Annotated in this window: 96 protein-coding genes, 1 rRNA gene, 1 pseudogene and 2 riboswitches; of the genes and pseudogenes, 78 read left to right on the top strand and 20 right to left on the bottom strand. The window is 53.8% G+C overall.

Translation table 11 applies throughout. The features are described from left to right. Nucleotides 1–340: 340 nt before the first annotated feature. Nucleotides 341–1,009 (bottom strand): hypothetical protein, encoded by a 669-nt coding sequence (locus tag D7Z26_RS25365; RefSeq protein WP_120979831.1) that lies wholly within the window; start codon nt 1,007–1,009, stop codon nt 341–343. A gap of 318 nt (nt 1,010–1,327) precedes the next feature. Between D7Z26_RS25365 and D7Z26_RS25360 the strand changes: the two genes are divergently transcribed. From D7Z26_RS25360 to D7Z26_RS25240, 25 genes are all read left to right on the top strand, one after another. Further along, nucleotides 1,328–2,359, top strand: coding sequence for a LacI family DNA-binding transcriptional regulator (locus D7Z26_RS25360; protein WP_120979830.1), 1,032 nt, complete (start codon nt 1,328–1,330; stop codon nt 2,357–2,359). Nucleotides 2,360–2,379: 20 nt separating this feature from the next. Continuing rightward, nucleotides 2,380–3,093, top strand: a complete 714-nt coding sequence (locus D7Z26_RS25355) for an ABC transporter ATP-binding protein (protein ID WP_120979829.1) — start codon at nt 2,380–2,382, stop codon at nt 3,091–3,093. Next, nucleotides 3,077–4,099, top strand: coding sequence for an efflux RND transporter periplasmic adaptor subunit (locus D7Z26_RS25350; RefSeq protein ID WP_158602442.1), 1,023 nt, complete (start codon nt 3,077–3,079; stop codon nt 4,097–4,099). Before D7Z26_RS25355 ends, D7Z26_RS25350 begins: the two co-directional genes overlap by 17 nt. 35 nt (nt 4,100–4,134) lie before the next feature. Next, nucleotides 4,135–7,002, top strand: coding sequence for an ABC transporter permease (locus D7Z26_RS25345; RefSeq protein ID WP_233567197.1), 2,868 nt, complete (start codon nt 4,135–4,137; stop codon nt 7,000–7,002). Between the two features lie 3 nt (nt 7,003–7,005). Then, a complete protein-coding gene (locus D7Z26_RS25340) occupies nt 7,006–7,893 on the top strand; it encodes an ABC transporter ATP-binding protein (RefSeq protein ID WP_120979827.1) in 888 nt (295 codons plus the stop codon). Between the two features lie 264 nt (nt 7,894–8,157). Then, nucleotides 8,158–9,810 carry a urocanate hydratase gene (locus D7Z26_RS25335; protein ID WP_120979826.1) on the top strand — a complete coding sequence of 551 codons (1,653 nt, stop codon included), beginning with the start codon at nt 8,158–8,160 and terminating at the stop codon, nt 9,808–9,810. A 40-nt stretch (nt 9,811–9,850) separates the two neighbouring features. After that, nucleotides 9,851–10,951, top strand: a complete 1,101-nt coding sequence (locus tag D7Z26_RS25330) for a DUF917 domain-containing protein (RefSeq protein ID WP_199731783.1) — start codon at nt 9,851–9,853, stop codon at nt 10,949–10,951. A gap of 25 nt (nt 10,952–10,976) precedes the next feature. Further along, the gene (locus tag D7Z26_RS25325) at nt 10,977–12,506 is read left to right on the top strand and encodes an HAL/PAL/TAL family ammonia-lyase (protein ID WP_120979825.1); all 1,530 of its coding nucleotides are present in this window, start codon (nt 10,977–10,979) and stop codon (nt 12,504–12,506) included. Then, nucleotides 12,496–13,875, top strand: a complete 1,380-nt coding sequence (locus tag D7Z26_RS25320) for a dihydroorotase (protein ID WP_120979824.1) — start codon at nt 12,496–12,498, stop codon at nt 13,873–13,875. The genes D7Z26_RS25325 and D7Z26_RS25320 overlap by 11 nt, the downstream gene beginning before the upstream one ends. A gap of 26 nt (nt 13,876–13,901) precedes the next feature. After that, nucleotides 13,902–15,188, top strand: coding sequence for a Zn-dependent hydrolase (locus D7Z26_RS25315; RefSeq protein ID WP_120979823.1), 1,287 nt, complete (start codon nt 13,902–13,904; stop codon nt 15,186–15,188). Next, the gene (locus D7Z26_RS25310) at nt 15,181–16,422 is read left to right on the top strand and encodes a Zn-dependent hydrolase (protein ID WP_158602441.1); all 1,242 of its coding nucleotides are present in this window, start codon (nt 15,181–15,183) and stop codon (nt 16,420–16,422) included. Before D7Z26_RS25315 ends, D7Z26_RS25310 begins: the two co-directional genes overlap by 8 nt. Nucleotides 16,423–16,541: 119 nt before the next feature. Continuing rightward, nucleotides 16,542–17,186, top strand: coding sequence for an ABC transporter permease (locus D7Z26_RS25305; protein WP_120979821.1), 645 nt, complete (start codon nt 16,542–16,544; stop codon nt 17,184–17,186). Between the two features lie 16 nt (nt 17,187–17,202). Next, nucleotides 17,203–18,108, top strand: coding sequence for an ABC transporter substrate-binding protein (locus D7Z26_RS25300; RefSeq protein ID WP_120979820.1), 906 nt, complete (start codon nt 17,203–17,205; stop codon nt 18,106–18,108). A 72-nt stretch (nt 18,109–18,180) separates the two neighbouring features. Next, on the top strand, nt 18,181–19,134 hold the full coding sequence (locus D7Z26_RS25295; protein WP_120979819.1) for an ABC transporter ATP-binding protein: 954 nt from the start codon (nt 18,181–18,183) through the stop codon (nt 19,132–19,134). 12 nt (nt 19,135–19,146) lie between these two features. After that, nucleotides 19,147–19,785 (top strand): ABC transporter permease, encoded by a 639-nt coding sequence (locus tag D7Z26_RS25290; RefSeq protein ID WP_120979818.1) that lies wholly within the window; start codon nt 19,147–19,149, stop codon nt 19,783–19,785. A 50-nt stretch (nt 19,786–19,835) separates the two neighbouring features. Next, nucleotides 19,836–20,576, top strand: a complete 741-nt coding sequence (locus D7Z26_RS25285; RefSeq protein ID WP_120979817.1) for an IclR family transcriptional regulator — start codon at nt 19,836–19,838, stop codon at nt 20,574–20,576. Between the two features lie 175 nt (nt 20,577–20,751). Continuing rightward, nucleotides 20,752–21,729, top strand: a complete 978-nt coding sequence (locus tag D7Z26_RS25280; RefSeq protein WP_120979816.1) for a substrate-binding domain-containing protein — start codon at nt 20,752–20,754, stop codon at nt 21,727–21,729. After that, entirely contained in the window at nt 21,726–23,192 is a 1,467-nt protein-coding gene (locus D7Z26_RS25275) for a sensor histidine kinase (protein WP_120979815.1), read from the top strand. Before D7Z26_RS25280 ends, D7Z26_RS25275 begins: the two co-directional genes overlap by 4 nt. Then, nucleotides 23,167–24,708 (top strand): response regulator, encoded by a 1,542-nt coding sequence (locus D7Z26_RS25270; RefSeq protein WP_120979814.1) that lies wholly within the window; start codon nt 23,167–23,169, stop codon nt 24,706–24,708. The genes D7Z26_RS25275 and D7Z26_RS25270 overlap by 26 nt, the downstream gene beginning before the upstream one ends. A 45-nt stretch (nt 24,709–24,753) precedes the next feature. Then, on the top strand, nt 24,754–25,869 hold the full coding sequence (xylF, locus tag D7Z26_RS25265) for a D-xylose ABC transporter substrate-binding protein (protein ID WP_120979813.1): 1,116 nt from the start codon (nt 24,754–24,756) through the stop codon (nt 25,867–25,869). A gap of 209 nt (nt 25,870–26,078) precedes the next feature. Continuing rightward, a complete protein-coding gene (locus tag D7Z26_RS25260) occupies nt 26,079–27,146 on the top strand; it encodes a sugar ABC transporter substrate-binding protein (protein ID WP_233567198.1) in 1,068 nt (355 codons plus the stop codon). 95 nt (nt 27,147–27,241) lie between these two features. After that, on the top strand, nt 27,242–28,762 hold the full coding sequence (locus D7Z26_RS25255; protein ID WP_120979811.1) for a sugar ABC transporter ATP-binding protein: 1,521 nt from the start codon (nt 27,242–27,244) through the stop codon (nt 28,760–28,762). A 14-nt stretch (nt 28,763–28,776) separates the two neighbouring features. Further along, entirely contained in the window at nt 28,777–29,952 is a 1,176-nt protein-coding gene (locus tag D7Z26_RS25250) for a sugar ABC transporter permease (protein ID WP_120979810.1), read from the top strand. A gap of 132 nt (nt 29,953–30,084) precedes the next feature. After that, complete coding sequence (hrpB, locus tag D7Z26_RS25245; protein WP_120979809.1) at nt 30,085–32,604, top strand: ATP-dependent helicase HrpB; 2,520 nt, start codon at nt 30,085–30,087, stop codon at nt 32,602–32,604. 96 nt (nt 32,605–32,700) lie between these two features. Beyond that, on the top strand, nt 32,701–33,369 hold the full coding sequence (locus D7Z26_RS25240) for a tetratricopeptide repeat protein (RefSeq protein ID WP_120979808.1): 669 nt from the start codon (nt 32,701–32,703) through the stop codon (nt 33,367–33,369). Between the two features lie 79 nt (nt 33,370–33,448). Here D7Z26_RS25240 and D7Z26_RS27620 read toward each other — a convergent pair whose 3' ends face one another. After that, complete coding sequence (locus tag D7Z26_RS27620; RefSeq protein ID WP_199731782.1) at nt 33,449–33,778, bottom strand: hypothetical protein; 330 nt, start codon at nt 33,776–33,778, stop codon at nt 33,449–33,451. 261 nt (nt 33,779–34,039) lie between these two features. On the opposite strand from D7Z26_RS27620, the gene D7Z26_RS25230 reads away from it, so the two are divergent. Both D7Z26_RS25230 and D7Z26_RS25225 read left to right on the top strand, forming a co-directional pair. Next, nucleotides 34,040–34,294: a hypothetical protein gene (locus D7Z26_RS25230; protein WP_120979807.1), complete on the top strand. Its 255-nt coding sequence runs from the start codon at nt 34,040–34,042 to the stop codon at nt 34,292–34,294. A gap of 125 nt (nt 34,295–34,419) precedes the next feature. Beyond that, a complete protein-coding gene (locus tag D7Z26_RS25225) occupies nt 34,420–35,613 on the top strand; it encodes an RluA family pseudouridine synthase (protein ID WP_120979806.1) in 1,194 nt (397 codons plus the stop codon). Nucleotides 35,614–35,678: 65 nt separating this feature from the next. Here the strand turns inward: D7Z26_RS25225 and D7Z26_RS25220 are convergent, their stop codons facing one another. The 4 genes from D7Z26_RS25220 to D7Z26_RS25205 form a co-directional block, all read right to left on the bottom strand. After that, entirely contained in the window at nt 35,679–36,914 is a 1,236-nt protein-coding gene (locus D7Z26_RS25220) for a hypothetical protein (protein ID WP_120979805.1), read from the bottom strand. Next, complete coding sequence (locus D7Z26_RS25215) at nt 36,904–38,085, bottom strand: glycosyltransferase family 4 protein (RefSeq protein ID WP_120979804.1); 1,182 nt, start codon at nt 38,083–38,085, stop codon at nt 36,904–36,906. The genes D7Z26_RS25220 and D7Z26_RS25215 overlap by 11 nt, the downstream gene beginning before the upstream one ends. Further along, on the bottom strand, nt 38,082–39,125 hold the full coding sequence (locus D7Z26_RS25210; RefSeq protein ID WP_120979803.1) for a nucleotidyltransferase family protein: 1,044 nt from the start codon (nt 39,123–39,125) through the stop codon (nt 38,082–38,084). The genes D7Z26_RS25215 and D7Z26_RS25210 overlap by 4 nt, the downstream gene beginning before the upstream one ends. A gap of 336 nt (nt 39,126–39,461) precedes the next feature. Beyond that, the gene (locus D7Z26_RS25205; protein WP_120979802.1) at nt 39,462–39,626 is read right to left on the bottom strand and encodes a DUF1328 domain-containing protein; all 165 of its coding nucleotides are present in this window, start codon (nt 39,624–39,626) and stop codon (nt 39,462–39,464) included. A 174-nt stretch (nt 39,627–39,800) separates the two neighbouring features. On the opposite strand from D7Z26_RS25205, the gene D7Z26_RS25200 reads away from it, so the two are divergent. From D7Z26_RS25200 to D7Z26_RS25160, 9 genes are all read left to right on the top strand, one after another. Beyond that, on the top strand, nt 39,801–40,259 hold the full coding sequence (locus D7Z26_RS25200; protein WP_158602440.1) for a DUF948 domain-containing protein: 459 nt from the start codon (nt 39,801–39,803) through the stop codon (nt 40,257–40,259). A gap of 23 nt (nt 40,260–40,282) precedes the next feature. Further along, nucleotides 40,283–40,693 carry a hypothetical protein gene (locus D7Z26_RS25195; RefSeq protein WP_120979800.1) on the top strand — a complete coding sequence of 137 codons (411 nt, stop codon included), beginning with the start codon at nt 40,283–40,285 and terminating at the stop codon, nt 40,691–40,693. A 64-nt stretch (nt 40,694–40,757) separates the two neighbouring features. After that, entirely contained in the window at nt 40,758–41,081 is a 324-nt protein-coding gene (locus D7Z26_RS25190) for a general stress protein (protein ID WP_120979799.1), read from the top strand. A 115-nt stretch (nt 41,082–41,196) separates the two neighbouring features. After that, a complete protein-coding gene (locus D7Z26_RS25185; RefSeq protein WP_120979798.1) occupies nt 41,197–42,363 on the top strand; it encodes a PP2C family protein-serine/threonine phosphatase in 1,167 nt (388 codons plus the stop codon). Continuing rightward, nucleotides 42,353–46,033 (top strand): response regulator, encoded by a 3,681-nt coding sequence (locus D7Z26_RS25180; RefSeq protein WP_120979797.1) that lies wholly within the window; start codon nt 42,353–42,355, stop codon nt 46,031–46,033. The genes D7Z26_RS25185 and D7Z26_RS25180 overlap by 11 nt, the downstream gene beginning before the upstream one ends. Next, the gene (locus tag D7Z26_RS25175; RefSeq protein ID WP_120979796.1) at nt 46,030–46,869 is read left to right on the top strand and encodes a CheR family methyltransferase; all 840 of its coding nucleotides are present in this window, start codon (nt 46,030–46,032) and stop codon (nt 46,867–46,869) included. The genes D7Z26_RS25180 and D7Z26_RS25175 overlap by 4 nt, the downstream gene beginning before the upstream one ends. Nucleotides 46,870–46,890: 21 nt before the next feature. After that, a complete protein-coding gene (locus tag D7Z26_RS25170) occupies nt 46,891–47,931 on the top strand; it encodes a response regulator (RefSeq protein ID WP_120979795.1) in 1,041 nt (346 codons plus the stop codon). 28 nt (nt 47,932–47,959) lie between these two features. Continuing rightward, on the top strand, nt 47,960–48,538 hold the full coding sequence (locus D7Z26_RS25165) for an ATP-binding protein (protein ID WP_147423902.1): 579 nt from the start codon (nt 47,960–47,962) through the stop codon (nt 48,536–48,538). An 82-nt stretch (nt 48,539–48,620) separates the two neighbouring features. Beyond that, nucleotides 48,621–49,106: a general stress protein gene (locus tag D7Z26_RS25160; protein WP_158602439.1), complete on the top strand. Its 486-nt coding sequence runs from the start codon at nt 48,621–48,623 to the stop codon at nt 49,104–49,106. A 69-nt stretch (nt 49,107–49,175) separates the two neighbouring features. On the opposite strand, the gene D7Z26_RS25155 is transcribed toward D7Z26_RS25160, so the two are convergent. Continuing rightward, nucleotides 49,176–50,414, bottom strand: coding sequence for an NAD(P)/FAD-dependent oxidoreductase (locus D7Z26_RS25155; RefSeq protein WP_120979792.1), 1,239 nt, complete (start codon nt 50,412–50,414; stop codon nt 49,176–49,178). 124 nt (nt 50,415–50,538) lie between these two features. Further along, the gene (locus D7Z26_RS27615; RefSeq protein ID WP_199731781.1) at nt 50,539–50,697 is read right to left on the bottom strand and encodes a hypothetical protein; all 159 of its coding nucleotides are present in this window, start codon (nt 50,695–50,697) and stop codon (nt 50,539–50,541) included. Nucleotides 50,698–50,928: 231 nt separating this feature from the next. Between D7Z26_RS27615 and D7Z26_RS25150 the strand changes: the two genes are divergently transcribed. The 4 genes from D7Z26_RS25150 to D7Z26_RS25135 all read left to right on the top strand — a co-directional run bounded on the left by D7Z26_RS25150 (nt 50,929) and on the right by D7Z26_RS25135 (nt 52,915). Continuing rightward, on the top strand, nt 50,929–51,249 hold the full coding sequence (locus D7Z26_RS25150) for an STAS domain-containing protein (RefSeq protein WP_120979791.1): 321 nt from the start codon (nt 50,929–50,931) through the stop codon (nt 51,247–51,249). 31 nt (nt 51,250–51,280) lie between these two features. Further along, nucleotides 51,281–51,721, top strand: coding sequence for an anti-sigma B factor RsbW (gene rsbW, locus D7Z26_RS25145; RefSeq protein ID WP_120979790.1), 441 nt, complete (start codon nt 51,281–51,283; stop codon nt 51,719–51,721). After that, entirely contained in the window at nt 51,718–52,488 is a 771-nt protein-coding gene (locus D7Z26_RS25140) for a sigma-70 family RNA polymerase sigma factor (protein ID WP_120979789.1), read from the top strand. The genes rsbW and D7Z26_RS25140 overlap by 4 nt, the downstream gene beginning before the upstream one ends. 91 nt (nt 52,489–52,579) lie before the next feature. Next, nucleotides 52,580–52,915, top strand: coding sequence for a hypothetical protein (locus D7Z26_RS25135; protein WP_120979788.1), 336 nt, complete (start codon nt 52,580–52,582; stop codon nt 52,913–52,915). A 1,116-nt stretch (nt 52,916–54,031) separates the two neighbouring features. Here the strand turns inward: D7Z26_RS25135 and D7Z26_RS25125 are convergent. Then, entirely contained in the window at nt 54,032–54,538 is a 507-nt protein-coding gene (locus D7Z26_RS25125) for a hypothetical protein (RefSeq protein ID WP_120979786.1), read from the bottom strand. A gap of 74 nt (nt 54,539–54,612) precedes the next feature. Beyond that, nucleotides 54,613–54,921, bottom strand: a complete 309-nt coding sequence (locus D7Z26_RS25120; RefSeq protein ID WP_120979785.1) for a YtxH domain-containing protein — start codon at nt 54,919–54,921, stop codon at nt 54,613–54,615. A gap of 149 nt (nt 54,922–55,070) precedes the next feature. Between D7Z26_RS25120 and D7Z26_RS25115 the strand changes: the two genes are divergently transcribed. The 3 genes from D7Z26_RS25115 to D7Z26_RS25105 all read left to right on the top strand — a co-directional run bounded on the left by D7Z26_RS25115 (nt 55,071) and on the right by D7Z26_RS25105 (nt 59,003). Then, complete coding sequence (locus D7Z26_RS25115) at nt 55,071–56,864, top strand: phospholipid carrier-dependent glycosyltransferase (RefSeq protein WP_120979784.1); 1,794 nt, start codon at nt 55,071–55,073, stop codon at nt 56,862–56,864. 15 nt (nt 56,865–56,879) lie between these two features. Beyond that, nucleotides 56,880–57,881, top strand: a complete 1,002-nt coding sequence (locus D7Z26_RS25110; RefSeq protein ID WP_199731780.1) for a glycosyltransferase family 2 protein — start codon at nt 56,880–56,882, stop codon at nt 57,879–57,881. A 111-nt stretch (nt 57,882–57,992) separates the two neighbouring features. Further along, nucleotides 57,993–59,003: an asparaginase gene (locus D7Z26_RS25105; RefSeq protein WP_120979783.1), complete on the top strand. Its 1,011-nt coding sequence runs from the start codon at nt 57,993–57,995 to the stop codon at nt 59,001–59,003. Here the strand turns inward: D7Z26_RS25105 and D7Z26_RS25100 are convergent. Next, nucleotides 59,000–59,884 (bottom strand): AraC family transcriptional regulator, encoded by an 885-nt coding sequence (locus tag D7Z26_RS25100; protein ID WP_120979782.1) that lies wholly within the window; start codon nt 59,882–59,884, stop codon nt 59,000–59,002. The genes D7Z26_RS25105 and D7Z26_RS25100 overlap by 4 nt on opposite strands. 178 nt (nt 59,885–60,062) lie before the next feature. On the opposite strand from D7Z26_RS25100, the gene D7Z26_RS25095 reads away from it, so the two are divergent. From D7Z26_RS25095 to D7Z26_RS25080, 4 genes are read left to right on the top strand one after another with little or no spacing between them, the layout of a single operon-like run. Continuing rightward, a complete protein-coding gene (locus D7Z26_RS25095; protein WP_120979836.1) occupies nt 60,063–61,244 on the top strand; it encodes a galactokinase in 1,182 nt (393 codons plus the stop codon). Nucleotides 61,245–61,247: 3 nt separating this feature from the next. Next, nucleotides 61,248–62,234, top strand: coding sequence for a UDP-glucose 4-epimerase GalE (gene galE, locus D7Z26_RS25090; RefSeq protein ID WP_120979781.1), 987 nt, complete (start codon nt 61,248–61,250; stop codon nt 62,232–62,234). Between the two features lie 26 nt (nt 62,235–62,260). Next, entirely contained in the window at nt 62,261–63,859 is a 1,599-nt protein-coding gene (locus D7Z26_RS25085; RefSeq protein WP_120979780.1) for a UDP-glucose--hexose-1-phosphate uridylyltransferase, read from the top strand. Between the two features lie 46 nt (nt 63,860–63,905). Continuing rightward, complete coding sequence (locus D7Z26_RS25080; RefSeq protein WP_120979779.1) at nt 63,906–64,841, top strand: hypothetical protein; 936 nt, start codon at nt 63,906–63,908, stop codon at nt 64,839–64,841. 68 nt (nt 64,842–64,909) lie between these two features. On the opposite strand, the gene D7Z26_RS25075 is transcribed toward D7Z26_RS25080, so the two are convergent. The 3 genes from D7Z26_RS25075 to D7Z26_RS25070 all read right to left on the bottom strand — a co-directional run bounded on the left by D7Z26_RS25075 (nt 64,910) and on the right by D7Z26_RS25070 (nt 66,456). Continuing rightward, nucleotides 64,910–65,821, bottom strand: coding sequence for a LysR family transcriptional regulator (locus tag D7Z26_RS25075; RefSeq protein WP_120979778.1), 912 nt, complete (start codon nt 65,819–65,821; stop codon nt 64,910–64,912). 36 nt (nt 65,822–65,857) lie between these two features. Continuing rightward, nucleotides 65,858–66,022, bottom strand: coding sequence for a hypothetical protein (locus tag D7Z26_RS27380; protein ID WP_158602438.1), 165 nt, complete (start codon nt 66,020–66,022; stop codon nt 65,858–65,860). A gap of 212 nt (nt 66,023–66,234) precedes the next feature. After that, nucleotides 66,235–66,456: a DUF1128 domain-containing protein gene (locus D7Z26_RS25070; protein WP_120979777.1), complete on the bottom strand. Its 222-nt coding sequence runs from the start codon at nt 66,454–66,456 to the stop codon at nt 66,235–66,237. A 158-nt stretch (nt 66,457–66,614) separates the two neighbouring features. Here D7Z26_RS25070 and yyaC point away from each other — a divergent pair, with 158 nt between their 5' ends. From yyaC to D7Z26_RS25035, 7 genes are all read left to right on the top strand, one after another. Further along, nucleotides 66,615–67,154, top strand: coding sequence for a spore protease YyaC (yyaC, locus tag D7Z26_RS25065; RefSeq protein WP_120979776.1), 540 nt, complete (start codon nt 66,615–66,617; stop codon nt 67,152–67,154). Further along, nucleotides 67,151–67,957, top strand: coding sequence for an alpha/beta fold hydrolase (locus tag D7Z26_RS25060; RefSeq protein WP_120979775.1), 807 nt, complete (start codon nt 67,151–67,153; stop codon nt 67,955–67,957). The genes yyaC and D7Z26_RS25060 overlap by 4 nt, the downstream gene beginning before the upstream one ends. Further along, entirely contained in the window at nt 67,950–68,615 is a 666-nt protein-coding gene (locus D7Z26_RS25055) for a DUF6483 family protein (protein ID WP_120979774.1), read from the top strand. Before D7Z26_RS25060 ends, D7Z26_RS25055 begins: the two co-directional genes overlap by 8 nt. Then, complete coding sequence (locus D7Z26_RS25050) at nt 68,612–69,808, top strand: class I SAM-dependent methyltransferase (protein WP_120979773.1); 1,197 nt, start codon at nt 68,612–68,614, stop codon at nt 69,806–69,808. The genes D7Z26_RS25055 and D7Z26_RS25050 overlap by 4 nt, the downstream gene beginning before the upstream one ends. 153 nt (nt 69,809–69,961) lie before the next feature. Then, complete coding sequence (locus D7Z26_RS25045; RefSeq protein ID WP_120979772.1) at nt 69,962–71,617, top strand: histidine kinase N-terminal 7TM domain-containing diguanylate cyclase; 1,656 nt, start codon at nt 69,962–69,964, stop codon at nt 71,615–71,617. An 82-nt stretch (nt 71,618–71,699) separates the two neighbouring features. Next, nucleotides 71,700–71,787: riboswitch (cyclic di-GMP riboswitch) on the top strand. A 105-nt stretch (nt 71,788–71,892) separates the two neighbouring features. Further along, entirely contained in the window at nt 71,893–72,600 is a 708-nt protein-coding gene (locus D7Z26_RS25040) for a PilZ domain-containing protein (protein WP_120979771.1), read from the top strand. A 141-nt stretch (nt 72,601–72,741) separates the two neighbouring features. Beyond that, nucleotides 72,742–74,895, top strand: a complete 2,154-nt coding sequence (locus D7Z26_RS25035; protein WP_120979770.1) for an O-antigen ligase family protein — start codon at nt 72,742–72,744, stop codon at nt 74,893–74,895. A 168-nt stretch (nt 74,896–75,063) separates the two neighbouring features. On the opposite strand, the gene D7Z26_RS25030 is transcribed toward D7Z26_RS25035, so the two are convergent. Further along, nucleotides 75,064–75,378 carry a dehydrogenase gene (locus tag D7Z26_RS25030; RefSeq protein WP_120979769.1) on the bottom strand — a complete coding sequence of 105 codons (315 nt, stop codon included), beginning with the start codon at nt 75,376–75,378 and terminating at the stop codon, nt 75,064–75,066. A 61-nt stretch (nt 75,379–75,439) separates the two neighbouring features. Then, on the bottom strand, nt 75,440–75,892 hold the full coding sequence (locus D7Z26_RS25025; RefSeq protein ID WP_120979768.1) for a cupredoxin domain-containing protein: 453 nt from the start codon (nt 75,890–75,892) through the stop codon (nt 75,440–75,442). Nucleotides 75,893–76,059: 167 nt separating this feature from the next. Here D7Z26_RS25025 and D7Z26_RS25020 point away from each other — a divergent pair, with 167 nt between their 5' ends. The 12 genes from D7Z26_RS25020 to D7Z26_RS24975 all read left to right on the top strand — a co-directional run bounded on the left by D7Z26_RS25020 (nt 76,060) and on the right by D7Z26_RS24975 (nt 84,139). Then, on the top strand, nt 76,060–76,671 hold the full coding sequence (locus D7Z26_RS25020; RefSeq protein WP_120979835.1) for a DedA family protein: 612 nt from the start codon (nt 76,060–76,062) through the stop codon (nt 76,669–76,671). 38 nt (nt 76,672–76,709) lie between these two features. Next, nucleotides 76,710–77,276, top strand: a complete 567-nt coding sequence (locus D7Z26_RS25015; protein WP_120979767.1) for a thioredoxin family protein — start codon at nt 76,710–76,712, stop codon at nt 77,274–77,276. Nucleotides 77,277–77,289: 13 nt separating this feature from the next. Next, nucleotides 77,290–77,916, top strand: a complete 627-nt coding sequence (locus D7Z26_RS25010) for an MBL fold metallo-hydrolase (RefSeq protein WP_120979766.1) — start codon at nt 77,290–77,292, stop codon at nt 77,914–77,916. Between the two features lie 170 nt (nt 77,917–78,086). Beyond that, a complete protein-coding gene (locus D7Z26_RS25005; RefSeq protein WP_120979765.1) occupies nt 78,087–78,794 on the top strand; it encodes an SAF domain-containing protein in 708 nt (235 codons plus the stop codon). Beyond that, nucleotides 78,794–79,630: a P-loop NTPase family protein gene (locus D7Z26_RS25000; RefSeq protein WP_120979764.1), complete on the top strand. Its 837-nt coding sequence runs from the start codon at nt 78,794–78,796 to the stop codon at nt 79,628–79,630. The genes D7Z26_RS25005 and D7Z26_RS25000 overlap by 1 nt, the downstream gene beginning before the upstream one ends. Continuing rightward, nucleotides 79,627–81,033, top strand: a complete 1,407-nt coding sequence (locus D7Z26_RS24995) for an ATPase, T2SS/T4P/T4SS family (protein WP_120979763.1) — start codon at nt 79,627–79,629, stop codon at nt 81,031–81,033. Before D7Z26_RS25000 ends, D7Z26_RS24995 begins: the two co-directional genes overlap by 4 nt. Continuing rightward, the gene (locus tag D7Z26_RS24990) at nt 81,027–81,962 is read left to right on the top strand and encodes a hypothetical protein (protein WP_120979762.1); all 936 of its coding nucleotides are present in this window, start codon (nt 81,027–81,029) and stop codon (nt 81,960–81,962) included. Before D7Z26_RS24995 ends, D7Z26_RS24990 begins: the two co-directional genes overlap by 7 nt. Nucleotides 81,963–81,984: 22 nt before the next feature. Continuing rightward, nucleotides 81,985–82,878: a hypothetical protein gene (locus tag D7Z26_RS24985; protein ID WP_120979761.1), complete on the top strand. Its 894-nt coding sequence runs from the start codon at nt 81,985–81,987 to the stop codon at nt 82,876–82,878. 15 nt (nt 82,879–82,893) lie between these two features. Beyond that, nucleotides 82,894–83,043 carry a hypothetical protein gene (locus tag D7Z26_RS27610; RefSeq protein ID WP_199731779.1) on the top strand — a complete coding sequence of 50 codons (150 nt, stop codon included), beginning with the start codon at nt 82,894–82,896 and terminating at the stop codon, nt 83,041–83,043. Nucleotides 83,044–83,062: 19 nt separating this feature from the next. Next, on the top strand, nt 83,063–83,209 hold the full coding sequence (locus D7Z26_RS27375) for a hypothetical protein (RefSeq protein ID WP_158602437.1): 147 nt from the start codon (nt 83,063–83,065) through the stop codon (nt 83,207–83,209). Next, nucleotides 83,206–83,637: a hypothetical protein gene (locus D7Z26_RS24980; RefSeq protein ID WP_120979760.1), complete on the top strand. Its 432-nt coding sequence runs from the start codon at nt 83,206–83,208 to the stop codon at nt 83,635–83,637. Before D7Z26_RS27375 ends, D7Z26_RS24980 begins: the two co-directional genes overlap by 4 nt. Before the next feature lie 19 nt (nt 83,638–83,656). After that, nucleotides 83,657–84,139: a hypothetical protein gene (locus D7Z26_RS24975; protein ID WP_120979759.1), complete on the top strand. Its 483-nt coding sequence runs from the start codon at nt 83,657–83,659 to the stop codon at nt 84,137–84,139. On the opposite strand, the pseudogene D7Z26_RS27890 reads toward D7Z26_RS24975, so the two are convergent. After that, nucleotides 84,140–84,459 (bottom strand): annotated as a pseudogene (locus tag D7Z26_RS27890) (DJ-1/PfpI family protein); the annotation flags it as partial. A 509-nt stretch (nt 84,460–84,968) separates the two neighbouring features. Between D7Z26_RS27890 and D7Z26_RS24965 the strand changes: the two are divergent. Then, nucleotides 84,969–86,183 carry a M24 family metallopeptidase gene (locus D7Z26_RS24965; protein ID WP_120979758.1) on the top strand — a complete coding sequence of 405 codons (1,215 nt, stop codon included), beginning with the start codon at nt 84,969–84,971 and terminating at the stop codon, nt 86,181–86,183. Between the two features lie 14 nt (nt 86,184–86,197). On the opposite strand, the gene D7Z26_RS24960 is transcribed toward D7Z26_RS24965, so the two are convergent. After that, on the bottom strand, nt 86,198–88,024 hold the full coding sequence (locus tag D7Z26_RS24960) for an APC family permease (RefSeq protein ID WP_120979757.1): 1,827 nt from the start codon (nt 88,022–88,024) through the stop codon (nt 86,198–86,200). 118 nt (nt 88,025–88,142) lie between these two features. Then, nucleotides 88,143–88,310: riboswitch (cyclic di-AMP (ydaO/yuaA leader) on the bottom strand. 251 nt (nt 88,311–88,561) lie between these two features. Here D7Z26_RS24960 and D7Z26_RS24955 point away from each other — a divergent pair. Continuing rightward, nucleotides 88,562–88,945, top strand: coding sequence for an ATPase (locus D7Z26_RS24955; RefSeq protein WP_120979756.1), 384 nt, complete (start codon nt 88,562–88,564; stop codon nt 88,943–88,945). 88 nt (nt 88,946–89,033) lie between these two features. Here the strand turns inward: D7Z26_RS24955 and D7Z26_RS24950 are convergent, their stop codons facing one another. Continuing rightward, nucleotides 89,034–90,095 (bottom strand): EAL domain-containing protein, encoded by a 1,062-nt coding sequence (locus tag D7Z26_RS24950; RefSeq protein ID WP_120979755.1) that lies wholly within the window; start codon nt 90,093–90,095, stop codon nt 89,034–89,036. Nucleotides 90,096–90,241: 146 nt separating this feature from the next. On the opposite strand from D7Z26_RS24950, the gene gatC reads away from it, so the two are divergent. From gatC to D7Z26_RS24910, 8 genes are all read left to right on the top strand, one after another. After that, nucleotides 90,242–90,529, top strand: a complete 288-nt coding sequence (gatC, locus tag D7Z26_RS24945) for an Asp-tRNA(Asn)/Glu-tRNA(Gln) amidotransferase subunit GatC (protein ID WP_120979754.1) — start codon at nt 90,242–90,244, stop codon at nt 90,527–90,529. A gap of 19 nt (nt 90,530–90,548) precedes the next feature. Beyond that, a complete protein-coding gene (gatA, locus tag D7Z26_RS24940) occupies nt 90,549–92,009 on the top strand; it encodes an Asp-tRNA(Asn)/Glu-tRNA(Gln) amidotransferase subunit GatA (RefSeq protein ID WP_120979753.1) in 1,461 nt (486 codons plus the stop codon). A 12-nt stretch (nt 92,010–92,021) separates the two neighbouring features. Beyond that, the gene (gene gatB / locus D7Z26_RS24935; RefSeq protein WP_120979752.1) at nt 92,022–93,455 is read left to right on the top strand and encodes an Asp-tRNA(Asn)/Glu-tRNA(Gln) amidotransferase subunit GatB; all 1,434 of its coding nucleotides are present in this window, start codon (nt 92,022–92,024) and stop codon (nt 93,453–93,455) included. An 85-nt stretch (nt 93,456–93,540) separates the two neighbouring features. Beyond that, on the top strand, nt 93,541–94,023 hold the full coding sequence (locus tag D7Z26_RS24930; protein ID WP_120979751.1) for a GNAT family N-acetyltransferase: 483 nt from the start codon (nt 93,541–93,543) through the stop codon (nt 94,021–94,023). A gap of 114 nt (nt 94,024–94,137) precedes the next feature. After that, complete coding sequence (locus tag D7Z26_RS24925; protein ID WP_120979833.1) at nt 94,138–94,851, top strand: MgtC/SapB family protein; 714 nt, start codon at nt 94,138–94,140, stop codon at nt 94,849–94,851. 20 nt (nt 94,852–94,871) lie between these two features. Next, nucleotides 94,872–95,789 (top strand): DUF6677 family protein, encoded by a 918-nt coding sequence (locus D7Z26_RS24920; RefSeq protein WP_120979750.1) that lies wholly within the window; start codon nt 94,872–94,874, stop codon nt 95,787–95,789. A gap of 138 nt (nt 95,790–95,927) precedes the next feature. After that, the gene (locus D7Z26_RS24915; RefSeq protein WP_120979749.1) at nt 95,928–96,359 is read left to right on the top strand and encodes a Fur family transcriptional regulator; all 432 of its coding nucleotides are present in this window, start codon (nt 95,928–95,930) and stop codon (nt 96,357–96,359) included. A gap of 185 nt (nt 96,360–96,544) precedes the next feature. Beyond that, the gene (locus tag D7Z26_RS24910) at nt 96,545–98,284 is read left to right on the top strand and encodes a glycosyl hydrolase family 18 protein (protein ID WP_233567195.1); all 1,740 of its coding nucleotides are present in this window, start codon (nt 96,545–96,547) and stop codon (nt 98,282–98,284) included. Nucleotides 98,285–98,345: 61 nt separating this feature from the next. Here the strand turns inward: D7Z26_RS24910 and D7Z26_RS24905 are convergent, their stop codons facing one another. Further along, nucleotides 98,346–98,717: a DUF2614 family zinc ribbon-containing protein gene (locus D7Z26_RS24905; protein WP_120979748.1), complete on the bottom strand. Its 372-nt coding sequence runs from the start codon at nt 98,715–98,717 to the stop codon at nt 98,346–98,348. 174 nt (nt 98,718–98,891) lie between these two features. Between D7Z26_RS24905 and D7Z26_RS24900 the strand changes: the two genes are divergently transcribed. Next, nucleotides 98,892–99,773, top strand: coding sequence for a nucleotidyltransferase-like protein (locus D7Z26_RS24900; protein ID WP_120979747.1), 882 nt, complete (start codon nt 98,892–98,894; stop codon nt 99,771–99,773). A gap of 343 nt (nt 99,774–100,116) precedes the next feature. Then, nucleotides 100,117–100,240: ribosomal RNA gene (locus D7Z26_RS24895) — 16S ribosomal RNA — on the top strand; the annotation flags it as partial.

Raw genomic sequence — 100,240 nt, 5'->3', positions numbered from 1 at the left:
TCTCTTACGATCTGCATTCGTTTCTCCTCAAGCACTTTCCCTAAACGCATACTGTCCGCCTCCCCTATACAAATAGTCTAATTCAATTGGGGGACAAGACTCCAGTTTAATTAGGGGGCCTTGGAGATAGTACAGTAGAAAAGCGTGGAATTGTCCCAAATAGCCGTTATTGATGAAAGTACCTGCACAAAATGCAGGCTGTTCGCTGAAAAACGGACCTCGTCTCAAACAACCTGCACAAAATACAGGCTGTTCGCCGAAAAACGATTCTCACCCCAAACAACCTGCACAAAATACAGGCTGCTGGGGAAGTTCCACTTATCGCTTGTCGTATCCTCGCCTAGAAGAAATGCATTTTTTCCCCAACTAACTCGCACTCCAGAACCTTACTGTTTGGATGGGGGCGAACGGGGCGCAACCAACCTTTATCAACTAACCGTGACAGCCATTGAACGGATGTCCGGTGATTCAGTTCGAAATACCGTTCCACGTCGATTGGCCTAATGTTGCGGGAGAGGCTCAATGCAAATCGAATAACTTCTCTTTCTATTAATAGGACACGTGAAACGGGCGATGGAGAAGGGTGATAAAGGCTCAAATTCATGCGGAGCAAGGAGATGCATTGGTCGGGATGGTTGGCGATGTTGTCGTAGGCGAAGGAGTACAATCTATAACCAAGTCCTTGAAGATAGAGCTCGCGATTCGTGTCGTTGCAGAAACTCTGGCGGTCCATTTCTTTAATGTGGTTGTTAAACCCTTTGATCTCCATAATGAATTTCAAGTAACCGATCTTCAACATAAAATCCGCGAAATAAGATTTTCCTCGCCAATCTACGATTTCGTATTCCGGGTGCAAGCCGTCGAAGTTTCCATACATCGCCCACCAAATATTCTGAAGAAACACTTTTTCACCATGAGCATGTCCCCGTTCCAGCCTTCCTCTGCGTTCGCCGCTTCTGCGTTCCAAGTGCTGCTGTATAAACTCGGCATGACTTTTCTCGAAGCTCATCGTTAAATTCTCCCTTCAATGGAAAAGTGGGTTTAAAAACAAAACGCCCCTCTTCCGCCATAAGGCAGTTAAGGGACGTTCTTCGTCGCTACTTGGAAATGATTGTAACCTATTCCGGTCGGAAAATCGATATCCAAAGTCCCTTTGAACCGTTCGACCAGTCATATCTTACGAAACATATGTGATATTTTGCGAATTTCACGATATGAATTGACAGAAATTTACTTCTGGGATATAGTGAAAAATAAATTTTTGCAAACGTTTGCAAACGTGGAAAGGAGCCCCTTTCATGCACTTCGCTCCCGATGTAAGTCAGCCATGAGTCGCGAGAAGTCGGGCTCCGGCGACGTTGGGATTAAGGCGATCGCCAAGAAGCTAGGCGTGTCCGCGAGCACCGTGTCCCGCGCATTGAACGAAGTAAGCGGCATTCACCCGACGACGAGGAAACTAGTCCAGGAAACGGCCAAAGCAATGGGCTACGTGCCCCATCTTGGCGCCAAGCAGTTGGTCGGCAAGAGCAGCAAAATGATCGGCCTGTTCGTCCCGCAATTCGAATTCGAAGCGAGCTCGGGTTTTATTGACATGTTCGCACCCTTGCAGCAAGCGCTGAAAGGCTATGGACGGGACGCGATCTTCTTCTCCGTTCCTTTCATCGGTTACACGGACAATCGCCTAGCCGAGTGTATTAACTCGCGCGGCTTGGAGGGTGCTATCGTTTTTCCGGCGTTCTCGGAATCGCACCCGATCATGAAGGAAGCGCTTCAGCTTCAGGTTCCGTGCGTAAACTTCGAGAACGTCGTCGGTCCGCGCTGTTCCTCGGTCATTTCGGATGACAGGGAGGGCGGACGGGCGGCAGGACGCAAGCTGTTGGCGGAAGGCCACCGGATCATCGGTTACGTTAACGGTCCTCCATGGGTTCGGGTATGCGAGGAGAGATACGCGGGCTTCCGCGAAGCCTTGACCGAAGCGGACATTATTCACGAAGCCAACCTGGTCGAAAACGGCAATTTCTCCGGAACGAGCGGTTCCGAAGCGGCGATCGCCCTATGGGAAAACAATCCCCGGATGACCGCGCTGTTCTGCGCGAACGATTTGATGGCCATGGGCGCGATGATGGCTTTCTCGCAAAGGGGAATAAAAGTGCCCGAAAGCATTTCGGTCGTGGGCTACGACGGGGATCATTTTACGGCGTACACGTCGCCTCCGCTTACGACGGTGCGCCACCCGATACGGGAGATGAGTTCCCGTGCGGCGGCGCTTGTGATGGAATTGTTAGAAGGCGGAACGGGCAGAAGGGAATCGGTGACCCCAATGCTAATCGAGCGTCAGACGATTGCCAGATGGCTTTAAGAAGGGAGACGTTAGGGAAGATGACGGTAGCAAGCGAGGCTGTTATTACGGCAACGAAAGACATTATACGCGCGAACGGCATCAAGCGCGTATTCGGCAAGGGCACGGGCGCGGTGACCGTCCTCGACGGAGTGGATATCCAGCTCCCCGCCGGCAGGCTAGTCGCGTTCAAAGGAAGGTCCGGTTCGGGAAAGACGACGCTTATTAACCTGCTCAGCGCGCTGGACAGACCTACGGAAGGTTCCATTCAATTCGACGGCCGGGATCTGACGGCGATGAGCAACAAATCGAGGGATGCCGTCCGCCGGAAAGAGATGGGGTTGATTTTCCAGTCGTTCGCGCTGATTCCCCTCATGTCAGCTTACGAGAACGTGGAATTCGTCCTCCGGATTGCGGGGGTTCCTGCCTCGGAAAGGAAAGACGCGGCCATTCAAGCACTGGATCACGTCGGACTAAAGCCCCGGATGCATCATCGTCCCTTTGAAATGTCCGGGGGAGAGCAGCAAAGAACCGCGATTGCCCGGGCGATCGCCCATAAGCCGAAGCTGATCCTGGCCGATGAACCGACCGCCGAGCTCGACAGCCGTACGGGGCTGCATATTATCAAGGTATTCAGGGACTTGGTGGAGCAGAGCGGAATCACGATCGCCCTAACCACGCACGACCCTGCCATCATGGAAATCGTCGATCAAGTCTACGAACTGGAGGATGGACAAATTGTCTCGCACAATTAAACAAGCCGCGACCCTGGGAATCACGATTTTGCTGGGCGGCGCGCTCGTCGGATGCTCCTTGCTTCCGAAAGAAGAAGAGGCTTTGAAGCCGCCGCTAGTCAAACCCGCCCAAGAAAATTATTCGACGGTAAAAGCAACGAAGGGACAGATCGTGAAGGCCATTACCGGTAGCGGAGCCTTCGAATCGGTTCATACGGACGTCGCCCAATTTACGGGCGAAGGCGGCAGAATCGAGAAGATTCTCGTTAAAGCCGGGGATCAGGTAAAGAAGGGCGACGTACTCGTTCAATTGATCTTGGACGGACTCGACCTGAAGCTCAAGGAACAGGAGCTCGCGCTGGAACGAGCGAAGTACGCATACCGCCAAGCGCGCGACGGCGACGAGCAATTGCTGAAAATCGCGGGACTCCAGTTGGAGATCGAACAAACCAAATACGATCGCCTTAACAAACAATTTAACAGCAAGCAGCTCGTGGCAGACATTGACGGAGAGGCTATTTTCGTCGAATCGCTTAAAGAAGGCGACTACATCGAAGCCTACCAGACGCTCGTAGTCGTTGCCGATCCGACCCAATTGCGCATCGCGATCCGCGTGAGCGACGCCCAGACTCTTAAAGAAGTAGAGGTAGGCGCCTCCGCGACGATTACTTTGAACAAAGAAGAAGTGATCGGCAAGGTCGTCCAGACGCCGTCTTCGTCCCCCGAGACGTTGAACAAGGATTTGGCGGAGAAATACGCAACCACGCTGTACATCACTGTGCCGAGTTTGCCGAAGGGCACGGAAATCGGTTCGATCGCGGACGTGAAGATCATTACCCAACAGCGCGACAACGTCGTGAAAATACCTCGCAGCGGACTGCGTACCTACTTGGGCCGGAACTTCGTGCGCGTGCTCGAGGACGGCAAAAGTCTCCGCGAAGTGGACGTAGAGCCGGGATTGGCCGGTTCCACCGAAGTAGAGATCGTCAAAGGGCTGGAAGAAGGCCAAACCGTCGTTCTTCAGTAAGCATTTCGCATTCCTAGAGTTAGGGAGGCTTTGTCGTGGCCTTATTCGTCATGATTATTCGTAAAATGGTTCAAAATAAATGGCTCGTCTCCAGCATGTTCTTCGGTATCCTGATGACCGTGGCGCTTGTCGGGACGATGCCGATCTATTCCGAAGCGATTTTAACCCGCATGCTCGTCAAAGATTTGGAGACGTTCCAGACCGACAAGAACATTTATCCGGGAACGCATTGGTCCATGATGAGCTTCTATAACGAAACTCCGGAACGTCGCGTCAAGATGATGTCCGACATGGATCGATTCATGGAAGACAAAGCTAGGCCGGGATTCGGCGTTCCCGTGAAGGAGCTCGTTATCGAGCGGCGGACGAAGTCGTTGCAGCTCGTTCCGGCTAACGAACCGGACAAGAAATCCAAGGTTAGCGCGAGCTTAAGGTCCTATAGCGACTTAGTTTCCCATATTAAGATCGAGGACGGAAGGTTGCCCGCCAATAAACCGGTCGACGGCGTATACGAGGCTCTGCTTACTTCGAAAGCGCTGAGCAGCTTCAAGATCGTGCTCGGGCAAGAGTTCTTGCTTAAGGACGACAAGATCCAAGGCACGGTCAAGATCAAGCCGGTCGGAATATTCAGCAAGAAGACAGATGACGATCCTTACTTCCGCAACGCCAGCTTGGCCGATCTGAACTCGATATTCGTTGTCGACGAGAATTTGTTCTCCCAAGAATTCATTAAGAGCAACAAAGTTCCCGTCGTCGCTACCGGATGGTTCTTCGTGCTCGACTATAGGAAGTTCGAGCTCAGCAACGTGAATAACTTCCTGGACACCGACAAAGCGATCCGAGCGCAAATCAAGAGCAAGGTCGTAACCTTCCAGAGCGAGTTTAACGCTCCTACGCTAGACACGATCAAGACCTATTTCGAACGCTCCAAGCAATTAAGCAAGCTCATGTGGTCGTTAAACGTCCCCGTGCTGATCATGCTCGGCTTCTATATGTTCATGGTCTCGAACCTGATCGTGGACCGGCAGAAAAACGAGATCGCCATTCTCCGAAGCAGGGGAGCTTCCAGGTGGCAGATCGTTTTGTCCTTCGCGATCGAAGGGATTTTATTATGCGGCGTTGCATGGTTAGCCGGTCCGTTCCTCGGCATGATGCTGACGAAGGTGCTCGGCGCTTCCAACGGGTTCCTCGAATTCGTTCAGAGGTCCAGCATGACGGTGCATATGAACAGCCAATCGTACGTATACGGAGGCATCGCCGCGTTAACCGCGTTCGTCATGACGCTCATACCGGTATTGCTCGCTACCCGAGTATCGATCGTCGGGCATAAACAGCAACTGGCCCGCATGAATCGTATGCCGTTCTGGCATAAAGCCTTCCTGGACGTTGCCGCGCTAGCGGTTTCCATCTACGGATTGTATACGTTCCAGAAAAGGCTGAAGGACTTAACGAGTCTCGGCTTGAAATCCGACGACTTGAACATTGATCCGCTGCAGTTCGTCATGCCCGCTTTGTTCGTCGTAGGCGCGGGTTTGCTGCTTTTAAGATTATATCCGTACGTACTCAGGCTCATCTATTGGATCGGTCGCAAATGGTGGCCGCCGTCCTTGTACGCGACGCTTATCCAAGTCGGCCGCTCCAATAGCCAATATCAGTTTTTGATGGTATTCCTCATCATGACGATCGCGATCGGAGTATTCAGCGCGGGAGCCGCCCGTACGCTGAACACGAATACGGAAGACCGGATTCGCTACAGTCACGGCGCGGATTTCGTCCTGCAATCGAGGTGGCTAAACGACGCGCCGCCGCCTGCCGGACCGGGCATGGGCCCGAGCACGACGCCGGCGCCGAAGGTCATCCACTACCTGGAGCCTTCGTTCGAACCTTTCTCGAAGTTGGCGGGAGTAGAGGAAACGGCCAAAGTATTCGTCAAAGAAAAAGCGGCATTCGCCGTGAGCAATGGCCAAGGGTCTGCCACGTTGATCGGAATCGAAAGCGACGACTTCGGAAGAACCTCGTGGTTTCCGAACAAGCTGCTCGATTATCCGTTTTACGAATATATGAACCTGCTTGCCGTTGATCCCCGAGCCGTACTGATTTCCAAGACGCTCGCGCAACAGAAAGGCGTGAAGACGGGCGATACGATTAGCGTATCCTGGGACGGGGTGGACGGAGCATCGTTCGTCGTATACGGAGTCATCGATTACTTCCCGTCGTTTAATCCGAATCCTCCGGTCGGGTCGGTCGACGTAACCCAAGACAACGCGAAGGGGAACGCCCCGATGCTCATCGTCGGCAATCTAGGGCGAATCCAGTTCCAATTGGCGCTAGAGCCTTACCAAGTCTGGTTGAAGATGAAGCCCGGCTATTCGACGTCGGATTTCTACGACAGTATCCAGAAGCTCCGGCTGCCGATAACGAACATGGTGAATACGAAACAGGATTTGACCAAGGCGAAGAACGATCCGTTCTTGCTCGCGCTGAACGGCATACTGACGCTCGGCTTCATTATTTCGATCGTCATCAGCTTCGTCGGTTTCCTGCTCTATTGGATTTTATCGTTGAAAGGGCGCACGCTGCAGAACGGAATCATGCGGGCGATCGGTCTATCGCTTCGCCAGTTGATCGGAATGCTGGCTCTAGAACAACTGCTGACTTCGGGAGTCGCGATCATGATCGGGGTATTCGTCGGCAATCTGGCGAGCCGGTTGTACGTGCCGAACTTCCAGATCGCCTTTAATCCGAGCAGCCTCGTACCGCCTTTCAAAGTCATTTTCGACGCGATGGACTTTATCCGCATATATTCGATCGTTTCCGTGATGCTATTGCTCGGGCTCGGGATACTTTCTTATATGCTTTCCCGCATTCGCGTCCATCAAGCGCTCAAGCTGGGGGAGGATTAACGGATGATCCATTGCGAAGGTTTGGTCAAAATCTACAAAGCGGCCGATCTCGAAGTGTTCGCTCTGCAAGGCCTCGATCTGACGATCGAAAGCGGGGAATTGATGGCCATTATCGGCAACAGCGGAAGCGGGAAATCCACGTTGATGAACATGCTGGGAGGACTGGATCGTCCGTCCGCCGGAATGCTCGAGATCGACGGAAAGAACATGCTGAAGATGACCGAGCGCGATCTCGTCCGATACAAGCGGGAGAGCGTCGGCTTCGTCTGGCAGAATAACGCGCGGAACTTGATTCCTTATTTGACCGCGCTCGAGAACGTAGAGTTGCCGATTCTGCTGAAGGGCAAGCGCAAACGGCTTCGCGCGTTGGAGTTGCTTGAAGCCGTAGGCTTGACCCATCGCAAGAACAACAAACTTCATCAGCTGTCGGGAGGGGAGCAGCAACGCGTCGCCATCGCGATCGCTCTCGCCAACCATCCGAAGCTGCTGCTGGCGGACGAACCGACCGGCTCTGTCGATTCCCGAATGGCGGATCAAATTCTAGACTTGTTCCGGGAATTGAATCGGTCTATCGGAATTACGATCGTCATCGTAACCCATGATCCCTTGCTCGCGAAGAAGGTTGATCGCGTCGTTGCTATACGCGACGGCAAGATCTCTTCCGAAATGCTACGGCGCAAGTCATACGCGGAGGAGCTCGCGGAGATCGAGCGGGGTATCGCCCAGACGGAGGAAGATTCCCACGTCGAATACGCGGTTCTCGATAAGGCCGGACGATTGCAAGTACCGGCGACTTATCTGGAATCGATCGGCGTCAAGGATTCGAACAAAGTGAAGCTGGAGCTGGTGGAAGGCAAGATCGTTTTAACCTCTCCGGAGGAAGCGTCGTAAACCAAAACCAATTTAGCACGCATGAATGAGGCGATATCGTTGCTCCCTATGGGGCGGCGGTATCGCCTTTTTGGATGTTTTCCAGCTAAAAGAACTCCTTAAGCCATTGCGGAAAACTAGCGGATGAATTAATGTAATTCAATAAATCCGATGTGGTTACTTAAATTAACGCAAATCTCATTGACGTCGAGTTTTACTTTTGTTAATTTATTATTAAATGGAAATATACTATCGTATTGTGATAATAAGATAGGAGGATTATCAATGGATCGAATCGTGGCCGCAAGAGGCGCCGAACTGAGGTGCAAAGGCTGGAGACAGGAAGCATTGCTTCGCATGCTGGAGAACGTACTCGAGAACGGGGAGAATCCGAAGGAGCTTACCGTGTACGCCGCGCTTGCCAAAGCCGCCCGCAACTGGGGCTCTTATCACGCAATCGTCGAGACGCTCCGTAACCTGGAAGAAAACGAGACGCTCGTCATTCAGTCCGGCAAACCGATCGGAATTATGCGCACGCATAAATTCGCTCCTCTTGTCCTTATGGCGAACTGCAATATCGTCGGAAAATGGGCGACGAGCGATAACTTCTATAAGTACCAAGAGCAAGGCCTCATTATTTGGGGCGGGTTGACGGCCGCGGCGTGGCAATATATCGGTTCGCAGGGCGTTATCCAAGGGACGTACGAAATCTTCCAATCGATCGCGAGAATGCATTTCGGAGGCGATCTGACAGGGAAGTTCATTCTAACCGCCGGTCTTGGCGGAATGGGCGGCGCGCAGCCTTTGGCTGGCGTCATGGCTAATGGGATCATCTTGTGCGTGGAAGTAAACGAAGCCCGGATCGACAAACGCATCGAAGTCGGGTATTTGCAGAAAAAAACGGCGAACCTGGACGAAGCGCTCGCTTGGGTGAAGGAAGCAGCGGACGACCGCCGAAGCTTGTCGGTCGGCTTGCTTGGCAACGCGGCGGACGTCTATCCCGAAATTTTGCGCCGCGGCATCGTTCCCGATGTCGTTACGGACCAAACTTCGGCACACGATCTGGTTTACGGCTATATTCCTTCCGGATATTCCCCGGAGGAGGCGGCGGACATGCGCAAGCGCGATCCGCGGAAGCTGCAGGACGATGCCGGCGCTTCGATCGCAAGGGAAGTCGGCGCGATGCTCGAGTTCCAACGGCAAGGCGCGGTCGTGTTCGACAACGGCAACAACATTCGGACGCAAGCCTCCCAATACGGCGTTCCGGACGCGTTCGAGATCGTGGTGTTCACCGAAGGATTTCTGAGACCGCTATTCGCCAAGGCGATCGGACCTTTCCGTTGGGTAGCGCTTAGCGGAAATCCAAGGGACATCGAGACGATCGACGATTACATTCTGGAGGAATTCAAGGATAACGAAATCGCGACGAACTGGATTCGTCTGGCGAAGCAGTACGTTCCGGTCGAAGGATTGCCGGCGAGGATAGGGTGGTTCGGGCATGGAGACCGCACGAAGCTCGCGCTCGCCGTCAACGAAATGGTGCGGAGCGGGAAGTTGAGCGGTCCGGTCGCTTTCTCGCGGGATCATCTCGACGCCGGGGCGATGGCTCACCCGAACATCATGACGGAGAATATGAAGGACGGCAGCGATGCGATATCGGATTGGCCGCTGCTTAACGCGATGCTGAGCTGTTCTTCGATGGCCGATTTAGTCGCAATCCATTCCGGCGGCGGCGGATACAGCGGATATATGACGAGCGCGGGCATCACGATCGTCGCGGACGGCAGCGCGGAGACGGATATCCGGTTGCAAACCGCGCTCGACAACGATACGTCGATCGGGGTGCTGCGGTATGCCGACGCGGGATACGAGGAGTCGTTTGAAGAAATACGCGACAAAGGAATTCGGAGAATCGAGACGGAGCAAAAACAGCGTTGATACATGACACAAGATGGATTTCGGAGAGGAGATTGACGATATGCACGAATTAACGATAAATGACGTCAAGGCGGCGGTTAGAGGGGGAGCGGTTTTCGCATCGGGCGGCGGCGGCTGGGTAGATCACGGCTTGGAAATCGGCGGCGCCGCGGTCGGAATCGGCAAACCGAAGCTCGTATCGGTGGATGAATTGCCGGACGACGCGATCATCGTGACTTGTACGGCGATCGGAGCACCTGCCGGTAACGACTGGGAGATGTGGGGAATCGATTACATCAAAGCGGTTCAACTGCTCATGGATCGATTCGACGGCAAAGTAGTGGGGGTTATGACGCCGCAGAACGGCATGTCTAGCACGATTAACGGCTGGCTTCCGGCCGCGGCTCTCGGTCTAGTCGTCGTAGACGCGACGGGAGATATCCGAGCCCATCCGACGGGCAAGATGGGTTCGATGGGACTCGCGGCGTTGACCGATTACGAGACGATACAAGTCGTCGTAGGCGGCAGAAGGGACAACGGATCGTATTTGGAGCTCGTGGTCAAAGGGACTCCTGCCAAGACGTCCAACATTTTACGTACCGCATCGGATATGTCCGGAGGATTCATCGCTTCCGCGCGTCATCCGATTCCGGCGTCCTACGTGAAGAAGCATGCCGCGATCGGAGGCGTATCGCTCGCTCTCGAGCTCGGGCAAGCGATGATCGCCGCCGAACCGGACGGACCGGAAGCGATCATGAAGACGGTTTGCGAGAAGACGAACGGGCGCATGATCGGCAGAGGCAAGGTCCTTGCCAAGAACGTGCACTATTCCGGAGCTTTCGACATCGGCACGATTACGATGGAAGACGGCAAAGGAAGCACGTTGATCCTCCACGTCATGAACGAATATATGGCCGTAGATGACGAGCAAGGCGTCAGATTAACGACATATCCGGACGTCATCACGACTTTCGATACGTCCACCGGACTTCCGATTAGCGTCGGTGGCGTACGAGAAGGCATGGAAATCGCCCTATTCGCCATCGATAAGCGATATGTTCCTCTTAGCTCGAGCGTCAAAGATCCGACCGTGTACCCCGAAGTGGAGAAAGCACTCGGAATTGAGCTGGCTACTTATGCGTTCGACGGAATGCCATCCTAATCGCTCGTATAACGGGAGTGCTGACATGACAACCTTCGTGGAATTGAATGGACGATCTTTAACGATTTCCGACATCGGGCGGATTGCGATCGACGGGGCGCAAGTACGAGTGAGCGTAGAGGCGGAAGAAAAGGTAACCAGAGCCCATCAAGTGCTCCTGGAGTTAGCCGCCGAAGGTCAGCCGATCTACGGTTTGAACCGAGGCGTAGGAGTGAATAAGGATCGAACGATCGAGCCGGACTTCCTTGAGAAGTATAATCGCAATTTGATTCGTTCTCATAGCAGCGGCGTTGAACCGTTTGCTACGCATGATGAGGTCCGGGCGATCATGGCCGTAAGGCTTAATACGCTCCTAACCGGAGGAGCCGGGGTTCGACTAGAGCTTGTCCGGACTTACGCGGATTTCTTGAATCATCGCATTCATCCTCGAATTCCGTTGAGGGGATCGATCGGCGCGGCGGATATCGGTTTGTTGTCCCATATCGGATTGGCGATGATCGGCGAAGGAGAAGTCGACTACGGAGGTCAACGGATGGAAGCGGCCAAGGCGTTGGCTTTGGCGGGATTGCCGAAGCTGGCGTTAGGACCTAAGGAAGGTTTGGCGATCGTTAGCGCCAACGCTTTGTCTGCCGGCATCGGAGCGCTAGCGCTGCACGAGTGTCGCAAGCTGCTGGAAACGGCGGATCTGGTCTACGCGTTGTCGCTCGAATCGATTCAAGGATGCAGAAGCCCGTTGGATGAATCGCTCTTTCGCGTTCGCCCATTCGAAGGAGCGACCGAAAGCGCGCGAACCGTTCGCGGCTACTTGGAAGGCTCATCTCCGCAAGAAGCTTCCGGAGGCGAGAAAATACAAGATCCTCTCAGTTTTCGCAGCGCGTGCCACGTGCATGGGGCGGCGAGGGACGCCCTGGCTTATGCGGAGCGGTTGATGACGATTCAAATGAATAGCCCGGACGACAATCCTTGCTTGCTCGTTGACGAGCGACGTATCGTGCCTAGCTCGAATTTCGATGTCACCGCTTGGACATTGGCGTTCGAGATGCTGGGCTTGTCGTTGAGCCACGTATCCAAGCTTTCGTGCCATCGTTCGATTAAGCTCGGGAACCCGGCGTTTACGGGGCTGACCCGTTTCCTGACGCCGGATCCCGATAGGGCGATCGGTCTCGGAACGTTGCAGAAGACGGTCGTGTCCTTGGATGCGGAAGTCCGGCATCTGTCCGCGCCCGTCGGACCGGATCATTATTCGATATCCGGAGATATGGAAGACCATGCGAGTCATGCTCCCTACGTCGTCAGGAAAACGGGAGAGATCATCGACCGGATGTATTATATTTTCGGAGTGGAAGCGATGCATGCGGCTCAGGCCATCGATCTGAGGGCGAACGCGAATCTGGGCAGGGGGACGCGCGCGGCATACGCCCAAATTCGCGGCACCGTAGCGTTCTTATCCGAGGACAGACCGCTAACGGAAGATATCGCGGCGATGAATAGGTTGCTGAGAGGGAAAATTTGGATACCGGAAGAAGAAACGGAGAGAAGCGCGGATGGAAAATAAGGACGTTATCCTTGTCGGCGATATCGTGCTCCCGGATGGGGTGAAACGCGATCATGCCGTTTGGGTCAAAGATGGCCGTATCGATCGCGTGACGCCTGCGCAAGAAATACCCGATTCGATTCGGAACGACCCTAAGACGGTCATCCGGGCGGACGGTTGTTATGTGTTGCCGGGCGTCGTGGATGCCCATGTGCATTGCTATAGCGCGCTCAACGAAGGGTTTATCCACACGAGCCGCTCGGCTGCCGCGGGCGGGGTCACGACGGTAATCGAGATGCCTTATGACGCGACGGGCATGATCTGCACCTTAGACGCGTTCGAGGAAAAGAAAGATCGGCTCGAAGCCGAGTCGGTAGTCGACATGGCGATGCTTGCGACCATTCATAAACAGGAGGGCTACGAGTCCATCCGGGAACTCGCGGCCGCCGGCGCATGCGGGTTCAAGGTGTCCATGTTCAATACCGATTCCTTCCGGTTTCCGCGCATAGACGACGGGCAACTGCTCGATTCGTTCGCGGTCATCGCGGAGACGGGATGTCCGGTCGGCGTTCATGCGGAGAACGACGAAATCGTACGAAGGTATTTGGACAAGTATAAGGATAAAGGCGAAGATCCGAAGTCCCACGCGCTTAGCAGGCCGAAAGTCAGCGAGTCGAGCGCTGCCCTGACCGCCATGGAGCTGGCGCTGGCGACGGGCGCGAAGCTGCATCTGTACCATTGCACGTATCCGCGTATTTTCAAGCTGGTCGAGTACTACCGTTCCCAAGGCTTGCGCGTCACCGCGGAAACCTGCACCCACTACTTGACGTTCAGCGACGAGGACATGACACGGCTTAAGGGCCGCGGCAAGATTAATCCGCCGCTTCGTTCTCCAGCAGACGTCGAAGGACTCTGGGAGTTAGCGGGTGACGGAACGATCGACCTCATCACTTCGGATCACGCTCCATGGTTACTGGAGAGGAAAACCAACGAAGAGAACATCTTCGCCAACGCTTCGGGCGCTCCCGGGGTCGAACAACTGCTGCCGGTATTGTATAGCGAAGGAGTCGCCAAAGGCCGTCTGACGATATTGGATCTCGCGAGGCTGCTGTGCGAGAATCCGGCCAACACCTTCGGGCTAGGCCATCGTAAAGGCAAGATCGCCGCAGGGTACGACGCGGACTTCGCGATACTCGATCCCGCAGTAAACAGCACGTTGGACGAGAACAACCTTCATTCCAGCGCGGGATGGAGCCCGTATCATGGAATGCGTTTAGAAGGCAAGGTGACGCGAACGTTCGTCAGAGGCAAGCAAGTGTTCGACGCCGAGAGCGACGAATTCGCGGAAGCGGGCCATGGCCGATTCGTTCCCGCGGTGCACGGCCGATGACGGGTCAAGAACGGGAGGCGTCGAAGATGAACGAAGAAAACCGGGCTTGGAAGCCGAACGCCGAACGGTTGTGGGCTGACTTGGAAGCTTTATCCGGTATCGCGGACGAGACGAAGCTCGGCTGGACGAGGCGCTCGTTCTCCGAAGCTTACGATCGGGGAAGAAGTTGGTTAACGGAACGAATGGAAGACGCTGGGCTTACCGTTCGGATCGACGAGGCATCCAACCTGATCGGAACGTTAACGGGAACGGACCCGGACCTCCCTTCGCTGATGATCGGCTCCCATACCGACACGGTGAACGGCGGGGGCAGATTCGACGGAATTATCGGCGTGTTGGGCGGCATCGAGATCGCGCGAATGCTGCGACAATCCGGCTTCCGATTGCGTCGGACGCTTGAAATCGTCGATTTCACGGCGGAGGAACCTAGCGAATTCGGGATCTCGACAGTGGGAAGCCGCGGAATGGTAGGCAAGCTTTCGGAAGAGATGTTGGACCGGACGGATCCGGGCGGCAGAACGCTGCGCGAAGCCGTCGCCTCGCTTGGCGGTCGACCGGAGCTGCTATCACGAGCGCTCCGGCAAATCGGTGAGATCGGTCTGTACTTGGAGCTGCATATCGAGCAGGGACCCGTGCTAGAGCGGACGGGAGCCGTTCTGGGGGTCGTAACCGGAATCGTCGGCATCCATCGCTATCGGGTGAGGATCGTCGGACAACCCAATCACGCGGGAACAACGCCGATGAACATGCGATTCGACGCGCTGGCCGGCTTTTGCGAGATCGGATTGGCCTTCGAAAAAACGTGCAAGCAGATTTATTTCGCGGACGCGGTAGGTACGATCGGGACAATCCGCAACGATCCGAACGCCTCGAACGTGATTCCCGGAATCGTGGAATTCGATCTGGAGATTCGTTCGTTGGAGGCGGAGGTGTCTCGGCAAATCTACGAAGCTTTCGTTGCCGAAGCGAATCGGATCGCCGAAAGCCGGGGGTTAAGCGTCAGTCTGGACCCGCTTTCCAAGTCGGATGCGATCCAGGTGTCCCCCGAGGTTCGAAGACTGCTCGGGGAAGCGTGCGCGGAGGTCTCATCGACGATCGAACTTCCGAGCGGAGCGGGGCACGACGCCAATCAACTTGCGGCCGTCGCGCCAATCGGGATGCTGTTCGTCCCTAGCTTGGACGGGAAGAGCCATTGCCCCGAAGAATGGACCGAACCGTCGCATTTCGCTGCGGGCGTCGAAGCTCTGGCGAGGGCGATAATGGCGTTCGATGCGGGCGCCGGACGCGAGAGCGGAGCGAAAGCCGATGGATAAGCTTGAACCGACCGTTAACGGCGAGAGGCTGTGGGAAGAGCTATTGCAGCTTGGTCGAATTGGGCTCTCGCCGAGCGGAGGAATTAATCGTCCATCGCTCGGCGTTCACGATCTGATAGCAAGGGAGTACATCCGCGAACGAATGCAAACGGCTGGCTTATCCGTTCGGTTGGACCCGGCGGGCAACCTCGTCGGCCGGTTGGAAGGAACGGACCCGGATGCGCCAGTCGTGATGGCGGGCTCCCACATCGATACGGTTCTCGAGGCGGGAAGATTCGATGGCCCGCTAGGCGTACTAGGAGGAATCGAGGCGCTCAGGACCGTGAAAGAAAAGGGGCTTCGGCATCGTTGCTCGCTTGAAGTCGTATGTTTTACCGATGAGGAAGGCGTTCGGTTCGGAGTCGGGTACATCGGCAGCCGGGCTATGGCCGGAGATTGGAACGCCGAGTGGCTGAACGCTCGCGATCGCGACGGGATCTCGCTTGGAGAAGCGATGCGGCAGGCCGGCATTCGTCCGGAAGAAGTTGCATTGAGCAAGCGCGGCGCCGGAAGCGTGAAGGTTTATCTGGAACTACACATCGAACAAGGCCGGGTGCTGGAAGACGTGGGAGCGGTTTGTGGAATCGCCTCCGCGATTAACGGATATCGTTGGGTTCGGGCGAGCTTCGCTGGCCAGGCGGACCATGCGGGGACTACGCCCATGGCGCTTCGTCGGGACGCCATGGCCGCGGCTGCCGAAGCGATGCTACAGATCGAGCGATCGGCCGTCAGGCATGGAGGGACGGCGACGGTAGGAACGCTTAAGCTCGAGCCCGGCGCCGTTAACGTCATTCCCGGAGAAGTCTCGTTTACGATCGATTACCGACACCCAGATGCTTTGGCATTAAAAAGGTTCGGGGAAGAGATCGAGAGCGAGCTGGGCGTCATCGCCTTGCGAAGGAACATCGGTCTTCGACTCGAGGAGATGGACGGGGAAGCCCCAGTCGCATGCGACGAGCGCATTTCCATGCTATTTGCCGAGTCCGCGAACGAGCTCGGCATCGCGTCGATAGGGATGGTATGCGGTGCCGGTCACGATGCGGTCGCGATGCGCCGCTTAACCGATATCGGGCTCATTTTGGTCCGATCCCGCGGCGGAATCAGCCACCATCCGGACGAATGGAGCAGCCCAGAGGATTGCGCGGGAGGAGCGAACGTGTTGCTTCGAACGATGATCAAGTTAGCGAACGAATAATTTCCATTTTATAAACAATTCCTATTGACTTACTTGGTATTGTATTTTATGATATCACCAATGATAATCAATTATCGAACTATGATAATAAATTATCGGAGCGAAGGGGGAGACAAAGATTGGATGCCCTAACCGGAGCTTACGATTACGTGCTGGCGAACTCCGAGCGATTCTGGGATGCGCTGCGCGTACACGTTACGATCAGCCTTTCCGCGCTGCTCATCGCTCTCGTCGTCTGCGTGCCGCTCGGAATCGCCTGCGCCAAGAAGCAATGGCTTTCCGTGCCCGTCATGGCGACCTTTAATGCTTTGCGAGTCATCCCGAGCTTGGCGATTCTGGTACTCATCTTGCCGATTATGGGTACGGGGTTCGCTCCTGCGCTCGTCGCGCTTACTTTGCTGGCGTGCCCGCCGATTCTGGTCAATACTTACTTGGGATTCAGAAGCATAGATTCGTTCGTGCTTGAATCGGCTTCGGGCATGGGGATGAGCCAAGGACGCATCCTCCGTCGAATCGAGTTTCCGTTGGCGGCCCCGTTAATGATCGCGGGAATCAAGACGGCCGTCGTCGAAGTCGTAGCCAGCGCTACGCTCGCCGCGTTTATCGGCGGAGGCGGGCTTGGAACGTTCATCATCAACGGTTTGAGCATGTATAAGTTCTCGATTTTACTTGTCGGCGCAATACCGGTGGCCATGCTTGCGATTGCTTCGGAAATCGTCTTCGCGGTCATCGAGAGAAGAACGACCAAATTCCAGAGAGTATGAGAGGAGTCGGAAAGAAATGAAGAAATCAACCGGAATACTTAGTCTTATCGTCGTGATCATGATGGTGCTTAGCGCGTGCGGATCCAACAAAGGAGGGTCTTCGGACAAACCGAAGCTGAAGATCGGTTCCAAGAATTTCACGGAATCTTTGATTCTCGGCGAGATGTACTCCTTGGCTTTGGAGCACGCCGGATACAAAGTGGAACGCAAGCTGAACCTCGGCGGAACGCTAGTCGCCCACGAAGCGTTAAAGAGCGGCGACATCGATATGTATCCCGAATATACGGGAACCGGATTGATCAACGTTCTGGAATCCGCGCCTAAGTCGGATGCCAAAGAAGTGTACGACGAAGTAGCCAAAGGGTACAAAGAGAAGTTTAACCTGATCTGGCTCGAGCCGACGAACGCGAACGACTCCCAAGGCCTCGTAACGACCAAGAAAATCGCCGAAAAATATAACCTTTACAAAATTTCCGATCTTCCGAAAGTAGCGCCCGAGCTGAACATGGCCGCCGTGCCCGAATTCGAAGAACGCGAGGACGGCCTCAAAGGCTTAAACGCTTTCTACGGCAAATCCGATTTCAAGAGTATCAAACTGTTCGATTACGGAATCAAGTACCGCGTTATTCTTAAAGGAGAAGCGGACGTAACGGTCGGCTTCACGACGGACGGAGATTTGACGAACCCCGATCTCGTTCTGCTCGAAGACGACAAGAAATTCTGGCCTCCGTACTTTGTCGCTCCGGTAATCAGAGGAGAGACTCTGGACAAAGATCCGAATATCGCGGCCGTCCTGAACGCGGTATCCGCGAAGCTGGACAACGCGACGGTTCAAGCCTTGAACGCGGACGTCGACATCAACAAGAAGGAATACGCGGACGTGGCGAAGGAATTCCTCGAGAAACAAGGCCTTCTGAAATAAACATTCAATAGACCTACATGGGCTTCCCCGATCATTCGGGGAAGCTTCCTGACTAGCGAGGAGTTGTTGATCATGTCAGCACAGCACGCGATCGTATTCGACAAGGTGACGAAAACTTTTCCCAAAGCGTCTAAACCTTCCGTCAACGAGACGAGCCTAGCAATCGAGAAGGGCGCTTTCGTTACGATTCTAGGCGCTTCCGGATGCGGCAAAACGACCTTGCTCAAAATGGTGAATCGCATTATCGAGCCGTCGGGAGGCAAGCTGTCGGTATTCGGCAAAGATATCCGGGAAGTACCCGTAAACGAGCTGCGTCAGAGCATCGGCTACGTGATTCAGCAAGTCGGATTATTCCCGCATATGACGATCGAGGAAAATATCGCGACGGTTCCGAACATTCTCGGATGGGACCGGCAGAAGACGCAAAAGCGGACCGAAGAGCTAATGGAGCTCGTGCATCTGCCAACGAATTTCAAGAACCGTTACCCGCGTCAATTATCCGGCGGTCAACAGCAACGGGTCGGAATCGCGCGGGCCATGGCGGGAGATCCGGAAATATTGCTAATGGATGAGCCTTTCGGCGCGATCGACGCGATCACGAGAACGAAGCTTCAGGACGACTTCCTGGATATCCAGCGCAAGCTGGGCAAGACGGTGCTATTCGTAACGCACGACGTGGACGAAGCTTTAAAGCTCGGCGACCGCGTCGTCGTCATGAACGAAGGGACGATCCAGCAGTACGATACGCCGCTCGGGATGGTGTCGAAGCCGGCCAACGAATTCGTGAAGCAATTGATTCGCACCGACGATTTATTCCTGAGGCTTCAGCTCATTAACGCTTCGGAAAAGATGATTGCTTTGACGGAACCCCCCAGGGAAGGCGAACCGAGGGTAAGCGGGAACGAGAGCTTGCGTAACGTCCTGCAACGGTTGCTCGTTCAGGGCTCGGGACGCGTTCTCGTCGAGGATGCCGACGGCTTGCCGGTGGGCCAGCTTACGCTGGATATCCTTAAATTCGAAGGATAGGAGCGAAGCCAAATGATGGAATATTGGAACCGGCACTATGACGATTTGTTCCGACTGCTTAAGCAACATTTCATGCTTACTTTCCTCTCGTTGGCGATCGCTATGGCGATTGCCTTGCCTGTCGGATATGCGTTGTCGAAATACCGGCGTACCTCCATCCCGGTAATGGCCGCGCTCGGCATCATCTATGCCATTCCGAGCTTGGGCATGTTCGCTTTACTGATTCCTTGGGTCGGGTTGGGCATGAAGCCGGCCATTATCGCCCTCGTGGTGTACAGTCAGCTTATTCTCGTCCGAAGCGTAATATCCGGCTTCCAATCGATCGATCCTTCGATCATCGAGGCAGGCAGGGGGATGGGAATGAACGGGCGTTTGCTGTTCCTCCGCATCGAATTTCCGCTTGCGCTTCCGATCATTCTGGGAGGGCTGCGAGTGGCATCCGTATCGGTAATCGGCATCGCCACGATCGCCGCATGGGTCAACGCGGGAGGACTGGGAGTCATATTGTTCGAAGGCTTATATCAGAACTCCACGCCCAAGATCATCTGGGGGACGATATTCGTGGCCTTGCTTGCGATTCTCGTGAACCAGCTGCTGCTCGCGGCCGAGAAATACGCGTTGTCGCGCGCGCGAGGGGAACGATCGTTGTGATATAATAAATATAGAATGCGTTCTCATAAAGTTGATTTCTGAGGTGCAAAGTGAACGGAACCCAGACGTTAGGCAGAGCTATCGATATATTGTTCGTGCTGGCGGAGTCCCGCACGATGATGACGGTTAGCGAAATCGCGGAGAAAGTCGCGATCCCGGAAAGTACCGCATACCGCTTTATTCAAACCTTGATCAAGAACGGATTCGTCGAACGAAAGGGCAGGGGGCAAATCGGACTCGGCTTGCGTATTTTCGATTTGGCTCGCAGCCTATCCTCGCAGATCGAACGGGAATTGCTTGGAATCGCCCGGCCGTTGATGGAGGAACTAACGAACAAGACGAACGAAACGACCGTGCTCTTCATCCGAACGGGCACCAAGGCGATCTGCATCGAACATGTGACCAGTCGTCGGCTCATCCGGCTGTCGATAGAGAACGGCCGGGTATTGCCGCTCCATTCCGGCGCCTCCGGCAAAACCTTGCTGGCTTACGAATCGGAGAAAACGATCGGAGAGCTATTGGAATCGTTCGATATCGGCACGAATCAAGAAGCTTTGCGTTCCCAATTGGAAGGCATTCGCGAAGCCGGTTATTGCTTGACGTTAGGAGAGGTCGATATCGACGCGTTCGCGATCGCCGCTCCTATCTTCGATACGCAGAACCGGCTAGCGGCCAGTCTTTCGGTCGCGGGGCCTTTGCATCGACTCAACGAGGAAAATAAACCCTCCATTATAGAAGCCCTGAAGGAAACGGCGGCGCAAATCTCGCAAAAGCTGGGCGCCGGCACCTAAGACAAGCCGGTTCCGTTTTTTTCGGACCTGCCCTCCTTAGACGACGCATGCGGAAACAAACCGCATGTCTCGATAAGGGGGATTTTTCATTTAAGAGACCGAGACGAATCTAGTTGAACATTCGCAAGCGGATGATATGATGGAATTAACTTAATAGGGAAATGGAGACATTCATTTGCGAAAGACGGTCATCTTCCTCATCGGTTTCGCGTGCGTCGTCCTATTTTATTTTACGTTCTCGTCGGCCGCCAAAGTGTTTCGCTCCGATTGGCAATTGCCTCGCACATCCGCCAAAGATCAAGCGCAATACCGACTCGTGCTGATTACGCAAGAGCTGGGAACGCCGTTCTGGGACAAGGTCGGAGCCGGAGCGATCGAAGAAGCTCGGAAAACCGGCGCGAGCATCGAAGTATGGGGAAGCTACGGCAAAAACCAGGAAGACTTTCTCAAGAAAATCGAAATCGCCATCGATTCCAGAGTGGACGGCATTATCGTGCAGGGGCTGGATACGGACGAATTCAAAAGCTTGACGAAAATCAAAGCCGCGTTTTACGGCATCCCCATCATCACGGTGGCGAACGATGTACCGATGGCCGACAGCCTTAGAAGAACGTATGTCGGATCCAATCAATTCTTGGCTGGGCAGATGATTGCACGGCAACTGATCGCCGACATGGGTAAGTCCGGCACCGTCATTTTACTCGGAGACAGCCGCTCGGAATATTACCAGACGCAGCGGTTAAGCGGCATCGACGACGTGCTGAAAGACTATCCGAACGTACATAAGCAATACGCCGTAACACCGGATTCGAGAGAAGAGGTTATTTCGGCTACTCAGGACTTAATGAACCGAACGCCGGACGTTAATGCGTTCGTAGCGGTCAACGCGAACTTCGCCGACGCGATGATCCAGGAAATCGGCAGACGTTCGCGGGTCGAGCCGTACCATATTTATTCATTCGACGACAGCAAGGATACGTTGAAGCTACTGAAAAAAGGCAAGATCGACGGCATGATCGAGCAATCTCCCGAGACGATGGGAAAGGTCAGCGTAAGTCTTATGATTAAATGGTTAAGCGGAAAAATGGTCCCACTCGATACCGACGGCTATTTGACCGACATTCGGATGCTGAAAGGCAGCGACGTGCGATGAATAGCATTCAGAAGAAAATATGGGCGCTCGCCGCGGTCGTCTTGTTCATCATGGTAGCTATTTGGATTACGCTCACCTATTACAACCAGAAAACCCAGGATCAATACAACGATATTTTGCAGCGGTATTTGCGGATGAACGAAGTGACGACCGCGAGCCAGATGACGGTTACGGCGTTGAACAACTATTTGCAAACTCCCAACAAATTGAATTTGGCGCAGTTGGACTGGAGCAAGGAGCAAATCCGCAAGGCGCGGCTCGAAGTGATCGATCTGAGGAACGCGGACAACGATTTTGCCCTGACCAATTACATGAACCTGATCGACAGCCTCGTCGAAACGACGGATCGGTCGCTGATGTTCCGGTCAGAGAAAGAAACGGAGGATTCCGAGAAAGCGTTCTCCGAGGCGACGCGCATTTCCAAGTATATTTCCGATATGACATTGACGCTGCTAGACACCGAGTTGAAGACGTACGACCGATTTTATCGCGGCATTATCGAGCAGTCCACGGAAATGAAAAAGATGGGCATCTGGCTGCTCTTGCTCATTACGTTCCTCCTCATGCTGTTCACCTATTGGTTCTCGCTCAGCATCACGAATCCGGTGCAGAAGCTGACGCAGGCGGCCAAAGAGCTGTCCCGGGGCCGGTTCGATCTGCAGATCGAGGTGCAATCGAACGACGAAATTTCCTTTCTCGCGAAAATGTTCGACCGCATGCGCATTAACATCAACAATCTGATCTCGGAAATCCAGCAGAAAGCCCAGCTCGAGAACGAACTGCAGCAGAGCAAGCTGCTGCTGCAGGAAAGCCAGCTTCGCAGCTTGCAGAGCCAGATCAATCCGCACTTTCTGTTCAATACGCTCGATACGCTTTCCAAGAAAGCCTATTTGGAAGGTTCCGAGGAAACGAGCGACCTGCTCGCGAGCGTCGCAGGACTGCTGCGGTACAATCTGAAGCGGCTGGACCGGTCAGTCACGCTTTACGACGAAACAAAAGTGTTGAAGATGTACATGGAAATCCAGAAAACGCGATATACGGACCGGCTGCGATTTCTTGTTTCGATCGACGAATCGTGCCTTTACGTGCAAATTCCCGGTCTTACGCTTCAGCCGATCATAGAGAACGCCGTCATTCATGCGATCGAGCCAAGTGAAGACGGCGGCACAATTTGGTTCCGCGTCACGGACGGCGGGGATCGGGTGACGATCGAGATCGAGGATGATGGTCCCGGTATGCCTGAACTGAAAATCATGCAGATCCTGAAGGAGTATCCTGTCGAGACGGAAGGCCATTCGACGGGAATCGGTTTCAGCAATGTCGTCAAACGGCTTCGGTTGTTTTATGCGGAAGAACAAATTATCGATATAGAAAGCTTCCCCGGAGGCGGTACGAAGGTCATTTTGAACATACCAAAAACAAGGGCGGTCGAGAAAGTTGATAAAGCTTCTGATCGTGGATGACGAGCAGATCGAGCGTGAAGGGCTGCAGGCGATATTGCAAAAGGGGTTCCCCGACCTCGTCATCGAACAGGCAAAGAACGGAAAGATCGCAGTTCAGATGGCGGAGACGTTTCAGCCCGATCTCATTCTGATGGATATCAAAATGCCGGGCATGAACGGCATCGAAGCGGTCGAGCGGATCGGCGCGGAATATCCCGACATGAAGTTCATCATGGTCACCGCTTACGATACGTTCGATTATGCCCGCAAGGCGATCAAGCTCGGGGTAAAGGACTACTTGCTCAAGCCGAGCAAAGCGAGCGAAATCGTGGCGACGGTCGGCAAAACGATCAAGCTGATCGAAGATGAACGAGCGATGCGGGAGGCGAGAAGCCGCGAGAAGGATGCGTTCAAGAAGATGCTGCCGGTCGTCGAGACGGACGTCGTCACGCAGCTTCTTTTCGATCATGTGCACGAGGTGCATTTGGACGAGCTTGTCGGTTTGCTCGACATGACACCGACGAACGAGAAGTTCGCGATGATCATGCTGTTGCCGGCCGGATCGGAAAGCTTGTATTCGGCTGTGAAGACGAAGGTCAGGGAGACGGGCAGCGGTTGGGTCGGCGCGATGTACGGCAGGCAAATTCCGATCATCGCGTTCCGAGATCCGACTAAATCGTTCCGTTCCCAAGCGGTTTCTTTTGCCAGGGAGCTGCTCGCCGCCGCGAAGCCGGAAGCCTCGCAAGGCTCTTTCGTCGGCATCGGGAACGTCTGCGACTCGCTGGAACAAATTCGACAATCCTATCAGGAGGCGCTGATCGCTTCCATGGATCCGACGCTTCCCGTCAAATATCGCTTCTATGCCGATACGCCGGTGCTTGGCGCCGCTTCGGACGGGAATTCCGCGAAGCTGGTGGAGAGGCGGCTATTCGACAGGATCAGGCTCGGACATTGGGAGCAGCTTCGGACAGACGTCATGGAATATGTTCGGCGCTTCGAGAACGAGGGAGCGGACTTGCTGCAGGCGCAGCAGCGCGTGCTGGAGCTGCTATGGATCGCGGCACGCGCGCTGCTCGAGATGGGCGTCGAAGCGGAAACGCCGCTGTTCTCGTTCCAGTCGCAGGATTATCGCCAGCTGCGTTCGGAAACCGGCTTGCTGCTTGACCGGATTCAGCAATCGTTCGCGGAGCATCTCGAACGGATCGAGCCGGATACGATTCAGCGGATCAAGAAATATATCCTCGAGCATTCCCACGAGGATATTTCGCTCGAGGCGATCGGCAAGCGAGTTAGCTTAAGCCCGTTCTACATTAGCAAAATGTTCAAGGATCAGCTTGGCGTCAACTATATCGATTTTCTGACCGAATGCCGCATCGAGAAGGCGAAGAAGCTGATGGCCGATCCCGAGCGGAGCCTGAAGGAGATTACGTTCGAGGTCGGTTACAACGATCCGAATTATTTCAGCAAAGTATTCAAAAAAACGTGCGACGCCTCGCCGACGGAGTACCGGAAGACGCTTCTCGGCAAAAGAGGTTAACGGGCCTGTCGCATGGCGATAACCGGCGAAGGAGGAAAGACGCGTATGAAACAGGGCTTCGGATTTGTTAACATGATAGCGCTTTTGCTTGTTCTCGCATGCGTCGTCTCCGCGTGCGAAGGAAGCGGAGAATCCGGCTTCGAGCAGCCTTCATCCTCGAACGCCGCGCCGGCGACGCAGAGCGGCGATCCGGGCGAGGGCGGAACGACCGCGGTTCGGAAAATCAAGGTCGGATTTTCCATGGACACTCTGCTTGAGGAACGCTGGCAGAAGGATAGGGATCTATTCAGGGCTGCCGCGGAAGCGCTCGGCGCCGAAGTGATCGTCAAAGCGGCGAACGGCGACGACGCGAAGCAAATCTCGCAGGCAGAGACGATGATCAGCGAAGGCGTCGACATTCTCGTCGTCGTTCCGCATAATGCCGAAGCGACCGCGGCGATTATCAATAAGGCGCATTCGTCCGGCATCAAGGTCATCGCCTACGACCGGCTGATCAAGAACGCTGACGTCGATTTGTACGTCTCCTTCGACAACGAGAAGGTCGGCGAGCTGCAAGCGAAGGCGATCACGGCGTTAGTGCCGAAGGGCAAATACGTCTATAACGGCGGCGCGGAAACGGACAACAACGCGCATTTGTTCAAGAAAGGCGTATTTAACGTCCTTCAGCCCTTGATCGACAGGGGCGATATTACAGTCGTATACGATCAGTGGACGAAGGATTGGACACCGGCGAACGCGCTGGGGAATATGAGGGACGCGCTGCACGCCAACGGCGATCGGATCGACGCGGTCATTTCGGCGAACGATGCGACGGCGGGCGGCGTCATTCAGGCGCTCGGGGAGCGCGGACTCGCAGGACGCATTCCGGTGGCCGGACAGGACGCGGACCTCGCGGGCGCCCAGCGCATCGTCGAAGGCACGCAGACGATGACCGTGTACAAACCGATCAAGGCCCTTGCCGAGAAGGCGGCCGAGCTTGCGGTCAAGCTAGCGCAAGGCGAGAGCGTGGACGCGGACCGGAAACTGAACAACGGGAAAATCGAGGTGCCGTCCGTACTGCTTGAGCCGATCGCCGTGAACAAATCCAACATCGACGAAACGATCATCGCCGACGGATTCCACTCGCGAGCTGATGTGTATAAAAATGTGAAGAAGAAATAGCGAGCGTGAACGAAGCCCGGCCGGGGCTACCCGGACGGGCTTATTTTATTAACGTACGAGCCGCCAGTTTAAAAAAGTATAGATGGTCGTAAAAGAATGCTATTGTATAGCGCTTTCAAGCAAGCCTCACGGTGATATATTTGACTTGTTACCTATTTCCTCCATTTCCGAAAGGAGCCTTAAAAATGAAAAGTTTTAAATTTATTGCAATGTTGGTTATTATCGCACTTTTTGCCGCGGTCCCCACAGCCTTCGCAAAGAGCAAAGTAAGCATCGGAATCGTCCTTCCGACCAAAGACGAGCCGAGGTGGGTGCAGGACGAGGCACGGTTCAAAGATGCGCTTAAAGGCACGAAATACACGACGGAAATTTTGTTCAGCCAAGGCTCTTCCGCCAAAGAGAAAGAAAACGTGGAAACGCTGATTAACAAAGGCATTAAAGTGCTGATCATCTGCCCGCAAGACGGCGATGCGGCAGCCGCTGCCGCGAAAGCCGCCAAAAAAGCAGGCATCAAGGTCATCTCCTATGACCGCCTGATCACGAAAACCGACGCGGTCGACTACTACGTTACGTTCGACAGCATTGCGGTAGGCGCGGCTCAAGCGAAGTATCTGGTCGACCATGCGAAAGGCAAAGGCCAGCCGTTGTACCTTTACGCCGGCGCCGCTTCCGACAACAACGCATTCCTGTTCTTCGAAGGCGCATGGAACGTTCTGCAGCCGAAAATCAAAGACGGCACATTCAAAATCGCCAACTCCAGCGAAGCCGTCGCCTTGAAAGACAAAGCCAAACTAACCCGTAAAGAAATGAGTAAAATCATCGGCCAGATCACGACAAACTGGGATCCGAACGAAGCGAAAAACAAAGCGCAAACGCACTTGACCGCGGCCGCTGCCGACGCGAAAGGCAACGTTCTGATTCTTGCGCCGAACGACGGTACCGCCCGCGCCATCGCGGACGTATTCGCTTCCGACAAGGAGATCACCAGCTATGTCGTGACGGGTCAAGACGCCGAGAAAGCATCCATCCAATCCATTATCGACGGCAAGCAATCGATGACGGTGTTCAAAGACGTTCGTACGCTCGTCAAAGACGCCATGGGCATGGCCGTCAATATCCTGGACGGCAAAAAGCCGCAAACGACAGGCGAATACGACAATGGCAAGATTAAGGTCAAAGCCAAACAGACTAAAGTCATCGTCGTCGACAAAAAGAACGTGAAAAAAGAGATCATCGATTCCGGCTACTACGCAGCGAAAGACTTCAAGGGTCTGTAATTCTCAAAAACGCATAGCATTCGAGAGGAATAGCGATAGATTCTTCTATCGCTATTCCTCCATTGTTTAAGTTGCTTGGCTAAGGAGTGCGAACGATGAGCGACAACATACTCGAGATGAATCATATCTCCAAAGAATTTACAGGCGTCAAAGCCCTTACGGACGTCAGCTTTAAAGTCGCGCGGGGAGAAATTCATTGCCTCGTCGGCGAGAACGGGGCAGGAAAATCGACGCTGATGAAAGTGCTCAGCGGCGTGTATCCATACGGAACGTATACGGGCGATATCGTGTTCGAAGGCAGCGTTCAAGCGTTCGGCAAAATCAGCGACAGCGTAGAGGCCGGAATCTCGATCATTTACCAGGAGCTGGCGCTGTTCCCTGATTTATCTGTTTACGAGAACATCTTTGCGGGTCATGAAGTGAGACGAGGCGCGCTCGTCGACTGGAACCTGACGATCGTTCAGGCCAGAAAAATGCTGGAAAAAGTGAAGCTGAAAGTGGGCGCCGAAACGCTGATTAAAGATTTGGGCGTCGGCAAGCGGCAACTCGTGGAAATCGCCAAGGCGCTAAGCAAAGACGTCAAGCTGCTCATCTTGGACGAACCGACGGCGGCCTTGAACGAAAACGACAGCGAAAACTTGCTGCAGCTGTTGCGCGAACTGAAAGATCAAGGCATTACGAGCATCATGATCTCCCACAAACTGAAGGAAGTCATTTCCATCGCCGATAAAGTAACCGTTCTCCGTGACGGTAGAACGATCTGTACGCTCGACGGATCAAAGGGCGAAATTTCCGAAAGCGTCATTATCAAAAACATGGTCGGCCGCGAAATCGAAGACATTTATCCGAAGAGACTGAATAAAAAATTCGGCGACAACATTCTCGAAATTAAAAACTGGACCGCCTACGATACTCAGGCGGGCCGGAACGTCGTGACAGACGCGAACATGCACGTGAGAAAAGGAGAAATCGTCGGCATCGCCGGCTTGATGGGCTCGGGGCGGACGGAGCTGGCGCTTAGCATTTTCGGCAATCCGAAGTCTTATAAACTGCAAGGCGACTTGTGGATGGATGGAAATCCGGTATCGTTTAAGCATACGAGCGATGCGATCAAAGCCGGGATCGCCTACGTTACCGAAGACCGCAAGGGCGACGGGTTGTTCCTGATCCAAGACATCAAGCACAACATTACGACCGCCAATCTGCGAAAGGTTTCCTCCAACGGCTGGATCAACAACAACGAAGAAGTCAAATCCGCCAACGTTTACAAAGACTCCATGAATATTAAGGCGCCTTCCGTGGAGCAGATCGTCGGCAACCTCAGCGGCGGCAACCAGCAGAAAGTGTCGCTCGGCAAATGGCTGTTCGTCGGCCCCAAATTGCTGATTCTGGATGAGCCGACCCGGGGCATCGATGTGGGGGCAAAATTCGAGATTTACTCGATCATGAACAAGTTGATCGACGAGGGATTAAGCATCATCATGATTTCGTCCGAACTCGGCGAAGTGCTCGGCATGAGCGACCGCGTGTACATCATGGCCGAGGGCAAGGTGAAGGGCGAGCTGTCGATCGACGAGGCGGACCAGGAAAAAATTATGCAGCTTGCTACGCAATAGGAGGAGCCGGTACGATGCATTTCTACAATGGGGCAAAATCTCTGATCAAACAAAATATTCGCGAATACGGCATGTACATCGCCCTGTTCGTCATCATTCTGATTTTTTCGGTCATGACGGACGGCCTGTTCATTTCCTCCCGCAACATCAGCAACCTGCTGGACGCCACGGGGTATATCGCGGTGCTGGCCGTCGGCATGACGCTCGTCATCGTCATCCGACATATCGACCTGTCCGTCGGATTCGCAGCCGGATTCATGGGCGCGATCGCCGCGATCTTGCTGACGCAGGCCGGCGTTCCGTTCTATTTGACGATTCCGATCATTCTCGTGCTGGGCATCGCGATTGGCCTGCTGAACGGCGTTCTGATTGCTTCGATCGGCATTCCTTCGTTCGTCGCGTCGCTCGCGGGCATGCTCATCTTCAGAGGCGCGCTGCTGCAAGTGACCGAGGAGACGGGGACGATCGTCATCGATGACGATAACTTCAATGCGATCGGCAACGGATACATTCCGGAGATCGCCAGAGTGGACGACTTGAGCTTGCTGTCTTTGATTGTTGGCGTAGTTGCGATTTTGCTCTATATTTACTCCCGTTTTTCCAACCGCAAAAACAAGCTGAAGTATAAATTCGATGTTGTCTCCCGAGGCATTTTCGCGTTGGAACTGATCTTCGTATCGGCCATCATCGCTTACATTACCTGGATTATCGCCGGCTACAACGGATTTTCCTGGACGGTCATCATCATGCTGTTCGTCGTCATCGTGTATCATTTCCTGACGACGAAAACCGTGCTCGGCCGGCATATTTACGCCGTGGGAAGCAATCCGGAAGCTGCGCATTTAAGCGGGATCAATGTCAAGAAAATCACGTACGTCGTATTCGGTTCCATGGGTATGCTCGCCGGATTATCCGGCATTCTGTTCACGTCCCGGATGGAGTCGGCGACGACGACCGCGGGTACGTTGTTCGAACTGGACGCGATCGCGGCCGCTTATATCGGAGGCGTATCCGCGGCCGGAGGCGTTGGAAAAGTCACAGGATCGATCATCGGGGCGCTAGTCATGGCTTCGTTGACAAGCGGCATGAACTTGCTGGGCGTCGGCATTTCCTATCAGTACATGATTCGCGGCGGCGTCTTGGCGGCGGCAGTCATCTTCGACGTCATGACGCGCAAGAAAAGAGGGTAAGCGCACATCTCTTATACGTTCGATCGAACCGCCGGGGGCGAACCGGCGGTTTTCTCTTGCCGCCGATCGTGTTAAGCTTCAATGTAGAACGATTTCGGATCGGAACATTCGAAAGGAGCAACGAGGCAAGAGATGACGAACCTCCCTATAGATGAAGTGCTGGACGATTTGAGAAATGCGATGCGGGAGGGTCGTAATGCGGTACTCGTCGCCGCCCCGGGAGCGGGCAAAACGACGAGAGTGCCGCTTGCGCTTCTGGACGAGCCGTGGCTCGCGGGCCGCAAAATCGTCATGCTCGAGCCGCGCAGGCTGGCCGCCCGAAGTTCTGCGGCGTATATGGCCCGCTCGCTAGGAGAAACGGTCGGAGGTAAGGTCGGTTATCGGGTCAAGCTGGACACGAAGATCGGTCCACGGACGAGAATCGAGGTCGTCACCGAAGGCGTGCTGACCCGAATGCTGCAATCCGATGCCGCTTTGGATGGAGTCGGACTCGTTATTTTCGACGAGTTCCACGAAAGGAGCTTGCAGGCGGATTTGGGCTTGGCGCTTAGTTTGCAGTCGCAGGATTTGCTGCGCGATGATCTGAAGCTGCTGGTTATGAGCGCCACGATCGAGGCGGAGCCCGTCGCGGGCTTGCTCGGCGGAGCGCCGATCATCCGAAGCGAGGGACGCAGTTTCCCCGTAGAGACGGTCTATCGGCCTAAGCCTAGCGGCGTTTACTTGGACGACGCGGTTGCGCAAGCGGTCGCCGACGCCTTGCGTTCGCATGACGGAGATGTGCTCGTTTTCCTGCCCGGCGTCGGAGAGATTCGTTCCACGGAAGGTAAGCTGAGATCCAGGCTAGGGAGTGCCGCGGATTCTTCGGTGCGCATACACCCGCTATACGGCAGCATGACTGCCGAAGCCCAAGATTCGGCATTGGCGCCGCTCCCCACAGGTATGCGCAAAGTCGTGCTCGCTACGTCGGTGGCGGAGACGAGCTTAACCGTCGAAGGCGTTACCGTCGTCATCGACAGCGGCCTTATGCGCGTATCACGGTTCTCGCCGCGCACGGGCATGTCACGCTTGGAAACCGTGACGGTGTCGGCAGCTTCGGCGGATCAGCGTCGAGGAAGAGCCGGACGACTTATGCCGGGAACGTGTTACCGGTTGTGGAGCGCGGAGGAGCAGTCGGCTCTGGCCCCGCGTAGCGCGCCCGAAATCGCCGAGGCGGATTTGTCCGCGCTGCTGCTGGAACTAGCCGTGTGGGGAGCGCAAGACGTCTCGGAGTTGCAATGGCTGGACGCGCCGCCCGCGCCGGCATTGCAACAGGCGCGCGAACTGCTCGTTCAGCTCGGGGCGTTAAGTCGCGACGGAACGGCCGTTACGGCACACGGCAAGCGAATGGCGTTGCTAGGCAAGCATCCGCGCATCGCCCATATGCTGCTTCGCGCGCAAGAGATCGGGCTTGGAGATTTAGCGTGCGAATTAGCCGCTTTACTTGGAGAAAGGGACGTAATTCGGGCATCCGCCGGACAAGCGCCGAACGCCGATCTCCGAATTCGCTTGGAGGCGCTACGCGGACGTGGCGCTTATGCGCACTCCGTCGAGTCTTCCGTGCGCGGCAGGCTTATCGAAGAGGCGCGCAGAACGCGGCGCGAGCTTGAGGCGCTGACCGTGAGCGGCGCCTCCGAAACCGCGGAGAGCTTGGACGATTGCGGGCTGTTGCTCGCCTTCGCTTATCCGGACCGGATCGGCCGCCAGCGGGATAACGGCAAATTTTTGCTCAGCGGCGGAAGGGGCGCGGCGTTCGCTCCGGGCCAACCGTTGGCGCACGAGTCATGGATCGTCGTGGCGGACGTGGACGACGCGGGAACGGACAGCCGGATTCGGTTGGCGGCAACCGTATCGTACGAGTTATTAGCCGAGCATCTGCAAGAGGCGTTCGCCGTCGAAAACCACCTTTTCTGGGATTCCGAATCGAAATCCGTCCGGGGGCGCGCTCGAAAGAAACTCGGCGCTATATTAATAGAAGAAACGCCCCTTCACAAGCCGCGGGCCGACTCCGTCCAGCAAGTGTTGTTCGAAGGCATCCGCGCGGAGGGACTGGGAATGCTGCCGTGGACGAAAGCCGCGAGGCAACTGCAGGAAAGAACCGTGTTCACGCGTCATCACGACGTCTCCTGGCCGGACTTGTCGGACGAGGCGCTACTCGGCACGTTGGAGCATTGGTTAGACGGTTACGTCGGCGGAATGAAGGGACGCGGCGACCTCCAGAAATTGAATCTAAAGGATTTGCTGGAGTCGATGCTGTCTTGGGATCAACGTCGCGAACTCGACAAAGATGCGCCGACGCATTGGACGGTACCTAGCGGTTCCCGCATTCCGATCGATTATAGCGATATCGATGCGCCGGCGGTTTCCGTCCGGCTGCAGGAGCTTTTCGGCTTGCCGGAGACGCCGCGCATCGCGGGCGGACGCGTTCCGCTTACGCTTCATTTGCTATCTCCCGCGCAACGCCCCATGCAAGTGACAAGGGATTTGGCGAGCTTCTGGAGCAACGGCTATTTCGAGGTGCGCAAAGATTTGAAAGGCCGATATCCGAAGCATTATTGGCCGGATAACCCGCTGGAAGCCGAAGCGACGCGCCGCGCGAAACCGCCGGGCAAGTAATGTTCATGTATAGGTTTCAAGATGAATCTAAAGCATATGATCTTGTGTACGGCTATGGATAATGACGCAACGGGCACTTATAAATAGGAGGACATGATGAGTAAAATATTGCTTTTCGTCGGATTGACGTGGTTGTTCGGAAGCCCGATTATCGCGATTATCGTTTTACTTATCGTCGTGTATGCGCTGGAACGTAGATTTATCGGAATGTCCCCGAGCATCGTCCGGCCGTTCCGGAGACGAGGTTCCATATCGAAATGGCGCAGGCAGCTCCACTTGAGTCCGCACGACGTATCGGCCAAATCCGAACTCGCGCGCTTGCTTATCGAGAGCAAGCGATACGGCCAAGCGAAGGAAATTCTGAGCTCGATCGAATCCCGGATGGAGCACTCCGCGGAATATTGGAGCGATCTGGGAGCTTGCGACTTAGCGCTCGGACACGCGGAGGACGGAGAACGGGAGATGCTGCGAGCTCTATCGATCAGCCCGAGAGTCAAATACGGGCAGCCTTATCTGAAGTTGGCGGAATCGTTGGCTAAGCGGGAGCCGGTTAAAGCGATCGGATATTTGCGGCAATTCAAGGAGGTTAATTCGTCTTCTTGCGAAGCCTATTATCGGCTGGGAACGATTTACGCGGATTTAGGAAACCGGGAGGAGGCAAGCGGTGCTTACGCAGAATGCTTGCAGCTTTACCGATCATTGCCGAAATATTTAAGAAGACACGAACGGAAGTGGGCACTGCGTAGCTTTTTTCGTAATCGCTGATAACGGCAAGGGGCTCTCCCATCGGTCGAGTGAGACCATGCGGGAAAGCCCCTTTCATCGTTTGGATGAGGATGAATAATTAGTCAACGACCGATTCGGATTGTTCTTCAGCCGCTTCCGGTTCATCCGCAGCAACCTCAGCAAGGGCAGGCTCGTCCGCTTCGGCGACGGCTTCCGCGCTTACTTCGTCCTCTTGCGCTTCTTCGGCAACCGCTTCTGCTTCTTCAGCCACGGCTTCCGCTTCTTCCGCTACTGCTTCCTCGGCAACAGCTTCAGCCTCTTCGGCAACCGCTTCTGCTTCGGCTTCCTCGGCTACTGCTTCTACCTCGACTTCTTCAGCGGCAGCTTCTACTTCTGCATCCGCTTCCAATCCCTCTACTACTTCTACTTCTTGAGCGTCCAAGTCCATCTCGATATTACCTCCCGGAGTCGTGTTAAGGGGGACAATCCCCTAATCTCCACGTTAAGGCTTTAGTCAAATTGTGGCAACGGTGTTATTTTGTTGTATAATGACTACATTCATCGAAATCGGGGGCAGTCGAGCGAATACGGCTAATAACGTCAGATGTTCCTATGAAAGTCGAATGGGAAATGTGACGCTTTAAGGATAGAAGATGCCGTCGTAAGTTCGTCTTGCCGCGTTTCATTCTTTTTCACTGGAGGGATTTTTGTGTACGGAGATTTCACTTGGGCGAAGGTACTTGCATGGCTGGTGCTCCTCTACGGTGCGGTCTTGTTCGTAGTGAGTCTTGTTGGCTCATCCTCATTCTCTTTCCACGCGTTAATCATGATCGTAATCGGAATCGGATTTCTTAAGACGTTCAAGTCTACTTCGGAAGAGTTTGAATCGCTGAGGCAAGAGATGAGAGAGGTTCGAAAGCTCTTGGAAGACAATCATAGAACTCGTAGGGATTTCGGCGGATAAGCCGGAAGCGCTCATGGAAAATCTCAATCCGTTAGGGTTGACTTTGCGCGGTCGTTCCCGTATATTGGTCGGCAAAGCCTCGCTCGGAACGGGCGGGCGCGGATTGGAATCGGAGGAACGACGGCATGAGTGGAGCAGGAAGAAATCGGCAGCGCGGCGGTTCGAAGCCGACTGGCGGAAACGATAGGAACGGAAGCAGGGGGCGCGGCGGATCGGAAGCGGTTTACTCCGGAACGGGAGCGAGATCAGGTTTAAGATCAGGCGCCAAGCCGGGATTCAAAGCTGGGGCAGGGGGAGCTATCGCGAAGAAGATCGGGGATCGGCCGCCGCAAGGGGGCCGGAAGCCTGGAAGACCGCGCGACGAGTCATTCGGCAAAGCGAACAGGCGCGGGCAGGTAGCAAGCCCGGCAGGATCGAAGAGCGGCGGGGGCAGCGCATCGTTGATCGGCATGGGGCGGATCAAAGGCGAATGGATGGACATCCGGTTGCCCGATCATCTGGTTGGCGCCCCGATGGCGATAATCGCCCGGCATCTGCCGCTTCCGCCCAAGCATCTGACGAAGCTGATGCAAACGAAGGGCTGCATTCTCCAAGGACCGAATCTACGGTTGCATCTGTTCCCTCGGGAGAACAGGGATTTCCCTTCCGATTGGATGGAATTGAATATTTTGTACGAGGACGAGTTTACGCTTATCGTCAATAAACCGGCGGGCATCGAGGTACATCCGAGCGAGAAGGGCCAGCGCAAGACGCTCGCGCATGCGGTTGCCGCTTATTATGAGATGTCGGGGCAAGATATCCGGATTCGCCACGTTCATCGCATAGATAAGGATACGACGGGACCGGTACTCTATGCCAAGAACGAATTCGCGCACTACCAGTACGATAAGGCGATGCGCGAGAAAACGATCGAGCGGATCTACGTAGCCTTGGCCGAAGGTTACGTCGAAGGCAACAAAGGGAAAATCGATAAGCCGATCGGGCAGGACAGGCATCACTCGACTCGCAGGAGAGTAAGCGATACCGGGGATCCGGCGGTCACCCACTTCGAAGTCGTCGAACGTTTCGACGACCATACCCTCGTGCGTTTGCGACTCGAAACCGGGCGCACGCATCAAATTCGCGTTCATCTTTCGTCGATCAACCATCCGCTGGCCGGAGACGGACTCTACGGTGGCAAACGTGGAGTCATCTCCCGGCAAGCGTTGCATGGGGAACGGCTCATTTGGAGCCATCCGTGGACGGGAGAGAAGCAACAAATCTCCGCTCCGCTCCCGGACGACATCGCGCAATCGCTCAACAAGCTTCGGCATAAATAAGCCGACATACGAAAAACCCTTTCCGAGTAACGCCATAATGGTGCGCCTTGGAAAGGGTTTTTGTGTTAGTATCGCTGGCACAAAGCTTCGGTCATCAGGTACGAGATGGTCGCTTCCGCGCCGCAATTGATGTTAGGGCCGCATTTCGTCAAGCCGTCGCAACAGCTTCCATCGCGGGGATCGACTACGGAGACGCCCAAGTCGTTGTCCCCGTAATACCAATCAATGCACCTCTCGCGTAAAGAGAAATACAAGTCGGTACTGCCAAGCCCGCTGCCTTGACTCGATCGTCCGTCAAGCGAGCCCGCCGCGCCGATTCTGTCCGAACGAACATCGTAGGCGCCTTGACTTCGTACGCTACCGACTAGGCGTGCCGACTGATCTTGGGAAGCCAGCCCCGTAGCTACGCGAGCTTCCTCCAAAGCCAATGCGAGCTTGAATAACTCGAGAGGCTGTTGATCCCAGCGGCTGACGCTTCCATTGTCGGCTGTACACCATCCTTCATTGCCGACCGGTCTAAACCAACCTTCCTCGGAGGTCATGACCTCCAATAAGAACGATAGGCTTTCCAAGCCTATTCTCATCGTTTCCCGATTACGGGTGTAACGGTACGTTCGAAGCATCGCCCAGGGCAGAACGCCATTGCTATAAGTCATCGCCGGTTCGAACCAGCGCCAATCGTCGGAGTAAAAATCGCGAAACGCCCGGTTAAGAAGTTTTTCCAGCCGCGGCAGATGGTGCCTCAGTTCACTCTCGATGTCCGAGGGAATCGAGATACGGCCCGTGTCGGATGCTTCCAGCAAATGCGCGCTTGCCGCCATTGCGAATGCTTGACCTCGCAAAGAGTCGATCTTCACGATCGTGGGAAGGCAGCGTTCGACGATGGCTTTCGCGGTATCGCGTTGGGGGCTTTCAAGTCGAATCCAAGCATCGGCGCACGCCCAGAACGAGCGCCCCTGGCAGTCGTGGGAAATTTCTTCGGGTTCCAACGTTCGATCGTATGCGAAGTTGTTCTTGAACCAGCCATTCTCGTCTTGAGCCCATAACATGAAGGCCAAGTAAATATCGGTCAGACGGTGAAGCTCTTCCCGTTCGTCCTGCTTCCGGTGAACCGAACCGAGGTTGAGCCATTCCGTAGCCGTCCACAGGGCTCTGGCATTGTCGTCGGTCGTATATCCTTCCCGACGTCGCGGTATTCGTCCGAGCGCATGCTCCAATATTCCCGTATCGTCCGTCAGGCGGCGCAGATGGGCGAAGGAGGGCAACATGCGCGTGCGGGGACTGCCCAGATTAACCGACATCGGCGATCTTATCCCTCCGCTCGACAATGACTTTTTCGAATAGCCGCAGGTGTTGCGCCCCTACGTGCGGCCAATGCATCGTACGCCCGATATCCGCCATTACGCTTTCCCATTCGCCGAGCATTCCCGGATAAGTGAATAACTCGATGATCTTAGAGCTCCAAGTTTCGGCTTCGCCGAACGGAAGGAGCATTTCCTCGTGCCCTTGCACGAGATCTCTGGCGTATACGTACGGCGTCGACAAGATCGGACGCCCTAACCCCGCGGCGTATGCGAGCGTGCCGCTCGTAATTTGAGCCATGCCCGGGTATGGCGTGACGTAGAGATCGCAAGCGGAGATAAGAGAAACGAGATTGTCCTCCGGCACGTATCGGTCGATCCATTGGACGTGGTGTTCAAGGCCAAGATCTTGAACGAGCGTTTTGAGCTCATCGCGATATGCTTCACCTTCATGCTTGCGCACCTCGGGATGCGTCTGGCCGGCGATTACGTACAGCAGCTCGGGAACCGCTTGAACCGCGGTCGCCATCGCTTTCAGGATGAGCTCGATTCCTTTGCTGCGGCCGAGCAAACCGAAGGTAAACAGGACCTTGCGCTGCTCCCAACCCATCTCCTTCCGCACATTGGCGCGATCGGTTCGGTTCGGCACAGGCGTCCCGTGCGGAACGAACGTGATTTTCTCCAGCGGAACCTCGAAATTGTCGTGCAAGTAGCCGATTCCTTTGCGGTTCATGACGATCATATGATCGCTCCATTGGGCGATCTGTTTTTGTACTTCCGAATAAGGCGTCACAGGATGCTCGAATACGGTATGGAAGGTCGTGACGACCGGTTTTTTCAATCTTCGCAATAATTCGATGACATAAGATCCTGCTTCTCCGCCGAAAATTCCGAATTCATGCTGCAAGGAAACGATGTCTACCGAGCTTTGGTTGATCAAATCAGCGACTTTGCGGTATTCTTCCGGTTCTTGTTTCATTAACGGGAGCATCCAAGGCTCCTTGTAATCTTCTCGTTCATCCGGATTGCACATCGTAACGACGGCATCCAAAGGCATGTTTCCTTTCGCATGCGCGATCGCTTCGCGCAAATGGTGCGTGTAAGTAGCAAGTCCGCACTTCCTAGGAACGTAAGTACTGATATAGGCGATTTGAGGAAAACGATTATTCATCGGCGTTGCACCTCCAAGTTACGATTACATACGGCTTCGTGCAAAATATGAGGACCTACCTGCATGCCGGAACCGAATATGCAGTCATTGAGTTGGGCGCCTGCCCGCACTTTGCAGCGATCCCACAAAATAGAATTAGCCAAGCGGACCTGATTGCCGATCCGACTGGCTTTGCCTACGACGGCGTAAGGACCGATAATGGCGCGATCGCCGATCGTTACGTCATCCCCGATCATGACGGGAGGAACGAACAGAACGCCCTGGCCTACTCGAACGTTGTCGCCAAGCCAGATACCTTTGCCTTCCATATCCTTACCCTCGATCTTGACGGGGAATCTGCGGTCTAGCAAATCCCAGTGGAGCTGTCGGTAACGCTCTTTCGTGCCCATATCCATCCAGTAACCGCCGATCGGATGACCGTATACGCCGCTACCGTTATCGATCAGAAGCGGGAACGTTTCTTTCTCGATGGAAACCGCTCTTCCGGAAGGGACTAGTTCCAGAGCTCTGCGCTCCATAATGTATATGCCGGCATTGACCCGATTTGACGGTGCTTCTTCTTTTTTCGGTTTTTCGATGAAACGGACGATTCGGCCGTTATCCGTCTGTTCGACGACTCCGTAGTGGGAGGGATCATCCACCTCCGTCAAGCAGATCGTAGCCGCTCCGCCATGGTTCTCGTGGAATCTCAAGGCCGACCTCAAGTCCACTTGATGGATAATATCCGCGTTCACGACGATGAAGCGGTCGCTTAGCAGGTGTTCGGCGTTTTTGATCGCGCCCGCGGTGCCCAGAAGTTCCTTCTCCACGGCATAGTCGATGCGTACGCCGTATTTGGAGCCGTCTCCGAGATGGCTTTCGATGAGCTCGCGGTAATGTTTAACGGCGATGACGAATTCGTTTACGCCCTGATCTTTGTAATGCAACAGCAGGTGTTCTAACCAAGGGCGATTACCCACCAGGGCCATCGGCTTCGGAAGATGTTCCGTCAGTGGACGTAGCCTAGTTCCTAAACCGCCGGCGAGAAATAATGCTTTCATGATAGGATCAACCTCCGTGTGAATTGATGTGTTTCCCCTCAGGGTCAACTGTCTACCATTTAACGCATTCGTTATTCTTTCAATCACCTCCCCCCGCGAAAAAAAACGACGCTTCCCATCGCGCATAAGCGTTAGGGAAGCGTCTGTATCGATTAGAGGTTCGGTTGCGGCAAATAGGCGGCAATGTCTGCGAAGTTCAGTGGATGAGCTTAACCCGATAGTCCGAACAAGCAAGAAAGGTTAGCCTGAATCTAATGCCTACTTTACCTGAAAAAGGAACATGCCGCAACCATTATCCAATTGGCTCGTCCGGCTCGAAGCCTTGCCGGACGGGCTTTATGACTTTGTTCGACGACCGGCGAAGAACGAAATGACGAATAGAACCAAGAAGATGAAAAACAAGATTTTCGCGATGCCTGCAGCTGCGCTTACGAGTCCTCCGAATCCGAATATAGCCGCGACGATGGCGACGACGAAGAAAATCAATGCCCATTGCAACATAGTAACTCCTCCTTTGATGTGGACTCGGGTTAGGAAAGCGTCCCTTGCCGATTCCGTGTTATGGCTAGGTTACCCTCGAGTACCGACGCCGAATCTTCGGCTTGAATTTGTTTCGCCCGGCTATCCGTCGGGGTAACGAATTGATAACTACGCGAGTGAATTGGAGGGGTGTACTTGGCTAACAACGACATTCTAGTTTGGATCGTAGCGGTAGCGGCAACGGCATTCGTAGTGCTTTGCGGATTCCTGATCGCTCTGTTGAGAACGGCGCAACGATCGCTCGGCACGGCGCGGTCCGCGATGCAGGAAGTGAAGGAAACCGTCGAAGGATTGCAAGGGGAAGTGAAGAAGCTCGCGGAAAGCGTCAACGACGTCGCCGACGATCTTCGCGGCAAGCTCAAGTCGACGGACCCTTTATTCGACGCCGTTCAGGACGTAGGAATCGTGCTTAGCGAATTAACGGGAACGGCGCGGGAAGCAGCCAAAGGTTTCGCGCATTCCGTTCGGAAACAAGCGGCTTCGTCGGAAGGACAGCAGCGGATTCCCTCTTGGTTGCAATGGGTTGTTATGGGCTCGCGTGTAGCGACCAGCTTGAAGCAAGGTTGGAATGAAAGGAAGCTGGACTCCAATTAGGAAACGAAGGAGGAATTACGACCATGTTGATTACTTGGCTCTATCTTTTTTCCTCGTTGTTGAACGGCGGGAGCGCGCCTGCCGCGGCGGCTCCGGTAACGCCGCTTCCAATTGCGACAATGCCCGGAGCAAGTCCGGCGGAGTCCGCGACTCCATGGCAGTTGCAAGGAATCCGCTTGGGCGAGACCGCGTCGGATGTGAAAGAAGCATGGGGAACGCCCGCGAATTCGCGGTCCGATTTGCGGAAAGGCTGCGAAACGTGGAACTATAAAGAGGGCACGAACGTCGGCTTATGCGAGGGATCCGTTGCTAATTACATCGCGGAAGACGGATGGGGCATCGTCGGCGATAACGGAGAAGCTCTAAAAGTGTTCAAGGATAAACGAGGAAACGCGGTCTCGCTAGATTTATTCTTTGCCCCATGCGGAATCTGATGTTTCATCCTAGGGATAATGGTTTAATAGAAATCAGAGACGACAACAGAGGAGGAGAGAAACCATGAAAGCTTATGCGAAATTGGTTAACAACGGACTTGAAGCATTCGACGTCGTGAACGATTTGCATCGCCAAGGTTACACGCAGAAGGAAATTTACGTATTGGCTCACGAGCGGGACCGGACGGATCGTCTAGCCGAGGTCGCGGACGCGAATACGGTAGGCGTGCAAGAGGAAGGCATGTTCGATACGGTAGCCAATCTATTTCGCAAACGCGGGGACGCGCTTCGGAATAAGATCGAATCGATGGGGTTCGACTCCTTCGAAGCGAGCATGTACGAGACGGAGCTCGATAACGGCAAAGTGTTGGTAATGGCCCGCCATTAAGGCCTAAGAGCATATGGGAATAAGGAATGAGAGCGGTTCGATCCGCGACTCATTCCTTATTCGCGTTTGCTGTTCGACTGGACATATACGATAGATCCGAGGAGACAAGATAAAGATGGCTATTCTGATCGTGGACGATAACGCAACGAATGTAATGGTAATTCAAGAGATGCTGAGAAGAGCCGGGTACGAGCAATTAAAGATCGCCTACTCCGCGGAAGAAATGTTCGGTATTCTCGGCAATCCCGTCGCCGCGGACGGAATCCCGTGCCCGCAGATCGATTTGATTTTATTGGATCTCATGATGCCCGCGATGGATGGCATCGAAGCGTGCCGCAGGTTGCAGGCGAACGTTCTGTTCAAAGACATCCCGGTCATTATGGTTACCGCGATCGGGGATTCCCGGAAGCTTGCCGAAGCGCTGGATGCGGGAGCGATCGATTTCGTGACGAAGCCGATCAACAAGACGGAGTTGCTGGCCCGCATCCGTTCCGCGCTGAAGCTGAAGCGGGAGCTCGATTGGCACAAGGAACGGGATTCGAGGATGCGCCAAGAGCTGACGCTAGCCCGTCAAGTTCAGGAATCGGTTCTGCCGGATCAGGTCGTTGACGCGAACATCCGAATTCAGGCGTACTTCCGGGCATCCGAGGAGCTTGCGGGCGATTTGTACGCGTGGCACAAAATAGACGACAATCGCTGGGCGATCGCCGTCATCGACGCCATGGGTCATGGCCTGTCCTCCTCGCTCGTCAGCATGTTCATTGCGTCGATTCTGAAGGAGTCCATGCGGACGCTATGGTCGCCGGTTCGCGTGTTTAACGAGTTGAACCGAAGATTGATGAGCCTTCAATGCGAGAACGAGCTTATCCAATATTACTGCACGGGGATTTACGTGACCCTCGATCTGGAAAGAGGGAAGGCGGAGTACGCGAACGCCGGCCATCCGTCGGGGTTACTATACTCGGACGATGGATTTCCTCCCCGGAAGCTCGAAGTCGGCTCCGCCCCATTAGGTTTGTTCGAGCATTTGGATATCGTGGCGAGCAGTATTTCCATCGCTCCCGGGGATACGCTCTATTTGTACACGGACGGTATTTTGGGTCCTTTTCAAGGCGAAGACGAAGCGCAACTTGAGCAGCTTGGGGAATTTCTTCATCAAGCCAAGAAGGATGAAGAAAGCATCGAGCGTCTTATTACGTGCCAGCCGCTGGACGGCCGTTCGGACGATCGTTGCTTGGTAAGAATACAAGTCATGCCGGGAGGAACGCCGAGTGAAGATTAAAGCGAAGCTGGCGATCGGTTTCTCGCTGCTCTTATTGTTACTGATCGGAATAACCTCCTTCGGCTACCAACGATTGAGTCAGATGAACCACTCCATTAGCCATTTCTACGACAACCGTTTCGAGAAAGTGACGCTTGCGCTGGCGGTACGGGGAGAGGTTAATGCAGCGGCCCGGGTCATGAACGACATGATTCTCGGCGAAGAAGTCAAAACCGATGGCGTACAAGACATCACTACCCGGCTTACGAACGCGGGAGAACAATTCAAGACGCTGTCGACGCTCGAACTCGACAACGCGGAGCAAGTCGAGGTGGCCGATATTAAGCAAACCTCGACGATTTATGGGACGACGTTAAAGGAATTCATCGGTTTAATCAACGGGAATAAAATAGACGAAGCGCGCAGTCTCTATACCAAAAGCCTTAGAGACCAACAACGGAAAGTCATAGACTCGTTGGACCAGCTGGTTAAGTTGCAAGAGGACGCAATGAAAGTCGAGATGAAAGATTCCAGGGAGCTTTACTCGCGGTCCGTGAGAATGGTCGCTATTATTATCGTATTCGGACTGCTAATGGGAACGGGAATCGTATTCTGGGTTTTCCCGAGCATCACGAGTGGCCTGAACATGCTAGGAGGAATGGCCGATCGGTTCGCGAAGGGAAAGCTCCGAAGCTTTAATAGGGTCGAAATCAAATCCAAAGACGAATTGGGCGAATTAGCGCATTTATTTAAACGAATCGCTCTCGATCTTCATAACAAGAACGAGAGAGAAGCCCTGCTCTCCGGCGCTCAGCAGAGACAAGCCCGCATGAACGCTCAAATCGCTAGAGTAACCGAACTTTTGCATGCGGGCTCGGACGCGAAGGCGGCTGCCCAATTGTTCATATCCGAGTTCGCTCCCGTCCTGGGCGCGAACTACGGAGTGATTTATTTGGACAATCCGTTAGCTTTCGGCGGGCTTTTGGAGTTATCCGGGTCCTACGCGATATCGGGGGATACCGGGGAAGACGGTTCGGCGAGCGTGCCCGAAGCGATACGGCCGGGAGAAGGACTAGCGGGTCAATGTTTCAAGGACGGCAAGACGATCGTTCTCGACGGGATGCCAAGCGGGTACGTGAAAGTCGGCTCCGCCTTAGGCGAGACGGAAGCGAAGTCGCTGATCGTGCATCCGATTCTGAACGATCATAGGCCGATCGGCGTAATCGAAGTAGCGTCCGTCTCGGGATTCGATTCGGAGAACAGGGAATTGCTCGTTTCGTTGTGCGACAAGCTGGGCACGATTCTGAACAATATCACTTCCCGCCGCAGGGTGGAGGAATTGTTGCGCGAATCCCAGGCGATGACGGAGGAACTCCAAGTCCAATCCGAAGAACTCGTCAGTCAGCAGGAAGAGCTCCGAGGCACGAACGACAAGCTGGAGCTCCAACAGAGGGACTTGAAGAAGTCGGAGCTCCGCCTGCAGCAACAGCAAGAAGAGCTGGAGCATACGAATCAGGAATTGACGGTTAAGGCTCTCGATCTCGAACAGCATATCCGGCGCGTAGAACTTCAGAATCGCCAGATCGCGCAAGCCAATTCCGAGCTGGAGAGGCAAGCCTTGCAACTCGCGTTGGCAAGCAAATACAAATCGGAGTTTCTCGCCAATATGTCCCACGAATTAAGGACTCCGCTTAACAGCTTGCTCATCTTGTCCGAATTCCTTGCGGAAAACAAGGAAGGAAACCTGACGGATAAGCAGCGCGAATATATGCGCACGATCCATCTCTCCGGAAACGATTTACTGAAAATGATCGACGAGATTCTGGATCTGTCCAAGGTTGACGCGGGTAAAATGGACATTCATCCGGAATGGATGGTGCTAGACGATATTTCGACGTTCCTAAGCAGCCAATTCGGACCGATGGCGGAATCCAAAAATCTCGGGGTCGCTTTCGAAAAAGAGGATGACATTCCGCAAGCAATTTGGACGGATGGGCATCGGATCAAACAAATCATGCGCAATTTATTGTCCAACGCGATTAAGTTCACGGAAAGCGGTAAAGTTGTCGTACACGTTCGCATTCCGAACGAGGAAGAGCTCGACACGGATAGAAGGAAGCCGGGGATCACGTACGTCGCCTTGTCCGTATCGGATACGGGCATCGGAATCCCCGAAGAGAAGCGGGAATTGATCTTCGAAGCGTTCCGCCAAGCGGATGGTACCACGAGCCGGAAGTACGGAGGCACGGGACTCGGTTTGACGATCAGCCGCGAACTTGCCCACTTGCTTGAAGGATGGATACATCTTGAAGCGAGGAATGGAGGAGGAAGTACGTTTACGCTCATCATTCCTGAGCGTCTTACCTTGGTCCATGCTTCAGAGGAAGAACAAGAGGGGCATGCCGCCGGGTATGCCGCGGTCGCCTCGGAAATGAGGTTTTCCGGACAAATAGGATCGGAAATGCGATTGCAGCCGGCAAAACAGCTGGAAGACGATCGAAATTCGTTATCCGGGGAAGACCGAGTGTTATTGATCGTGGAAGACGATATTAACTTCGCGAACGTCCTTATCGAGATGGCTCGCTCGAGAGGCTTCAAAGCGATCGTTGCTCTCCGGGGAGACGAGGGTTTGGAAATGGCACGGAAGTACGGTCCGGATGCGATTATTCTCGACATTCAATTGCCGGTTACGGATGGGTGGTCGATCCTTAACGAATTGAAGAGCGATCCGCAGATGCGCCATATTCCCGTTCACGTCGTTTCGGTTACGGAGTATTCCCAGCAAGGATTGCGCATGGGGGCGATCGATCATTTGCAGAAGCCGGCGAACGGGGAACAATTGGACAGGGTATTCGTCAATATCGCGAAAGTACTGGATAGAAAACCGAAACGGTTGTTGCTTGTCGAGCACGACGATGAACTGCGCGACGCTTTGACGGAGTTGATCGTTCATGACGACGTCGATGTCTCGGCCGTTCCGGACGCATCTACCGCATGGGATCGGTTAAACGATGAAACATACGATTGCATCGTGCTGGATTCCGGCCTGCCCGCCGACGAAGCCGTCGAACTGCTTGCCCGAATTCACCGTATCGAATCCTTGCGGAGCATTCCGGTTATCGTATATGGCGACGGAGAAGAAGACGATCGGACGATTAGAAGGATGCGCGCCTTGTCCGAATCGATCGTACTGAAGGACGTCAAATCGCCCGAAAGATTGCTGGAGGAAACGACGTTGTTCCTGCATCGTCTAGAGTCCGGTCTTCCGGATGATAAGCGCAATCTGCTGAACAATTTGAATAAAGGACAGTCGACGTTCGATAACAAAAGAATTTTGCTCGTAGACGACGACGTCCGTAACGTGTTCGCACTGACTAGCGTGCTGGAGCATCGGAATATGAAGGTCGTCAACGCGGAGAACGGAGTCGAAGCGTTGAACAAGCTGGAGGAGGATTCGGAGTTCGATCTGATTCTTATGGATATTATGATGCCGGAGATGGACGGTTATGAAGCGATTACGCGGATTCGGCAGCATCCCGAGTGGAGCAGGCTCCCGATTATCGCCTTAACGGCGAAAGCGATGAAGGACGACCGGAATAAATGCATCGAAGCCGGGGCGTCCGATTATATTACGAAACCGGTGAACACGGAGCAACTTTTATCGTTAATGAGGGTGTGGCTGCATCGATGAGTTTACAACAGGCTACGGACGGCGACCTGGAGAAAATAGAGATCGCTTTGCTGCTGGAAGGCATCTTTCGCAGATACGGTTACGATTTCCGCAATTATTCTTATGCATCGGTACGCCGCCGAATCTGGCATCGTATTCATCTTGAAGGCCTGAACAACGTTTCTTCCCTTCAAGAGCGGGTCCTTCATCAGCCGGAAGCGTTTGGACGATTGTTGGGAGACATGGTCATTCCCGTAACGGAGATGTTTCGGGATCCGGCCATGTTCCGAGCTTTCCGCGAAGACGTCGTCCCCCTCCTAAGGCAGCTTCCCAACTTGCGCATCTGGCACGCAGGCTGCTCGACAGGCGAGGAAGTTCACGCTGTGGCCATTATTTTGCATGAAGAAGGCTTGCTGGACAAGACTCGGATCTATGCGACCGACATTAACGAAAGCGCGCTGCAGCAGGCCAAGGACGGAATTATTCCGATCGAACGGATGAAGCAATACACGAAAAATTACCATGCCGCCGGAGGCATTCAGTCGTTCTCGGATTATTACGACTCCGATCATGGCGTCGTCATTCTGAAGCCGTACCTACGGAATAACGTCGTGTTCGCCCGCCACAATCTCGTGACCGACAGATCCTTTAACGAATTTCACGTCATTTTGTGCCGCAACGTCATGATCTATTTCAATTCGCAGCTGCGGGATCAAGTGCACCGTTTGTTCTACGAGAGCTTGGCGAATGAAGGGTTTCTCGTCGTGGGAGATAAGGAATCGATCGCGTTCACGCCGAAGGCGGACAAATACGACACTTGGAACGAGCAGTACCGATTGTATCGGAAAATGCGTTAACTAGGTTAGGAGGAGGCCGTAGTGCCTGATTTAAAACCCGTTTCGCTGCTTATCGTGGATGATCACCCGGACAATTTGCTCGCGCTGGAAGCGACTTTGGCCGGGGAAGGTTATCGCTTGGTCAGGGCGGAATCCGGAGAAGAAGCTTTGCGCCATTTACTGCGCGAAGATTTCGCGGTTATCGTATTGGACGTGCAAATGCCGGGAATGGACGGTTTCGAGACCGCTCGGCTCATCAAGGCAAGAGATAGAACCAAAGATACGCCCATCTTGTTCATCTCCGCGAACAACCGCGAAGCCGTCGATCAGTTCGAGGGGTATTCGGCCGGAGCGATCGATTATTTAATCAAACCGGTTACGGCGTCCATCGTCAAAGCGAAAATAGCCGGCTTCGTTCGGTTGTACCAGAACAACCGGGAGCTGGAGGCAAAGCGGAACGAGCTATACCGACAGAAGGAGGAATTGGAGTCGGTCAACGCGGAACTGTTGCGAGTGACCTACGAGCTCTCCACGGAGGAAGCCAAATCCAGGATGATCTTCGACACTTCGATAGACGGCATGTTTACTTTCGACATTAACGGTACGATTCGATCGGTTAACCCCGCCTTGGAAAGACTGTTCGGTTATGCCGCCGAAGAACTGATCGGCCTCTCCGCCGGGGAATTGCTCCCGAGTCTGGAGGAGATGAAACGGGCGGAAACGACGGGGCTTAACGAAGATCGAGATCCCGTTCGTTATTTGACGGGGTTGGTAAGCGAGAGGGTCGCCGTTCGCAAGAGCGGGGTCGCCTTCGAAGCCGAGATTCAGCTCGGGCAAGCCTTAATTAACCGCGAACGCTTATTTGCCTGTACGGTCCGCGATATTACGGAACGTAAGGGGACGTTGCGCCAACTGACAGAAGCCAAGAACGCGGCAGAACGGGCTTCCAGCGCCAAGAGCGAGTTTCTGGCCGTCATCAGCCACGAAATTCGAACTCCGATGAACGGGCTGATCGGAGTGAGTGAGTTGCTTCTGGAATCGTCCGTAACGGAGGAAGGCAAAGGGTTCCCCCCAAGCGATTAAGGACAATGCCGAACGATTGCTTGCGATCATGAACGATATCCTGGAATTCACCCGGTTGGAATCGGGCAAGCAAGAGACGGATGAACAGCCTTTCTCGGTAAAGGAGACGATCGCTTACGCAATGTCCGGCTACAAAAAAATAGCGGCGGAGAAGAAGCTGGCATTTTCCTGTCACATCGACAACGGGGTTCCGAATTACGTCTTGGGCGATCCTCATTTGTACGGGAAGATGCTCGTTAGATTGATCGACAACGCGATCAAGTTCACGTCGAACGGCCAAGTCGACATTTTCGTAAAGACGGTCGGAGAGCAAGCGTCTTCGAACGGCGCTATCTTATTGGAAACTTCGGTAAAGGATACGGGAATCGGCATTCATGAGCTTAAGAAAGAGCTGTTGTTCCTGCCCTTCTCCCAATTGGATACTTCGTATAGTCGCAATTATGACGGGTTAGGGATGGGGTTAGCTATCGCGCAAGCGATTGCGAAAGCATTGGGAGGATATATCCGTCTAGCCGACAACGATGGAGCAGGAGCGAATTTCGTGGCGCTTATCGAGGTCCAACCGTTCGAAGTACCGCAAGATCAACCGGCGATCGTATTATCGTAGTTCCGCTAGGTTCAAAGCGTCTCCATCGGGGTATACCATTGGAGTAAGCCTATTCGGGCTATCTGCGAAAGGAGGTCGTGATATGGCAATGAAGATCGGCATTTTCGACAAAGAAGAGAACGTGCTAGACGCGATCCGGTTGTTGCGGGAAGCGGGCGCCGAGGAAGAAGATATCCGGGTTATCGTGAACAATCGGGAAGGTGCTCCCCAATTGTCGTCTCAAGACGATATCCGTATGGAGGAGCTGTACGAAATCCAGCAAGCCCGGAGTCGCGAAGCGGACGGAGATCGATCGGTCATTGTTACGCCGTCGGTGGTCGGCTACCCGGTCGGCACATCGCCTCTCGGATCGGGGGGGCTGGTAGGCGTCGTCGTGAACGGCGATTCCGTGTACGACGGACCCGACAGCTCCGATGTTCTTCGCGATATGGGCATTCCCCGCAATGCGGCCGAACGTTGCGCTCGGGCGATCGAGAAGGGACGTTACGTGCTAGTAGCGGACACGGAGTCGGACATTCGCGCGGAATCCTTGCTTGATCATGCGGGAGCGGGAGAAGTCGTAACTTAAACCATAAGGAAATCGAAGAGCTACCGAACCTTGCCCGGGTTTGGCTGCTCTTTTTTTCAAGGGGCTTATCTATGATGAACTTGCGCCGGAACCCGGGATGACGACATGGCGGTCGGGACGAACGATCGAGGCGATCGGGTTGTCGATGCCTAGCAGACGGTCGCGAATGATCTCAGCTCCCAGCATGCTATAGATCGTACCGTTCCCGCCGTAACCGAGTAGGTAGTGCTGCCCGGGCCGATCCGGATCCTCTCCGATCCATGGCAAGCCGTCCTCGGATTCCCCGAAGGTGGCGCACCATTCGTAGCGGATCCGGGGCTCGTAATTCGGAAACAGCAGCTTCAGCTCGGAGAGAAGCCTTAAAGAGTGCGCCAGTAAATCCCGTTCCGTCAATATCGGCTGACGGACGTTCTCGTCCAGTCCGCCTACGACGATCCGATCGTCCGTTGTCGTTCTTGCGTATAGATAGGGCCTCGCGGTTTCCCAGAGCATGAAACGTTCATGCCAGTCGGCTAAGCTAGGGATCGAATCCGTAACGATAGCGTACGAGCGATTCAGCTTGGCTTTGACCCAACGACCGCCGGCTTGCTCTGGGGCATATCCTACGGCATAGATGACATGCTCGGCGTGGATGTCGCCACCGGTCGTTCTTACTACGTATCCCGATTGCGCAGGTTCAACGGAGAGCATTAACGTATTTTCGTGTATAGAGAGCCCGCGGGCGTATGCCTCGTCCGCGAGCGAATGGACGAACAGAAACGGGTTAACCTCCGCGTCTCCGTTCGTGACGATGGCCGCGGATTTCCGGAAGGGGAAGCTGGAAATGATTTTATCTTCGTCCCACCATTCCGCGCCGAAGCCATGCTTATTCAGAATCTCGTATTCTTTGCGAAGGGCGGGGACGTCCTTGGGCGTGGAGGCGTAATATAAGCTGCTGCGTTTTTTGAACTGCACGTCGCGGGGCAATCTTTCGGCAATGACGTGCAATCGTTCGGAAGCATGTCCGCAAGCCTTGTAGAAGGTCACGGCCTTTTCTTCTCCAATCGTCTCCGCGAATTCGCTGAGCATCGTATCGTTCGAATACTGCAGAAGTCCGGTGTTGGATGACGTACTGCCTGCAGCGATATATCCTTGCTCGATTAATACGGCATCGATTCCGCTGCCGGCGAGCGCGTAACCGCAAGTAATGCCGGACATTCCGCCTCCGATGATGACCGCGCGGGTTCTTTTGGCCGAGTCGAGCGCAGGGTAGCGTCTCGGTCGCGGGTGCGTGGTAGGCCAGAACAAATGTCCAAAATGCAAGCTCATCGGTCGCCGTTCCTCCCTATCTGCGAATAAGAAAGCTCCCAGGAGCGTTACTGGAAGCTTTCCGTTTAGCGTCTTTCTTCAAAGCTGGACTCCGCGTCCACATGGACAACGAAGCCGGTTCGGGTTACCTTAACCAAGGGAACACATACCGGACGATGAAATATAGGATTCCGAAAAAAATGATGAGGTATGCGGCGTACTTGATTAACGTAGATAAGACGAGGCTGGAATCGGATTTATGCTCTACGTGGCGTTCTTCGATATCGACGTTACGTTCCGTCATGGCAAAGCTCCTCTCCGCGTTCTCCGCTATAATGTACGGTCCCGTTATGAATCCGGGAGCTCGACACCAACGATTACCACTAGTCCATGAAGATGAAACTTCGGACCGGTTTCGGAAGCTTTTGTTTCATTACGGGGGAAATCGGGTTATAACAAGATTAGAATGCCGTTGTTAGGTTAAGGGTTCTTATAACGGCAAATCACTGTATTGTCGAGATGAGGGGAGATAACGATGGTGACGAATAAATTTACGCTCCGCACGGAGAATCGGGAAGGTCAGACGATCGTATACGTCGGCGGCGAATTCGACTTGGAGGTCGCCACGCAGATGCGCGCGGCCATGGAGCCATTAATCGAGCTTGCGGACCGGAGACTCACGATTAACTTGCAGGACCTCAAATATATCGATAGCACGGGCATCGGAATATTGATTTCCGTCTTAAAGGCGCGGCATGCGCGGAAAGCGCCCTTTGACGTCGAGCATGTGCCTTCCCACATACGCAAGCTTTTCGACATGACGGGAATTACCCCGTTTCTGGCTAAAGCGGAATAATCGAACAAGGAGAGGAATGAGGAACAATCCCATGACAAAAGAAAGAAGCGTAAAGCTAACCGTTCCCGCGTTGCCGGAATACGTCGACCTAGTCCGTCTTACCCTGTACGGCGTCGCGAGTAAAATGAAGTTTACCTTCGAGGAAATCGAGGATATGAAGGTTGCGATATCGGAAGCCTGCAATAACGCGGTATTGCACGCTTACGGCGGCGAAGAAGGCAAGATCGAAATCGAATTCGCGGTTAACGACGACGAGCTGTCGATAACGGTGCGCGATTTTGGACGCAGCTTCACGATCGAGGAGAATAAAGCATCCCCTTCGTTGCACGGCAAATCCATTGACGAAATCCAGTCGGGCGGATTGGGTCTATATCTCATGCAGGCGCTGATGGACCGGGTGGAAGTGCGCCATGAAGGCGGCACCTCGGTCTTATTAACGAAGAAACGGATGAAATCCGAAGAGACGGCATGAGCCTAACCCAATCCGCGCGTCAGCCCGACGACGCGATTGCGATGCTTCTGGAATACCAGAAGACGCTCTGCAACGATCTGGCCGATCGCCTAATTCGCAATTACGAGCCGATGGTGAAGATGGCCGCCAACAAAATGTCTCGTAATCGCCCGGATTTGTACGACGACCTGTTTCAAGTCGGACAGATGTCTCTCTTCCGGTTGCTTAAGCAATTCGACCCCGAGCTGGGGATGCCATTCGAGCCTTACGCCATGAAAAGCATGATCGGCCATATGAAAAATTACTTAAGGGACAAATCGTGGTATATCCAAGTGCCGCGAAGAATCAAGGAGAAAGGCCTTGTCGTCCAGCATGCCATCGACGAGCTTATGAGCAAGCTGGAGCGGTCTCCGAACGTGGATGAGATCGCGGAGTTTCTCGGTCTGGACGCCGAGGAGACATTGGAAATTCTCGCCGGACGGGACTTGTACCACTACGTATCCTTGGATACCCCGATCTCGGACGATGACAATACGGCCGTTCTCGGCGAGCTTATCGGGGCTTCCTCGGACGACTTCGCGACGTTGGAGCGGAAGCTGGACCTTCAGGAAGCAATGGAGCAACTGAAGCCGGAAGAACGGCAAGTCCTTATGCTCGTATTCGAGAGCGGCTTGTCCCAACGATCGATCGCCGAGCAGTTAGGCGTTTCCCAGATGAGCATTTCCAGGATTCAGAAGCGCGCCATCGACAAGCTCAAACACTTGATCGAGAAAGCGGAAGAAGATTAATTTCACGCAATCTGGCCGCCGTTTCATTTCTCCTTTGGGCGTTTAATAACTCTTACGGAAGAGTAATGATTCCGCAAAGGAGTTGGATATGATGACGGTTAAATATCAGATCCCATGCTCGGAAAGCGATATTTACGTATTGGAAAAAGAAAACGCGTTCCATGTAACGATCGGATCCAAAGTCAATCCCTTGAGCTTCGGAAACAAGCTTGCCGAATTCGTCTCGTTAGGCCGGGCGGTAGACGCGGCCGAACAATTCTGCAAGCTCTATACGCTCATCAAGGAATACGGTTACCATCTGGAGAGCGATAACTTCCGCAAGGAAGGAATGGAAAACTTATCCGTTCCGGAGTTGCTGGAGATGGAGCTCACGTTGGAAGCGATGAGAGAACTGTTGGAAAGAAAAGCTGCGGTCAAAGAAGCTTGATTAACTAGAATGACAATCCCAGGAAGCCGGTGCCGCTCTACAGGCATCGGCTTTTCTTTGCCGCGGCGACATGACTTTCATGTTTGCGGCCGCTTGCTTCGCCGAAGTAAAGTTCTGCCAGAGCACTAATTGCCTCGTGGTCACTCGATCCGCCGAAGTAAGGTTCTGTCAGACCACTAACTGTCTCGTGCTCACTCGATTCGCCGAAATAAGGTTCTGCCAGACCCCTAACTGTCTCGTGGTTACTCGATTCGCCGAAATAAGGTTCTGCCAGAGCACTAATTGCCTCGTGGTCACTCGATTCGCCGAAGTAAGGTTCTGCCAGAGCACTAATTGTCTCGTAGTCACTCGATTCGCCGCAGTAAGGTTCTGCTAGACCACTAATTGTCTCGCAGTCCCTTGACTCTTCGAAGTAAGGTTCTGCCGGACCCCTAACTGTCTCGCAGTCGCATGATTCGTCGAAGTAATGTCCTGCCGGACCCCTAACTGTCTCGCAGTCGCATAATTCGTCGAAGTAATGTCCTACCAGGCCGCTAACCATAATAATGTTCCCACTTATGAGCAATAGCGGAACGCGTTCCGTTATTGGGTGCACTGAAGCTCATTTGGTGGAAGTAGCGGAATATAGATCCGTTAATGTGTGTTTGAGAGTCAGAGTATGAGCAATAGCGGAACGCACATCCGCTATCGGGTTCATTGAAGCTTATTTGGTGGAAGTAGCGGAACCTAGTTCCGTTAATGTGTCTTTATGAGTCAGAGTATGAGCGATAGCGGAACGCATTTCCGCTATTGAGCGCATTGAAGTTCATTTGGTGGAAGTAGCGGAATATAGATCCGTTAATGTGTGTTTGAGAGTCAGAGTATGAGCATTAGCGGAACGCACGTCCGCTATTGAACGCATTGAAGCGCATTGGGTGAAGCAGCGGAACATAATTCCGCTTTTGAACGTCTATAAGTCCGGAATGCTGAAATAACGAACCTCCGATAGCAGCCTAGACCGTAATGAAACTCGCTCACGGAGGCCTAAACGGGCGAACGGGAGAGAATATCACCAAGCCGGCACGCCAAAAAAGCGGAACGGAAGTTTCCTCCCGTTCCGCCCGCCGCCCGTATATTTCAAGTTAGCCGATGCTGAATCGGATCATCCACGAGCCCTTCCTCAGACAGCTGCTGCTCGGTTTTCATGCGCTGCATGTCCTGAGCAAGTCGCTTCATATCGGCGAAATCCTGTACCATCGAGCCGTTCCTGGCCGTCTCGACCGGACGGCTCTCGACAGGTCCCGAAGGCCTTCGGTCCCCTCGGTCAGGAGAATAAGTTTGCTTTCCGGAAAGACTGGCGACGCGAAGCCGAAGCGCGTGCCAGCGTTCGAGGGCGGCGGCTTGAATCGTCTCGGGAACATCCGTGTCGCTAATGCCTTCGAAGAATGCCGTTTCGCCGTATAAGGCAATCGTACCGTCCTGCTCTTCGTAAGGCAATTGGAATACATACACCCCCGACGGGGTATCAAGCTCCATCCGGTAAGTGGATTGATGAACGAAATCGCGAACGAAGCCAGCTTGGGATAAGGACTCCTTAATTTTCAAGGCGGAACCGGCAATTAACATGAAGGATTTCGGTTTCATGTTCATTTCTCCCTTCTTCGCCAACATAGCCGACAAGCGGTGCTTGAGGCACCGCGTCGGCTAGGAATGGACATTTAGTTCGCCTTCGTATCGGAGATTCTGTCGTCTTTCCAAGATTGGGCTTCGTCTTTGGCCGCGGATACCGCGGAACGCGTCTTATCGACGATATTCGAAGCTTGATGACCGACTTGCTTGGCGATCTCTTGCGTTTTCTGGCCTGCATCCGTCAACAATTGCTTCGTACGTTCATGCGCGGAAGAGTAGCGGTCTTTAATGTCGCCGCGTAATTCTCGTCCCGACTTAGGTGCGAGCAATAAGGCGGCGGTAGCTCCGACAACGCCGCCGATCAAAGCGCCTTTTAAAGTGCCTTTAGAGTTTGCCATAAATTATTTCCTCCTTAGGGTTCATTTCAACCTTAGTGACCATTAACCCCCTCACCGCGAGTTGAAACGCGCTCTTTCCAGAGAGTGGCGCTTTGGACTACAATAGGGACAGGAAAACACGCGACGACGAGGCGAAAGAGAGGACAGACATGGAGTTGAATGAAACACCCGCATCCGGTCCGGTAAAATGGGGAACGATATCCGTCCGGAACCGGGAGGATCGGCGGTGGAGACCGCTCGATCTCGTATTGGTTTTATTGCTTACCGTAATTTCAGCCCTCTTGTCCTTCCACGACCTGGGCAATCGCTCGGCTCCGCAGACGTTCTGGATGCCAGGTAAGGCGGGGGATAACTTTACCGTCGATTTCGGGCAAGCCAGACAAGTCGATCGGGTCAATCTCTACGAAGGTCCAGGAGCCACGGGCGATACGATAATCGAATGGTCGAAAGACGGCCAAACTTGGGAAACCTATCTAGAGGTCGAGCATAAGACGAACCGGGTGTTCACCTGGAAATTGGACGAGAAATCGGTTGAAGCAAGATATATGCGGTTCACGACCGTGCGGACGGGCTATCGTCTGTACGAGGCCGCATTTTTCACCAAAGATGTACAAGTGCCTATTCCGGTCGATGACATCCGGTTGGGCGATAATAACGCGTCGACTTCCGAGGGCAGCGGAAACGAGGTATTCGACGAGCAGGAATATGCCCCTTACAGGCCCGATTATCGGAATTCGATGTACTTCGACGAGATTTATCACGGACGCACGGCTTACGAGTTCGTCGAGCTGATCGAGCCTTACGAGAATACGCATCCGCCGTTAGGCAAAGTACTGCTTGCCATCGGGGTTAAAATGTTCGACATGACGCCTTACGGATGGCGGTTCATGGCCGCCGTATTCGGAACGTTGATGGTGCCGGTTTTCTATGCCGCCGCCAAAGGGATGTTCGCCCGGACGAGATACGCGTTTCTCGCAACGGCGCTTCTCGTTCTGGAAGGGTTTCATCTGGTTCATTCCCGTATGGCGAACGTGGACATTATCGGGGTTACTTTTACGATCATTATGTTTTACGCGATGTACCGCTACGGCGAGACGATGTGGCGCAATGGAGGCTTTCGCCGCGGATTGGGTTATCTCGCGTTAAGCGGATTTTTCTTCGGAGCGGCTTCCGCGGTCAAGTGGAATTATATGTACGGAGGCGCGGGACTGGCGATCTTATTCTTCGTCGCTTTGATGCGCCGCTGGCGAGAAGGCCGTCTCGCGGGGGATCGCAAGACAGCCAAACGGTTAATTCTAACCTTTATGGCCAGCGTCATCCTGTTCGTGGCCGTTCCGGTGGCGGTCTATACGGTATCTTACGTGCCTTACTTAAAAGCGACGAAGGCAGACGACAGCTATAAGGATCTGTGGCAATATCAGAAAAACATGTACCACTATCACAAAGGGGTCAAAGAAGCGCATCCGTATGCCTCGAAGTGGTATACTTGGCCTTTGATGATACGGCCGGTGTGGTATTACGGAGGCAAGGACCTTCATAAAGGGGATGCGCAGAGCATCGCCGCGATCGGGAACCCGATTATTTGGTGGGGGGGACTCGCCGCATTGCTCGCGTCCTGGTTGTTGGGAGCCCGCAGGCGGGATCGAATCGTGTTTACGCTCGGAGTGGCGTATCTGTCCTTCTACGTTCCGTGGATGGTCGCGCCGCGAAGCATCACGTTCCTATATCATTATTTTCCGATGGTGCCGTTGCTTATCTTATCGATCGTCTGGATGCTTCGCTGGTTCGAGGAATGCAGCTATTACGGTCGTCGGATTACGTATACTTTCATGATCGTAGTTGCGGGAGTGTTCGTCTGGTTCTATCCGCTTTATACGGGAATGACCATTAGCCGCCAATGGATGGATCTTGCCATGAAGTGGCTGCCAAGTTGGGGTTTTTAGAAAGGGGATTTTCTTGTGGCGAAAGGATGTTTCCTTTCCGTTGTCGTTCCGATGTACAACGAGGAAGAAGTCATCGAAGTAACGTACCGGCGTTTGAAGACGGTATTGGACAGCTTGGGAGAAACTTACGAGATCGTGTTCGTGAATGACGGCAGCCGCGATCGGACGGCGGACATCGTGAGAAATCTATGCGCGACGGACTCAAGCGTGAAATTAGTGGAGTTTTCCCGCAACTTCGGTCACCAGATCGCCGTAACCGCGGGAATGGACCACTCGAGCGGGCGGACCGTCGTGTTGATCGACGCGGACCTTCAAGACCCGCCGGAGCTTATTGCCGATATGGTTGCTCGTTGGCGCGAAGGCTACGACGTCGTATACGGGAAGCGAATCGAACGGAAAGGCGAATCCGCGTTCAAGAAATTGACGGCCGCGATGTTCTATCGGCTCCTCCGTTCTATGACTTCGGTTAACATTCCCGTCGATACGGGAGATTTCCGGCTTATGGACCGCAAAGTATGCGACGCGCTCACTTCGATGAGAGAGCGTAGCCGTTTCATTCGCGGGATGGTCAGTTGGGCCGGCTTCAAGCAAACCTCCGTCGATTACGTGCGCGACGAGCGATTCGCGGGAGAGACTAAGTATCCGCTTCGCAAAATGATCAAGCTATCGCTGGACGCGATGACGTCGTTCTCCACGAAGCCGCTGAAGATCGCGAGCGTACTCGGTTTCGTCTTGTCCGCGATCGGTTTCGTCTATTTGTTCGTCGTGCTTTATCAGCACTTCTTCACCCACTCGACGCAGCAGGGGTGGACCTCGTTGGTCGCGATCAGCTTGCTGTTCCATGGGATCACCTTGTCGTTGCTCGGCGTCCTCGGCGAGTATATCGGCCGAACATACGAAGAGTCGAAAGGACGCCCGCTGTATCTCGTATCGGAAGCGATCAATTTCGCTTCGATCGAGGACGAGCCTTCCAGGGAGCGGGATATCGTCAAAGTCGGCGAAAGGGCATATCGTTAGGCAGCACGTTTCCAATGCGAACATTCGCGCAGAAGACTGACCGATGTTGGGTCGGTCTTTTGTTTGTGTTAGGATAGTATAACGATCATAGAGAATCGAGATGAGAATACGATGACGATACAGGACAAACCTTTGATTATAATGAAACGCGGAGGCTTGACGGAGAACGTTCACCGGGGACGGATTAGCATTGTTTCGGCCGTGGACGGCCAAACGCTGCATGAATGGGGAGATGTCCGTTCGGCAACTTACGTCCGTTCGACCGCCAAACCGATTCAAGCGATCGCTTCTTTGTTGGACGGAGCGGCGGAAGCTTATGGCTACGAAGAAAGAAATTTGGCGCTGATGGCGGCATCCCACCGGGGAAGCAAAGAACAGATCGCTACGTTGGAGAAATTCCTGAGCTTAACGGGGTTGGACGAGGATTTGCTCGCTATACAGCCGACTATGCCGGTCGGCCGTCAAGCCAGGGATGAATATGCGGCCGCGGGAGGGAAACCGCGCAAGTTATTTCATACGTGCGCGGGCAAACATCTCGGCGTTCTCGCTTGGAGCAAGCTCAAGGGCTGGCCGCTTGAAGGCTATATCCATCCCGATCACCCCGCGCAACAAGAGATCGTTCGTCGTTTGAAGCTTTGGACGGGTGCGGAAAGAGAACAAGTAACGATCGGCAAAGACGGTTGCGGATTTCCGGTAGCGGCCATGCCGCTTGGCCGACTGGCGCTCGCTTACGGAAGGCTGGCCAGCCCGGAGCTCGCGAAGGATGGGGCATCGATCGCCGGGGCTATTCGCATAACCGCCGCCATGCATGCCTATCCGGAGCTTGTCGAAGGTCGTTACCGTCTGGCCAGCATCTTGCTGGAAGATCCGAACGTCATCGCGAAGAGCGGCGCCCACGGCGTGTTCGCGTTCGGATTGCGAAAGGAGCGGCTTGGCGTGGCGCTTGCCGTTTCGGACGGCACCGAGATCGCCTGGCCGCATATCGTCAAAACCATCCTCTCGCAACTAGGCGGCATCTCGGAGGACACTCGAAGCAAGCTGGAGTCCGTATTCCCTTCCGAATTCCGGAACGATGCGAAGGAGCTTGCCGGCAGTTGGGAAGCGACGTTCGACTTGACTTAGGGGGATAGGTGCGGCTTTCGGATCGGAGCAGTGCCGACGGATGCTCGATAATCCGTCGGCGCCTGCCCGTACCAGCGGCGGAATTGCTTGGAGAAATATAACGCGTCCTGAAAACCAACGGAGGAGGCGATCTGCTCCACGGTCAATTCCGGTCGCTCGCGCAATAAACGCCGACCGTGGTCGACGCGTTGCCTGGTAAGGAAAGTGACGGGCGAGACCCCCGTGCGCTGCTTGAAGAGTCTGGACAAATACGCGCGATTGTAACCTAACGACTCCGCCATGCCTTCGATCGAGATCGGCTCCGCGTATTGCGTTGATAAATATCCGGCCACTTGGCGCACGAGTTCTTCGCTGTGCGAATCAGGGCGTAGTGCGTCTGTCGTTCCCTCGGCGACGGCTTCTTGCAGTCCCGCGAACAGCAAATGAAGGTGCCCGGTCGCCGCGAGCGACGCGGAGCTTCCGCGCTCGCGGAATGCTTCGTAGACGGAGCGGCAGCGATCTCCGGGCGTGCGACTGGCTCCTGACCGGACGACTGGCCTGGAAGGGCCTATCCCGGCTTCCGCGACGAGAGCTTCCGCCTGCGTGCCCGCGAATGCAACCCATCGGTATCTCCAAGGCTCTGCCTCGTCCGAGACATAATGAAAGAGCTGTCCGGGGTGGATCAGGAAGCTGTCCCCGGCCGTCAGCTCGGCTTCGAAATCCCCCGCGCGAAACACTCCTTTGCCCGATAGCACATGATGAAGCAAGTAATAATCGACGACTTTAGGCCCAATGCGATGCAACGGGTTTGTTTGGCTTTCTCCGGCGAACAGCACGGTGAGCTCCCGGGCAAGAAATCTAACGGGGTTAGACGCGACGCGGTATGTGGGGATTGTGCTCATGCGAAACCACCTTCGTCTGCTTGGATTGAATAGGACTATCATACCATGAAAGGGGTTTGTTTTGGTCTCGGAAAGTCACATTTCTCCATATGTAAAGCATATCCCGCCATTTCTCAAGATGGCCGTATTTCGTTATACTGAATACAAACAACGGTTCCAAGGAGAGAGGATGCTCAAGATGGCACAGCTAACAGAGTTGAAGATGAAGTTCGTTCAGCAGTTCGGGGGCAACGAAACCGAGATTTCGGTATTTCACGCTCCTGGCCGGGTCAATCTGATCGGCGAGCATACGGATTATAACGGCGGCTCCGTTTTCCCGGCCGCGCTTACGTTCGGAACTACGCTGCTCATCGCTCCAAGGAAAGATCGCAAGCTTGGCTTCGCGTCCACGAATTTCCCGGAAGGCAAGGAATCGTCGTTAGAAGACGTCGTTTTCTCGGAAGAGGACGATTGGGCGAATTATCCTAAGGGCGTCGTATGGGAATTGAAGCAACGAGGAATCGACTTAAGCAAAAGCTATAATTTCTTATATCATGGCGAAATCCCGAACGGCGCGGGCTTATCCTCTTCGGCTTCGATCGAGGTCGTAACGGCATATGCCTTGCTGACGCTGGAAGGCAAGTCTACGGATACGGTTCAGATCGCGGTATGGTCGCAGCATGCGGAGAACGAATTCATCGGCGTCAAATGCGGCATCATGGATCAGTTCGCGGTAGCGAACGGCCGCGCGAATCATGCCATTCTGTTGGACTGCGACACGCTCAAGTATGAGCTCGTTCCATTCGAATCGGGAGATTACAAGCTCGTTATCGGCAATACGAACAAGCGCCGCGGGCTCGTGGATTCCAAATACAACGAACGCCGCTCGCAATGCGAGCAAGCCGTTCAGCAATTAAAGCAAGCGTTTCCCGAGCTTACTCTGCTCGGACAATTGACGCTCGCGGAGTACGAAGCGAACGAGCATCTGATTCAAGACGAAACGGTTCGCCGTCGCGCGCGTCACGTCGTGGAGGAAATCGACCGCGTAGCGCGCTCGATGGAAGTACTGAAGGCGAATGATCTGGCCGCGTTCGGCCGATTGATGAACGCTTCTCATGATTCCTTGCGCGATTTGTACGAGGTGACGGGAATCGAGTTGGATACGATGGTAGACGCCGCGCGTTCCGTGCCGGGAGTTCTCGGCTCGCGCATGACGGGCGCAGGCTTCGGGGGTTGTACGGTGTCGTTGGTTCATCAAGATTCCGTCGAACGATTTATTTCCGAAGTGGGCGAGAAATACGAAGCGGCAACCGGACTTAAACCGGCGTTCTATGTATGCGATATCGGCGACGGCGTTCGCGAATTGAAAGAGGAGGCGTAAACGATGGCGGTTCTAGTAACGGGTGGCGCGGGGTATATCGGTTCCCATGCGGTAGCGGCTTTGTTGGAAAAGGGAGAGCAAGTCGTCATCGTCGATAATATGTACCAAGGACACCGGGAAGCGATTCTCGGAGGCAAGTTGTACGAAGGCGATCTGCGCGACCCGGATTTCCTCGCGCGCGTCTTTCAAGAGAACGATATCGATGGCGTCATTCATTTCGCAGCGAATTCGCTAGTGGGCGAGAGCATGAAGGATCCGGGGAAATACTATCACAACAATGTTTACGGAACGTTATGCTTGCTGGAGCAGATGCAGAAGGCGGGCGTTTCCCGCATCGTATTCTCCTCGACTGCGGCGACTTACGGAGAGCCGGAACGGGTTCCGATCGACGAGTACGACCGCACCGTTCCAACGAACGCGTATGGGGAAACGAAGCTTGCGATGGAGAAAATGATCCGTTGGTTCGACACCGCCCACGGCATCAAGTTCATCTCGCTCAGATACTTCAATGCGGCAGGCGCGCATGATTCCGGCCGAATCGGCGAAGATCACAGCCCGGAAACGCATATCGTACCTTTGGTCCTTCAAGTAGCGCTCGGACAAAGGGAATTCATCTCCGTCTTCGGCGACGACTATCCGACGGAAGACGGCACTTGCATACGCGATTATATTCACGTCAGCGACTTGGCGGACGCGCACATTCTCGCGCTTGAGCGGTTGCGCGAAGGCGGAGAAAGCGCGATCTACAATCTCGGAAGCGGCAATGGTTACTCCGTGAAGCAGGTAGTGGACGTTTCCCGCCAAGTGACGGGCCACTCCATTCCCGCGAAGATCGAACCGCGCCGCGCGGGAGATCCGGCGGTGTTGATCGCCTCTTCCGCACGCGCCCGCAACGAACTGGGATGGGCTCCGCGTCGAGAGAAGCTCGAGGACATCATCGGCAGCGCATGGCGTTGGCATCAGCAACATCCGAACGGATACGGGAAGTAATAGTCGGTTTGAGGAGGTAACGCAACATGAACACATCTGAGCCGAACTCGGCCGTTCCGTCCGAATCATCGTTGGCTCTAGCCATAGAACGGCTGGTAGCGTTCGCTTACCATAACGGACTTATCGATACATTGGATATCGAAGCGTCACGCAATGCCTTATTGGACTTGTTCCAGACGAAAGAACCCGCGGACAATGCGCTCATCGCGCCCGGCGATCTCCCGGAAAGCCCGGTGCCATTGCTTGCGCCGTTGCTCGACGCCGCGGTTGCCTTCAACTTGGTGCCGGATGATACGCTTACGTACCGCGATCTGTTCGATGCCCGCATTATGGGCTTGCTGATCCCGAGACCGTCCGAGACGGCGCGCGAATTCCGGCGTCTGACCGAGCAACATGGAGTGGCGGCGGCGACCGATTGGTTCTATAAGCTGAACATCGATTCCAATTATATTCGCATGGACAGAATTCGGAAGAACGGTTATTGGAAGCACCGTACAGAGGACGGCGAACTGGAGATTACGGTTAACCTGTCCAAGCCGGAGAAAGATCCGAAAGAAATCGCGTTGCTCAAGACGATGGCATCGAAGCGGCCGAACTATCCGAAATGCTTGTTATGCAAGGAAAACGTCGGCTATGCGGGTCGTCTTGATCATCCCGCGCGGCAGAACTTGCGCGTGCTGCCTTTGAAGCTGCGGGAGGAGTCTTGGTACTTTCAATACTCGCCTTATGTGTATTACAATGAGCACAGCATTATTTTCCGCGGCGAGCATATTCCGATGCAAATCTCGTCCGCGACGTTTAGCCGATTGTTGGATTTCGTGGAGCATTTCCCGCATTATTTCATCGGTTCGAACGCCGATCTTCCGATCGTAGGCGGTTCGATTCTCGACCACGATCACTTCCAAGGCGGACGCCATACGTTCCCGATGGAGCAGGCGAACGTTCTGGAATGGCGGACATGCGCTTTGGAACCGGATGTGAAGCTCGGAATCGTCAAATGGCCGATGTCCGTTCTGAGACTTCGTTCCTCCAATCGAAAAGCGATTCTGAGCGTCGCTACGGAAGTTCTCTCCCAATGGCGCGGTTACAGCGACCCCTCCGCCGACATTATCGCCTTCAGCGAGAATGCCGGAGCAAGGACCGAGCATAACACGATTACGCCGATCGCAAGATTCAAGGATAACGGAGAATACGAGTTGGACTTGGTGCTCCGCAACAATCGTACGAGCGCGGAACATCCGGACGGAATTTTCCATCCGCATCAAGAGCTTCATCACATAAAGAAGGAAAATATCGGGCTCATTGAAGTGATGGGCTTGGCGGTGTTGCCAGGACGGTTGCAAGCTGAGCTTGGCCTTATCGCGGATATTCTATCCGGACGAGCCTCGTATGACGAAGAGGCCCTCGAGAAGCCCGAACATCCGTTAAACAAGCATGCGGACTGGATCTGGAACCTTGTCGACCTGTACGGGACGGACGGGTCCGACGAGGCCGTGAGTTTGTTATTGCAGGCGGACGTGGGCGACAAATTCTACGCCGTATTGCAGGACGCCGGAGTGTACAAGGGGAACGAGAACGGACGCGCGGCATTCCTCAGGTTCTTGGCAACGGCAGGGCTGGCATAGGTTACAACTTACCTAATAAGAGTTCGGAGAGGGGCTCGGCGACGCAATGGCGACGATTACGATTAAGGAAGTTCAGAACGACCGGTGGGGTAATTGTTTATACCTAAGCAACGGCGAAGCGGAATTACTGGTTACGCTCGATTTCGGACCGCGAATCATTAGGCTTTCTTCCCCGGGCGGAACGAATTTGTTTTTCGAGGATACGGACAGCCGGATCGGGCAGGAGGGGGACGCCTTTGCTCCCGTCGGAGGCGGCAGGTGGAACATTTACGGCGGCCATCGGTTGTGGACGAGCCCCGAGCACATTCCGCGCACGACTTATCCGGATAACTCCCCGGTCGAATGGAAGCAAATTGGGCAATCGACGATCGTCTTGAGCGCGGTTGAAGAAACTTGGAATCAGATTACGAAACAGATCGAGATTCAGTTAGCTCCTGCGGATGCCGCGGGGATCAAGGTCGTTCACCGTATAACCAATAACGGGGCTTGGCCGATTTCCTTCGCGCCATGGGCGTTGTCCGTCATGGGCGCCGGCGGCCGCGCGGTCGTGCCGATGAACGGCTCCGCCAACGGACTAATGCCGAATAGAAGGTTCATCCTCTGGCCGTATACCCGGCTGAACGACTCCCGAGTATCCTTCTCCGAAGACGCTATATTCGTCGATCAAGGCGAAGGTCCGACTCCTTACAAGTTCGGAAGCGATAACGAAGCGGGATGGGCGGCTTACAGCAATCATGGAGATACATTCATTAAGACTTACGAGCCCGTATCGGGCGGAAGCTATCCCGATTTCGGCGTTTCCTTCGAGCTGTACACGAACAGCTTGATGCTTGAACTGGAAACTTTGGGGGAGCTTCGAGAGGTTTCTCCGGGAGAAACGGTTGAGCACGTCGAGAAATGGAAAGTCGTTCAAGGCCTGGACGTTAGGAATATCGCGCATGAGGAAGCGTTGGTTCGTCTCGCGGATCACGTCAAGAAATAAGCGGAAACGCAACCCATAACGATAACCCGCTCCGCGTATAAGACGCGGGGCGGGTTATTTTTCGTTCATTACGAGATTCTAGGGGAGGCGTCGTTCAATCGCGGTTCGCCCGTTTCCATGAGCAGTTCGATCAGGTGGCGGATGGCGGGGCTAAGCCATTTTTTCTTATGATAAATAATTTGCGTAAAGAAAGTAATGTCGGGATGAGCGAAAGGCAACTCGACGAGTTGCCCTTCCTTCAGTTCTCTCGTTACCGTAATCCGGGGAAGCAGCGCGATTCCAAGACCGTAGCCCACGAATTGTTTGATCGCTTCCATGCTGCCGAATTCATGATGAATATGGTAGCTGACCCCGTGTCTTCCGAGCAGCCTCTCTAGCGCGGCGCGATAGTTGCAATCTTGCTCCGTAGCGATCAGGAACTGGCCGTCCAGTTCCTCTAAACCGATCGGCTGCGCGGAACATAAGGGATGGCCCGGCATGGCGACAAGGACAAGCGGTTCCTTCCGTACCGTGATAACTTCGATGTCGTCGTCCTCGACCGGAAGGTCCAGGATGATGCCGATATCCATAGAGCCTGACCGGACCGCCTGCAAAATATTCGAGTCGGAATACGTGTGGGCCTGCAGGTTCATCTCGGGGAAGCATTCGGAGAATCGGCGGAATACGGGAGGCAGGAAAAACGACATAAGGGATTCGATCGATCCGATTTCCAGGAAACCTTTGGCTTGGCGCGACACGAGCTTGATCGAATCGTCGTATAAGCCGAGAATTTGTTCGAAAGTATTTTTTAGTTGTTCGCCTGCCGAAGTAAGTCTCATCGACCTGCCGTATCTCTCGAAGAGGACGACTCCGTATTCGTTTTCCAGCTTTTGAATTTGCGCCGTCACGCTGGATTGCACGTATCCGAGATTTTCCGCCGCTTTGGTGAAGCTTTGGCAGCGCGCGACCTCCAAGAACGATCTCATGTAGATGATATCCACGCTGCACAGCCCCCCTTAGCTCATCTGTCGCCAATGCTAGCTCCTAATTCCGATCACGTGCGCGAGCAGGACGATCAGCGCCGAGAAGGGCTTGATTACGCGGCTTCTTTTCCTTGCGCCTGTCATTTTGGCCAACCTAATCTCGCTTATCCGCAAATCGCTTTCCCATATTTTATAGGTTGCGTATTCGTGAATCAACATCTTTCTTCGCCTCCCGCGCTATCTTTGAAAATCATCATAACAGCGGGAAGAGAGAACGAGTTAGCGAGCCTTTTTCATCGGTGCGATCGGTTTTATCGATGGAAACGCCTCCATAACTAGGAAGATCGGGTAACGGCCGAAAAAAAAAGGCCGCCCGCCGGTCCGAGGGGACCGAACGGGCAACCTGCGAGTTGCCGTTGCTTGCGATAGCATTATGCGCGCAGCTTGCCAAGCTCCGATACTAACGCTTCAACCTCGCTGATGCTGAAGCGGTCCTTGGAACTGACCATATCGTAGATGTCTTTTAAGTCTTCATACTTTTCTGCCGTAAAGCTTGATGCTTGCATCGCCGCGCCGGTTGCCATTCTTAGCTTCGTTTTGATCGCCTCGATCATATATTCAACGTTTTGCTGCGTAGGTTGGTTCAAGTCCATTATTCGACTTCCTCTCGTGCGTAATTAGGGCTGTTTCCATTGTAACATAGGAGGAGGGCCAATCGCCGAAAAAGCTTCGGATCCCCCCGCGTAAGTGGAATTCCGCCCTCGGTAATGGTAACCTGAAAGAAACGAAGAGGCTTACGGGGGAGTACACGATGATCGACCGGAATAGGCATGTCGCCGAGTGCGTGGATGAGGCCGGTTTGCAGACGTTCATGAGCCGGATCGCGGAAGCGAATGCCTTAGAGGATATCGCGTTTCTATGTATCGGCACGGATCGCTCGACGGGAGACTGCCTCGGACCGTGGGTAGGCACGATGCTGGAAGAAAGAGGTTTCGCGAACGTCATCGGTACGTTAAGGGAACCGTGCGACGCGGACAAGCTTCCTGGGCTATTGCCGACGCTGAACCGCGCGCGAACGATAATCGCCGTGGACGCGTGCCTGGGCAAGCCTGATAACGTCGGGGCATACATGGTCAGAGAGGGGCCGCTTATTCCTGCCAGATCGGTCAATAAGGGGTTCGAACCCGTCGGATCATACAGTATAGCGGCTGTCGTTAATGCCGTGAGCTTGAAGCCCTATTGGACTTTGCAATCGACCTCGTTATATCGGGTAATGGGTATGGCCGGACAAATCGCGGATGCGATTAGTCTGCAGTGGCGCAACAACAATCGAAAGGATGGATCCATATGAACAAAATACAGCTAGCCAACGGCATGACGGTCGCATACCGGGAGGCGGGCAGCGGTCAAACGATCGTCGTACTTCACGGATTTTGCGGGGGGAGCCGGTATTGGGAAGACGCGCTTCCTTATTTGTCGGCATACGGTCGGGTTATCGCGCCGGATCTACGCGGACATGGACAATCTTCGGCGGGCGAAGGCACTTACTCGATGGAGCTTCTGGCCGACGATATCGCAGGGCTGATGGATGCGCTCGACGTGCCGAAAGCGCACCTCATCGGTCATTCCTTGGGCGGCTACGTAGCGCTTGCGTTCGCCGAGAAGCATCCGGAGAGGCTTCTATCGCTCGGACTTGCTCATTCGACTTCTTACCCGGACACGGAAGCCGCGCAAGAGAACCGTCTCAAAGCCGTCGAAACGATTAAAACTCAGGGCGTCGCCAAGTTCGTCGAGGGTCTCGTGCCGAAGCTGTTCGCTCCCGAGCATCGCGATAACCCGACCGGCCAATTGCGCAAAGCGATCGAGATCGGTTACGAGACGTCGGCCGAAGGGGCGGTCGGTTGCGCGCTTGGGATGAGGGAAAGACCGGACCGTCTTCGCATGCTGCATTCGACGGAGCTTCCGATTTTGCTCTTGGCGGGGGAGTTCGACGAAGTCATTCCGCCGGAGAAGAGATTCCCGGTCGAAGGGGACAACGTAACGGCCGTAACGCTTCCGGGCGTCGGACATATGGGAATGATGGAAGCTCCGGAACCGTTCGCTACGGCGATCGGACATTTTCTGGAGCGGAATTGGGGGACGGCGGGTGTTTGAGCGCGATTATTTAATTCGATTATTAGCGCAAGCGGGACTTGTGCTCGGCAAGGCTATGGGATTAAAGGAGCAACGGAAGCAGCAGGAAGCGTTGGACGTTCTTGACGAATTCCTTGGAAGGGAACTGAGGCTTCGTTCGCGACTCGCGATCGGTCTGTCCGACGAGGATTTGCTGTCGATGCTATCGGTAACCGGCAGTCCGAACGCTGAATCCGTGGCCATCGTGGCGGCGTTCTTGCAACGGGAAGCCGATTTGTTCGCCGATCTGGGACGGGAGGAAGACAGCGTCCCGAGATACGAGAAGGCTTTGAGGTTGCACCTGTACGCCTTGCGAAACGGAATGGAAGTGGAAGGTTGGAATACGCGCGGCAGCATAGACGAACTGCTGACGGCGTTGTCGGCATACGAGATGGATGCCTTAACGAAGAAAGCGATCTGGCCTTGGCACGAGTCGGAAGGCCGATTCGCCGACGCGGAGAACGTGCTCTACGAGCTCGGAGAAGACGAGGCCGTTGGCGCGGAAGAAGGGGACGCATTCTACGCGCGTCTGTCCGAGTTAGACGATACCGCTCTCGAGGAGGGCGGCCTTTCGCGGGAAGAAATGGAAGAAGGGCGCAAGCAATGGAGCGCTTTGATGAAGGAGAATGAACTCGCATGAACGGGAAAGCGCTACATCAGCAAGAGGAATGGCAAGCTCTGCTAGAAGAAGCCGTTCGGGAAGATCGGCTTATCCAAGCGACTTTCAGCTCCCCACGAGGCAAGGGGGACGACATATCCCGCAAGCTGACGGTTCGTCCGATTAGATTGAAAGCCGGACTATTCTATCAATTCGAGCGATATTTGAACAATAAGGCTTATCACGAGAACGTTGCCGCGGATCGCTTGAAGGAGCAACTGCAAGCGTCGATGGAAAACTATAAACAAGCATTGTTCAAAATGGCGGAAGCCGACGTTCAGGTGCTCGCGAACAAGAAAGGCGCTCTCTCCATAGTCGGGCGCAAAGCCGTGGCGAAACGGGCAGCCGAGCCCCAGACCCATAATCGGAATAAATCCTACGTGCTTCCGGACGGAGAACCCGTGCCCTTCCTTCAAGCGTTGGGCGTCATGACGCCGGAAGGCAAAGTGGTGAAGGCGAAGTACGATAAGTTCCGCCAGATCAACCGGTTCCTCGAGATGGTATCGGACGTCATCCCGGATCTGCCGCGCGGCAAACCGTTAACGATCGTGGATTTCGGTTGCGGAAAATCATATTTAACCTTCGCTTTGTATCATCTGCTGGCGATCAAAGAACGGCTTCCGGTTCGGATTATCGGACTTGATCTTAAGGCGGACGTCATCGAAGCATGCTCTAAGCTTGCGAAGCAACTCGAATGGGACGCGCTTAACTTCTCCATCGGCGACATTAACGATTATGAAGGGCAAACATCCGTAGATATGGTCGTAACGCTTCATGCTTGCGATACCGCGACCGACGCGGCATTGCTTAAGGCCATCGGATGGGGGGCCAGCGTTATTCTGTCCGTACCTTGCTGCCAACACGAGCTATTCCGACAGATTTCTCAGCCGGTGCTTAAGCCTTTGCTGAAGCACGGAATCCTCAAGGAAAGATTCTCGGCTCTCGTTACCGACGCGGTTCGAGCCAATTTATTGGAATTGGCGGGATATCGGACGCAACTGCTGGAGTTCATCGATTTGGAGCATACGCCCAAAAATATATTGATCAGAGCCGTCAAAGGCGGAAATGCGAACGAAGAGGATTTGTTGAGTGATTACGAACAATTGAGGGACTTTGTGGGAATTAACCCTTATATGGAAAAAGGATTTGATCATTTGCGTCTTAAGTCGCAATAAAATGAGTAATAAAGTCCTTAAATTTAACTAAAGATTGATAAATAATGACAACTCTGCAAAAGTAGAAGGTTGTCGGAAAAAGCAACGATATGGTAAAATCAAACATGCCTAGCCCTTTTTTTTATTATGCCCTTTTATGAAAAGGTGAATTGATTGGGATCCCAATGGACCGATTTTATTCTTTTCGTATTGCTGTTTTTTCTATTTATCTCTGTAATCGCTTTTAATCGTATAACCCAAACCCACAAAGTATATTTGGGTTTTCATTTTATTATGATGTTATGGCCTCTTGGACAGTTCGCCATCAAGATGACGGATTTTCCCGACGTGCAGCTCGTATTCATCAACATGTCGTTCGCCGCGATGGGCATGCTCGGTCCGGGCTGGTTAATCTTCGTCTTTTTCCTCACGGGTAGAGCCGCTCACTTGAAATTAAGCAGGATCATCGCCTATCTCGTTCCGGCGGGAGTGTGCGTTGCCGTCGCTATGGTGAATCCCGATCATTTATTCATGTCTCCGGTCGGGGGGAGCTATTTAACTCGCGTATATGGCCCTTTGTTCTGGTTGCTCGTACTTATCCAGTTCGCTTATTTCTTCACGGCTCTGATGAATATGTTCCATGCTCTTAAGACCGTCATTTCAATCAATCAACGGAAGCAACTGGCGACCGCCTTAATCGGAATGTTCGTATTGACGGGCTTCGGACTTTTGGACGTGCTTCTGAACGTCGTGCTCGTGAATTGGTTGCCCGTTATACCGGGTTTGCTGGCACTGGGAATTTTGCTGTCCGACGTTTGCTTCGTCATCGCCATTTACCGTTTCGGCATGTTCGATATCTTGAGCATGGCCCAAAGGGATATTTTCGAGCATATGACGACAGGCATCATCGTCCTGGACGAGAACGGCAAAGTACTTGAAGTGAATAAGGGCGCGTCTCCCTTCACGCAATCGGCCAAAGGGGAATCGTTCGAGATGGAAAAGTTCCTCGCGCCGTTGCAGGCGCAAGGAGAAGTATACGAATTCCTCTATCGATACAACCACCATCCTTACGAGAAACTGCAGCTAGAGACGTCTTTTCAGGAAAGCGCCGGACGCCATGTGTCCATTCAGATTTCTCCCGTGCTCGACGATCGCAAAACGCTGCTAGGCCGAGTTATTACGTTCCACGACGTGACGGAGCTCAGGAAGCTCGTCGTCGAAATGAACCGCAAGAACGAAGCGCTGCACGAGCGTAACCTGGAACTGATTACGATCCAAGAGGAATTGTTCCGGGTCAATCAGAAGCTTGAAACGATGGCCATTACGGACGCATTAACCGGTTGCTTTAACCGGAGATACTTAATGCAGCAATTGGAGCACGAAGTTCTGCTCAACATGAGATATCAAATTCCATTCGCTATTTTCCTTTTCGATATCGATCACTTCAAGCAAATTAACGATAAGCATGGGCATCTCGTCGGGGATGAGGTCATTAGGAGCACCGCGGATATCGTTCGGACGATGCTGAGAAGGACGGATATTTTGGCTCGTTACGGCGGCGAAGAGTTCACGATTTACTTGCCTCATACAAATCGCGAGCAAGCGGAGCTATTGGCCGAAAGAATCATGCTCGCCGTCGGCGAAAATTTAGTGGATTCAGGCTCGGAGAAGGTTAGGGTGACGATCAGCATGGGCGTACTCTCGGAGTCCAGCGAAGATCTGCGCTTCGACGATCCGAAGGAATATTTACGTGAAGTGTTCGCGAGCGCGGATTCGGCTTTGTATCAAGCGAAGAACGGCGGCCGCAATCGCGTCGTCATGGCAAGATAATCTATCGTTGCCTCCCGATTTGATAGAAAAGAGATTACCGGGCACGATTCAATATGGTATAATTTATCCGTAGATCTTTCGATTTCGATAAAGGCAAACTTGCTGAAAAGCAAGGACGCAAAGCCACAGGGTCTAATGTTCATTCGAACGATGACAGCCTGGCTGCCGAAGGTCCCTCTGCGGATTGAATAAGGCGAAACAGGCTGCTTCCTTAAGGGAGTTGCCTTTTTTTTATTGTAATACGGGTTAGAACTTTGAGAGGTGGTTTGGCGGGAATGACGCAAATGGGAGACAACAAAAGCGCTAGAGTCGATTCGGACAAAGAACTGCTTCCGTTAAATGTGCTGCTTCACTGCCGAACCGTCGTCGAAGGCAAGAACTTCGTTACAACGGGAGTCATGACCCATGTCGAAGGAGAGCTCTTCGAAGTCGAGCTTCCCGAATTCGAGCAATTCGAACTCGGAGAAACGGTTAAGCTGACGGTCTATTCCCCCGCGGGCATTCAGATGATGCCATCGATCGTTTTCGCGAAATACGAAGGTGCGATCGCGTTGCTGCAGCCGCCGGACGTCCAGAAGCGGTTCAAGGAAAGACGCGAGCATCCGAGGGTAGAAATAAGCGGGAACGCGCAAATCGTTCAAATCTTAAAAGCTACGGGCGAGGAGCTTGCGCCGGAATCGATGTCGGAGCTAACGATACATGACATCAGCATATCGGGAATCAGCTTTTCGGGCTTGGATGCCCCTCATTTCGCGACGAACTCGCGGCTGAAAGCGAAAGTGGAAATCGGCTTCGGCTTTAACTGCGAGCTTGAGATCGTGCGTCGCGAACGCCAGGAGGACCGTATGCATTGCGGAGCTATCATGCAAGTTCTGGAGCCGGAAATGTTACGCCCTTTACGTGCGCTAATCCTGCGCCAGCAAGTCGAGAAGCATGCCCAGGCGCGGAGGGATTTGGGGAAAAGACGGACGTTTAACGGTTGATTATGTACGATCTGTCCGCTGCCGGCCGGGATTTCATGATACAATGAGTCCCGTCGGCAGCCCCGCGATAGAGTATCGTTCGACGGACAGGCCATCGGGGTCTGTCTTTTTTCGTAGTCTCCGGTTAGAGGAGTTATTCCCGTGAACAAATCGGCAGGTTTCAAATCTGTTTTCTCGGCGCTAATAGCAATAGGAGTATTCGCCGTCCTAGGCGGGACGGCTTTTCGTTATGGCATGTTTTTCGACGAGGATTACTATAAGCTGGAGATGCTGTTATATAGCACGGTTATTGCGTGGTTAATCTATCGGACGCTACGCGGGAACCGATCTCGAAGCATCTGGATGTATGCATGGCTTCCGCTAGGCATGTGCGTCTTGTACGGCGTGGAATTGGCGTTGGGACCTGCTTCCGTCAAAGGGACGCAAGACGCGGTTTTGCGTTGGCTTAGTTACGGTTGTTGGACATTACTCTTGTCCGAGCTTTGGGGGAACGAGAAGCGCCGGGTATGGGGCTGGCTTGCCATACAGGCAACAGGAGCGACGCTTGTGATCGGAGGGTGGCTGGGCTGGTTCGGTTGGATTTCGTTTACGGATATCGTGCTGCGGTTCGACGATGTGGAATTGTCCGCGACGGGCGCGAGGTTAGCCGGATTCCTGCAATACCCGAACGCCTACGGGGCCGTATTGGCCGCATTTTTGATTATGCAGTTGCAAGGAGCGGGAAAATCGAAGCCGCGGATGATTCGTTGGATTGCGGCGATGACTGCGATCCCTTACGGCGGCGCGCTGTTGCTGACGGAATCGAGAGGGGCGATTATCGTGTTCGCCGCGGGCTGCGCGCTGGCCTATGCGCTGGCGGGCAGTCGTTCGGAACGGCACGCGCTATTGCTTTCGGGAGGGATTACGGCGATCGGCGCGGCAATCGTCGCGAAAGTTTCTTGGCATTGGATGCGATCGGTCGGCGAAGAGAGCGCGGGGAAGGCGACTTGGGGGGACTGGGAATGTTGGCTCGGGCTGGGGATCATGATCGTGGGCGCGATCGTTCTGTTTCTCATTAGCAGTCCGAGGGCTCAAGGACGAAGAGAGATTCCTTGGCTCGCGGCGGTAACGGGAACGATTCTCGCAGGCTGGGCCGCGTTCGATAACGCGGGCGCCAGAATCGCCGGACATTACGGCACGGTCGCTTCCCGAGGACTGTTCTATAAAGATGCATGGACGATGTTCCGCGATTCGCCATTGTTCGGTTACGGCGGGAAGAGCTGGCGCGCGTTGCTCGGCTTGTACCAAAGCCAGCCTTACGTCGGCAACGAGGTTCATAGCGGTTATTTTGAAATTTTGCTCGATACGGGTTTGGTCGGCGCAGCGTTGATGCTTTTCATGTTGATCGTTTATATGCGAGGCTTGTGGAGGTATCGAAAGCAGGCAATCGTCCCGGCGGCCGTATTGATCGCGCACGCCGCGATAGATTTCGATTGGTCCTATGCATTCGTATGGCTGCTATTATTGGCATGGCTGATGTTGCATCAATTACCGCGGCAAGCAGCGGAAGCGCAATCCGGAGATGAGCTGAAGAGAGCGCCGGCGGCTTTGCTGCCGATTCGCCGTCAAGCCGCGGCGCTGCTGCTGATCGCGATCGCAGCAGCAGGTACTTGGGCGGCGTGGCGCTCGGACGCCGCCGCCCAAGATCGCGCAGCCGCTGCGGCGGCCGCGCCCGCCGCGCGCGAAGAGAAGCTGCGCGCGGCGCTGGAGGCGAATCCCGCGTGGACGCGGATTCGCCTGGAGCTAGCGCCCCTCCTGCCGCTGCAGGAGAGGGCGGCCATGCTGGAGGCGGGGCTGCGGTACGAGCCGCAAGCCCCGCAATTGCACTTGCAGCTCGGCATGGCTTATGCCGAGCTGGGGAAAGCGGCGCAAGCGCGCGATCGCTTGCGCGAGGCGGCGCGGCTGGAGCGCTTCAGCCGCGAAGGGCAGAGCGGCTCCGTCGCCGCGTTGGCGAACTTGGCGGCCAGGCTCCGGGACGACGGGGACCGCCCCGGAGCGGAAACCGCGGCGGAGGCGGCGGTAGCGATGTTCGAGCGGTATCGGATGCTTGTACGCGAGGTCGCCGAGATGCCGCATCCCGCCAACGGCAAGCAGTTCGGCATGACCGTCGCGGCGAAGCTGAATGCCGCCAAGAGTTTGTTGTTGCTTGCGCGCGTAGAAGAAGGAAAGAAGATATTGCTCGAGGTTATCGAAGAGGGAGACGACGATTGGAAGGAAGAGGCGCGGAAGCTGCTGGAGAGTTTGCCGGAACGGTAGAGAGCCGGTCGCTTCGCGGATCCGTCGGATATGGCGGCGTGGAAACGTTCGAAATCATCGGCTATTCCGCCCGCCAACATCCATTTCGAAATGAATCGCCACCTTAACGATAACGAAAAGAGGCCGCGAATCGCGGTCTCTTTTTGGCTTTGCAGCCGGTCCTGTTATTTAACCGCCGAAAGCGTCCCTGAACGCCTGCATGAGCCTCGTTCTGTCCACGTTCCAGAGAGTCGCGATATCCTCGCTGACCGCCTCGTCCCACCAATCGGCCAAAGCCTTGCGATTGCTGCGGTTTTCGTTGATCCACATCAAGTTCCCAATCACCCGTTTTACGTAAAGCTCTTCGGCCTGTTCGACCAGAGCGGCGGGGATGTGCTGTTTCAGTCTTTTGACGGTGCGGTAGAGCTCTTTGCCGCATGCCCTGCGTATGGTGCGAGGGGAAGGCAGAGGAGAAGAAGTATGCTTCTCCTGGAACATCTTCATCGGGCTTCACCCAACCTCTCTTTCCATACCCTATGCAAGGAGGAAAGATCAGGTCACAGCCTTATTGGACGAAGAGATAACCGACCATCGGGCCGCCGTCTTGCGGGTTGTCGTGCGTCTGGCAGAGAATCGTGTAGACGCCGGCTTCTTTAGGCGTAAACTTGACGACCGTCGTTTTGCCTTTGTGTATGACCGCGGAAATGTTCAAGCCTTCGATGACGAATGGATGAGACTGACCGTTCACTCCGGAAATGCGCAGCTCCACGGGTTGGTTTTTCTTGGCGTAAACGGAGCTTGGACTGAACTGGTACGACTCGATTTGCTTGCCGTTATCGAGCTTCGCCGTGAATTCGCCCGTTACCATCTGCAAAATTTGCGTAGACGAGTCGCCCGCCGTTGCGACCGTAGGTTTCGTTTGCTGCCACCCAATATAAGCTCCTGCGAGAATGACGACTGCCGCGATCACCGTGTACAACTGGATCTTTTTCCTGTTCAAAATAACGATTTTGCTCATTCCGCTCTCTCCTCTTCAACTTTGTCCACCTATCGCAGTGTATGCGGAGGCCAGTCCCCTCATGACAAGCCTTCCCCGAATAATTCAGTTCCCGTAAAACTGGAAGACGGAAGCCGCGATATGCTAGAATAGAGACGGTTATTAAGGGGAGAAAGCAGGTTGGAATGATGATGGATACGTTGCACGAATGGTTAAACCAGGCGCTTGTATGGATCGAGAGCTTAGGGTACTGGGGCATCATTATCGGCCTCGCGATCGAAGTCATTCCGAGCGAGATCGTCCTAGGCTACGCGGGGTATTTGGTATTCAAGGGCAACGTTTCTTTCCCGATGGCGGTAATGTGCGGGGTGATCGGAGCGATATTGCAGCAATGGTTGCTTTACGCGATCGGCCGCTACGGGGGCAGACCGTTCTTGGACAAGTTCGGAAAGTACTTGCATTTGAAGCCCAAACATATCGATATCGCGGAAAAATGGTTCGAGAAATACGGCCCGATGATCGTGTTTACGGGTCGCTTCGTCCCGGTCATGAGGCAGGTCGTGTCCATTCCGGCCGGCATGGCGCGCATGAGCTTGACCAAGTTCACTTGGTTGACGGTGCTCGCGTCCATTCCATGGTCGATTCTGTTCGTCTGGCTCGGCAAGAAGCTCGGCGACAATTGGGAGGACATCAAGGGTGAGGCATCGAAATACGTTCAGCCGATCATCCTGGTCGCGATCGCTTTGCTCGTCGTCTACTTCCTGTATCAATATTTGCGCAAGAGAGGCAAGAGCATCTAAAATAAAAGCAACGTTCGAGTAGGAGAGGGGATTGCGCAATGAGTCAATTAATCGCCAGCAAGCTGAATAAAGGAATCTCGCCGGAGCGATTTTTCGAGGGGATGACCAAAAACCAAGACACCTTCAAGTCCTGGTCCGACCGTTTCGAGTGGAACGACGCCGAACTTGAGGAATTTTACGACTCGTTGAACAACCGGGACGATCTTCGTTGCCTGATCCTGGCCGCCGATTGGTGCGGAGACGTCGTTCGCAACGTGCCCGTCGTCTTCCAAGCGATGAGCAAAGCGGGCATTCCGACCGAAGTGTTGATCATGGAAGAAAACCTGGACCTGATGGACCAGCATCTGACGATGGGCGGACGCGCGATTCCGGTCGTTTTGTTCACGGACACCGGCGGGCATTTGTTAGGCAAATGGGGAGCTCGTCCTAAGTACGTGCAAGAAGTCATGAACGCCTTCAAAGCCGAGAACCCTGACCGCGAAGCACCGGACTATCAAGAAAAAATCATGGTTGCCCGCCAAGAAATGATGCGCCGTTACGGCGAAGATACGGGTTACCAGACGATTATCCTGCAGGAAATCCGCGACATTCTGTCCGGAGTATGAGGTCGATCAAGCGATGCTAACCTTTCAGAAATACGCTCTCGGCGCGCTTCAGACGAACGCGTACGTCGTCGTGAATTCCGAGCGCACGCATGCCGTCGTCATCGATCCGGGTACGGCGGACGGCGCGCTCATGCGCAAGCTCGACGGCTTGAAGGTCGAAGCGATCCTGCTGACGCATGCGCACTTCGATCATATCGGAGGCGTGGACGCGCTTCGTCGAAAGTACGGATGCCCCGTATACATTCACTCGGCCGAGAAAGATTGGCTGACCGACGCCGCCAAGAACGGTTCGCTAAGGTGGTCCGACGTCACGCCCGCGATCGTCACCGACCCTCCCGAGCACCTGTTGGCCGACGGCCAGTCGTTGCAACTCGTCGGGGAGACGTTTCTTGTTAAGCATACGCCGGGACATTCTCCGGGGAGCGTGAGTTTTCTCGTCGGAGATCTGTTGTTCGCCGGAGATGCTTTGTTCCGTCGCTCGATCGGCAGGACGGATCTGCCCGGCGGCAACCAGGATCAGCTCGCACGTTCGATCCGGGAGAAGTTATACGTGCTGCCGGATGAAGTGCTCGTGCTTCCGGGGCACGGGCCGGAAACGACGATTGGGGAAGAACGCAAGGAAAACCCCTTCGTGAGATAATGGATAGTATTGTTGAAAAATGTAAAATAATGCTTTACACTCGCTTTACCATTTGTTATAGTGAGCCTAGTTAAAGTCATAGTTGCATTACGATCTGCGAAGCACGCAGGCGTCGGAGGGAAACCTCCAGCGTCTGCGTTTTTTTATTTCCCGGGGAAAGAAGGGATGTCATGAATAGACGCAGACAGACGGCGATCAGCTTGGCGGCTGCACTGCTATCGGGATTGCTCGTCTACGGGGTGTACTTGCTCCAATTGAAACAGATTCACCTTCAAGAGACGGAGGAGGTCGTCGTCGCCAAGCAATTCGTCGAGACCGGCACTAAGCTTCGCCCGGAGCATCTGACGAAGCTGGCATTGCCTCGTTCTGCGATATCGCCAGGGATGATGACGGAGCTTTCCGAAGCGGTCGGCATGGAAACTTCCGTACCTCTCGGGAGCAACGAGCCGTTGCTCAGATGGAAAGTGGACAAATACCGGTTGCTGCCTCACGAGGGGCAGTCGACGTTTCAAATTCCGCGCGAATATGTCAAGTCGATATCGAACGGAATTCGTGCTGGTGACGAGGTCGTCGTGTACTTGTCTGATGCAGGGACAACCTCCCGCAGACTGTTCGAGGATCCGATTCGGGTGGCGGGAGTTAAGACCGCGGCGAATCTCGAGATCGATAATCCCAAAAATCCGAACCTGCTGTCGATGGCTAGCGACGACAAGGAAGCGATGTACGCTTCGAGGCGGGATGCCAACGGGACGATCGATACGATCAATTTGAATTTATCGGAAGAGCAATGGTTATCGCTGGACTCCGCTTGCAAGGGCGGCACGGCGAAGCTGATCGTCGCTTTCCGAGCATCATCGATCAAGGAGGATGAACGATAATGTCCGGGAAATTGGCGGCTTTTGCAGGATCTACGCCGAACATCGGCACTTCGGTGACCGCGTTCGGCACCGCATACCGGATCGCCGCGCTCACCGGGCTCAAGGTCGGGTATCTCTGCCTCAACTTGAAGAGCGCGAAGACTCATTTGTACTTGGGAGTGGACAAGCCCGACGTTACTTTGGAGGGCGTGAGGCCGGAGCTGAGAGCAGGTACGCTGTCCGGAGACAAATTGCGGCAGTATGCCTTCCGTTCTCCGAAGCTGGGAGGATTGCACGTTCTGTTCGGCAATATGGCGAGGGAGCAAGCGGAGTATTACGAGCCGGAGGATATGCAACGGTTGCTGGCGGCATCGCGAGAAGCGTTCGACCTGACGGTGGCGGACGTTAGCGCTTATTGGGACAACGCGGCGACGGTGTGCGCGATGAGGGAGGCGGATGACCGTTTCCTGGTGACGACCGACAGCTTAAGTCATTTTCAAGAGGATATCCATCGTTGGACCGGCCAGGTCGGTTCGCAGTTCGGAATGTCGCCGGGGCAGTTTCAATTGGTACTTCTGCAACGAAACCATCGAATGACGGGAGGATTTCGAATGAAAGAGATTCGCAAAGAAACCGGCTGCGCCGATTATACGGAGCTGCGGCTATTGGAAAGCGTGCACCTCCAGTTGGATAGCGGCAGATTAGACGAGTGGCTGGCCGCGGAAGCACGGAATTCGGAAGCCTTCGACCCGATTGCCGGTCCGCTTCTGAAGCGGCTGAATTGGCAGCAAAGGCTGCAGAAGACGGATAGGCCTTGGCTGCGCAGGCTGATGGTGCACAGGCGGAGGCACCTATGAGCATGCATGCCGCGCGTTTCTCCGCGACCGCCTACGCTGCGAAGCTATCGCTCAAAGCGGAGACGATTCCCGGCGAGCGGACGAACGGGATATCGGATTCGAGCCTTCTGGCTTATACGGAAGAGGTACGGCATATGCTGGCGACTCCTCGCGGCTGGAGCGAGGAAGAGCGTCGTCGTTACGCCGAGAAGCTTAACCGCGCGATCATCGGATTTCCGCAGGAACGCGCGGAGATGCTGGCGATTATCTCGGATTGGATTATCAAGAAACGACTTCAACACTTGTCGTTCGGCAATGTTCCCTACGGGTCTTTGGCAGAAGCTTTATTCGCGGAAGTTATCGGCATGAACGTCCTCGAGCTCGTGTTGAGAAATCGCGAAGGGTTGGAGGAAGTACAAGTCGTAGGTACGCGTATTTTCGAGGTGCGAGACGGCAAAGCTGCGGCATCTCCTTACCGCTTCCAAGAGCTAAGCCATGTGGAACGAATACAGCAGAACCTCGTTCTCTTTAACAACGACAGGATCAATCCGCGCAAGAGATGGGCGGAGGTGCTTTTACTGGATGGCTCCCGCGTCACGTTAACGGGCTTCGGTTTTACCGCGCAGCCGACATTGACGATTCGTCTCTATACCGTGAAGAGGTTTAGTTTGGAGACGTTATGTCGGCCGGAGTATCGGACGATGGACGATCGCGTTCGGGAATTGCTGCTGGTCATCGTGCGAAGCCGATTGAACATGGTCGTCATCGGCGCGACGAATACCGGCAAAACCCACCTCATCAAAGCGCTCATCTCGGCGATGCCGGACGAAGAGCGGATCGTCACGATCGAGAGCCGATACGAGCTAATGCTGGCCAGGGATTTCCCGGATAAGAACGTCGTAGAATACGAATCCGACGAGGACGATCCCTTGCATGGACCGCGCCAAGCCTTCAAGCTGGCCCTCAGACAATCTCCTCAACGGATCTGTCATGCGGAGATTAGGGACGAGGACGCGAACATCTATGTTCGGGCTTGTACCCGCGGACATGAAGGCAGTATCACGTCCGTGCATGCCAATGGACTGGAGGATGTCCCGGATACGATTACGGATATGTGCATGTTGGATGGACGGGGAATGAACCCGGTGTCGATGCTTCGGCGCATTGCCGAGCACGTCACGCATATCGGCTTCGAAATGAGGATGATCGACGGAATAAGAAAGCTTGCCAGAGTCGGGGAGTTTGAATGGAGAGAGGGCGAAGTGAAAGTTCGCGATCTGGTCCGTTATGACGAAGGAGAAGGGCAATGGTCTTTCCCTGAATCGTTCTCGGATAAGGCTTGGGCCAAGATTCGCGCATCGGATCGGGAAGGTTATCGGGCTCTAATCGCGGAATTCGGAAAAGGGGGCGTTTCGGCATGTTAAAGCTGGCAATCGGCTCCATTCTAGCCGCGCTATTTATTCTGATCTATGCGAGCTTGCGAATTGGAATATCGTCTTGGTGGGATCAACAATCTCGCAAACGTCGCCTATTCGTTTATAAGACGTCTTCCAAGCGCCCCGAACGTGAAACGCATTGGTTTCGATTCAACGCCGCGTTTCGCCATATCTCCGATTTGCTGTCTGCTTTGCGTTGGAGGATGAAACCTCATGCATTCGCGGTCATTTCATTGACGATGGGGTTGCTGGGAATCGCTTGCGGGGTGCTTGTCTTCCACTCTCTGCGTTCCGTCTTCTTGCTAACGTTCATTTTGGCGTGCTTGCCTTATTCGCTGCTCCGAATGTCGCTGATCAACCGGCAGATGGCGACAAGACTCGAATTTCTTCCGGCGGTGGAGCTGTTCTATCAGAGTTATCTCGTTACCGGATGCAGGCATATTCGAATCGCCTTGCAGAAGACGATCGAGGAACGAAGGCTGCCCGGCGAAGTGCAAGCCGTGTTCGATCAGCTTTATCGGAATCTATCCGTGAAGGGCGACGACGAGGGGAGTTTGCGCCGATTTTCTCTCTCTTTCGGCAACATGTGGGCCGACTATTTCGGCAACATACTGAAGGTTGCGTTGGAGGAAGGGAACAACGTCTCGGACAACCTGAAGGAGCTAATCGGGGACATGCGCAAAGCTCAGCTCGCTAGCCAAATGGAACGTCACCGTCTGCTGGAAATCCGAATGGCCAATTTCGCCCCTGTCGTATTCCTGGCGTTGTTCGTAGGCGTAAACGTCAGATTGAATCCGGAAGGGAGTTATGCCTATTACGTACAAGATCCGGGAGGTAGAAGCATGCTGCTGAACGCCATCGTGTTATTATTCGCATCGTTAATGATGGGACTCTATTTATCCCGGAGGAAATTATAGAGAAAGGAAGAGGGGGCGGATCGTGGCTTTTTATGTGCAATCGCTCATGGCCGGTATCGGAGGATTCATCCAATTTGTACTTTCCTTCGTCGGAATTTTTCTAGTGCTAAGGCTGGTTTACGCGCCCCGTAACCGCTGGTTGATTCAGCTGCGAGGATGGCGCGAACGGGGCACTCCGCGTTGGTGGTTAAAAATATGGCGAACGGATGCGATGAGCGTCGGCTTGCAAGAGAGAAGAATGCTCCTCTCGGGCTGCGGGATCCGTTATCCTCCGGAGTCCTATTTGGCTTATCGCCGATGCGCGCTCTTTGTCTTTCCGTTTCTCGGAGGAGGGGCGTACGTTGGGATGAATTGGGGGCTATTGAAGGCAACGGTCGGATGGAACGCGATTCTCGCGTTTCTTATCCTCTGTATATTGGCTGCCTCAGACAGATATTGGCTTCAATCTATCCGGAGATACCGAACGGACCGGATTAGGCGGGAAATCGTGGCGGTCAGCAGCCAATTGCTTTACTATACGGGCTCCAGACTTCATCTGCACGGCAAACTGATGAAATGCCTTGCTTTGACGCGGCACATTCGGGGCGAAATGGGACTGCTGTTAAACGAATGGTATCACGACGCCGATGCTGCGCTCAGACGCTTCAAGGAGCGACTCGGCACGGATGAAGCTTACGGCTTCGCGGAAAGCATGCGCTCGTTGCGTTTGAACGAGAGCGAAGAAATTTACGCGATGCTCCGCGAGATCGTAAGAGATTATAAAGCCCAGATCGAGCTCGCCAAGGACAGCCGCAAGGAGACGACATCTTACTTGTTGTTCGTATTGGCGGGCATACCGATATTGTACACGTTTCAAATTTTTCTATATCCATGGGTGCAGGAAGCGGCAAAGCTATTCGACGCTTTGAACCCTTAGAGAGGAGGGAAACGAATGCGCAACATTTTGATTACGGTTATGATGCTGATCGTTGTCGCTCTGATGTTCAATACGATCGTAGCGCAGGATAATACGGGCACGCGCGCCCGCATCGAGACGCACGGCAACACGGCCAATGCGACGCTCGGCAACTTGAAGCCTTAAGAAAGGGGGCGGCGATACAATGCGGCAGCTTCTCATGACCATGTTATTGATCGTCACGGTTGTTCTTATTTATTCCGGCTTCGCCCAGGGAAACGGGGGAGCTAACGAGCGTATCGCGGATTCCGGGAAGCGAATGGCGGATTTCATTAGCCGAATCAGTCCGTGAAGCAACTGCTCGTATTCGTGCTGTTCGCCGCGTTGTTCTGCTGGCTGATGTTCTCGCCCATTTACAAGCATGTACTTATCATTCGGCAGGCGCTTCTTCAGCAAGAAGCGGATTACATGCTCGAGATCGGAGCCAGCGGCAGATATGGGTACATCGATGGAAGCATGATCGCGGAATCGAGGGAGCGGCTGTCGCGGTATGGCTTCAACGCTCCGTCGCTTCAATATGAAGTGGCATCCACGACGGGAGCCGATGCGACAAATGCTTTCTCTCCGCTTTCAAGGGGGATCGGGATTCGACTACGAATCGCCTATCCGTACGATAACTTGCTGAACATCGACCGTTTAATCGGATTGGAGCCGCCTTCCTCGGACTCGCGAATATCGGGAAGCGGGATGAAGATGAGCGAATTCGTTCCCGCGGGATAAGAAGGGGAAGACGCTAATAATGGCTAAGCTGGTGTTCAGCGTGCTTATGATCGTGGTTTGGTGGACGCTCCATGCCTTGCAGATGGATGAAGAAGTCGCAATGGGCACCGTACATGAAGCGAAGCGCGCGATTGATCGCGCGGCGCATGCCGCAGCGCAGCAACTGGATCGGAACAAACTCGAGATGGGCGTGCTTTCCCTTCAACCGGAGTCCGCTCGAGGGGCGGCTTGGGACTATTTGCGAGGCAATCTTGCGCTCGACGCGGAACTGAACCCGCTCCCCGGTAGCTTCCTCCGCGAGGCGGCCGACGTACGGGCGTTCGTCGTCGTGAACGAGGACGAAGTTTTTCCGTATACGTACCGCAATTCGCAGTACGGGTACGAAGTCACTCTCGCGAGACCCGGCGTCGTGCTCATCGTTCACCTAGAATATCCCCGTCTATTCGGCGTCCTCGCCCCCGTGGAATGGGATCTTAAAGGCTCGGCAGAGCTTGTATATTGACTAAAAAATATTTAGCCCTTTACCAACAGGCTGTACCGTCTCTAAGACACGATTGGTCATTTCTGAACCTAATAAAGTTTCGATGACCCAAGATGATAGTACCTGTCCAGCGAGACATCCAGCTGCTGTGCTGATGTTGCCGTTGTTACAAAGCTCTCGTTGACCACTTCCACTCTAAATGAAACTAATTAATCTGCCGCGGTCGGATACGTTGTAGCCTGCTCACCGGTTAAGAACCCCATGGCTCCTAATAACAAAGCTCCTGAGCACATGGAACCGATTAATTGCTTGTCTGCCGAAAGTTTAAATCGGCTAAGATAAATTACGGTAAATGACCTCTTACTTTAATAGTCTAACCGTTAGATAAAGGCCTCCAACCCAATACGATAGTGGGACGGAGGTTTCTTTTATAAAGGTAAACGGACTAATAACCAGACCAATTCATTTAAGGTAGCCTCAGCCCGATTATATTTTGCGGTAAGGCTCGCAATTAAAGGAATGTTACTTGCAGTATGGAGATCGCGTGAGAAGAGGCTTGTAAGTAAAGATATGTTACTTGGAGTACGGAGAGAGCGTCCGAAGAGGCGTGCAGGTAAAGAAATGTTACTTGGAGTATGGGGAGCGCGTCCGAAGATTCGTGTAAGTAAAGGAATGTTACTTGGAGTATGGCCATATAGCCATTAATCGTATCCGCCCGAACCCTAAAACGCACCTATACCAGCATCCGCCCCGAATTCGGAAGTCCGCAACCCCGAAAGTTGACGCATTGCCTCGCTATTTGTTCTAATAATAGCGTGTAACGCAAGTCGCAAAGGGGCGCGAATAGAAGATGCATATCGACCCGCCACGGGAAGAGTGGCTGAATAGACAGCAAAGGCTGCAGGAACGCATGGCCCAAGTCGGACTGCAAGGCTGCCTGGTTTCCCAAAATGTCGGAATCTATTATTTCACCGGTTCGATGCAAACCGGTTATTTGTTCGTTCCCGTTGATGGGACGCCTACCTATTACGTAAGAAGAAGCTTAGCTCGGGCTCAAGCAGAGTCGCATGTCAGAACGGAGGAGTTAATTTCCTTCCGTACATTCGGTCAACAGCTGGCAACGGATTATCCGGAGGTATTCCCCCCTGAGACAAAAACCGTCGCTATTGGTGCGGATCTCGATGTTATGCCTGCGCAGCTTTATCTAAGGTTAACCGAAGCGATTCCGCAAGCGAGCCTGAAGGATGCCTCCGCGTTGCTCCGTATCGTCCGAAGCGTCAAATCCGCATTTGAAATAGAACGGATTTCCAATGCGGCGGCCATAGTCGCCAAGGCGTTGGAGTCCGGTATCGATGCGCTCAAGGAAGGGATGACCGAGCTGGAGCTCATGACGGTCATCGAGGGGGAGCTTCGCCGCGACGGTCACATCGGCCTAATGAGAATGAGAGGATACAACCAGGAAATCATGACCGGAGTCGTCGCTGCCGGGGATGCGGCCGCGGAGCCGACCTATTTCGACGGTCCCGCCGGCGGCCGAGGGCTAACTCCGGCCGGGCCGCAAAGCTCAAGCCGCCGACCTATCCGCCGCAACGAGCCGATTCTAATCGATATCGGTTGCTGCGTAGACGGCTACACGATCGACCAGACGCGTACGGCGGTAATCGGAGAGATGTCAACCGAGTTGCTCGCCGCTTACGAGACGGCGACGGCAATTATGAGGCATAGCGAAAAGCAGCTCCGGCCGGGGACGGCACCGGAGCAGCTCTATGCGGAAGCTTTAAGGATAGCGGAGGCTGCGGGACTTTCCGAACACTTCATGGGTTTCGGTCGCGATCAAGTCAAATTCCTCGGCCACGGTATCGGTCTTGAGATCGACGAGTGGCCCGTTCTCGCCCGAGGATTTCGCGATCCGCTCGAGCCGGGCATGACGATCGCCGTCGAGCCCAAATTCACGTTCCCGGGAGTCGGCGTCGTCGGCGTAGAGAACACCTACCTGATCACAGAAACCGGCTGCAGGCCGCTGACCGTTTCTCCGGAACGAATCTACTCCAAGCCCGCTCGGTAACGCCGACTCGCGCTTTATTTTTTCAGATGATAAGGCACGGTCGTTACGATCACGTTCTTGCGATAAAGCAAGCGCGTTCGGATCATGAGGCTGGTTTGATTGTGCAAAATATTGTGCCAGCCTTTCTTAGGAATGAATTGAGGGATGACGACCGTAACCTGGTAGTTGGATTCGCGCGCTTTGCGCTCGACGGTATCGACGAACTTCATTAGCGGCTGAATAATCGTTCGGTATGGCGAGTGCAACGTAACGAGACGGATGTCGGGCTGCCATTTTTTCCATTTTTCCACGAAAATCGTTTCGTCTTCCCGTTCGAAAGGAATGTAGACGGCGATGATCTGTTGAGCGGACAAGGACTTGGCGTAGTTAATCGAAGTTTCGACGACGTGCGTGAGTCCGGACACCGGGAGAATAAACACGTTCCCCTCGATCGGCATCGTCGGCTCGCATGTCGATAATCGCAATTGTTCGCCGACGGATTCGTAATGCTTTTTGATGCGATGGAAAATGAAAATAATTAGCGGCAAGAAAATAATAACCGACCAGACTTGCTCGAATTTCGTGATGAAGAACATCATGGAAACGGTAAAGCTGATAAGGGCTCCGATCGAATTAATAACGAGTTTGGATACCCAACCGGCCGGTTTGTGGCGAACCCATTTGACGATCATCCCCGTCTGCGACAAGGTGAACGGAATGAATACGCCGACGGCATACAGCGGAATTAAGTGCTCGGTTCGTCCATGGAATGAGATAATCAAAACGATGGATAGGAATCCCAGCATGATAATCCCGTTCGAATAGCCTAGCCGATCGCCTCTGGCCGTGAAGATTCTTGGAATGAATTTATCTTTGGCCAAATTGACCGCAAGCAACGGAAAAGCGGAATAGCCCGTATTCGCGGCAAGAATGAGGATCAATGCGGTCGTACCCTGGATAAAAAAGTACATGAAGTGCCTTCCGAAGGTTTGTTCCGCGATTTGCGAGACGACCGTTACCTCGACCTTGGGGGAGATGCCGTAATAATAAGCTAAATACACGATTCCCGAGAACAACACGGCCAACAAGCCGCCCATCGCGAGAAGCGTGCGCGAAGCGTTGATGGGAGCGGGATGCTTAAAGTTCGGAATGGCGTTGGAAATCGCCTCGACCCCCGTTAACGCGGAGCTTCCCGACGCGAAAGCTTTGAGCAGCAGGAACAGGCTGATTCCTGCCACCGGCGTGCCGATCGAAGCATGCAAATCCGGAGGTATCGAACCTGTAGCGATTTTGTAGATACCGACGCCGATCAACACGAACAGCGCGACCACGAACAAATATACGGGATAAGCCAAAATCGACGCGGACTCCGTAACCCCCCTTAGGTTCAGGATAGTTATAAAGATCACGAATACGCTGGCGATAAGCACGGTATGTTCATGCAAGCTGGGGAAAGCGGAGGTAATGGCGTCGGTACCCGCCGATACGCTTACCGCCACCGTTAAAATATAATCGACCAACAGGGATCCGCCGGATATTAAGCCGGGCAATACTCCGAGGTTTTCTTTGGAGACGACGTAAGCTCCGCCTCCATGCGGGTAAGCGTGAATAATTTGCCTGTAGGATAAAATCAGCGCCGTCAACAAGATCAATACGCCGATCGCGATCGGAATCGAATACCAGAAGGCCGTCGCGCCAACCGTAACCAGCACGATTAAGATTTGTTCCGGGCCGTAAGCGACCGAGGAAAGGGCATCCGAGGAAAGGATGGCCAGCGCCTTCGTTTTGTTCAATTTCTGTTCCCCTAAGGCAGTGGATTTCAAGGGGCGTCCGATTAATAATCTTTTGATCGTAGATAACATGCCTTTTCACCGCCAAATATGCTTGATAATGTGCATGGTGTTAATGTTTCCGTTAAACCGATTTTCACCACAAAAAAACCGCAGAGGAATCCCTGCGGTCGTAATCGAACCGAAGTTGTTTCACCCTCTAAAGACGCTTACGAGGTTAGCTGACGGATTCGGGCGTTAGAGTCGCCCTACTGCGGCACCGGTTTACGGCGTCGCTGATTCACCCCATTTGGCGATCGAACGAATCGATGCCGGTGGTTCCCCCGATTTTCAATTGAAAATTCAGCGTTAACGGATATATGAACTAACTGGAATGATCATATTCCCTCATGCCCCTTCCTGTAAAACCTCGATTTCAGCCAAATAACCGCGATTAAGTCGCGTTCTAATCATGAATGCGCATACAAGGCTTCAACTCTGATCATAGCCCCTTAAATGAGGCCATATCGAGTAACTGGCAAAACTTCCAATCGACAGGATTTGCATAGAGGAATCGTTTTTTAGTAGGATAGGAAATAAGATCGGAAAGATAGAAAGGGGAGAATCGGTATGCTGAAGCTTGGGGAGAAAATCGTCATCGTGGGTGACCGGTTTGAGCAGAACTTGCCTCTAGGCGAATATGGGTACGTGATCGCTTACGATCGCAACAACGATAGCGCGTTTGATTATATTATTCGGGTACCGGTAGCTAACCGGCAATTCTATGTACCCTGCGAAGATATCGAATTGGAAGAGACGTTGCTCGAACTGGAAGTAGATAGGATCGAGAGGGAAGCGCTCATCGACTTCGCTTTGGTAACCCGTAACGAGGAGCTGTTCAAACACATCATGAACGGCGGCCGAGAGGAAGAGCAGCCCGTCGAAGAAACGGGCAAGGAAGCGCTGAGTCGCGAGGAGTTTATCCGGCAAGTGAACTTGAAAGCTTGGATATAAGCCCGGCCATAGCCCAAAAAGCTCCGGCAGGCAGAAGGACGTATGGGACTGATCCCGTATGTCCTTCAGCCTGCCGGAGCTTTTATTATTAATATACACCTGCGGGGACGGCGGAAGGGACGGGCATGGCCCTGCCGAACAAGTACCCTTGGAATAACGGAACGCCGGCTTGACGCAAGTAATCCCACTCGGCTTCCCGTTCCACGCCTTCCGCGAGAACGACGCCGTTAAATCGCGAAACGCGGTCCAGCAAATTGTGAATATATCGCTGTTTGCCCGGGTCCTTATCGCAACCGCTTATCCATCTGCGGTCCATCTTCACGTAATCCGGTTGCAATAGTTCGACCGCGTTTAACGTGGCGAAGCCGCTTCCGACATCGTCGAGAGCGAGCCTTGCGCCTTGTCTCCGATAGACGTCGAATACATCCGATAACCTAGGATCGTCCAGCGGCTCCGTTTCGATCACTTCGAAAACATAGTCGCCCGGATCGGTACCCACTTCCTTCATGAGCTCGAAAGTTCCTTGCAGGCAAGCCGAAGGGCGATGCAGCGAAGAAGGCAGAAAATTAATGAATCTTTTTACGCCTTCCTGCAGATGCGACGCGCCCATGCGGATGGCCGATTGCCTTGCGGCCCGATCCAAGAAGGAATGCTGACCGATTTTGCGAGCCTTATCGAACAATTCCGCGGGTCGGAAAGGCATCTGCTCCGGCATAGGCCGCAAAAGGAATTCGTATCCGACTACGTTACCGTTCAGTTGCACGATGGGCTGAAGGTAAGTCGTAAATAAACGATACAAGATCGTTTCGGAGACGCTTTTTCCGCCGACTTCGCCGAACAATCCGCTTAGAGGGAACCATCCATCCGAAGCATGTTGATCATTTTCCGCGTTGTTATCCGAATCGCAAGATATTCTGCATCGAACGCTCTCCGCGTCCCCCACGGGTAATTTCCTCTGCAGTTTGCTCATTAACATAAGCAATTGCTGCGAATTATCATAACGCGCGGAAAGCGGTGGTTGTTCATGGCTAGCGAATTCCTCGATCGCGTTGCCGATGATTCGACGCGAGGCCATGTCATCCGCCGCGAATTCCACGAGACCGAAATCCTTTAAAGGGGCGGTGGAGAACAAATCATGGTATCTGGACATCGTATCCCTCCTCGCCTGATCTTAGATAGCTATTTTACCCATTTCGACAAGCTTTGAAGCGTTCAACACTCATTGAGTTCCCTTAGTTTGTCCGATATAATGAAAAGAATGAGCGGAATTGTGGAAATAAGGAGGGTTATACAAGCATGAGTATCACGATTAAAGATGTCGAGCATGTAGCTAATCTGGCGCGCTTGGAACTGTCGGACACGGAGAAGGAACAATTCGCCGGCCAGTTAAACGCCATTCTTAAATACGCCGAGAAGCTGAACGAACTGGATACGGAAGGAATCGAGCCTACCAGCCACGTACTGCCTCTAGCCAACGTTATGAGGGAGGACGTCGTGAAGCCTTCCTGGCCGATCGAGAAAGTATTACTCAACGCTCCGGAAGACGAGGAAGGGCAATTCAAAGTGCCCGCGGTTCTGGAATAAAGATTAGGAGGAGCACAGTATGTCGGTTTTTGATTTGAGATTACCCGAATTACATAATCGCCTTCAAAATAAACAATTATCCGTCAGCGAGTTGGTCGATCAATCGCTTAAACGAATTTCCGATACGGACGGCCGAATCGGCGCGTTCCTTGCTCTGAACGAGGACGGAGCCCGCAAGGAAGCTCTCGCGTTGGATGCGCAACTGGCTGCCGGAGGAGAGCGCGGTTTGCTGTTCGGCGTGCCTGCGGGCATTAAAGACAATATCGTTACCGAAGGGCTGCGTACGACGTGCGGCTCCAAGTTCTTGGAGAACCACGATCCGATCTATGACGCTGCGGTCGTTACGAAGCTTCGCGCGGCGCAATCCGTCACGATCGGCAAGCTGAATATGGACGAATTCGCGATGGGCGGATCTAACGAGAACTCCGCTTACCGCGCGGTTCGCAACCCTTGGGACCTGGATCGCGTACCCGGCGGCTCCAGCGGGGGGTCCGCGGCATCCGTGGCGGCGGGTCAAGTTTACTTCGCCCTCGGTTCCGATACGGGCGGTTCGATCCGCCAGCCGGCCGCTTATTGCGGCGTCGTCGGATTGAAACCGACCTACGGCCTAGTTTCGCGTTTCGGGCTCGTGGCATTCGCCTCCTCGCTCGATCAGATCGGTCCGATTACGAAAAACGTAGAAGATTCCGCTTTCGTGCTGCAAGCGATCGCAGGACACGACTCGCGCGATACCACTTCGGCGAATGTTGACGTACCGGATTATTTGTCCGCATTGACCGGAGACGTCAAAGGCTTGCGCATCGGCGTTCCCAAGGAGTACCTCGGACAAGGCATCGACCCGCAGGTGAAGGAACGCGTGCTGGAAGCGCTACGAGTGTTCGAATCGATGGGCGCGACATGGGACGAAGTCTCCCTTCCGCATACGGATTATGCCGTCGCGACCTATTATTTGCTCGCGTCGTCGGAAGCCTCCTCCAACCTCGCCCGGTTCGACGGCGTCCGTTACGGCGTCCGCGCCGACAATCCGGCGAACCTACTCGACCTTTACCGCCGTTCGCGGAGCGAAGGATTCGGACCGGAAGTGAAACGCAGGATCATGTTAGGTACCTATGCGTTAAGCTCGGGCTATTATGACGCTTATTATAAGAAAGCTCAGCAAGTTCGCACCTTGATCAAGCAAGACTTCGATCAAGTGTTCGAGAAGTATGACCTGATCGTCGGCCCTACGGCTCCCACTCCGGCATTTAAGCTCGGCGAGCAAGTGGGCGATCCGCTGACGATGTACTTAAACGATATTTGCACGATCCCCGTCAGCTTGGCGGGTGTGCCCGCCATCAGTATCCCTTGCGGAACGGCGGAAGGATTGCCGGTCGGATTACAGATCATCGGCAAGCCTTTCGACGAAAGCACGGTATTAAGGGCGGCGCACGCATTCGAAAGCCAAACCGGGTTCCACGACCTGCGTCCGGCACTGTCTTAGGAGGAGCGCGTTATGTCCAAATACGAAACGGTCGTCGGCCTTGAGGTACACGTCGAGCTGCATACGAAATCCAAGATTTTCTGCGGCTGCTCGACGTCCTTCGGCGCACCGCCCAATACGCATACATGCCCGGTTTGCCTGGGCCACCCCGGCGTTCTGCCGGTACTGAACCGCCAAGCCGTCGAATACGCCATGAAAGCCGCAATGGCGATTAATTGCGAAGTCGCGGAATGGTGCAAATTCGACCGAAAAAACTATTTCTACCCGGATTCGCCGAAAGCTTATCAAATTTCTCAATTCGACCAGCCGATCGGCCAGAACGGCTGGATCGATATCGAAGTGAACGGCAAAACCAAACGGATCGGCATTACGCGCCTGCATCTGGAAGAAGACGCGGGCAAACTGACGCACATCGAAGGCGGTTTCGGTTCATTGGTCGATTTGAATCGCGTAGGTACGCCTCTTATCGAGATCGTGTCCGAGCCGGATCTTCGGTCTCCCGAGGAAGCGAAAGCTTATCTGGAGAAGCTGCGCGCCATCATGCAGTATTGCGACGTCTCCGACGTCAAGATGGAAGAGGGCAGCCTGCGTTGCGACGCCAATATCAGTATCCGCCCTTACGGTCAGGAGAAATTCGGCATCCGCGCGGAGCTAAAGAACATGAACTCCTTCCGCGGCGTACAACGCGGACTCGAATACGAGGAGCTGCGTCAGGCGGATATTCTCGACGGCGGCGGCATCGTCGTGCAAGAAACTCGTCGGTGGGACGAATCCCAAGGGAAAACGTTCAGCATGCGAGGCAAAGAAGAAGCGCACGATTACCGCTACTTCCCGGATCCGGATCTCGTCCGCTTACACATCGACTCGGAATGGAAAGCGCGCGTCAAGGCTTCTATTCCGGAGCTCCCCGATGCCCGACAAGCGCGCTATATCGAGCAATTCGGGTTGTCCTCCTATGATGCCGGCGTACTGACGGCTTCGATGAAGCTCGCCGATTTCTTCGAGGAAAGCCTGAAGCATACGAGCGACGCGAAAGCTTCCGCCAACTGGATCATGGGGGATTTACTCGGTTATTTGAACGCGAACAACCAAGAACTCGGAGACGTGAAGATCACCGGCCAAGGTTTGGGCGAGATGATCCAGCTCATCGAGAAGGGTACGATCAGCACGAAGATCGCCAAGACCGTATTCAAGGGGCTGCTCGAGACGGGAAAATCTCCGCAGCAGATCGTCGAAGAACAAGGCTTGGTTCAGATCAGCGACGAAGGCGCCATCTTGTCGATCGTCGACTCGGTCATCGCGGCCAATCCGCAATCCGTCGAGGACTTCCGTAACGGCAAAGAAAAAGCGATCGGTTTCCTAGTCGGTCAAATCATGAAAGAAACGAAGGGCAAGGCGAACCCGGGGCTCGTCAACAAATTGCTCGTCGAACGCTTGAACGCATAGGGATCAACAAGAAACGGCAAATTCGCTCTCGCGGCGGGTTTGTCGTTTTGTTCAATCATTCGGTCACTAAAGGAGCGTAACGGTTTTGGAGATTATTTCTCTGGATATTAAGGATCGCGATACGGCCGAGGCGATATGGGCGCTTCAGCATCCTGCATATCGCTCGGAAGCGGCTTTGATCGGAGTGACGGATCTGCCCCCGCTTCGCGATACGGTAGAGTCATTGCAAGCGTGCGGAGAAACCTTTTTAGGCTGCAGGGATGAGGACGGGGAGTTGAACGGGGCTATATCCTACGAACAAGATTCGGACAGCGCCGAACCCGATCATTATACGATTTGCAGATTAATGGTTCATCCCGACGTTCATCGCCAAGGGATCGGCAGAAAACTATTGGATCGGTTGTTATCCGAACGACCGCCGGGTTCCCGCTGGACGGTGACCGCCGAAATCCGCAATACGCCGGCGTTGTCCCTTTATGGGCGATTCGGCTTCGTGGCTCGGGATTCGTTTAAGCCGATACCCGACATCGAGTTGTTGCGGCTTGTGAGAATGCCTTTATCGACTTAAATAAACCGTTTCATCTCCGACCAAAGCCTAGGTTTTGTCCCCGCCGATAAACCATTGTAAGGTCTATTTCCCCCATGCTACAATGATGAAAATAATATGACGGTAGGGATGCGCATGCACAGTCCATGGGAAATCGATAACGTGCATCTGGTCATTCGGCTCCTCTTGTCCGTCATTCTTGGCGGGCTTATCGGTTTCGAGAGGGAGCGCAAGAACCATGCGGCCGGCTTGCGAACGCATACGCTCGTATGCCTGGGTTCTTGTTTGCTTATGATTCTTTCGATGTACGGGTTCGCGGATTTCGTGAATGAGCCCAACGTACGATTGGATCCTGCTCGATTGGCGGCCCAAGTCATAACGGGCGTCGGGTTTCTAGGTGCGGGTACGATTCTGTTTACGGGCAAGTCCATTACGGGTTTAACGACGGCCGCCTCGATCTGGGTCGTTATGGCGATCGGTTTGACCGTCGGAGCCGGTTTTTATTTACCTGCCGTACTATCGGTCTTCATGGTATTGCTTATTCTATGGGGTTTAAACATCGTAGAGAGACGTTATGTCAATAACCGCGGCGAATGCACGTTTATCATTACGGTATCCGGAGACGCGGAGCTTACCGCGCCGATCGCGGGTTTTCAAGCCGTGTTGACCGGACATCGCGCCAAGCTGGTCAAAGTACGTTTCATCGACATGGACGAAGCGATGGATGGACCGTTATATAGACTGCAACGCGTCGTCATAACGGCAATATTGCCCCATAGGGAGCAGTTGTTGTTTATCGCCGATGAATTCAATCGGATGCCCGAGGTTAGAGCCGTTGCGGCGGAATAGCAAAGTCGGAGGGATTAAGGATGAAAAAACCGGAGGAATGGGACGCGGGAAGCGATTATCCGCTGCCGCCTAGCCCTGACGGAGAACCGATGAATCAGGAGCCCTGGCCGGGATATGGCCCCGTACCGGGGTATCCGAGGGAAGGTCATTCGCGGATACCGAACAAAAAGAACTGGATCGCCGGGTTATTGGCGTTTCTAGTGCCGGGAATCGGGCATATGTATTTAGGGCGCATGCTAAAAGGAATCGTCCTTATGCTGCTCGTCGCATTGGACATCGTGGCCATTGTTTATGCTTCCTTAGAAAAGGAAAACGTGTTCGCTATCGTGCTGCTTAGCGTCCTCCTGCCGGTCGTCTATTTCTATAATCTCTTCGATGCGATTAAGGGATCGGGCTTCGACCCTAATTACCGATACGCGAAGCGTAAGAAGTGGGTAGCGGGATTGCTGGCGTTCTTGGTCCCGGGAATCGGACATATGTATTTAAGGCTTATGGTGAAGGGTATCGTCCTTATGGTTCTCATCGCTCTCGATATTTCGGCGATCGTATATGTGTCGGTGGACGGCAACAATGTTTTATCGATCGTGCTGCTTAGCCTGTTATTGCCGATTATTTATTTCTATAGCTTGTTCGATGCGATACAGAGTACCGACTACGTGAACGATCGTAATGCGTTTGCCGCTGCCCACCCGCCGATGGCTCCGGGCAGAGGGTTTAACGCGAGTTCGATCGAAGAGAGCCTGGCTCGCGGAGTTCCCCCGCTCGGAATCATGTTTTTGTCGATAATCGGAGTCGTCATTCTAATTATGGCGGGTGCAAAATGGACGAACTGGCTGTTTCATTCCTTCAGTTCGATGCTAGGCGCCATCATTTTGATAGGAGCGGGTGTCGGATTGTGGATTTGGGAGACTCGAGGACCCCAGCGCAAAGGAAACTGAAGCGGGAAAAAGCCCTGCGATCACGGCGAGGAATGAGCGGGGATGGATATTCCATTGACAATGGCCAAATTCGAACCGTAGAATAAAGCTATATTCAACTTCATCGCGCAGACGATATACGAGAAAGGCTGTGAGAGCATGGAATCCAAGGTCGAGCATGCCGTGGACCAGCTCAAATCCGGCGGAGTCCGGATGACTCCTCAAAGGTATGCGATACTTCAATTTTTAATGGAGTCCTATACCCATCCTACCGCGGACGACATTTTTCGCGCGTTATCTCCGCAGTATCCGAGTTTGAGCGTTGCGACCGTATATAACAATTTAAAGGTTTTCGTAGATGCCGGACTCGTTCGGGAACTTACCTATGGAGACGATTCCAGCCGTTTCGACGCGGATATGTCGGACCATTATCACGTGACATGCACGAATTGCGGGACGATCGTCGATTTTGACCATCCGCAGGTGAAGGAAGTCGAACATGCCGCGATCGCTTCGACGGGGTTCAGCGTTTTCGGACATCGGTTGGAGATTTACGGTTTGTGCCCATCCTGTAAAGGCATGCATTCCTGAACGAACAAAGAAGTTTGATTAAAGCACGCGGGGATTTTATGCCTTGACGTGCTTTTTTAATACGCCGGAGATAAGACAAACTGCCTTGTTGCAGAAGACAATGACGCAACTTTCATGCGGATTGAATCGTTAACTTAGAGGACAAGCCAAGCAGCTAGAACTGCGGAAATGGAGAGTGAAAGGAATTGAATACCGATCTTATGACCGGCCCGCGCCGAACGCGCAGACGATCCGGCCGATGGATGATGTTCTTGCTGCTCTTCGTCGCCGCCGCCGCAGCCGTTATCTGGTGGAAAACGGAAAATTCGGCCAACACTTCTTACGTAAAACCGGAGTACTCCGTTAATCCTCATGCGATTATGGTACAGGGCAAATGGACCGAAGAATACGCTCAAGGTACCGCCGAAGGGTTACTTATACCTCTAACGATTGCCCAGCAGTTGATGGGAGATGGCATACGCTACGAAGAGAAGACGGAAACGATCATCTTAACGACCGACTCTAAAGTGTTGCAATTCAAGACGGGACAACTCGATGCCACGCTAAATCGGAAACCTTTCTCGTTGCAATTCGCCGCGAAGAAAATCGGTGACAAGCTGTACTTGCCTATGGCTCCTCTAACCGAATTGTTCGGCCTTCACGCGGAAGTCGGAGAGCCTTCGGGCATCGTTTCTCTGTTCTTGCCGGGAGAAGCGATTCAACATGCCGGAGTTCCCGAGACGAAGAAGAAGGGCATCCAGTTGCGGGAAGGACCGAACAAGTCGTTCGCGATCATCGAGGATTTGCCTTCGGGATCGGATTTGCGCTTGTGGGGGGAAGAGGACGGATGGTACAAGGCGGAATCCAAAGCGGGCAACATCGGCTATGTCTCCAAAGGGGCCGTATCTTTGTTAACCGTTGAGAAGATTCCCGCGGCCGCCGAACCGGAGGATGCCTTCGTTGCTTGGAAAGGGAACGGACAACGGATTAATTTGACTTGGGAAGCCGTATATTCAGCCAATCCGGATACGTCCAAGATCGGAGAACTGAAGGGCGTTAACGTGGTTAGCCCGAGCTGGTTCGAGCTGATGGACGGTACTGGCAAAGTTCGGAGCAATGCGGATGCAGCCTATTCCGCTTGGGCGCATTCGAAAGGAATGCAAGTATGGGGGATGTTCAGCAACGGTTTTGAGCCGGATCGTACGCATGCCGCGCTATCTTCCTACGAAACGCGTTTTGAGATGATCCAACAAATGCTCGCCTATGCGAAGGCGTTTAAACTGCAAGGGGTCAATATCGATTTCGAGAACGTATATACGAAGGATATGGACAACTTGGTGCAGTTCGTTCGAGAGATGACTCCGCTTCTTCACGAGCAGAATCTCGTCGTTTCGATAGACGTTACGCCGAAATCCAATAGCGAAATGTGGTCGGCGTTTCTGGATAGAGAACGACTCGCGCCGGTCGTGGACTTCATGATGGTCATGGCGTACGACGAACATTGGGCGTCCAGTCCCCAAGCGGGCTCGGTATCCTCGCTGTCGTGGGCGGAAAATTCCGTGAAGCGGATATTGCAGGAAGATAAGGTGCCGTCTCGAAAGCTGATCTTGGGCGTACCGTTCTACACAAGGATCTGGACGGAGGAGCCGGATGGCAAAGGCGGGGTGAAAGTTTCTTCGAAAACGATGAGCATGGATGCGGTTAATGCCTTAATCGCGGAGAAAAAGCTGAAACCGACGTTATCGGAGGAAACCGGCCAACAATACGTGGAATTTAAAGAGGGTCAGACGGTCAAGAAAATATGGATAGAGGACGCGAATTCAATACAAGCAAGGGCGGAACTGGCTAAATCCTATCAATTGGCGGGAGTCGCTTCTTGGAGGCGCGGATTCGAATCGAAGGATGTTTGGGAAGCGCTCGATCAAACGCTGCAAAGCAGACCTTAAAGCATTGGAAAACAACAAAACCCTCCGGATATCGATCCGGAGGGTTTTACGTATCGTCTGTTTAGGGTTGGACTTGAACGTGCGACCCGTCAGCAACGGGAGCGCCTTCGCTTGCCAGTGTCGGATCGGACGTGAGTATCGTATGACAGTACATGCAGCGGTCCGTTTTTCCGAGCATCTTCGTTCTTTTTCCGCATTCCGGACAATCGATAACCGGGGCGCTCGTGGAGAGCATACCTACATAGAAGTAAATGCCCATGCTCACGAAGCAGCTAATGATCCCGAATACCATGAATACGGCCGCAATAATTTTTCCGACGGCTCCGAAGAGCAGAATACCGCTTGTTCCGAAAACCATGATTCCCATGCCGACGAACACGAGGAGCAAACCCCAAGTGCGCATCGTCGATATTTTACTCGCTTTCCATTTCATGTTGTTATCTCCCATCTTGAACTCATGTCCCGGCACTCAGCAGGAATCATGAGATCGGTTGTAGAACTAGACCTTACTCGTAAAATTAATTATAGCTCACATTTGTGGGACAGACCACCTTGGAACGGCTCCGCCTGGACCGAAACTTATGAGGATGTGAAAAGAGTGGCTCATATGGGCAACAAGGAATCGTTTTATCTAGATCGGCTTGGCAAGGAAGAAGGTATCATTAGCCTTCTTCTTGTGGCGAATCCATTTTCCTATCAACCGCTGATCGATGGAATGGACAGATTGGCGTTGATCGTCAAAAAATCCATCGGCACGGGCAAAGATTCCGAGCATTGGATGTGGAACGATCATCGTATCCTGGTCAGACGCGCGACTCCGGAGTTATTGGAAAGCTGGATCGTGAGCGGAAACCCCCGGAACGTGATTTATTGGCTCGTGCAGGGTGAGGTTTTGATCGATCAGGATAATTACATAACGGGACTGCGGAGCCGATTAATGGAATGGTCTCCGCTTTTGCGCGAGCAAAAGCTGCTTAGCGAGTTTTCCCGGTTCGTTCGGTCGTATTTGCAGGCAAAGCAGGATCTGAAGGATGGCCGGGAGCTAGACGCGTATTCCAACATACTCGCTTCTTTGCATTTTTGGGCGCATATCGTATTAGTAGAAGAAGGCATGCATCCGGAGTTGACGGTATGGGAACAGATGCGCAGGGTGAATCCCGGCATATATAAGTTGTTCGAAGAGCTTACGACTAGCAGGGAGACGTTGGAGCAACGAATTCAACTCGTATTGCTGGCATGCGAGTTTTCTATTCTTAATAAGATGGAATCTTCGTGCGCGCTGCTCATCAGGTTAATCGAGAGCAGGGACGAACCCTGGACGCCTCCCGAACTGCAGCAGCATCCGGATCTGGCGGGCTTATCGTTGGAGCTGTCCGTCCTGCTGCAGAAGCTTGTTAGCCGGGGATGCATACTCGAAGTTGCCAAGAGCGCGCAGCCGTCGATGCATGGATTATTGGAGCTGAAATATGCCGCCGCAAAAGGATATTAAACGAATTAAAAAAATGTCGAAAAAACTGTTGACTCTAGGCGCGGTTCTGTGATAAATTATATCTCGCCGCTGAAAAAGACTTAAGACGCGGACACAGCGAAAAACGAAAATGCAAAAAGAAATTGAAAAAAACACTTGCATTGATGAAACGAACTGTGGTATATTATAAAAGTCGCCGTTAGCGCGGACGACGAAAAACGAAACACAAATTGTTCTTTGAAAACTGAACATTGAGCGTAAGAAACAAACAAACGTCGAGGTCGACTTTCGAGTCGGCGGAGACAAACCAGCAATACAGATTGAGCCTCAAAAGGCTCTGTAATACGAAGCTTCGGCTTCAACTATTATGGAGAGTTTGATCCTGGCTCAGGACGAACGCTGGCGGCGTGCCTAATACATGCAAGTCGAACGAATCTAGAAGTTAGCTTGCTAACTTCTAGGTTAGTGGCGGACGGGTGAGTAACACG

Source organism: Cohnella endophytica (genome assembly GCF_003628305.1).
Classification (GTDB): domain Bacteria; phylum Bacillota; class Bacilli; order Paenibacillales; family Paenibacillaceae; genus Cohnella; species Cohnella endophytica.
Note: the sequence above shows the minus strand (reverse complement) of the source record. Positions and strands in the feature narration are given on the sequence as shown.

Excerpts from the sequence above, each read along its gene's own strand:
- D7Z26_RS25365 (WP_120979831.1), bottom strand. The coding sequence starts at position 1,009 with ATGAGCTTCGAGAAAAGTCATGCCGAGTTTATACAGCAGCACTTGGAA.
- D7Z26_RS25360 (WP_120979830.1), top strand. The coding sequence starts at position 1,328 with ATGAGTCGCGAGAAGTCGGGCTCCGGCGACGTTGGGATTAAGGCGATC.
- D7Z26_RS25355 (WP_120979829.1), top strand. The coding sequence starts at position 2,380 with ATGACGGTAGCAAGCGAGGCTGTTATTACGGCAACGAAAGACATTATA.
- D7Z26_RS25340 (WP_120979827.1), top strand. The coding sequence starts at position 7,006 with ATGATCCATTGCGAAGGTTTGGTCAAAATCTACAAAGCGGCCGATCTC.
- D7Z26_RS25335 (WP_120979826.1), top strand. The coding sequence starts at position 8,158 with ATGGATCGAATCGTGGCCGCAAGAGGCGCCGAACTGAGGTGCAAAGGC.
- D7Z26_RS25330 (WP_199731783.1), top strand. The coding sequence starts at position 9,851 with ATGCACGAATTAACGATAAATGACGTCAAGGCGGCGGTTAGAGGGGGA.
- D7Z26_RS25325 (WP_120979825.1), top strand. The coding sequence starts at position 10,977 with ATGACAACCTTCGTGGAATTGAATGGACGATCTTTAACGATTTCCGAC.
- D7Z26_RS25320 (WP_120979824.1), top strand. The coding sequence starts at position 12,496 with ATGGAAAATAAGGACGTTATCCTTGTCGGCGATATCGTGCTCCCGGAT.
- D7Z26_RS25315 (WP_120979823.1), top strand. The coding sequence starts at position 13,902 with ATGAACGAAGAAAACCGGGCTTGGAAGCCGAACGCCGAACGGTTGTGG.
- D7Z26_RS25310 (WP_158602441.1), top strand. The coding sequence starts at position 15,181 with ATGGATAAGCTTGAACCGACCGTTAACGGCGAGAGGCTGTGGGAAGAG.
- D7Z26_RS25300 (WP_120979820.1), top strand. The coding sequence starts at position 17,203 with ATGAAGAAATCAACCGGAATACTTAGTCTTATCGTCGTGATCATGATG.
- D7Z26_RS25295 (WP_120979819.1), top strand. The coding sequence starts at position 18,181 with ATGTCAGCACAGCACGCGATCGTATTCGACAAGGTGACGAAAACTTTT.
- D7Z26_RS25290 (WP_120979818.1), top strand. The coding sequence starts at position 19,147 with ATGATGGAATATTGGAACCGGCACTATGACGATTTGTTCCGACTGCTT.
- D7Z26_RS25275 (WP_120979815.1), top strand. The coding sequence starts at position 21,726 with ATGAATAGCATTCAGAAGAAAATATGGGCGCTCGCCGCGGTCGTCTTG.
- xylF (WP_120979813.1), top strand. The coding sequence starts at position 24,754 with ATGAAACAGGGCTTCGGATTTGTTAACATGATAGCGCTTTTGCTTGTT.
- D7Z26_RS25260 (WP_233567198.1), top strand. The coding sequence starts at position 26,079 with ATGTTGGTTATTATCGCACTTTTTGCCGCGGTCCCCACAGCCTTCGCA.
- D7Z26_RS25255 (WP_120979811.1), top strand. The coding sequence starts at position 27,242 with ATGAGCGACAACATACTCGAGATGAATCATATCTCCAAAGAATTTACA.
- D7Z26_RS25250 (WP_120979810.1), top strand. The coding sequence starts at position 28,777 with ATGCATTTCTACAATGGGGCAAAATCTCTGATCAAACAAAATATTCGC.
- hrpB (WP_120979809.1), top strand. The coding sequence starts at position 30,085 with ATGACGAACCTCCCTATAGATGAAGTGCTGGACGATTTGAGAAATGCG.
- D7Z26_RS25240 (WP_120979808.1), top strand. The coding sequence starts at position 32,701 with ATGAGTAAAATATTGCTTTTCGTCGGATTGACGTGGTTGTTCGGAAGC.
- D7Z26_RS27620 (WP_199731782.1), bottom strand. The coding sequence starts at position 33,778 with ATGGACTTGGACGCTCAAGAAGTAGAAGTAGTAGAGGGATTGGAAGCG.
- D7Z26_RS25225 (WP_120979806.1), top strand. The coding sequence starts at position 34,420 with ATGAGTGGAGCAGGAAGAAATCGGCAGCGCGGCGGTTCGAAGCCGACT.
- D7Z26_RS25220 (WP_120979805.1), bottom strand. The coding sequence starts at position 36,914 with ATGTCGGTTAATCTGGGCAGTCCCCGCACGCGCATGTTGCCCTCCTTC.
- D7Z26_RS25215 (WP_120979804.1), bottom strand. The coding sequence starts at position 38,085 with ATGAATAATCGTTTTCCTCAAATCGCCTATATCAGTACTTACGTTCCT.
- D7Z26_RS25210 (WP_120979803.1), bottom strand. The coding sequence starts at position 39,125 with ATGAAAGCATTATTTCTCGCCGGCGGTTTAGGAACTAGGCTACGTCCA.
- D7Z26_RS25205 (WP_120979802.1), bottom strand. The coding sequence starts at position 39,626 with ATGTTGCAATGGGCATTGATTTTCTTCGTCGTCGCCATCGTCGCGGCT.
- D7Z26_RS25195 (WP_120979800.1), top strand. The coding sequence starts at position 40,283 with ATGTTGATTACTTGGCTCTATCTTTTTTCCTCGTTGTTGAACGGCGGG.
- D7Z26_RS25190 (WP_120979799.1), top strand. The coding sequence starts at position 40,758 with ATGAAAGCTTATGCGAAATTGGTTAACAACGGACTTGAAGCATTCGAC.
- D7Z26_RS25185 (WP_120979798.1), top strand. The coding sequence starts at position 41,197 with ATGGCTATTCTGATCGTGGACGATAACGCAACGAATGTAATGGTAATT.
- D7Z26_RS25175 (WP_120979796.1), top strand. The coding sequence starts at position 46,030 with ATGAGTTTACAACAGGCTACGGACGGCGACCTGGAGAAAATAGAGATC.
- D7Z26_RS25165 (WP_147423902.1), top strand. The coding sequence starts at position 47,960 with ATGAACGATATCCTGGAATTCACCCGGTTGGAATCGGGCAAGCAAGAG.
- D7Z26_RS25160 (WP_158602439.1), top strand. The coding sequence starts at position 48,621 with ATGGCAATGAAGATCGGCATTTTCGACAAAGAAGAGAACGTGCTAGAC.
- D7Z26_RS25155 (WP_120979792.1), bottom strand. The coding sequence starts at position 50,414 with ATGAGCTTGCATTTTGGACATTTGTTCTGGCCTACCACGCACCCGCGA.
- D7Z26_RS27615 (WP_199731781.1), bottom strand. The coding sequence starts at position 50,697 with ATGACGGAACGTAACGTCGATATCGAAGAACGCCACGTAGAGCATAAA.
- D7Z26_RS25150 (WP_120979791.1), top strand. The coding sequence starts at position 50,929 with ATGGTGACGAATAAATTTACGCTCCGCACGGAGAATCGGGAAGGTCAG.
- rsbW (WP_120979790.1), top strand. The coding sequence starts at position 51,281 with ATGACAAAAGAAAGAAGCGTAAAGCTAACCGTTCCCGCGTTGCCGGAA.
- D7Z26_RS25140 (WP_120979789.1), top strand. The coding sequence starts at position 51,718 with ATGAGCCTAACCCAATCCGCGCGTCAGCCCGACGACGCGATTGCGATG.
- D7Z26_RS25135 (WP_120979788.1), top strand. The coding sequence starts at position 52,580 with ATGACGGTTAAATATCAGATCCCATGCTCGGAAAGCGATATTTACGTA.
- D7Z26_RS25125 (WP_120979786.1), bottom strand. The coding sequence starts at position 54,538 with ATGAAACCGAAATCCTTCATGTTAATTGCCGGTTCCGCCTTGAAAATT.
- D7Z26_RS25120 (WP_120979785.1), bottom strand. The coding sequence starts at position 54,921 with ATGGCAAACTCTAAAGGCACTTTAAAAGGCGCTTTGATCGGCGGCGTT.
- D7Z26_RS25115 (WP_120979784.1), top strand. The coding sequence starts at position 55,071 with ATGGAGTTGAATGAAACACCCGCATCCGGTCCGGTAAAATGGGGAACG.
- D7Z26_RS25105 (WP_120979783.1), top strand. The coding sequence starts at position 57,993 with ATGACGATACAGGACAAACCTTTGATTATAATGAAACGCGGAGGCTTG.
- D7Z26_RS25100 (WP_120979782.1), bottom strand. The coding sequence starts at position 59,884 with ATGAGCACAATCCCCACATACCGCGTCGCGTCTAACCCCGTTAGATTT.
- D7Z26_RS25095 (WP_120979836.1), top strand. The coding sequence starts at position 60,063 with ATGGCACAGCTAACAGAGTTGAAGATGAAGTTCGTTCAGCAGTTCGGG.
- galE (WP_120979781.1), top strand. The coding sequence starts at position 61,248 with ATGGCGGTTCTAGTAACGGGTGGCGCGGGGTATATCGGTTCCCATGCG.
- D7Z26_RS25085 (WP_120979780.1), top strand. The coding sequence starts at position 62,261 with ATGAACACATCTGAGCCGAACTCGGCCGTTCCGTCCGAATCATCGTTG.
- D7Z26_RS25080 (WP_120979779.1), top strand. The coding sequence starts at position 63,906 with ATGGCGACGATTACGATTAAGGAAGTTCAGAACGACCGGTGGGGTAAT.
- D7Z26_RS27380 (WP_158602438.1), bottom strand. The coding sequence starts at position 66,022 with ATGTTGATTCACGAATACGCAACCTATAAAATATGGGAAAGCGATTTG.
- D7Z26_RS25070 (WP_120979777.1), bottom strand. The coding sequence starts at position 66,456 with ATGGACTTGAACCAACCTACGCAGCAAAACGTTGAATATATGATCGAG.
- yyaC (WP_120979776.1), top strand. The coding sequence starts at position 66,615 with ATGATCGACCGGAATAGGCATGTCGCCGAGTGCGTGGATGAGGCCGGT.
- D7Z26_RS25060 (WP_120979775.1), top strand. The coding sequence starts at position 67,151 with ATGAACAAAATACAGCTAGCCAACGGCATGACGGTCGCATACCGGGAG.
- D7Z26_RS25050 (WP_120979773.1), top strand. The coding sequence starts at position 68,612 with ATGAACGGGAAAGCGCTACATCAGCAAGAGGAATGGCAAGCTCTGCTA.
- D7Z26_RS25040 (WP_120979771.1), top strand. The coding sequence starts at position 71,893 with ATGACGCAAATGGGAGACAACAAAAGCGCTAGAGTCGATTCGGACAAA.
- D7Z26_RS25030 (WP_120979769.1), bottom strand. The coding sequence starts at position 75,378 with ATGAAGATGTTCCAGGAGAAGCATACTTCTTCTCCTCTGCCTTCCCCT.
- D7Z26_RS25025 (WP_120979768.1), bottom strand. The coding sequence starts at position 75,892 with ATGAGCAAAATCGTTATTTTGAACAGGAAAAAGATCCAGTTGTACACG.
- D7Z26_RS25020 (WP_120979835.1), top strand. The coding sequence starts at position 76,060 with ATGATGGATACGTTGCACGAATGGTTAAACCAGGCGCTTGTATGGATC.
- D7Z26_RS25015 (WP_120979767.1), top strand. The coding sequence starts at position 76,710 with ATGAGTCAATTAATCGCCAGCAAGCTGAATAAAGGAATCTCGCCGGAG.
- D7Z26_RS25010 (WP_120979766.1), top strand. The coding sequence starts at position 77,290 with ATGCTAACCTTTCAGAAATACGCTCTCGGCGCGCTTCAGACGAACGCG.
- D7Z26_RS25005 (WP_120979765.1), top strand. The coding sequence starts at position 78,087 with ATGAATAGACGCAGACAGACGGCGATCAGCTTGGCGGCTGCACTGCTA.
- D7Z26_RS25000 (WP_120979764.1), top strand. The coding sequence starts at position 78,794 with ATGTCCGGGAAATTGGCGGCTTTTGCAGGATCTACGCCGAACATCGGC.
- D7Z26_RS24995 (WP_120979763.1), top strand. The coding sequence starts at position 79,627 with ATGAGCATGCATGCCGCGCGTTTCTCCGCGACCGCCTACGCTGCGAAG.
- D7Z26_RS24990 (WP_120979762.1), top strand. The coding sequence starts at position 81,027 with ATGTTAAAGCTGGCAATCGGCTCCATTCTAGCCGCGCTATTTATTCTG.
- D7Z26_RS27610 (WP_199731779.1), top strand. The coding sequence starts at position 82,894 with ATGCGCAACATTTTGATTACGGTTATGATGCTGATCGTTGTCGCTCTG.
- D7Z26_RS27375 (WP_158602437.1), top strand. The coding sequence starts at position 83,063 with ATGCGGCAGCTTCTCATGACCATGTTATTGATCGTCACGGTTGTTCTT.
- D7Z26_RS24975 (WP_120979759.1), top strand. The coding sequence starts at position 83,657 with ATGGCTAAGCTGGTGTTCAGCGTGCTTATGATCGTGGTTTGGTGGACG.
- D7Z26_RS24965 (WP_120979758.1), top strand. The coding sequence starts at position 84,969 with ATGCATATCGACCCGCCACGGGAAGAGTGGCTGAATAGACAGCAAAGG.
- D7Z26_RS24960 (WP_120979757.1), bottom strand. The coding sequence starts at position 88,024 with ATGTTATCTACGATCAAAAGATTATTAATCGGACGCCCCTTGAAATCC.
- D7Z26_RS24955 (WP_120979756.1), top strand. The coding sequence starts at position 88,562 with ATGCTGAAGCTTGGGGAGAAAATCGTCATCGTGGGTGACCGGTTTGAG.
- D7Z26_RS24950 (WP_120979755.1), bottom strand. The coding sequence starts at position 90,095 with ATGTCCAGATACCATGATTTGTTCTCCACCGCCCCTTTAAAGGATTTC.
- gatC (WP_120979754.1), top strand. The coding sequence starts at position 90,242 with ATGAGTATCACGATTAAAGATGTCGAGCATGTAGCTAATCTGGCGCGC.
- gatA (WP_120979753.1), top strand. The coding sequence starts at position 90,549 with ATGTCGGTTTTTGATTTGAGATTACCCGAATTACATAATCGCCTTCAA.
- gatB (WP_120979752.1), top strand. The coding sequence starts at position 92,022 with ATGTCCAAATACGAAACGGTCGTCGGCCTTGAGGTACACGTCGAGCTG.
- D7Z26_RS24925 (WP_120979833.1), top strand. The coding sequence starts at position 94,138 with ATGCACAGTCCATGGGAAATCGATAACGTGCATCTGGTCATTCGGCTC.
- D7Z26_RS24920 (WP_120979750.1), top strand. The coding sequence starts at position 94,872 with ATGAAAAAACCGGAGGAATGGGACGCGGGAAGCGATTATCCGCTGCCG.
- D7Z26_RS24915 (WP_120979749.1), top strand. The coding sequence starts at position 95,928 with ATGGAATCCAAGGTCGAGCATGCCGTGGACCAGCTCAAATCCGGCGGA.
- D7Z26_RS24905 (WP_120979748.1), bottom strand. The coding sequence starts at position 98,717 with ATGAAATGGAAAGCGAGTAAAATATCGACGATGCGCACTTGGGGTTTG.
- D7Z26_RS24900 (WP_120979747.1), top strand. The coding sequence starts at position 98,892 with ATGGGCAACAAGGAATCGTTTTATCTAGATCGGCTTGGCAAGGAAGAA.